Source organism: Janthinobacterium sp. PAMC25594 (genome assembly GCF_019443505.1).
GTDB lineage: Bacteria > Pseudomonadota > Gammaproteobacteria > Burkholderiales > Burkholderiaceae_D > Janthinobacterium.
Genome location: NZ_CP080377.1, coordinates 5,844,644 through 5,958,138, shown reverse-complemented (window position 1 = coordinate 5,958,138; position 113,495 = coordinate 5,844,644). Strand labels below are relative to the sequence as shown.

General features: G+C 62.9%; 108 protein-coding genes, 1 tRNA gene and 3 pseudogenes (2 of these 112 running past the window's edge). 21 read left to right on the top strand and 91 right to left on the bottom strand.

Annotation, left to right across the window (positions count from 1 at the left end; translation table 11 throughout):
- The 10 genes from KY494_RS26710 to KY494_RS26665 form a co-directional block, all read right to left on the bottom strand.
- Window positions 1-2,588: the 5' portion of a chemotaxis protein CheB gene (locus tag KY494_RS26710; RefSeq protein ID WP_219888819.1), read on the bottom strand. The gene continues 7 nt to the left of window position 1, outside the view; the window shows 2,588 of its 2,595 coding nt (coding positions 1-2,588); the start codon lies at window positions 2,586-2,588; the stop codon falls past the left edge of the window.
- 137 nt (window positions 2,589-2,725) lie between these two features.
- Window positions 2,726-4,150 carry an efflux transporter outer membrane subunit gene (locus KY494_RS26705; RefSeq protein ID WP_219888817.1) on the bottom strand — a complete coding sequence of 475 codons (1,425 nt, stop codon included), beginning with the start codon at window positions 4,148-4,150 and terminating at the stop codon, window positions 2,726-2,728.
- Window positions 4,147-7,395, bottom strand: coding sequence for an efflux RND transporter permease subunit (locus KY494_RS26700; RefSeq protein WP_219888815.1), 3,249 nt, complete (start codon window positions 7,393-7,395; stop codon window positions 4,147-4,149). Before KY494_RS26700 ends, KY494_RS26705 begins: the two co-directional genes overlap by 4 nt.
- Entirely contained in the window at window positions 7,392-10,520 is a 3,129-nt protein-coding gene (locus KY494_RS26695) for an efflux RND transporter permease subunit (RefSeq protein ID WP_219888814.1), read from the bottom strand. The genes KY494_RS26700 and KY494_RS26695 overlap by 4 nt, the downstream gene beginning before the upstream one ends.
- The gene (locus tag KY494_RS26690; protein ID WP_219888812.1) at window positions 10,517-11,872 is read right to left on the bottom strand and encodes an efflux RND transporter periplasmic adaptor subunit; all 1,356 of its coding nucleotides are present in this window, start codon (window positions 11,870-11,872) and stop codon (window positions 10,517-10,519) included. Before KY494_RS26690 ends, KY494_RS26695 begins: the two co-directional genes overlap by 4 nt.
- Window positions 11,873-12,297: 425 nt before the next feature.
- Window positions 12,298-12,831: a GNAT family N-acetyltransferase gene (locus KY494_RS26685; RefSeq protein WP_219888811.1), complete on the bottom strand. Its 534-nt coding sequence runs from the start codon at window positions 12,829-12,831 to the stop codon at window positions 12,298-12,300.
- 68 nt (window positions 12,832-12,899) lie between these two features.
- Window positions 12,900-14,774 (bottom strand): signal peptide peptidase SppA, encoded by a 1,875-nt coding sequence (gene sppA / locus KY494_RS26680; protein WP_219133558.1) that lies wholly within the window; start codon window positions 14,772-14,774, stop codon window positions 12,900-12,902.
- 62 nt (window positions 14,775-14,836) lie between these two features.
- A complete protein-coding gene (locus tag KY494_RS26675) occupies window positions 14,837-16,315 on the bottom strand; it encodes a sodium:solute symporter (protein ID WP_219888810.1) in 1,479 nt (492 codons plus the stop codon).
- Between the two features lie 81 nt (window positions 16,316-16,396).
- Window positions 16,397-17,614 carry a YeeE/YedE family protein gene (locus KY494_RS26670; protein WP_219888808.1) on the bottom strand — a complete coding sequence of 406 codons (1,218 nt, stop codon included), beginning with the start codon at window positions 17,612-17,614 and terminating at the stop codon, window positions 16,397-16,399.
- Between the two features lie 85 nt (window positions 17,615-17,699).
- Window positions 17,700-18,911 (bottom strand): MFS transporter, encoded by a 1,212-nt coding sequence (locus KY494_RS26665; protein WP_219888806.1) that lies wholly within the window; start codon window positions 18,909-18,911, stop codon window positions 17,700-17,702.
- A 144-nt stretch (window positions 18,912-19,055) separates the two neighbouring features.
- On the opposite strand from KY494_RS26665, the gene KY494_RS26660 reads away from it, so the two are divergent.
- Complete coding sequence (locus KY494_RS26660) at window positions 19,056-19,292, top strand: DUF3820 family protein (RefSeq protein ID WP_071076391.1); 237 nt, start codon at window positions 19,056-19,058, stop codon at window positions 19,290-19,292.
- Window positions 19,293-19,300: 8 nt separating this feature from the next.
- Here the strand turns inward: KY494_RS26660 and KY494_RS26655 are convergent, their stop codons facing one another.
- Complete coding sequence (locus tag KY494_RS26655) at window positions 19,301-19,684, bottom strand: glutaredoxin domain-containing protein (RefSeq protein ID WP_219888805.1); 384 nt, start codon at window positions 19,682-19,684, stop codon at window positions 19,301-19,303.
- A gap of 106 nt (window positions 19,685-19,790) precedes the next feature.
- Here KY494_RS26655 and KY494_RS26650 point away from each other — a divergent pair, with 106 nt between their 5' ends.
- Window positions 19,791-20,333, top strand: a complete 543-nt coding sequence (locus KY494_RS26650; RefSeq protein WP_219888804.1) for a hypothetical protein — start codon at window positions 19,791-19,793, stop codon at window positions 20,331-20,333.
- 52 nt (window positions 20,334-20,385) lie between these two features.
- On the opposite strand, the gene KY494_RS26645 is transcribed toward KY494_RS26650, so the two are convergent.
- Window positions 20,386-21,030, bottom strand: coding sequence for a GNAT family N-acetyltransferase (locus KY494_RS26645; RefSeq protein WP_219888803.1), 645 nt, complete (start codon window positions 21,028-21,030; stop codon window positions 20,386-20,388).
- 60 nt (window positions 21,031-21,090) lie between these two features.
- Complete coding sequence (locus KY494_RS26640) at window positions 21,091-21,579, bottom strand: Lrp/AsnC family transcriptional regulator (RefSeq protein ID WP_219888801.1); 489 nt, start codon at window positions 21,577-21,579, stop codon at window positions 21,091-21,093.
- Between the two features lie 77 nt (window positions 21,580-21,656).
- Here KY494_RS26640 and KY494_RS26635 point away from each other — a divergent pair.
- A pseudogene (locus tag KY494_RS26635) lies at window positions 21,657-22,547 on the top strand (DMT family transporter).
- A gap of 3 nt (window positions 22,548-22,550) precedes the next feature.
- Here KY494_RS26635 and KY494_RS26630 read toward each other — a convergent pair.
- Window positions 22,551-23,774 (bottom strand): MFS transporter, encoded by a 1,224-nt coding sequence (locus KY494_RS26630; protein WP_219888798.1) that lies wholly within the window; start codon window positions 23,772-23,774, stop codon window positions 22,551-22,553.
- Between the two features lie 85 nt (window positions 23,775-23,859).
- Between KY494_RS26630 and KY494_RS26625 the strand changes: the two genes are divergently transcribed.
- On the top strand, window positions 23,860-24,786 hold the full coding sequence (locus tag KY494_RS26625; RefSeq protein WP_258194483.1) for a LysR family transcriptional regulator: 927 nt from the start codon (window positions 23,860-23,862) through the stop codon (window positions 24,784-24,786).
- Here KY494_RS26625 and KY494_RS26620 read toward each other — a convergent pair.
- Both KY494_RS26620 and KY494_RS26615 read right to left on the bottom strand, forming a co-directional pair.
- Window positions 24,783-26,942 (bottom strand): bifunctional diguanylate cyclase/phosphodiesterase, encoded by a 2,160-nt coding sequence (locus KY494_RS26620; RefSeq protein ID WP_219888796.1) that lies wholly within the window; start codon window positions 26,940-26,942, stop codon window positions 24,783-24,785. The two genes, KY494_RS26625 and KY494_RS26620, sit on opposite strands and share 4 nt — an antisense overlap.
- A 165-nt stretch (window positions 26,943-27,107) precedes the next feature.
- Window positions 27,108-28,034, bottom strand: coding sequence for a LysR family transcriptional regulator (locus tag KY494_RS26615; RefSeq protein WP_219888793.1), 927 nt, complete (start codon window positions 28,032-28,034; stop codon window positions 27,108-27,110).
- Between the two features lie 166 nt (window positions 28,035-28,200).
- Here KY494_RS26615 and KY494_RS26610 point away from each other — a divergent pair, with 166 nt between their 5' ends.
- The 4 genes from KY494_RS26610 (at window position 28,201) to KY494_RS26595 (ending at window position 32,163) form a co-directional block, all read left to right on the top strand.
- A complete protein-coding gene (locus KY494_RS26610) occupies window positions 28,201-28,902 on the top strand; it encodes a pirin family protein (RefSeq protein WP_219888792.1) in 702 nt (233 codons plus the stop codon).
- A gap of 214 nt (window positions 28,903-29,116) precedes the next feature.
- On the top strand, window positions 29,117-29,770 hold the full coding sequence (gene ribA / locus KY494_RS26605) for a GTP cyclohydrolase II (protein ID WP_219888790.1): 654 nt from the start codon (window positions 29,117-29,119) through the stop codon (window positions 29,768-29,770).
- A gap of 63 nt (window positions 29,771-29,833) precedes the next feature.
- Window positions 29,834-31,186, top strand: coding sequence for a serine protease (locus KY494_RS26600; protein WP_219888789.1), 1,353 nt, complete (start codon window positions 29,834-29,836; stop codon window positions 31,184-31,186).
- The gene (locus KY494_RS26595; protein ID WP_219888788.1) at window positions 31,183-32,163 is read left to right on the top strand and encodes an FHA domain-containing protein; all 981 of its coding nucleotides are present in this window, start codon (window positions 31,183-31,185) and stop codon (window positions 32,161-32,163) included. Before KY494_RS26600 ends, KY494_RS26595 begins: the two co-directional genes overlap by 4 nt.
- 96 nt (window positions 32,164-32,259) lie before the next feature.
- On the opposite strand, the gene KY494_RS26590 is transcribed toward KY494_RS26595, so the two are convergent.
- Window positions 32,260-32,916 carry a CCXG family PEP-CTERM protein gene (locus KY494_RS26590; protein WP_219133585.1) on the bottom strand — a complete coding sequence of 219 codons (657 nt, stop codon included), beginning with the start codon at window positions 32,914-32,916 and terminating at the stop codon, window positions 32,260-32,262.
- A gap of 532 nt (window positions 32,917-33,448) precedes the next feature.
- On the opposite strand from KY494_RS26590, the gene KY494_RS26585 reads away from it, so the two are divergent.
- Window positions 33,449-33,787 carry an MmcQ/YjbR family DNA-binding protein gene (locus tag KY494_RS26585; RefSeq protein ID WP_219888787.1) on the top strand — a complete coding sequence of 113 codons (339 nt, stop codon included), beginning with the start codon at window positions 33,449-33,451 and terminating at the stop codon, window positions 33,785-33,787.
- A 160-nt stretch (window positions 33,788-33,947) separates the two neighbouring features.
- On the opposite strand, the gene KY494_RS26580 is transcribed toward KY494_RS26585, so the two are convergent.
- Window positions 33,948-34,568, bottom strand: coding sequence for a TetR/AcrR family transcriptional regulator (locus KY494_RS26580; protein ID WP_219888785.1), 621 nt, complete (start codon window positions 34,566-34,568; stop codon window positions 33,948-33,950).
- Window positions 34,569-34,660: 92 nt separating this feature from the next.
- Between KY494_RS26580 and KY494_RS26575 the strand changes: the two genes are divergently transcribed.
- The gene (locus KY494_RS26575; RefSeq protein ID WP_219888783.1) at window positions 34,661-35,875 is read left to right on the top strand and encodes an MFS transporter; all 1,215 of its coding nucleotides are present in this window, start codon (window positions 34,661-34,663) and stop codon (window positions 35,873-35,875) included.
- A 3-nt stretch (window positions 35,876-35,878) separates the two neighbouring features.
- On the opposite strand, the gene KY494_RS26570 is transcribed toward KY494_RS26575, so the two are convergent.
- From KY494_RS26570 to rpsO, 33 genes are all read right to left on the bottom strand, one after another.
- Window positions 35,879-36,181: a hypothetical protein gene (locus KY494_RS26570; protein WP_219133591.1), complete on the bottom strand. Its 303-nt coding sequence runs from the start codon at window positions 36,179-36,181 to the stop codon at window positions 35,879-35,881.
- Between the two features lie 57 nt (window positions 36,182-36,238).
- Window positions 36,239-37,402 (bottom strand): PQQ-dependent sugar dehydrogenase, encoded by a 1,164-nt coding sequence (locus KY494_RS26565; RefSeq protein WP_219888781.1) that lies wholly within the window; start codon window positions 37,400-37,402, stop codon window positions 36,239-36,241.
- A gap of 37 nt (window positions 37,403-37,439) precedes the next feature.
- A complete protein-coding gene (gene ispF / locus KY494_RS26560; RefSeq protein WP_219133595.1) occupies window positions 37,440-37,940 on the bottom strand; it encodes a 2-C-methyl-D-erythritol 2,4-cyclodiphosphate synthase in 501 nt (166 codons plus the stop codon).
- Window positions 37,941-37,957: 17 nt separating this feature from the next.
- Complete coding sequence (gene ispD, locus KY494_RS26555) at window positions 37,958-38,671, bottom strand: 2-C-methyl-D-erythritol 4-phosphate cytidylyltransferase (RefSeq protein WP_219888779.1); 714 nt, start codon at window positions 38,669-38,671, stop codon at window positions 37,958-37,960.
- A 16-nt stretch (window positions 38,672-38,687) separates the two neighbouring features.
- The gene (locus KY494_RS26550) at window positions 38,688-39,386 is read right to left on the bottom strand and encodes a hypothetical protein (RefSeq protein ID WP_219888777.1); all 699 of its coding nucleotides are present in this window, start codon (window positions 39,384-39,386) and stop codon (window positions 38,688-38,690) included.
- 8 nt (window positions 39,387-39,394) lie between these two features.
- On the bottom strand, window positions 39,395-39,952 hold the full coding sequence (locus KY494_RS26545; protein ID WP_219888776.1) for an NUDIX domain-containing protein: 558 nt from the start codon (window positions 39,950-39,952) through the stop codon (window positions 39,395-39,397).
- Window positions 39,953-40,026: 74 nt separating this feature from the next.
- Window positions 40,027-40,356, bottom strand: a complete 330-nt coding sequence (locus KY494_RS26540) for a DUF2818 family protein (protein WP_219888774.1) — start codon at window positions 40,354-40,356, stop codon at window positions 40,027-40,029.
- Window positions 40,357-40,359: 3 nt separating this feature from the next.
- Window positions 40,360-41,862, bottom strand: a complete 1,503-nt coding sequence (gene nuoN / locus KY494_RS26535) for an NADH-quinone oxidoreductase subunit NuoN (protein WP_219133601.1) — start codon at window positions 41,860-41,862, stop codon at window positions 40,360-40,362.
- Window positions 41,863-41,878: 16 nt separating this feature from the next.
- Complete coding sequence (locus KY494_RS26530) at window positions 41,879-43,378, bottom strand: NADH-quinone oxidoreductase subunit M (protein ID WP_219888773.1); 1,500 nt, start codon at window positions 43,376-43,378, stop codon at window positions 41,879-41,881.
- 29 nt (window positions 43,379-43,407) lie between these two features.
- On the bottom strand, window positions 43,408-45,492 hold the full coding sequence (gene nuoL / locus KY494_RS26525; RefSeq protein WP_219133603.1) for an NADH-quinone oxidoreductase subunit L: 2,085 nt from the start codon (window positions 45,490-45,492) through the stop codon (window positions 43,408-43,410).
- Window positions 45,493-45,538: 46 nt separating this feature from the next.
- On the bottom strand, window positions 45,539-45,847 hold the full coding sequence (nuoK, locus tag KY494_RS26520; protein WP_010399724.1) for an NADH-quinone oxidoreductase subunit NuoK: 309 nt from the start codon (window positions 45,845-45,847) through the stop codon (window positions 45,539-45,541).
- Window positions 45,844-46,476, bottom strand: a complete 633-nt coding sequence (locus KY494_RS26515; RefSeq protein ID WP_071076364.1) for an NADH-quinone oxidoreductase subunit J — start codon at window positions 46,474-46,476, stop codon at window positions 45,844-45,846. The genes nuoK and KY494_RS26515 overlap by 4 nt, the downstream gene beginning before the upstream one ends.
- Before the next feature lie 66 nt (window positions 46,477-46,542).
- Window positions 46,543-47,031: an NADH-quinone oxidoreductase subunit NuoI gene (gene nuoI, locus KY494_RS26510; RefSeq protein WP_096236664.1), complete on the bottom strand. Its 489-nt coding sequence runs from the start codon at window positions 47,029-47,031 to the stop codon at window positions 46,543-46,545.
- 14 nt (window positions 47,032-47,045) lie between these two features.
- Window positions 47,046-48,128: an NADH-quinone oxidoreductase subunit NuoH gene (gene nuoH, locus KY494_RS26505; protein ID WP_219133604.1), complete on the bottom strand. Its 1,083-nt coding sequence runs from the start codon at window positions 48,126-48,128 to the stop codon at window positions 47,046-47,048.
- Window positions 48,128-50,461, bottom strand: coding sequence for an NADH-quinone oxidoreductase subunit NuoG (gene nuoG, locus KY494_RS26500; RefSeq protein WP_219888771.1), 2,334 nt, complete (start codon window positions 50,459-50,461; stop codon window positions 48,128-48,130). Before nuoG ends, nuoH begins: the two co-directional genes overlap by 1 nt.
- A gap of 22 nt (window positions 50,462-50,483) precedes the next feature.
- Complete coding sequence (gene nuoF / locus KY494_RS26495; RefSeq protein WP_096236670.1) at window positions 50,484-51,779, bottom strand: NADH-quinone oxidoreductase subunit NuoF; 1,296 nt, start codon at window positions 51,777-51,779, stop codon at window positions 50,484-50,486.
- A complete protein-coding gene (gene nuoE, locus KY494_RS26490) occupies window positions 51,776-52,255 on the bottom strand; it encodes an NADH-quinone oxidoreductase subunit NuoE (protein ID WP_071076360.1) in 480 nt (159 codons plus the stop codon). The genes nuoF and nuoE overlap by 4 nt, the downstream gene beginning before the upstream one ends.
- A 12-nt stretch (window positions 52,256-52,267) precedes the next feature.
- A complete protein-coding gene (locus KY494_RS26485) occupies window positions 52,268-53,521 on the bottom strand; it encodes an NADH-quinone oxidoreductase subunit D (protein ID WP_141170145.1) in 1,254 nt (417 codons plus the stop codon).
- Complete coding sequence (locus KY494_RS26480) at window positions 53,521-54,114, bottom strand: NADH-quinone oxidoreductase subunit C (RefSeq protein WP_219133608.1); 594 nt, start codon at window positions 54,112-54,114, stop codon at window positions 53,521-53,523. Before KY494_RS26480 ends, KY494_RS26485 begins: the two co-directional genes overlap by 1 nt.
- Window positions 54,115-54,131: 17 nt before the next feature.
- Window positions 54,132-54,608, bottom strand: a complete 477-nt coding sequence (locus tag KY494_RS26475) for an NADH-quinone oxidoreductase subunit B family protein (protein ID WP_010399733.1) — start codon at window positions 54,606-54,608, stop codon at window positions 54,132-54,134.
- A gap of 3 nt (window positions 54,609-54,611) precedes the next feature.
- Window positions 54,612-54,971: an NADH-quinone oxidoreductase subunit A gene (locus KY494_RS26470; RefSeq protein ID WP_071076971.1), complete on the bottom strand. Its 360-nt coding sequence runs from the start codon at window positions 54,969-54,971 to the stop codon at window positions 54,612-54,614.
- 177 nt (window positions 54,972-55,148) lie between these two features.
- Window positions 55,149-55,233: transfer RNA gene (locus KY494_RS26465), tRNA-Leu, on the bottom strand.
- 201 nt (window positions 55,234-55,434) lie between these two features.
- Window positions 55,435-55,839, bottom strand: a complete 405-nt coding sequence (gene secG / locus KY494_RS26460) for a preprotein translocase subunit SecG (RefSeq protein ID WP_034749996.1) — start codon at window positions 55,837-55,839, stop codon at window positions 55,435-55,437.
- Between the two features lie 28 nt (window positions 55,840-55,867).
- Window positions 55,868-56,617 (bottom strand): triose-phosphate isomerase, encoded by a 750-nt coding sequence (tpiA, locus tag KY494_RS26455; RefSeq protein WP_219888769.1) that lies wholly within the window; start codon window positions 56,615-56,617, stop codon window positions 55,868-55,870.
- A 72-nt stretch (window positions 56,618-56,689) separates the two neighbouring features.
- A complete protein-coding gene (locus KY494_RS26450) occupies window positions 56,690-57,670 on the bottom strand; it encodes an NAD(P)H-quinone oxidoreductase (RefSeq protein WP_219133612.1) in 981 nt (326 codons plus the stop codon).
- Window positions 57,671-57,741: 71 nt separating this feature from the next.
- Window positions 57,742-58,350 (bottom strand): tetratricopeptide repeat protein, encoded by a 609-nt coding sequence (locus KY494_RS26445; protein WP_071076354.1) that lies wholly within the window; start codon window positions 58,348-58,350, stop codon window positions 57,742-57,744.
- A gap of 62 nt (window positions 58,351-58,412) precedes the next feature.
- Window positions 58,413-59,174, bottom strand: a complete 762-nt coding sequence (locus KY494_RS26440; protein ID WP_219133614.1) for a GIN domain-containing protein — start codon at window positions 59,172-59,174, stop codon at window positions 58,413-58,415.
- Between the two features lie 109 nt (window positions 59,175-59,283).
- Window positions 59,284-59,493, bottom strand: coding sequence for a hypothetical protein (locus KY494_RS26435; RefSeq protein WP_219888767.1), 210 nt, complete (start codon window positions 59,491-59,493; stop codon window positions 59,284-59,286).
- A 154-nt stretch (window positions 59,494-59,647) separates the two neighbouring features.
- Window positions 59,648-61,594, bottom strand: a complete 1,947-nt coding sequence (locus KY494_RS26430; protein ID WP_219888766.1) for a methyl-accepting chemotaxis protein — start codon at window positions 61,592-61,594, stop codon at window positions 59,648-59,650.
- Between the two features lie 136 nt (window positions 61,595-61,730).
- On the bottom strand, window positions 61,731-62,030 hold the full coding sequence (locus KY494_RS26425; RefSeq protein WP_219888764.1) for a hypothetical protein: 300 nt from the start codon (window positions 62,028-62,030) through the stop codon (window positions 61,731-61,733).
- A 6-nt stretch (window positions 62,031-62,036) separates the two neighbouring features.
- Window positions 62,037-62,732, bottom strand: a complete 696-nt coding sequence (locus tag KY494_RS26420; protein WP_219888762.1) for a hypothetical protein — start codon at window positions 62,730-62,732, stop codon at window positions 62,037-62,039.
- A 203-nt stretch (window positions 62,733-62,935) separates the two neighbouring features.
- Window positions 62,936-65,053, bottom strand: coding sequence for a polyribonucleotide nucleotidyltransferase (pnp, locus tag KY494_RS26415; protein ID WP_071076349.1), 2,118 nt, complete (start codon window positions 65,051-65,053; stop codon window positions 62,936-62,938).
- 221 nt (window positions 65,054-65,274) lie between these two features.
- Window positions 65,275-65,544 carry a 30S ribosomal protein S15 gene (gene rpsO / locus KY494_RS26410; RefSeq protein ID WP_071076969.1) on the bottom strand — a complete coding sequence of 90 codons (270 nt, stop codon included), beginning with the start codon at window positions 65,542-65,544 and terminating at the stop codon, window positions 65,275-65,277.
- A 185-nt stretch (window positions 65,545-65,729) separates the two neighbouring features.
- On the opposite strand from rpsO, the gene bamE reads away from it, so the two are divergent.
- Window positions 65,730-66,227, top strand: a complete 498-nt coding sequence (bamE, locus tag KY494_RS26405) for an outer membrane protein assembly factor BamE (RefSeq protein ID WP_219888761.1) — start codon at window positions 65,730-65,732, stop codon at window positions 66,225-66,227.
- A 7-nt stretch (window positions 66,228-66,234) separates the two neighbouring features.
- On the opposite strand, the gene KY494_RS26400 is transcribed toward bamE, so the two are convergent.
- The 10 genes from KY494_RS26400 to KY494_RS26355 all read right to left on the bottom strand — a co-directional run bounded on the left by KY494_RS26400 (window position 66,235) and on the right by KY494_RS26355 (window position 76,397).
- Complete coding sequence (locus KY494_RS26400; protein ID WP_219888759.1) at window positions 66,235-67,779, bottom strand: 2-isopropylmalate synthase; 1,545 nt, start codon at window positions 67,777-67,779, stop codon at window positions 66,235-66,237.
- A 48-nt stretch (window positions 67,780-67,827) separates the two neighbouring features.
- Window positions 67,828-68,679 carry a CDP-diacylglycerol--serine O-phosphatidyltransferase gene (pssA, locus tag KY494_RS26395; RefSeq protein ID WP_219133623.1) on the bottom strand — a complete coding sequence of 284 codons (852 nt, stop codon included), beginning with the start codon at window positions 68,677-68,679 and terminating at the stop codon, window positions 67,828-67,830.
- Window positions 68,680-68,836: 157 nt separating this feature from the next.
- Complete coding sequence (locus KY494_RS26390; protein WP_219888757.1) at window positions 68,837-69,589, bottom strand: SIMPL domain-containing protein; 753 nt, start codon at window positions 69,587-69,589, stop codon at window positions 68,837-68,839.
- Window positions 69,590-69,700: 111 nt separating this feature from the next.
- The gene (locus tag KY494_RS26385; RefSeq protein WP_219888756.1) at window positions 69,701-70,459 is read right to left on the bottom strand and encodes an SIMPL domain-containing protein; all 759 of its coding nucleotides are present in this window, start codon (window positions 70,457-70,459) and stop codon (window positions 69,701-69,703) included.
- Between the two features lie 208 nt (window positions 70,460-70,667).
- On the bottom strand, window positions 70,668-71,894 hold the full coding sequence (locus KY494_RS26380) for an MFS transporter (RefSeq protein ID WP_219888753.1): 1,227 nt from the start codon (window positions 71,892-71,894) through the stop codon (window positions 70,668-70,670).
- A gap of 223 nt (window positions 71,895-72,117) precedes the next feature.
- A complete protein-coding gene (locus tag KY494_RS26375; RefSeq protein ID WP_219888751.1) occupies window positions 72,118-72,531 on the bottom strand; it encodes a hypothetical protein in 414 nt (137 codons plus the stop codon).
- Complete coding sequence (locus KY494_RS26370) at window positions 72,521-72,916, bottom strand: hypothetical protein (RefSeq protein ID WP_219888750.1); 396 nt, start codon at window positions 72,914-72,916, stop codon at window positions 72,521-72,523. The genes KY494_RS26375 and KY494_RS26370 overlap by 11 nt, the downstream gene beginning before the upstream one ends.
- Before the next feature lie 163 nt (window positions 72,917-73,079).
- Window positions 73,080-74,096 (bottom strand): ketol-acid reductoisomerase, encoded by a 1,017-nt coding sequence (ilvC, locus tag KY494_RS26365; protein WP_096236700.1) that lies wholly within the window; start codon window positions 74,094-74,096, stop codon window positions 73,080-73,082.
- Between the two features lie 76 nt (window positions 74,097-74,172).
- Complete coding sequence (ilvN, locus tag KY494_RS26360) at window positions 74,173-74,664, bottom strand: acetolactate synthase small subunit (protein ID WP_010399754.1); 492 nt, start codon at window positions 74,662-74,664, stop codon at window positions 74,173-74,175.
- A 2-nt stretch (window positions 74,665-74,666) separates the two neighbouring features.
- Entirely contained in the window at window positions 74,667-76,397 is a 1,731-nt protein-coding gene (locus KY494_RS26355) for an acetolactate synthase 3 catalytic subunit (RefSeq protein WP_096236702.1), read from the bottom strand.
- A 496-nt stretch (window positions 76,398-76,893) separates the two neighbouring features.
- Here KY494_RS26355 and KY494_RS26350 point away from each other — a divergent pair, with 496 nt between their 5' ends.
- From KY494_RS26350 to KY494_RS26330, 5 genes are all read left to right on the top strand, one after another.
- Window positions 76,894-77,463: an RNA polymerase sigma factor gene (locus tag KY494_RS26350; protein WP_219133632.1), complete on the top strand. Its 570-nt coding sequence runs from the start codon at window positions 76,894-76,896 to the stop codon at window positions 77,461-77,463.
- A complete protein-coding gene (locus tag KY494_RS26345) occupies window positions 77,460-77,864 on the top strand; it encodes a DUF3619 family protein (protein ID WP_219888748.1) in 405 nt (134 codons plus the stop codon). Before KY494_RS26350 ends, KY494_RS26345 begins: the two co-directional genes overlap by 4 nt.
- Window positions 77,865-78,629, top strand: a complete 765-nt coding sequence (locus KY494_RS26340; RefSeq protein WP_219888746.1) for a DUF3106 domain-containing protein — start codon at window positions 77,865-77,867, stop codon at window positions 78,627-78,629.
- Window positions 78,619-79,155 carry an RDD family protein gene (locus KY494_RS26335; RefSeq protein WP_219888744.1) on the top strand — a complete coding sequence of 179 codons (537 nt, stop codon included), beginning with the start codon at window positions 78,619-78,621 and terminating at the stop codon, window positions 79,153-79,155. The genes KY494_RS26340 and KY494_RS26335 overlap by 11 nt, the downstream gene beginning before the upstream one ends.
- A gap of 63 nt (window positions 79,156-79,218) precedes the next feature.
- Window positions 79,219-79,647: a group III truncated hemoglobin gene (locus KY494_RS26330; protein WP_219133636.1), complete on the top strand. Its 429-nt coding sequence runs from the start codon at window positions 79,219-79,221 to the stop codon at window positions 79,645-79,647.
- On the opposite strand, the gene KY494_RS26325 is transcribed toward KY494_RS26330, so the two are convergent.
- From KY494_RS26325 to KY494_RS26255, 15 genes are all read right to left on the bottom strand, one after another.
- Window positions 79,644-80,402: an rRNA pseudouridine synthase gene (locus tag KY494_RS26325; RefSeq protein ID WP_219133637.1), complete on the bottom strand. Its 759-nt coding sequence runs from the start codon at window positions 80,400-80,402 to the stop codon at window positions 79,644-79,646. The genes KY494_RS26330 and KY494_RS26325 overlap by 4 nt on opposite strands.
- Before the next feature lie 206 nt (window positions 80,403-80,608).
- Complete coding sequence (locus tag KY494_RS26320) at window positions 80,609-81,541, bottom strand: SAM-dependent methyltransferase (RefSeq protein ID WP_219888742.1); 933 nt, start codon at window positions 81,539-81,541, stop codon at window positions 80,609-80,611.
- Entirely contained in the window at window positions 81,528-81,722 is a 195-nt protein-coding gene (gene iscX, locus KY494_RS26315; protein ID WP_071076333.1) for a Fe-S cluster assembly protein IscX, read from the bottom strand. Before iscX ends, KY494_RS26320 begins: the two co-directional genes overlap by 14 nt.
- A 1-nt stretch (window position 81,723) precedes the next feature.
- A complete protein-coding gene (fdx, locus tag KY494_RS26310) occupies window positions 81,724-82,065 on the bottom strand; it encodes an ISC system 2Fe-2S type ferredoxin (RefSeq protein WP_035820570.1) in 342 nt (113 codons plus the stop codon).
- Between the two features lie 67 nt (window positions 82,066-82,132).
- Window positions 82,133-84,013, bottom strand: coding sequence for a Fe-S protein assembly chaperone HscA (gene hscA / locus KY494_RS26305; RefSeq protein ID WP_219888741.1), 1,881 nt, complete (start codon window positions 84,011-84,013; stop codon window positions 82,133-82,135).
- Window positions 84,014-84,101: 88 nt separating this feature from the next.
- The gene (gene hscB, locus KY494_RS26300) at window positions 84,102-84,617 is read right to left on the bottom strand and encodes a Fe-S protein assembly co-chaperone HscB (protein ID WP_099763006.1); all 516 of its coding nucleotides are present in this window, start codon (window positions 84,615-84,617) and stop codon (window positions 84,102-84,104) included.
- A gap of 66 nt (window positions 84,618-84,683) precedes the next feature.
- A complete protein-coding gene (gene iscA / locus KY494_RS26295; protein WP_010399774.1) occupies window positions 84,684-85,004 on the bottom strand; it encodes an iron-sulfur cluster assembly protein IscA in 321 nt (106 codons plus the stop codon).
- Between the two features lie 51 nt (window positions 85,005-85,055).
- Entirely contained in the window at window positions 85,056-85,445 is a 390-nt protein-coding gene (iscU, locus tag KY494_RS26290; protein WP_010399775.1) for a Fe-S cluster assembly scaffold IscU, read from the bottom strand.
- Window positions 85,446-85,499: 54 nt separating this feature from the next.
- The gene (locus KY494_RS26285) at window positions 85,500-86,756 is read right to left on the bottom strand and encodes an IscS subfamily cysteine desulfurase (protein WP_099763005.1); all 1,257 of its coding nucleotides are present in this window, start codon (window positions 86,754-86,756) and stop codon (window positions 85,500-85,502) included.
- 42 nt (window positions 86,757-86,798) lie between these two features.
- A complete protein-coding gene (iscR, locus tag KY494_RS26280) occupies window positions 86,799-87,275 on the bottom strand; it encodes a Fe-S cluster assembly transcriptional regulator IscR (RefSeq protein ID WP_034779566.1) in 477 nt (158 codons plus the stop codon).
- Between the two features lie 214 nt (window positions 87,276-87,489).
- Window positions 87,490-88,041 (bottom strand): NADAR family protein, encoded by a 552-nt coding sequence (locus KY494_RS26275; protein WP_219888740.1) that lies wholly within the window; start codon window positions 88,039-88,041, stop codon window positions 87,490-87,492.
- Between the two features lie 38 nt (window positions 88,042-88,079).
- Window positions 88,080-88,859 (bottom strand): uracil-DNA glycosylase, encoded by a 780-nt coding sequence (locus KY494_RS26270; protein WP_219888738.1) that lies wholly within the window; start codon window positions 88,857-88,859, stop codon window positions 88,080-88,082.
- A gap of 133 nt (window positions 88,860-88,992) precedes the next feature.
- Window positions 88,993-89,643 carry a maleylacetoacetate isomerase gene (maiA, locus tag KY494_RS26265; protein ID WP_219888736.1) on the bottom strand — a complete coding sequence of 217 codons (651 nt, stop codon included), beginning with the start codon at window positions 89,641-89,643 and terminating at the stop codon, window positions 88,993-88,995.
- 13 nt (window positions 89,644-89,656) lie between these two features.
- Window positions 89,657-90,679 carry a fumarylacetoacetate hydrolase family protein gene (locus KY494_RS26260; RefSeq protein ID WP_219888735.1) on the bottom strand — a complete coding sequence of 341 codons (1,023 nt, stop codon included), beginning with the start codon at window positions 90,677-90,679 and terminating at the stop codon, window positions 89,657-89,659.
- 48 nt (window positions 90,680-90,727) lie between these two features.
- The gene (locus tag KY494_RS26255; RefSeq protein WP_070311278.1) at window positions 90,728-91,261 is read right to left on the bottom strand and encodes a VOC family protein; all 534 of its coding nucleotides are present in this window, start codon (window positions 91,259-91,261) and stop codon (window positions 90,728-90,730) included.
- A 127-nt stretch (window positions 91,262-91,388) separates the two neighbouring features.
- On the opposite strand from KY494_RS26255, the gene KY494_RS26250 reads away from it, so the two are divergent.
- Entirely contained in the window at window positions 91,389-92,357 is a 969-nt protein-coding gene (locus KY494_RS26250) for a LysR family transcriptional regulator (RefSeq protein WP_219888733.1), read from the top strand.
- A 67-nt stretch (window positions 92,358-92,424) separates the two neighbouring features.
- Entirely contained in the window at window positions 92,425-93,051 is a 627-nt protein-coding gene (locus KY494_RS26245) for a gamma-glutamylcyclotransferase (RefSeq protein ID WP_219891753.1), read from the top strand.
- Here the strand turns inward: KY494_RS26245 and KY494_RS26240 are convergent.
- From KY494_RS26240 to KY494_RS26190, 12 genes and pseudogenes are all read right to left on the bottom strand, one after another.
- Window positions 93,048-94,250 (bottom strand): PA0069 family radical SAM protein, encoded by a 1,203-nt coding sequence (locus tag KY494_RS26240; RefSeq protein ID WP_375143417.1) that lies wholly within the window; start codon window positions 94,248-94,250, stop codon window positions 93,048-93,050. The two genes, KY494_RS26245 and KY494_RS26240, sit on opposite strands and share 4 nt — an antisense overlap.
- Window positions 94,251-94,330: 80 nt before the next feature.
- Window positions 94,331-95,038 (bottom strand): tRNA-uridine aminocarboxypropyltransferase, encoded by a 708-nt coding sequence (locus KY494_RS26235; protein ID WP_219888731.1) that lies wholly within the window; start codon window positions 95,036-95,038, stop codon window positions 94,331-94,333.
- Window positions 95,039-95,109: 71 nt separating this feature from the next.
- Window positions 95,110-96,867 carry a methyl-accepting chemotaxis protein gene (locus KY494_RS26230; protein WP_219888730.1) on the bottom strand — a complete coding sequence of 586 codons (1,758 nt, stop codon included), beginning with the start codon at window positions 96,865-96,867 and terminating at the stop codon, window positions 95,110-95,112.
- A gap of 264 nt (window positions 96,868-97,131) precedes the next feature.
- The gene (locus KY494_RS26225; RefSeq protein ID WP_219888728.1) at window positions 97,132-97,644 is read right to left on the bottom strand and encodes a lipocalin family protein; all 513 of its coding nucleotides are present in this window, start codon (window positions 97,642-97,644) and stop codon (window positions 97,132-97,134) included.
- A gap of 34 nt (window positions 97,645-97,678) precedes the next feature.
- Window positions 97,679-98,464 carry an ABC transporter substrate-binding protein gene (locus KY494_RS26220; RefSeq protein WP_258194477.1) on the bottom strand — a complete coding sequence of 262 codons (786 nt, stop codon included), beginning with the start codon at window positions 98,462-98,464 and terminating at the stop codon, window positions 97,679-97,681.
- 48 nt (window positions 98,465-98,512) lie between these two features.
- On the bottom strand, window positions 98,513-99,544 hold the full coding sequence (gene tssA / locus KY494_RS26215) for a type VI secretion system protein TssA (RefSeq protein WP_219888725.1): 1,032 nt from the start codon (window positions 99,542-99,544) through the stop codon (window positions 98,513-98,515).
- A gap of 20 nt (window positions 99,545-99,564) precedes the next feature.
- Window positions 99,565-102,204, bottom strand: coding sequence for a type VI secretion system ATPase TssH (gene tssH, locus KY494_RS26210; protein WP_219888724.1), 2,640 nt, complete (start codon window positions 102,202-102,204; stop codon window positions 99,565-99,567).
- On the bottom strand, window positions 102,201-102,674 hold the full coding sequence (gene tssE, locus KY494_RS26205; RefSeq protein WP_219888723.1) for a type VI secretion system baseplate subunit TssE: 474 nt from the start codon (window positions 102,672-102,674) through the stop codon (window positions 102,201-102,203). The genes tssH and tssE overlap by 4 nt, the downstream gene beginning before the upstream one ends.
- Window positions 102,675-102,740: 66 nt before the next feature.
- Window positions 102,741-103,232: a type VI secretion system tube protein Hcp gene (locus KY494_RS26200; protein ID WP_034750126.1), complete on the bottom strand. Its 492-nt coding sequence runs from the start codon at window positions 103,230-103,232 to the stop codon at window positions 102,741-102,743.
- Window positions 103,233-103,263: 31 nt separating this feature from the next.
- Window positions 103,264-103,941 (bottom strand): annotated as a pseudogene (tssC, locus tag KY494_RS29940) (type VI secretion system contractile sheath large subunit); the annotation flags it as partial.
- 96 nt (window positions 103,942-104,037) lie between these two features.
- Window positions 104,038-104,286 (bottom strand): annotated as a pseudogene (locus KY494_RS29935) (type VI secretion system contractile sheath small subunit); the annotation flags it as partial.
- Between the two features lie 97 nt (window positions 104,287-104,383).
- Window positions 104,384-104,974, bottom strand: a complete 591-nt coding sequence (locus KY494_RS26190) for a tetratricopeptide repeat protein (RefSeq protein ID WP_258194476.1) — start codon at window positions 104,972-104,974, stop codon at window positions 104,384-104,386.
- A 278-nt stretch (window positions 104,975-105,252) separates the two neighbouring features.
- Here KY494_RS26190 and tssJ point away from each other — a divergent pair, with 278 nt between their 5' ends.
- The 3 genes from tssJ to icmH are packed head-to-tail and all read left to right on the top strand — an operon-like array spanning window position 105,253 to window position 108,029.
- Window positions 105,253-105,840, top strand: a complete 588-nt coding sequence (gene tssJ, locus KY494_RS26185) for a type VI secretion system lipoprotein TssJ (protein ID WP_219888720.1) — start codon at window positions 105,253-105,255, stop codon at window positions 105,838-105,840.
- Window positions 105,841-105,876: 36 nt separating this feature from the next.
- A complete protein-coding gene (gene tssK, locus KY494_RS26180; protein ID WP_219888719.1) occupies window positions 105,877-107,247 on the top strand; it encodes a type VI secretion system baseplate subunit TssK in 1,371 nt (456 codons plus the stop codon).
- On the top strand, window positions 107,244-108,029 hold the full coding sequence (gene icmH, locus KY494_RS26175; RefSeq protein ID WP_219133664.1) for a type IVB secretion system protein IcmH/DotU: 786 nt from the start codon (window positions 107,244-107,246) through the stop codon (window positions 108,027-108,029). Before tssK ends, icmH begins: the two co-directional genes overlap by 4 nt.
- A 28-nt stretch (window positions 108,030-108,057) precedes the next feature.
- On the opposite strand, the gene KY494_RS26170 is transcribed toward icmH, so the two are convergent.
- The 3 genes in view from KY494_RS26170 to tssM are tightly spaced (at most 9 nt apart) and all read right to left on the bottom strand, a layout consistent with a single transcriptional unit that may run on beyond the window.
- On the bottom strand, window positions 108,058-108,837 hold the full coding sequence (locus KY494_RS26170; RefSeq protein ID WP_219133665.1) for an OmpA family protein: 780 nt from the start codon (window positions 108,835-108,837) through the stop codon (window positions 108,058-108,060).
- 9 nt (window positions 108,838-108,846) lie between these two features.
- Window positions 108,847-109,827, bottom strand: coding sequence for a type VI secretion system-associated protein TagF (gene tagF / locus KY494_RS26165; RefSeq protein ID WP_219888718.1), 981 nt, complete (start codon window positions 109,825-109,827; stop codon window positions 108,847-108,849).
- Window positions 109,824-113,495, bottom strand: partial view of a type VI secretion system membrane subunit TssM gene (gene tssM / locus KY494_RS26160; RefSeq protein WP_219888717.1) — the 3' portion only. It continues 153 nt past the right edge of the window; only the last 3,672 of its 3,825 coding nucleotides appear in the window; its start codon lies off the right edge, out of view; the stop codon is at window positions 109,824-109,826. Before tssM ends, tagF begins: the two co-directional genes overlap by 4 nt.

The following is a 113,495-nucleotide window of genomic DNA, read 5'->3' as shown; positions in this document are numbered from 1 at the left end:
GCGCTCTCTCCCGCTTTCCCGTCTGCCGCGGCGCCGGACTGGATTTGCCGCAACTGGGCTTCCAGCAGTTTCGACTCTGTAATGTTGATGAAGGTCACCACCACGCCATCGATCACATTTTCCACCGTGCGGTACGGCATGATGCGCACGTTGTACCAGCGCCCGTTCTTGGTTTCCACTTGCCGCTCGCAAAATACCAGGCTGCGGATCACTTCCAGCGCATCGTCTTCCAGGCCCGGATAATCGAGGTCGTTGACGATGTCGCTGAGCGGGCGGCGCAAGTCCGTCTGGATCAGCTTGTAGATTTGCGTGGCCGGCGCCGTGAAGCGGCGGATGCGCAGCTCGCTGTCGAGGAAAATGGTGGCGATATCGGTACTATTGAGCAGGTTTTTCATGTCGCTGTTGACCAGCGACAAATCATCGACCTTCGATTGCAGCTCGGCATTGACGGTGTACAACTCCTCATTGAGCGACTGCATCTCTTCCTTCGACGTCGTCAGCTCTTCGTTCGCCGATTGCAATTCTTCATTGGTCGACTGTAATTCCTCGTTGGCCGATTTGAGCTCTTCGCGCGAGGTCTGCATTTCGTCGCGCACGGCCTGGATTTCATTGCGCGCCTGGATCAACTGCTGCTCCAGCTCCAGCATCTTGGGACTCGACGAGCGGCCCCGGCGCGGCGTAGCCGCCAGCGGCACGCTGGCAAACGTGACGAAGACCATGCCGCAGAGCGCTTCGGGCTGACGCAAGGCTTCCGCCGTCAAGTCCACGCCCTGCGCCGGCCCTGCGTGATCCTTGAGCACCAGGCCTGTCAGGCGCACCAGGCTGTCGCTTTGCAGCGCCTGCGTGATCAGCCCCGCCAGCTCGTAGCGCAAGCCCTCGCGCGCCATCGCGTGGATATTCCAGTTGGCCTTGCCAGCCGCCGGTTCGAGGAAGGCGCCCGTGCGGCCGTTGATATACAGGATATCCCCCTCCTGGTTCAGCAGCACGGCCGCAGGCGAATATTTCTGGAGCAATAATTGCTCGACATGGGATTGGATTTTTCCGGGCATGCTGACGTCTCTCGTGTCGCTGGGGGGAGGAGGAGTGGCCGACGATACCTTCGTGGGAAAGTACGTCAGCAAGCGCTGGCGCGCCAGGTTGTCGAGGCGCCGGTACAGCCGGGTCGATGTGGTCAGCGGCGCGAACAGCTCGGAAAAATGTCCGGGCGTGTCGGCGCTGCCCAACAGTAAAACGCCATCGCGGTTCAAGGCGTAATGAAACAGGGGAATCAAGCGCTGTTGCAGCTTGGCATTAAGATAAATCAACAGGTTGCGGCAGCACAGGATATCGAGCTTGGTGAACGGTGGATCGGAAATGACATTTTGCTGGGCAAAGATGATCATGTTGCGGATCTCTTTCCTGACCAGGTAATCGCTCTTGTCCTGCATGAAAAACCGTTCCAGGCGCTCGGTCGACACTTCGCTGCTGATCGTTGGCGGAAAACGGCCCTGGCGCGCGCGGTCGATGGCGTCGGCCGACAGGTCGGTGGCAAAGATCTGCAGGCTGTATTTCGACGGCGGGTTGCTGCTGGCCACCACTTCATGGAAGACCATGGCCAGCGAATAGGCTTCCTCGCCCGTGGAACAGGCCGGTATCCAGGCCTTGAAGGCGCGCCCGTCCGGGTGGGCCGCCAGCATTTGCGGCACCACCACCATCTTCAGGTACTCCCACACCTTCGCGTCGCGGAAAAAATTCGTCACGCCGATCAGCAACTCCTTGAACAGCAGGTCGATTTCCGCAGGATTGTTGCGCAGATAGGGAATGTACTCTTCCATCGACGTCATCTGGTACAAGCTCATGCGGCGCTCGATGCGGCGCAGCACCGTATTGATCTTGTAGTCCGAGAAGCTGTTGCCCGTATGTTCGGACAGCAAGGCGACAATTTCCTGCAATGCATTGCGTCCGCTCGGCTCCTTGCCCGGCACCGCCAGGAAGCTGCTGCGAAACAGGTAACTGACGATCTTTTCCGGCATCTTGTCGGGAAAATCGACGAGGTCCACCGCGTCGGCGGAAATCGCGCTTTGCGGCATCATGTCGAACTTGGCCGTATCGGGATGCTGGGCCAGGGTCAGGCCACCGGCCTGCTTGATGGCCTGCAAGCCGCGCGTGCCGTCGCTGCCCATGCCGGACAGAATCACGCCCACGGCCAGTTCGCCCAGCTCGGCCGCCAGGCTTTCGAAAAAGGCATTGATGGGCAGGCGGTGTCCGCGCAGCTGCAGCGGCTCGCTGAGCACAAAGTGTCCCTTGGACAGGCCCAGGTCCGCATTGGACGGGATCACATAGATATGGTTCGGCTGCAGTGCGGCGCGCTGCGTGATTTCCGTGACGGGAATACTGGTGGCGCGCTGCAGCAGTTCCGGCAACATGGCTTTTTGTGTGGGATCCAGGTGCTGGATCACCACATAGGCGATGCCGCTCTGCGGCGACACATTCGTCAGGAAAGCGACAATCGGGTCGAGACCACCGGCCGACGCGCCGATGGCCACCACGGGAAAATCGATGGCGGCCACCTCATGCGCTGGAGCTTTGCTGTGTTTGCTGCGTGTCATCGTCGGCAAGAATGCAGCCACGGCACGTGCGCCAGGCTGGCGGATGGATAATCTTGCATTCTAGCACCCAAGATGCACGGGAAAACGCGAATTTGGCACAGGTTTTTCAGCCTGCGCCAGCCTGCCGCCTACTGCGCCTACTGCGCCTGCGGCACATGCCAGCCGCCGCCCAGCGACTGGATCAGGGCCACGGCCGTCGTCTGGCGGTCCGCCTGCGCCTGCACCAGCGAACGGCGCGCCGACAGGGCCGTCACTTGCGCCGTCACCACGTCCGTGTAGCCGACCTGGCCCGCGTTGTAGCGGTTCAGCATCTGCTGCTCCACCTGGTCGGCGGCGGACGACGCCTGCTGGCGCAAGGCCAGCTGCTCGGCCAGCGCGCGCGTGGCCGACAACTGGTCTTCCACGGCGCCAAAGGCACTCAATACCGTCTGGCGGTAGCGCGCCACGGCCGCCTCATGCCCCGCCTTGGCCGCGTCCACGCTGGCCGTGGTGGCGCCCGCGTTGAACAGCGTTTGCGCGGCCGACACGCCCAGCGACCACAGGCTCGACGATGCATTGAACAGGTCGCCCACACGGCTGGCACCGGAACCATACGATCCCGTCAAATTCAGGCTCGGATAGTAGGCGGAGCGGGCGATGCCGATCTGCTCGTTGGCCACGGCCACCCTGCGCTCGGCGGCCGCGATGTCGGGCCGGCGCTGCAGCAGGGTCGAGGGCACGCCCAGCGGCACCTCGGGCACGGTCAGGGTCCACGGCGCCACGGCCAGGCTGAAGTCGGACGGTGCTTTGCCCAGCAAAATCGCGATCGCGTGTTCCAGCTGCGCGCGCGCGCGCGTCTGGCTCGACAGGTCGATCTGCGCATTGGCCAGCTGCGTCTGCGCCTGCAGCAGGTCGGACCTGGCGGCGATGCCCGAGTTGAAACGGTTGCCGGTGATGTCGAGCACCCGCTTGTAGCCGTCGATCGTCGAATTGAGCAGCGCGATCTGCGCATCGCTCTGGCGCAGCGAAAAGTAATTGGTGGCCAGCTCGCCCTGCGCCGACAGGCGCGCCGCTGCCAGGTCCGCCGCGCTGGCGCTGGCGCTGGCATCGGCGCCCGTCACGCCGGCGCGCAAGCGGCCCCAGATATCCGGTTCCCACGAGGCGCCGATGGCGGCCTTGAAGTTGTTGTTCGTCTGCTGCTCGCCGCCGCCACCGGAGCGCGCGCCGCTGCCCGTCAGGTTCACGGTCGGGAACAGCGAGGCGCGCTGTTCGCGCACCAGCGCGCGCGCCTGCTCGTACGCGGCGATGGCGGCCGCCACGTTCTGGTTTGATATGTCGATGCCTTCGGCCAGCTGGTTCAGCTGCGCGTCGCCGAACAGGGTCCACCACGGGCCCCGCTCCAGCGTGTCGGCCGGCACGGCTGGCTGCCAGCCGGCCGCCTCCTTGAACGTTTGCGGCGCGGCGGCCGTCGGCGTTTCATACGCGGGACTGACGGCGCAGCCGGCCAGGAGAACTGCGGCCGCCGCCAATGCCAGCAGGTGGCGTGCGGGGACGGTCGATACGATAGGTTTTATTTGCTTCATGATTGTGTGCTCGGGTTATCTGGCCCAGGAATGCGGCTCAATTGCTGCTCGTCGGCGCTGCGCGTGCGCAGCTTGTCGAGCAGGATGTAGACCACCGGGGTGGTCAGCAATGTGAGTAACTGGCTGGCAATCAGGCCGCCGATGATGGCGACCCCCAAGGGCTGGCGTAGCTCGGACCCCTCGCCGAAACCGATCGCCAGCGGCAAGGCGCCAAGCGCCGCCGCCAGGGTGGTCATCAGAATGGGGCGGAAACGCAGCAAACATGCCTCGCGCACCGCTTCCACCGCTGTCAAGCCGCGCGAACGCTCGGCCTCCAGCGCGAAGTCGATGATCAATATAGCATTTTTCTTGACGATACCGATCAACAGGAACACGCCGATCAGGGCGATGATGGAAAACTCCATGCGGAACAGCAGCAGCGCCAGCACGGCGCCCACCCCCGCCGAGGGCAGGGTCGACAGCACGGTGATCGGGTGGATCAGGCTTTCGTACAGGATGCCCAGCACGATGTAGATCACCACGATGGCCGCCAGGATCAAGAGCGGCTGCTCCTTGTTGCTGTCCTGCGCGCTCTTCGCCGAACCCTGGAAGCTGCCGCGCACATTCACCGGCATGCCGATTTCCGACTCCGCCTGGGCCACGGCCGCCTGCCCGTCGCTGAGCGGATAACCGTCGGCCAGGTTGAACGACACGGTGGTGGCCAGCTCGCCGCCCTGGTGGTTGATCGACGTGGCCGTCGAGCTTTCCGCGAAGGTGCTGAACGAGGACAGCGGCACCATGTGCGCCAGGGTCGTGGACAGGGCCGAGCCGCTGGACGGATCGCGCGCGGCCGTCGTGTTCGACGTCGTCGCGGTGACCGCCGATGCGCTGGTGGCCACGGCTGCGCTGGTGGTCGTGGCAGTGCTGGCGGCAATCGACGCCGGCACATACACGGAGCGCAGCGCTTCCGGACTTTGCGCATAACGCGGCGCCACTTCCATGATCACGTGGTACTGGTTCAGCTCATCGTAGATGGTCGCCACCTGGCGCTGGCCGAAGCTGTTGTACAGCGCGTTGTCGATGTCGCGCACCTGCACGCCCAGCTGCGTGGCGCGGTCCTTGTCGATGGAAACAAAGGTTTCCACGCCGTTTTCCGCCTGGTCCGTATCGACGTCGATCAGGGCCGGCTGCAGCTTCATCTGGTCGGCCAGCTTCGCCGCCCATTTCTTCAGGTCCGCCTGGTTGTCGCTGATCAGGGTGTACTGGTAGGTCGAGTTGCTGGAGCGCCCGCCCATGCGCAAATCCTGCACGGGGTTGAGGAACAGGGAAATGCCCGTCACCTTGGCCAGCTGCGGACGCAGACGGGCAATCACGGCCTGGCCCTTGTCGGTGCGCTGCGACGCGGGTTTCAGGTCGATGAACATGAAGCCGCCCCCTGCCCGTCCGCCGCCCGTGAAGCCCACGACGGTGGCGACGGCCGGATCGTCCTTGATGATGTCGACCAGCTGGCGCAATTTACTCTGCATGGCCTGGAACGAGATGCTCTGGTCGGCGCGCATGCCGCCATTGATCTGGCCCGTATCCTGCTGCGGGAAAAAGCCCTTGGGCGCGGCCGCGAACAGATACACGTTCAGGCCGACGACGAACACGAGGATGGTCATCACCAGCGCGGCGCTGGACAGCGCCCAGTCCAGGCAGTGTTCATACACTTTCAGCATGCGCTCGAAACCGCGTTCGAACCAGCGCGCGACCAGGCCGGGCGGCTTGTGCTGCTCGCCGCTCTTCAGCAGCCAGGCGCACATCATCGGCGTGGTGGTCAATGAAATGACCAGCGAAATCATCACGGCGGCCGACAGGGTCACGGCAAATTCGCGGAACAAGCGCCCCACCTGCCCGCCCATGAACAGCAGCGGGATGAAGACGGCCACCAGCGACAGGCTGATCGACAGCACCGTAAAACCCACTTCGCGCGCGCCCAGCAGGGCCGCCTTGAAACGGTCCATGCCGGCCTCGATGTGGCGCTGCGTGTTTTCCAGCACCACGATGGCGTCGTCGACGACAAAGCCGGTGGCCACCGTCAACGCCATCAGCGACAGGTTGTTCAGGCTGAAACCCAGCATGTACATCACGCCGAAAGTGCCCAGCAAAGAGACGATGGTGGCCACGGCGGGGATGATGGTGGCGCGCACGCTGCGCAAAAAGGCGCTGACCACCAGCACGACGAGCACGATGGACAGGATCAAGGTGAATTCGATCTCGTGCAGGGACGAGCGGATGGAATTGGTGCTGTCGGATGCCACCTGCAGCTTGATGTCGCCGGGCAGCTGCGCCTGCAGTTGCGGCAGCAGCGCGCGCACGCCGTCGACCGTGGCGATGACGTTGGCGCCAGGCTGGCGCGTGATCAGCACGATGACGGCCGGGTCGCCGTTGAACAGGCCCAGGGTATTCGTATTTTCCACGCCGTCGACCACCTCGGCCACGTCGTCGAGACGGATGGCGGCGCCGTCGCGCCAGGCCACCACCAGGCTGCGGTAGTCGGCCGCGCTGCGCCCGCCCGAGGCCGTGCTGGCGCCCGAATAGATCTGCAGGCTGCGCGCGTCGCCGGAAATCGCCCCCTTGGGCCGGTTGGCGTTGGTGGCCTGGATGGCCGCGCGCACGTCTTCCATCGACACGGCATAGTGATTGAGCTGGTACGGCAGCAGTTCCACGCGCACGGCAGGCAGCGAGCCGCCGCCCAGTTCCACGTCGCCCACGCCTTTGACTTGCGCCACTTTCTGCTGCACCAGGTTCGACACGGCGTCGTAGATCTGGCCCGGCGTGCGCGTCTTTGACGTCAGCGCCAGGATGATCACGGGCGCGTCGGATGGATTGGCCTTGCGATACGTCGGATTGCTGCGCAGGGTGGCAGGCAAGTCCACGCGCGCGGCGGCAATGGCCGCCTGCACTTCGCGCGCGGCCGAATCGATCTTGCGGTTCAGGTCGAACTGCAGGTTGATGCGCGCCGAACCCGTGCCCGACGACGACGTCATCTCGTTCACGCCCGAGATCACGCCCAGGCGCCGCTCCAGCGGCGTGGCCACCGAGGTGGCCATGGTCTCAGGACTGGCGCCGGGCAGGCTGGCGCTGACGGAAATGGTCGGATAGTCGACCTGCGGCAGCGGCGAGACGGGCAGCACGAAGAAGGCGCCGATGCCCGCCAGCGCGATGCCGATGGTCAGCAGCACGGTGGCGATGGGGCGCTTGACGAACGGTTCGGACAGGTTCACGCGGCGCTCCCCGGCTGAGGATGGTCCCCGGGTTTATCCAGGTTCACCGCGCCGCCCGTCTTGCTGCCGAAACGGCGGCCCAGGCGGTCGAAGCCCAGGTAGATGACGGGCGTGGTAAACAGCGTCAGCACCTGGCTGACGATCAGGCCGCCGAAGATGGCCAGGCCCAGCGGACGGCGCAACTCGGCGCCCTCGCCCCAGCCCAGCATCAGCGGCACGGCCGCGAACAGGGCCGCCAGGGTCGTCATCAGGATCGGGCGGAAACGCAGCAGCGCCGCCTGGTGAATGGCTTCCTGCGGGCTTTTCCCTTCGTCGCGTTCGGCCTCGATGGCGAAGTCGATCATCATGATGGCGTTCTTCTTGACGATACCGATCAAGAGGATGATGCCGATGATGCCGATCACGCCCAGGTCCTGCCCGGAGATCATCAGCGCCAGCAAGGCGCCCACGCCGGCCGACGGCAGGGTCGACAAAATCGTCAGCGGGTGGATGTAGCTTTCATACAGCACGCCCAGCACGATGTAGACGCAGACGACGGCGGCCAAAATGAGCCACAGCTGGTTCGACAGCGAATTTTCATACGCGCCGGCCGCGCCGAGGAAGGTCAGTGTCACCGATGGCGGCAAGGCGATGTCCTTCGCCGCCTGGCGGATGGCGTCGACGGCGCTGCCCAGCGCCACGCCTTGCGTCGTGTCGAAGCCGAGTGTCGTGGCCGGGTACTGCGCCACGTGCGTGATCTGCAGCGGCGCCTGTTTTTCGCTGACGCTGGCAAACGCGGACAACGGCGTCGACTTGCCGGAACCCGTGCGCACCTGCAGTTCCGACAGGTCGGCCGGCGTGGTGACGATGCCGGGCTGCGCTTCGAGAATCACGCGGTACTGGTTGGTTTCCGTGAAAATGGTCGAGATAATGCGCTGGCCGAAGGCGTTGTACAGCGCGTCGTCGACGGTGGCCGTGGTCACCGACATGCGCGCGGCGCTGTCGCGGTCAATCGCCACGGTGACGGCGGCGCCCGTGGCGCCCGCGTCCGTGACGACATTGCGCAACTGCGATTGCTCGCGCATGCGCGCCGCCAGCTTGCCGGCCCACTCGGTGACGGTGGCCGTGTCGGCCCCTTCCAGCGAGACGCGGTACTGCGTCGGGCCCGACTCCGCATCGATGGTCAGATCCTGCGTCGGCTGCAGATACAGGGTCACGCCGGCCACCTTGGCCACGCGGTTGCGCAGGCGCTCCATGATCTCGTCCTGGCTGCCGCTGCGCGGGCGTTTCAGGTTGATCAGCATGCTGCCCGTGTGCAGCATGGTATTGTTGGCCGCATCGACGCCCACCAGGGAACTCAGGGTATCGACAGCGGGATCTTCCAGCAACGCGCTGGCGGCCGCCTGCTGCAAGGTGGCCATGCGCTCGTACGAGACGGCTTGCGAGGTTTCGATGCGCGCCTGCAGCTGGCCCGTGTCCTGCGTGGGGAACAGGCCTTTCGGGATGGTTATATACAGGATTACGGTCAGCAGCAAGGTGGCCAGGGCCACCAGCAAGGTCAGTCCCTGGCGTTTCAGCACCCACACCAGCGCATGGTCGTACTGATGGATGACCTTGTCGAGGAAAGCCTGGATGCGCTGGCCCGTGGCGCTGACTTTTTCATCGGCACGGCTTTTCAGCCAGCGCGCCGACATCATCGGCACCAGGGTCAGCGAGACCACGGCGGAAATCAGGATCGTGATGGCCAGGGTCATGGCGAATTCGCGGAACAAGCGGCCCACCACGTCGCCCATGAACAGCAAGGGAATCAGCACGGCGATCAGCGAGACCGTCAGCGAGATGATGGTAAAGCCGATCTGCGACGCGCCTTTCAGGGCCGCGGCCATCGGCGTCTCGCCCTCTTCGATGTAGCGGGCGATGTTTTCGATCATGACGATGGCGTCATCGACGACAAAACCGGTGGCGATGGTCAAGGCCATCAAGGAGAGGTTGTTCAGGCTGTAGCCGAGCAAATACATGACGCCGCAGGCGCCGATCAGCGAAATCGGCACGGACAGGCTGGCGATCACGGTGGCGCGCATGCTGTGCAGGAAGGCGAAGATCACCAGCACCACCAGCAGCACGGACAACAGCAGTTCCATTTCCACGTGTTCGACGGAGGCGCGGATGCCCGTGGTGCGGTCGCTCAGCACATCGAGCTTCATGGCCGCCGGCAGACTGGCCTGCAAGTCCGGCAGCAGGGCCTTGATGGCGTCGACCGTCTTGATGACGTTGGCGCCGGGCTGGCGCTGCACGTTCAAAATGATGGCCGGCCGCTTGCCCGACCAGGCGCCCAGGCGCGTGTTTTCCGCGCTGTCGACGACATTGGCCACGTCGGACAGGCGCACGGGCGCGCCATTTTTATAGGTGATGATCAGGCGCTTGTAGTCGTCCGCCGTCACCAGCTGGTCGTTGGCGTTGATGGTAAACGAACGCGTGGGACCGTCGAAACTGCCCTTCGCGCTGTTGACGTTGGCCGCCGCGATGGCGGTGCGCAGGCTGTCGAGGCCCAGGCCGTACGAGGCCAGCAATTTGGTGTCGCCCTGGATGCGCACGGCGGGACGCTGGCCGCCCGACAGCGAGACCAGGCCCACGCCGTTGACCTGGCTGATCTTCAGCGCCAGACGCGTATTGACGATGTTTTGCACCTGCGTCAGCGGCATCGTGTCCGACGTGATGGCCAGGGTCAGCACGGGCGCGTCGGCCGGGTTGATCTTCGCGTACACGGGCGGCGCCGGCAAGTCGGTCGGCAGCAGCGAGCCGCCCGCGTTGATGGCGGCCTGCACTTCCTGCTCGGCCACGTCCAGGGTCTGGCCCAGGGTGAATTGCAGGGTGATGAGGGAGACGCCGGCCGCGCTGGTGGAACTCATGCGCTGCAAGCCCGACATCTGCCCAAACTGGCGCTCCAGCGGCGCCGTGACGGTCTGCCCCATGACTTCGGGACTGGCGCCCGGATACAGGGTCTGCACCTGGATGGTGGGGAAGTCCACCTGCGGCAAGGCGGCCAGCGGCAGGAACTTGAAGCCGACCAGCCCTGCCAGCACAATGGCCAGCATCAGCAGCGCCGTGGCGACGGGGCGCTTGATGAACGGCGTCGATGGACTCATTGCGCAGCGCCCTTCGCTGGCGCCGTGGCCGGCGCGGAGGCGGAAGCGGATGCGGAAGCCGCCGCGCTGGCCGCGCCGTCAGCCTGCTGGCGACGGTGGCGGCGTTCGCCGTTCGCGCCCGTTGCGCCGCCCGCGCCTGCAGGCTTGTCGCCCGCCAGCGTGACTTTCGCGCCTTCCTTCAGGCGGTCGGCGCCTTCCGTGATGACTTGCTCTCCCGCTTCCAGGCCGGCGCGGATTTCCACCATGTCGGTAGTGGCCTGGCCGCGCGTGACCATGCGCACGGTGACGGTTTTATCCGCTTTCAGCACGTACACGAAGTCGCCATTATTGCTGTGGCGCAGGGCCGTCACGGGTACCAGCACGGCGCCCGTGATATTGCCCAGTTCCAGCCGTACGTTGACGAACTGGCTGGGGAACAGGGCCATCTTGTCGTTCGCGTAGCGGGCCTTGGCCCGCACGGTACCCGTCTGCACGTCGACCTGGTTGTCCAGCGCGCTCAAGCCGCCCTTGTCCAGCGTGTGCGTGCGCGTGCGGTCCAGCGCCAGCGCCGGCAGGGCCGAGCCGGCATTCAGGCGCTCCTGGATGGTCTGCACTTTATCCTGTGGCACGGAAAACTGCACGTCGATAGGCGACAGCTGCGTCACCACCACCACGCCGCCCGCGTCGCTGGTGCTGACCAGGTTGCCGATATCGACCACCTTCAGGCCTGCGCGGCCGCTGATCGGCGACACCACTTTTGTATAACCCAGGTTCAGCCTGGCCGTGCCTTCGGCGGCGCGGTCCGTCATGACGGTGCCTTCCAGCTGTTTCACCAGGGCGGCCTGCGTATCGACGTCCTGGCGCGCGATGGAATCCTGGCCCAGCAGGGTTTGATAGCGCTTCAGCGTCAGGCGCGCGTTTTCCAGCTGCGCTTCATCGCGCTGGCGCTGACCCGTGGCCTGCATCAGCGCCATCTCGAACTGCGCCGGGTCGATCTGCGCCACCACCTGGCCCGCCTTGACCATGCCGCCTTCCTTGAATTTCAGCTCCTTCAAAATACCCGACACTTGCGGGCGCACCGTCACGGTGGACGCGGCCGTCACCGTGCCCAGCGCATCGAGCACCACGGGCAGGTCGGATTTGACGGCCGTGGCCACGCCCACGGTGGTCGAAGGACCGCCACGCCGTCCGCCGGGGCCACCGGGACCGCCAGGACCGCCCATGCCGGGGCCGCCCGGGGCGCTGGCGCCGGAATGGGTCAGGTACCAGGCACCGCCCCCCAGCGCCGCCATCACGGCCAGCGCGATGACCGTGCCGACGATTTTCGAACGGCGGCTGCGCCGCGGGGTGTTGGGTGTTGTCTGCGAATCCATCGCTTATCCTTGTATATGCCGCTGGCACGGCGAGTCTGTGGCGCCGGCCGAGGTGGAACACACTCAGACCGGACGACCGTTTTTCGGGGTTGTTTCGGTACACAGCCGGGGGAGACAAGAGCTGAAAATCAGCTGAAAAAACATCGCTCCCTAGCATGAAACGACTCTAGCATAGTCATGTATCTGTTTCATTTCTACTTGAAACAATTACACACAGCCAGACTGGCATCGGAGGATCAGGAAGAGCGGCTGGCGTGCCTGCGCTGTGAGGGAACGGTGGAAAAATCAGGCTTGCGGGGCCTGGCGCCCCGGCGCCAGCGGTACGCGGGAGACTCGCAAGCAGATACAAACTCGCTACAAATCTCCCGCCATCGGCCTTGACCTGGCGCCACGCGGGTGCTCAGGCGGCGATGCTTTATCTGGGTCTACAAGGTCATGCCGAGGATGACATCCTGATAGTCGGTGCGGCCCACGCGGAAGGTGCGCCGTCCCACCTGCGCAAAGCCGCAGCGCGCATAGAACGCCAGCGCGTCGTGGTTTTCCGCGTACACGCCCAGCAGCACCCTTCCCGCCCCGCTGGCGCGCGCCTGGCTCAGCGCCGCCTGCATCAGGCGCTGACCCACGCGCTGGCCCTGGAAGCGGTGCAGCAGGTAGATGCGCTTGATTTCCAGGTCTTGCGGATGCGGGTCCGCCACCGGCAGGCTGGCGGGGCTGAGCACCAGGTAGCCGACGGGCGCGCCGCCGGGCGTGGCTTCGGCCAGCCACAGCCGCATGGCCGGCAGCGCCAGCCAGTCGCGATACAGCTGCGCGTCGTGCTGGCGCTGGCAATGGGCGATGACGTCGGCGCCATCGAGGATGCCGGCGAACGCTTCAAGAAAAGTCGATTGCCCCACCAGCGCCAGCGCCTGTTCATCGCCTTTGACGCAAGGGCGGATGGTGATCGCCGTTGGTCCGCTCATGTCGCTTGCCATGCGTTATCCCCTTTGTATGAGGTCGGACCCGGCGGGTCCGACCCCGGCCTTTTACCTTACTTGCCGCCCAAAGGCACCTCGCACAGGCAGTGCGTGAGGGCCATGAACGGCTTGTGCTCGCGCGTGATGCCCGACAGCCAGGAGAGGTCCTGCGCCATGCCCAGCGCCGCGTCGGCCGGCAAGCCCGTCGTGGCCAGGCCCAGTTTCACGTGCTCGCCCAGGCCCAGCGAGGCCATGGCCTTGGAGCCGAACATGCCGATCAAACGGTCGACGTTCGACGTTTCCTGCTCCAGGTAGGTCACGCGGTAGTCGCTGCCCAACTTGGCGCGCTTGGCGGCCGAGGCCAGCGCATCGCCATAGCTGCCGATGCGGTCGACCAGGTTGCGCTCTTTCGCCTGCAAGCCCGTCCAGACGCGGCCCTGCGCCACTTCATTGATCTTTTCCGGCGTCGTCTTGCGCGCCCTGGCGGCGAGGTTCAGAAAGTCGCCATACACGTGGTTGATCGAACCCTGGATCACTTGCGCGAAGCGGGGATCGAGCGGACGCAAGGGGTTGCCCGCGTCGGCCAGCCAGGTGGTCGGCGAACCGGCCGTGTGGATGCCGAGCTTTTCCACCACCTTGTCGGCCGTCGGCAGAATCGCGAACACGCCGATGGAACCGGTGATGGTGGCCGCGTCGGCGATCACTTCATCGGACGAGGTGCTGATCCAGTAACCGCCCGAAGCGGCCACGTTGCCCATCGAGACGACCACCGGTTTGCCGGCGGCGCGCGTCAGTTCCAGTTCGCGGCGGATCAATTCCGAGCCGAAGGCGCTGCCGCCCGGCGAATCGACGCGCAGCACGATGGCCTTGATCGATTTGTCTTCGCGTGCCTGGCGGATCAGACGCGAGGTGGACAGGCCGCCGATGGCGCCCGGTGGCGCGATGCCGTCGCCGATTTCACCGGAAGCGATGACCACGCCGACAGCGTCGCCGATGTGCACGGGGCGCAAACGCGCCAGGTAGTCCGTGTAATTGATCTGGCGGAAGTTCGTGCCTTCCGTATTTTTGGCGCCGCGCGCCATCATGAACTGGCGCAGTTCATCGCGCGTTTTCAGGCCGTCGACCAGCTTGCCATTGAGCGACAGCTTGCCCAGGTCGCCGCCAGCGGCCGTCATCAGCGCGGGCAAGTTGTCGATCGTTTGCATGATGGCGCCGGCCGGCAGCTTGCGCGCCTTTTCCACGTCCGTCGTGTAGGTGGTCCACAGGCCGTTGTTCAGGTAGCGGTCCGCTTCGGCCGCCGCTTCGGACGGGCCGTTGGCGATGAAAGGCTCGGCCGCGCTTTTATACGTGCCCACTTTCAGCAGGTTGACCGTCACGCCCACCTTGTCGAGCGCGTCGCGGTAGTAATTGCGGTAGCGGCCAAAGCCTTCCAGCATGACGCCACCCATCGGGTGCAGGAATACCTCGTCGGCCTTGGCCGCCACCAGGTACTGGCGCTGGTTGTAGCTCGAACCCCAGGCCGTGACTTTCTTGCCGGTGGCGCGGAAACGCTCCACGCCGGCCGCCACTTCACGCAGCGAAGCGAGGCCGCCGCCCTGCAACTCGTCGAGCAGGATCACCATGGAGCCGATGTTCTTGTCCTTGGCCGCCGTGTCGAGCACCGCCAGCACGTCGCGCAGCTGCACGTTTTTCTTGGCTTCGCCGCTGACATTGGCCAGCACCGCCTCGCGCACGCCGCCCGGGGCTTCCTCGACCAGCGGGCCTTGCAAGTCCAGCACCAGGGTGGTCTTGTCCGCCAGGGGCTTGGCGCCGCCGCCAAAGATGGCGATCAGGATGGCGATGACGATCAGCAGGAAAATCAGGTTGATGACCGCGCGGCGGGTGGCGTCCAGCGCGCGCCAGAATGCGCCAAAGCCGCGACGCAGCGGCGGGAAGGGGTTGAGTGACATTGATGCTCCGTGGGTTATGTACCTAAAGGAAACCAATATAACTGAAAACGGCTTGAATCGTCTTATTTTGACAACTGTATCTCGTCTTTGGCATGCACTGGCACAGGCGTGGAAATGAGGAACAGGCCCGCCAGCACCAGGGCGCCATTGATGATCAGCAGTTCCAGGCCGATGCGGTAATGTTCGAACAGCCGCGCCTGCTCCCCTTCGATCAGCGCGCACAGCAGCGGCCCCGCCACAGCCACCAGCGGTACCCAGCGGTCGCGTACGCCGCGCCGGCTCAGCAGGCCGAAGGCGAACAGGCCCAGCAGCGGACCATAGGTATAGCTGGCCAGCTTCAGGATCACGCCGATCATGCTGGGGTCGTCCAGCCACTTGAAGGCCATGATCAGGATCAAAAACAGGGCGGCAAAACCCAGGTGCACACGGCGGCGCCAGCGCATCTGCGCCGCCGCGCTCAACTCCGGCCTGCGCTGCACGCCCAAAATGTCGATGCAGAAGGTGGACGTGAGGGCCGTGAGCGCCCCATCCACGCTGGGAAACAGGGCGGAGATGAGGGCGATGAAGAAAATCAGTTGCACCACGGCGGGGAAGTGGCCGAGCACGACGGCGGGGAACAGTTTATCTCCCGTCGCCGTTACGCCGGCCAGCGGCGCGTACAGGTGCAGCAGTCCGCCCAAAAACAGGAACAGCAGCAGCACGCCAGTCAGCACGACGGTGAGACTCAGCATATTCTTTTGCGAGTCGCGCAAGGTGCGCACGGAAATGTTCTTTTGCATCATTTCCTGGTCCATGCCCGTCATGGCGATCGTGATGAACATGCCGGCGAGAATGTGCTTCCACACATAGGCGGGGCTGTCCGGGTCGACGGTGAAGATGCGCGTGAGGCCCTGCGCGCGCATGCGCTCGAGGCTGTCGATGAGCGACAGGTCCATGGCGCGCAATAAAAACACGCTGCAAATGACGAGGCCGGCCAGCATGCACGCCGTTTGCAGGGTGTCGGTCCAGACGATGGTCTTGACGCCGCCCTCGTAGGTGTAGAGCAGGATCAGCAGCAGCACGACGCCGGCCGTCAGCCAGAACGGCACGCCCAGGCTGTCGAGTATGGTGGCTTGCAGGATATTGACCACCAGATACAGCCGCGCCGTGGCGCCCAGCAGCCGCGAGACGATGAAAAACGCCGCCCCGCTCTGGTACGAGCGGCGTCCCAGGCGCAGTTCCAGGTAGCGGTAAATGGAGGTCAGCTGCAGCCGGTAGTACAGCGGCAGCAAAATGAAGGTGATGGCCAGGTAGCCGAGCACATAACCGATCATCAGCTGGATGTAGCCGAAACCGTTGCTGCCCACGGCGCCAGGCACGCTGATGAAGGTCACGCCCGTGAGCGTCGTGCCCACCATGCCGAAGGCCACCAGCATCCAGTTGCTGTCTTTGTTGCCGATGAAAAAACTGTCGTTGGTCGCATGGCGCGAGGTGCGCCATGCCACGCCCAGCAGGATCAAAAAATACGCGAGGACGACGGCAAACAGGATGGCTGGGGACATGGACGTTGCGCTGGCGGCAAAGAGGAACAGGGGCAGCAATATACAACAAAGCGTACAGCAATGCCCCCGGTCAATCAGGCCTCAGCAGCCGCTCGGTTTGACTTTCTCCACTTCCAGGCCGAACCACGGACGCAAGCGCGTGCCGACGACGTTGCCGAGGAAGGCGCAGACCAGCCACAGCCAGCCGTGCAGGCTGCCCGAGATGATGCCGCTGAAATACGCGCCGATATTGCAGCCGTAGGCCAGGCGCGCGCCGTAGCCGAGCAGCAAGCCGCCGACGACGGCGGCGATGACCGAGCGGCGCGGGATGCGCCACACGGGCGCGTAGCGGCCGGCCAAGGCCGCGGCCAGCATGGCGCCCAGCACGATGCCGATGTCCATCACGGACGTCTTGTCTTGCGTCAGCGGCGCGGCCAGCGCGGCCGCGTTGGCCTTGGTCGACCAGTAAGCCCAGCTGGCCGTGTCGATGCCGACCACCGATGCGGCCTTCGCGCCCCACAGGGCAAACGCGGACGTCACGCCCCACGGCTTGCCCGACAGCGCCAGGGTGATGAAATTGAGCACGACGAGCGCGACGGCGCCCGCCACCAGCGGCCAGGGGCCGTGCAGCCAGGGCGACGCCTGTGACGGGCGCAGCGGCGTGGCGACGAGCTTGCCATGGCGGCGCTTTTCCACCAGCACCGTGATGCCGGCGATCAATGCAAAAACGATCCAGTTCAGCGCCAGCGCGGGCACCAGGCCCAGGCTTGTGACGAGGGAAATGGGTTTCAATTGCGGCAACGCCGTCCAGAACGGCATGTGCGCCGTGCCGATCACGGAGCCGACGATGAAGGCGGCCAGGGTGATGAGCATGCGCGTACTGCCTCCACCGACTGTATATAAGGTGCCGGAAGCGCAACCGCCGCCCAGTTGCATGCCGATGCCGAAGATGAAGGCGCCGAAGATGACGGAAGTGCCGGCGGGAGACACCAGGCCCGCGACGGGCGTGCCGAACAGGGTGCCGGCCGACAGCGCAGGGAAAAACAGCGCCACGCCGACAGCCAGCATCAGCATTTGCGCGCGCAAGCCGTCGCCGCGGCCATCGGCGATGAAGACGCGCCAGGCGGACGTGAAACCGAACGCCGCGTGATACAGGGTGATGCCGAGCAAGGCGCCCACCACGTACAGCGCGGACTGGGTGGCGCCGACGGTTTGCGCCAGATACCACGCGCCCAGCACGATGAGCACAAGCGCAACGCCCAGCGGTTTCGGATTGATATCGGTGCGCAGGCGTAGCGGTGAAGTTGCTGTATCGGACATGAGGAGTATGGGCGAGAGAAAAGGAAACACCATTGTAAACCCTACTCTCGCGCATGCCAGCGACTTGCTTGCGGATCAAGCAGGCTTAATGCCCCACCGAATGGAGCGACTTTTCGCCGCCAGCACGCACGGGGATGGGATTGAGGCGGTCCATCCGGCCGCTCAGGGCCGTCAAGCCGAATGCGCCCAGCACGACGATGGCGCCGATCCAGCCCGTGTGCACCAGGCCCAGGTGTTCCACGATCAGGCCACCGCCCCAGGCGCCGCCGGCGATGCCCAGGTTGAAGGCGGCGATATTCAAGCCCGAAGCGACATCGACGGCACGAGGCGTAAAGTGTTCCGCCTGCTGCACCACATACACTTGTAATCCTGCAACATTACCGAAGGCCACGGCGCCCCACAGCAGCACGGTGATGACGACGAGTACGGGATGCGGCGCCGTGAAGGTCAACAGCAGCAAAACAAACGCCAGCAGCAAAAAGATCCGTTTCAGGGCGCTGACAGGGCCCTTCTTGTCGGCCAGCTTGCCGCCCCAGATATTGCCGAACGCCACGGAGACGCCATACACGAGCATCACCGCGCCCACGGCGCCGGCGCTGAATCCCGACACTTGCTGCAGGATGGGCGCCAGATATGTAAATGCGATGAAGGAGCCGCCATAGCCGACGGCCGTCATGGCGTACACCAGCAGCAGCCGGGGCTGGCCCAGCACCTGCACTTGCTGCAGCAGGGACGCCGGCTTGCTGTGGGCGATGGTCGACGGCACGTACAGCAGGCTGCCGACAAAGGCGACCAGTCCCAGCGCCGAGACGGCGAGGAAGGTTTCGCGCCAGCCGAAATGCTGGCCGATGAAGGTGCCCAGCGGCACGCCCGTCACCAGGGCCACGGTCAGGCCCGTAAACATGATGGCAATCGCGCTGGCCGCCTTGTCCTTCGGCACCAGCGAGGTGGCGATGGTCGAGCCGATGGAAAAGAACACGCCATGCGCCAGACCCGTCAGGATGCGGGCGATGACGAGGGTTTCGTAGCCGGGCGACTTCCAGGCCAGCAAATTGCCCAGGGTGAACAGGACCATCAGCGACAATAGCAAGGTTTTGCGCGGGATCTTGCCCGTCAGGGCCGTCAGCACGGGCGCACCGACGGCGACGCCCAGCGCATACAGGCTGACCAGCAGGCCGGCCGATGGCAGGTTGACGCCCAGGTCGGCGGCGATGGTGGGCAACAACCCGACAATGACAAACTCGGTGGTTCCGATGGCAAAGGCGCTGAGGGTCAGCGCGAGCAAGGCAATGGGCATGACAAACTCCGATAAATGATGTTGGCATGCAGTATCGGGCTTTTCTTTGTGGCGAAAAATACCTCCTCGGGCAGATGATATTTGCGCCATACTCAACAATATCGTGTTCTGCTACACTGCATCGATCAATTACGGAGCGGTCGCATGAATTCAGAAAAACTGGCGCTGCTGGTCACGCGCGAAATGCCATATGGGAAATATCAGGGACGCTTGCTGGCAGACTTGCCGGGACACTACCTGGGCTGGTTCGCGCGCGAGGGCTTCCCCTCGGGCGAACTGGGCAGTTTAATTGCGCTGATGTACGAGCTCGACCATAACGATTTGCGCGGCTTGCTTGACCCCTTGCGCACGCGCAAGTCGCCGTGGCGGCCGGGAGAATAAGACGGGACTTAAATCGCGCGTAGCTTCTTCGCCAGCATGGCGCTGAACTCGCCATTTTCCACGATCTTTTGCAGTTCGCTGGCGCCACCGATGAGCACGCCGTTGACAAAGACCATGGGGAACGTCGGCCAGCCCGTCCACATTTTCAGCGCATTGCGCCGGTGCCACTGGTTCAGATAGCTGCCGTATTGCAGGTACTGGTAGGGCGTGCCCAGCACGTCGAGGATCTTGCGCGCCTTGCGGGGAAACGGATTGAGCGCCATGCCGACGACGACCACCTGGTGCGCGGCGATGGCCGCCTGCACGTCGCGCACGATGTCCTGGTGCTTGCTGCCGATCAAGGGGCGGGCGGCGGGATGAATCTGGGCTTCGTCAAGGATGGCGCGGGTCATGAAAGTCCTGGGGTGAGTGGCACGTGGCGTGCGGGTCACGCATTGTGCCACGCGCAATGGCTGGCGTGCGCTACACTGCGCCTCTTCTCCCCCTTCGTTTGAATATATGCAAGCCATCCCTCCCCTGCCTGAATGGCGCCGCACCCGCCGCCTGATCGGCTCGCTTCTGCTGGCCGCCAGTTGCGCCAGCGCCCACGCCGCCGATCCCGGGCTTGAAAGCGACCTGATCCACGCGCTGCACCTGAAACAGGGCACGACAGCCAGGGTGGGCACCTCCGGCAAGGCCATCCGGGCCTACATGCGCGAAGGCTACCTTGGCCAGCACCCCGACCAGCGCGCCGATTACACCGATTACTATCTGCTCAAGAAGCCGGCAAGCTTCATGGGACATGAACTGGTGCTCATCGAGGAAGAATACATCACGCAATACATCGGCTGCTGCGTCAGCCCCGGCGCAGGCGTCATTGTCAAGGTGCTGGGCAGCACAAAGACGCTGCAAGCGTTCGCCCGCGCCCAGCGCTGCACCTTGCGCGACCCCGTCGATATCCGGCATGAACTGAACGAGGTTGCCATCAAGACCAGGATGCCCAAGGGCCATTACGCGTCCTTGAGCTGCCGCGAGCGCGATGCCGAGCGCGAGGAGCAGTAAGGCGTGGCATGGCCGCCCGGCATCCACGCTGCGCAAGTTCGGTATCGCGACCTCAAATGATCGCTGCCGTCGAATACGGTGACCGGGTGTGCCAGCCCAGGCTCGCATACAGTTTCAAGCCATCCTCGGTTGCCACCAGCACACGCCGCGCGCTGCCCGATCGCTGCCTGGCCGCCAGCGCGGCGATCAGCGCCCTCCCCAGCCCCTGGCGCCGATGTGCGGCTTCCGTGACGATCCGGTCAAAGACAAAGGCGCCGGCATGTTCCACGGCATGGCCGCTGGCGGCGACCGAGCCATCACCGGTCAGAATACGCGCCGTCGTGATTGCCTGCGACGTTGCGACGACAAGCCGGTATCCGGCCGGCAGAGATGGCGCCGGCAGACTGCCTTCATGGGTCATGAAAAAGCCGCCAGGCAGCAATTGCCACCGAGGCGGCAAAAGGCGCAGCAATTGCTCGCCGGTACCGCACATCTTGATGAGAATATGCGGACGGTGAATCGAGGCTGCCAACGTGCTGATGGCTGCAACAGGCCCCGAAAAAACGTAGCGTCGGATTTCGCCTGGCAAGCCCGTCTCGACGCGCCACCCGCCGTGATCGGGTACGGGCGGCGCCAGCCCGCGCGCAATCGAGCGTGCCGCCAGCCAGGCGGCAAGCAGGCCGGGATCGGCCAGATGCGCATTTTCCTGCTCCTCCATCTCACGCTCCCTCATTCGTCCCTGCTGTCCCTGCTGATTATGCCAGAGTGAAATCGGCGCCTACCCCAGCGGCACGTGCAAGCCCATCTTGAGGCAGGTCAAGGCCACCGAGGTGCGGTAGCGCCGGATATTGTCGTCGCCGCCGAACAGCCGCTCCGTCAGCGCCTCATATTCGGCCATGCTGCTGGCCGTGATGAGCAGCAGGTAGTCGGCCTCGCCCGTGATGCCGTAGCACTGCTGGATGGCAGGCTCGGCCATGATGCGCGCGCGCATGCCGGCCGTGCGCAGCGGGTGCTCGTCGTGCAGATGCACTTCCACCGTCAAGATCAGCGGGCGGCCCAGGCGACTCGCGTCGAGCACGGCCACTTCCTGACGGATCACCCCGCTTTCGCGCAGGCGGCGGATCCGGCGCTGCACGGCCGGCGCGGACAAATGCACGGCCTGGGCGATTTCGCGCTGCGAAGTCGTGTTATCGCGCTGCAAGATATCGAGGATGGCCAGGTCGAAGGCATCGAGGTCGGGAGAAGGCGTGAGCGAAAGTTGCGTCATGGAGGTCAAAATGCAGTACAAATATCGGATCAGACACAATAAACTTTCACCATCCCGATATCAAGCCATTTATCACCATGCCATTACGCCGCTATTCCTCCTTCATTCCCCTGCTCGCCATCCTCGGCTCCGTCACCTGCCTTGGACTGGGCACCTCGTGGGCCAAGCACAGCCTGTTCCCGCTGGTCGGTGCGCAGGGCACCACGGCCGTGCGCGTGGGCTTTTCCGCCCTGCTGCTGTTGCTGTTCTGGCGCCCGTGGCGCTGGCAGCTGAGCCGCGCCGACCTGCGCACGGTGGCCCTGTACGGCGGCGCGCTGGGTTTGACCAACCTGTGTTTTTATATGGCACTGCGTACGATTCCGTTCGGCATTGCCGTGGCGATCGAATTTTCCGGCCCGCTGGCCGTGGCGCTGCTGGCCTCGCGCCGGCCGGTCGATTTCGTCTGGGTGGCACTGGCCGTGGCGGGACTGGCGCTGCTGTTGCCGCTCGGCCACGACGTCAGCAATCTCGATCCCACGGGCGTGCTGTTCGCCCTGGGCGCCGCCGTCTGCTGGGCCTCGTACATCGTCTTCGGCAAGCGCGCCAGCCATTTGCATGCGGGTCACTCCGTGTCGCTGGGCCTGGCGATGGCCGCGCTGGTGGTGGTGCCCGTGGGCGTGATGCATAGCGGCGCCGCCCTGCTCTCGCCCGTCGTGCTGGGCGTGGGCCTGGGCGTGGCGCTCATTTCCAGCGCGATACCGATCTCGCTGGAAATGGTGGCCCTGAAGCGGCTGACGCCGCAAGCGTTCGGCATCATGAGCAGCATGGAACCGGCCGTGGCCGCCATGCTGGCCTTCATCCTGCTCGACGAGCGGCTGGGTGCCGGGCAGTAGCTGGCCATCGCCATGATCATGGCCGCGTCGATGGGCAGTTCCTATATGGCGCAGCGCCAGAAACGCAATGCGCCGTGCGCCGCCGTGCATACCTGAACCTCAGTGCGCGGCCGCCCCCGCCACAGGGGCAGCCAGGTTGCGGCGCGCCAGCCACGCCAGCGGCAGCAAGGCGAGCAGTGCGGCCGCCACGCCGGCCCACGGTGACGATGCCATCAGCTGGCGCGAAACCATCAGCGCACCGAGCATGGAGCCGAAGGAAATGCCCAGGTTAAACGCGGAAATGTTCAGGCCCGAGGCGAAATCGACGGCGTGCGGCGTGTAGCGCTCGGCCGTGGCCAGCATGCCCGCTTGCAGGGCGGGCGACAGGCCGAAGGCGAACACGCCCCAGACGAACAGCATCAGCGTCATCATCCATGGCGAGCTGATGCTCAGGGCCACACCCGCTTGCGTGACGGCCAGCAACAGCAGCATCACACGCAAGGCTTTTTGCCAGCCCCGGTGGCTGGTCAGGTAGCCGCCCGCCAGGTTGCCGGCAAAGGTGGCGATGCCGAACACGATCAGCAGCGCGCTGGCCATGGTGGCGGAAAAGCCCGTCACATCCGTGAGGATGGGCGTAATAAAAGTAAACGCGGCAAAGCTGCTGCCGAAACCGAACGTGGTCACCGCCATCATGGTCAGGATGGGGCCGCTGCCCAGCGCCGCCAGCTGCGTCATGGCCTTGCCACCCTTGCCCTGCTGCAAGCCGGCCGGCAGCCAGCGCGCCATGGCGCCCAGGCCCACGGCGGCCAGCACGACGACGGCAAAAAACGGCAAGCGCCAGCCCATCAAGTTGCCGAGGAAACTGCCGAGCGGCACGCCGATCACCATGGCCAGGGTCAGACCCGCAAACATCACGGAAATTGCCCTGCCCGCCTGCGCCTTGGCGACCAGGCTGGCGGCCACGGTGGCGCCGATGGCAAAGAAGGTGCCGTGCGCCACGGCCGTGATGACCCGTCCCGCCAGCAACCATGCAAACGTGTGCGACAAGGCGGCCAGCAAGTTGCCGGCGAGGAAAACGCTCATCAGCCCCAGCAAGGCCGCCTTGCGCGGCAGGCGCGACATCAGCAGCACCAGCAGCGGCGTGCCGATGGCCAGCGCCAGTGCATACAGGCTGACCAGCGAGCCCGCCGATTCGATGGAAATCCGCAACTCCTTCGCGATGGTGGGCAAGATGCCGACGACGATGAATTCGGTGACGCCGATGGCAAAGGCGCCGACGGCCAGCGCCAGCACGCCCGGTGGCATGGAACTGGCTGGAGGGGAAACAGGGCTTGCGGTGGTCATGATGGCTCCAACAATGGTTCAAGCCGGCCAGTGTATCGATGCAAACGCTTTTGATATAGACTCTAGTAATGGAAACACCTGTGAAATGGATTCAATAATGGCCAGGCAAGACATCAACCGCGCGTTCGAGATGGCCGTGTTTGTGGCCGTGGTGGAAACGGGGGCCTTTTCCGCCGCCGCGCGCCGCCTGGCCTTGACGCCGTCGGCCGTCAGCAAGCTCGTCAATCGCCTGGAAGCGCGGCTCGGTGCGCGCTTACTCCAGCGCAGCACGCGCCAGCTGCACACCACGCCCGAAGGCGACGCCTTTTTTATCCAGTGCAAGCGCATCCTCGACGATATCGACGGCGCCGAGCGCGAAGCATCGCAGGGCGCGGCGCCGCGCGGGCGCTTGCGCATCAACTGTTTCGTGCCGTTCGGCGTGCGCCATCTGCTGCCCATCCTGCCCGAGTTCGCGCAGCGCTATCCCGACATCGTGCTCGACGTGGTCGTCAGCGACGCCATCGTCGACTTGCTGGAAGACCGCACCGACATCGCCATCCGCACGGGCCAGCTGAAGGCATCGAACCTGGTGGCGCGCAAACTCGGTGAAGATGCGATGGTCGTGGTGGCGTCGCCGGCGTACGTGGCGCAGCACGGCCTGCCGCGCACGCCGCTGGAATTATCCGAACACAATTTGTTGGCCTTCAACTTCCGCTGCCAGAATGAAACCTGGCCCTTCCTCGACGGGAGCGGAGGAAGCATGCAGGTGGCGCCGCAAGGCAATACCTGCGTCAGCGATGGCGAAAGCATGCGCCAGCTGGTGCTGGCGGGCATGGGACTGGGACGCTTTTCGCGCCAGCACGTGCAGCGCGATATTGCACAAGGTCAATTGGTAGAGGTGCTGCAGGACTACAATCCGGGCGATCGCGAACTCGTGCACGCCGTCTTCGTGGGACCGGGCCAGCAAGTACCGGCCCGGGTGCGCGTGATGCTCGATTATCTGCTGGAAAAGGTGAAACTGGGCGAACCTTAAGCCAGCGCTTCGTTCAAACGCAAGCGTCGGCCTTCGTCGAGCATCACTTCGAATTCGGCCGCCGGCACGGCAGGACTGAACAGATAACCTTGCAGCTGGTCGCAACCGAGTTCGCGCAGGAAGCGCATCTGCTCGGCCGTTTCCACCCCTTCGGCGACGATTTCCTGGCGCAGCTGCTGCGCCATGGTGACGATGGCGCGGGCGATGGCGCAATCGTTTTCCTCGAACGGCAAGCCGATGACAAACGAGCGGTCGATTTTCAGTGTGCTGATGGGGAATTTTTTCAAATACGCCAGACTGGAATAGCCGGTGCCGAAGTCATCGAGCGCCAGCGCCAGGCCCATGGCCACCAGCTGGTTCATGATGTCGATCACCTTGTCGGCACCGCGCATCAGCAGGCTTTCCGTGATTTCCAGCATGATCTGGTCGGGCCGCACCTGGTAGCGCTCGAGCACGGCCGCTATGCGCGCCGGCAACTGTTCATCGAACTGGCGCGCCGACAGGTTGACGGCGATGGCCGGCATGTGCAGGCCACGGTCTTCCCAGCTGCGTATCTGGCGGCAAGCCTCGTCCAGCACCCAGGTGCCCAGTTCCAGAATCAAACTGGTTTCCTCGGCAACGGGGATGAAGACGCCGGGCGAAACCATGCCGCGCATCGGATGCTTCCAGCGCAGCAAGGCTTCCGCGCCCACGATGCGCCCGCTGGACAGGCTCACTTTCGGCTGGTAATGCAGTTCCAGCTCCTTGTCGCCCAGGGCCAGGCGCATTTCGCTTTCCAGGCGTAAATGTTCTTTGGCCCGCCGGTTCATGTCTTCGCGGTAAAACAGGAAGGTCGATTCGATGGTCTGCCCCGCCTTGGCCACGGCCACGTCGGCAAAGCGGAACAGGGCCGGCGCTTCCAGGCCGTCTTCCGGATACACGGTGATGCCGATGCTGGCGCCCACGTGCAGCGCGTGCGCATCGATATTGATCGGCGCCTCCAACAGGTTGAGCAGTTTTTGCGCCACGTTCGCCGCATGTTCGCGCTTTTCGATATGCAACAGCGCCACGACAAATTTACTGTTGTCGACCCGCGCCAGGATGTCCGCGTCGCGCAGGGCGCCACGGAACAGCTGGCCGATGGCGATCACCAGCTGGTCGCCCACTTCGTGGCCCAGCGTGTCGCTGATGGAACCGATGCGGCTGATATCGATGACCATCAGCGCGCCATGCGTGCCTTGCCGTTTCGCTTCGGTCAGGCCCTGGCCCACCAGCTGGTTCAGCAGGCAACGGTTGGGCAAGCCCGTCAGGCTGTCGTAATTGGCCATGCGCTGCATGCGCGCCTCGGCATCCTTGTGCACCGAGATATCGGAAAACAGGGAAAAAACATGGCTGATCTCGCCATACTCGTCGCGCACGACGCTGATGGTGACGTCTTGCGGGAACAGTTCGCCATTCTTGCGCTTGCCGATGATTTCGCCGCGCCAGGAGCCATGCCGCCGCATGGCGGCGCGCACCTTGGCGCGGAAGTCGGGGTCGTGCACGCCCGAGCGCAGCAAGTCCGGCGTGCGGCCGATGGATTCGGCCGGCGAATAGCCGGTGATGCGGGAAAACGAACTGTTGATCGAGACGATGCGCTCTTCCGCGTCCGTGATCAGCACGGCTTGCTCGCTGTCTTCGATGATGCGCGCGTGCAACCTCACCTTGTCCACGTCGGACAGCGGTTCGCTCATGGCCGACAGGCGCACCGCCATGCCGCAAGCCTTGCCCGCCTGATCGTGTATCACGTGGCGGTGCATGCGCAGCCACGTCACCATGCCCGACTTCTTGCGCCGACGCACATCGGTGGCCACATCGCCCTGCTTGAAATGCAGTTCCAGCACGCTCGCTTCCGCGTCGTCTTCCGGATACAAAAACAGGATGTGCTGGCCCAGCGCTTCCAGTTCGGAATAGCCGAACATCTGTTCGGCGCCATGGTTCCAGCCGATCAAAAAGCCATCGGGATCGATTTCCAGCAAGGCGTCGGGCGGCGCCACGCGCACCATGGGCCGGCTGGCGCCGCGCAGCCGCTCCAGCTCTTCCTGCAGCCGCGCCAGGGTGGCGGCCTGCTGCGGCCCCGCCTGTTCGCGGGCGTCCTGGGCCAGGCGCAGGCACAGCGCGACCTTCGCCTCAAACATGGCAACCCCGTGCGCGTGCCAGGTCAGGGGAACATATCAGGGGCGCTGCGGTATGTGTAATCATCAAAATCCCACTATGGGGCATGCAAGTCGGAGCAGAAAGACGGTCGAAATACTATGAATATGGTAACTTAAAAATGTTGGCATATGTCAACATTTTAAGACCTACGCCGAATGGCCCGGCAAATGCTGCGCCAGACGGGCAAACACATCCGGTTCGCGCATGCGCGCCATCCACCAGCGCAACGCGGCGCCATCCTCGCCCACCCGCCAGGCCAGGTAAAACGTTTCCGACGGTTTCGGCTCTTCCACAGCCTTTTCCACCAACTGGCCGCGCGCGATGGCGGCGCGCGCGCACGGTCCCGGCAGGAAGCCAAAGCCCAGCCCCAGCACCTGATAGTCGAACTTGACCTGCATGCTCGGCACGCTCAAGGCATCTTGCCCCAGCAGCAGCCCAACCGTGCGCGGCGCCATCTGGCGTGCCGAGTCGGCCACCACCACGGCCCGGTGCTGCTGCAGGTGGCCACGCGACAACGGTTCCGCCACCTGCGCCAGCGGATGCGCGGGCGCCACGGCAAAGACGAAGTCGAGCATGCCGATCGGCTGCGCGATATAGCCGCCACCGGCCGGACCGTCGCCGGGCGCGCCCACCAGCAAGTCGACCCGGCGGTCCAGCAACGCTTCCCAGGTGCCCGACAGGGTGTCCTGCGACAGGCGCAAGCGCGTCTGCTGCGCCACGTCATAAAAGGCGCGCACGTCGTCGGCCAGGGCCACGGCGGAAAACATGGAATCGATGCCGATGGACAATTCCGTTTCCCAGCCGGACGCCACCCGGCGCACGCGGTGTTCAAGGTCCTGCGCCGCCTTCAGCAGATAGCGGCCCTCTTTCAGCAATTCCTGGCCGGCCGCCGTCAGCATGATTTTCGGACCATTGCGCCGGAACACTTGCACGCCCAGGTCGTCTTCCAGCTTGGCCACCGTATAGGAAATGGTGGACGGCACTTTATGCAACTCCTTGCCGGCCGACGAGAACGATCCGCGGCGGTCGATGGCGTCGACGATTTGCAAGGCATCCAGGCTCAGTCTTAACATTCGATTTTTTCGATCATAGTTCGCAAGATTTTCCGTTTTTCTTTCTGGAGTGGACGGCCTATACTTGCTCCATCGTACAGCGAAGGGCAGCATCGGCGCCACGGCAACTGCCAGGCAACGCTCCTTCGAAATTATCGCACATTCATTGATAGAAACGGAGTCCACCATGTTACAGATTCGTCACAGCGAAGAACGCGGCGCCGCCAACCACGGCTGGCTCAATTCCCACCACAGCTTTTCCTTCGGCAGCTACCACGATCCGCTGCACATGGGTTTTGGCCCCTTGCTGGTGATCAATGAAGACCGCGTGACGCCAGGCCAGGGTTTCGGCACGCACGGCCACCGCGACATGGAAATCATTTCGTATGTGCTCGACGGCGCGCTCGAACACAAGGACAGCATGGGCACCGGTTCCGTGCTGCACTACGGCGATGTGCAGCGCATGAGTGCCGGCAGCGGCGTGCGCCACAGCGAGTTCAACCATTCAAACACGGAGGGCTTGCACTTCCTGCAGATCTGGATCCAGCCGAACGTGACGGGCATAGCGCCCAGCTATGAAGAGAAACATTTTACGCCGGAAAGCAAACGGGGCAAGCTGCGCCTGATCGCCTCGTCCGACGGGCGCCAGGGTTCCGTGCTGATCCACCAGGACGCGGCCATCTACGCCAGCATCCTGCAGGAAGGCGAGCAGGCCGAACATGCGCTGGACGAAGGCCGCATTGCCTATGTGCACCTGATCCGCGGCAGCCTGGTGGTCAACGGCACGCCCCTGAAAGCGGGCGACGCGCTGAAATTGACCCAAGAGGCCGCAGTGACGCTGACGCAGGCCGAGGATGCCGAAGTGCTCGTCTTCGATCTGCCTCGATAAGGGTCGCTGGCCCAACGGGGCTTCGGCAAGGCCAGCCATCTTGTAAAAGGCTGATCCGGCCGCAATTAGAGGGGGTTCACCAGGCATTCCAGCCTTCAAATCTCAGCCAGGGGAAATGGTTTCCCCTGCTTTTTGGTATGATGACAGGGCGCGCCGGCACCGCAGTGGTGTCGCGCGCCTTTTATTTTTGACAATTACCTATATGAGCACAACCATGCAAAGCGGCGCAGACCTCCTGGCGACAGGCGAATTGGATTACACGACTTCCTGCGCACTGCCGACGCCGTGGGCCCAGTTCACCTTGCACGCCTTTGTCGAACACGCCACGGGCAAGGAACACCTGGCCATGGTGCTGGGCGATGTCGGCAACGGCGAACCGGTCCTGGCGCGCGTGCATTCCGAGTGCCTGACGGGCGACGTGCTGTTTTCCCAGCGCTGCGATTGCGGCGCCCAGCTCGAAGGCGCCTTGAAACGCATCGCCGAGGAAGGCCGCGGCATTTTGCTGTACCTGCGCCAGGAAGGGCGCGGCATCGGCCTGATCAACAAGATCCGCGCCTATCGCCTGCAAGAGGCAGGCGCCGACACGGTGCAGGCGAATGAACAGCTGGGCTTCAAGGCCGACGCGCGCAACTACACCTTGTGCAAACCCATGTTTGCGCAATTCGGCATCAATAACCTGCGTTTGATGACGAACAACCCGCGCAAGATCGCCGCCATGGAAGCGCTGGGCATCACGGTGGCCGAACGGGTGCCGCTGCTGGTCAACCGCAACGCCTTCAACCAGCATTACCTGAACACCAAGCAAAGCAAGCTCGGTCACATGATGACGCCGGAAACGGCGCCGGCGCTGGAAGACGGCGCCCTGTAAACATTCCGGGCCGGCGCGCAGTAGCGCGCCCCCGCTGCGCTCCTGCTCACGCACAAAGGATGCATGAAATTATCTGACTTCGCCTTCTTGCTGGCCAGCCTGTGCGCTGCCACAGGCGCACACGCGGCTCCCCCCGCCAAGCCGCCACCGGCCACCGCCGCGCCCGCCGCCACCGAACATGCAACCTTGCCACCACCCTCATCCGCCGCGCAAAAGCTGTACACGGCCGCGCGCGCCGACATCCTGCAAGTGCGCGTGCTGCTGAAAAACGGCCGCACGCAATCATCGGTGGGCTCGGGCTTTTTGATCGGCACGGGCGACCTGGTGGTGAGCAACTATCACGTCGTGTCGCAATTCGCGCTCGACCCCGATACCTATGTGGGCGAATGGGTCGACACGAGTGGACAGCGGGGCAATGTGGAATTGCTGGCCGTCGACGTGCTGCACGACCTGGCCGTGCTACGCGTGAACCGCCACGGCACGGGCTTTTTCAAGATGCCGGAACCGCTGGCACCGCTGACTCAGGGCCAGTACCTGTATTCGATGGGCAATCCGCTGGACCTGGGCTTCGCCATTTCGGAAGGCTCGTACAACGGCGTCGTCACGCGCAGCTTCTACGACCAGCTGATGTTTACGGGGCCGATCAATGCCGGCATGAGCGGCGGCCCCAGCGTCACCGCGAACGGCGACGTGGCCGGCGTGAACGTCTCGAAACGCCTCGACGGAGAACTCGTCAGTTTTCTCGTGCCCGCCCGCTATGCGCAGCAATTGCTGGCCAAGGTGGCCCTGCAAGGCAAGGCGCCGAAAGACTTCAAGCCGCTGGTGACGGCGCAGCTGCTGGCGCACCAGGAAGTGATGCTGGCGCGCCTGCTCGACACGCCCCTGAGCCTGAAAGCCATGGGCCCGTATCGCGTGCCCGTGCGCGAGTCGGACCAGATGCGCTGCTGGGGCCGCTCCAACGTCAAGTCCGACAAGCCCTATATGCTCGACAACACCAGTTGCGCCATGGAATCGGCCATCTTCATTTCCGGCGCCCTGCAGACGGGGCAAGTGTCGATGCGCCACGAATTCCTGCGCAGCAGCGAACTGGGCGCGCTGCGCTTTTCCGAACTGGCCAGCACCTCGTTCAAGAATGAAAGTTTTGGCAGCTACAAGAGCGTGCACCTGACGGGTCCGCAATGCACCGAACAGTTCGTCAAGAACAAGGCCCTGCCCCTGCGCGCCGTGCTGTGCGTGCGCGCCTACCGCAAGTTTACGGGACTGTACGACTTCGCCCTGCTGGCCGCCAGCACCGACGAGCCACTCATGAGCCTGCAAAGCCGCATCGACGCGCGCGGCGTGTCCTACGCCAACGGCATGCGCGTCACGCGTACCTTCCTCGAAGCGCTGTCGCGGGAAAGCAGCCGCAAGCCATGAAGCCGCCTTATTACATCGAAATCCTCGCCGAGAATGGCGAAGTACAGCAGCGCCAGCGCATCGATTCCTTGCCGATCCGCATCGGCCGCGGCTACGACAACGACTTCATCCTCGACGACGCGCATACGGCCGCCCGCCACGCCATCGTCGAGGACGACGGCGCAGGCGGCCTGCTGCTGCGCGACCTGGGCAGCCAGAATGGCGTGATCCACCGGGGCCAACGGCAACTGCAAGTGGCCTTGAGCGGCAACAGCATCGTGCGCCTGGGCCACACGCGCCTGCGCGTGCGTGCCAGCGACCACCCGGTGGCGCCCGAACTGAGCGATACCACCAGGCACGACTGGGAAGGCTTGCGCCCCGCCGTCGCCGGCCTGGCCATGATCGGCGCCTCGGCCGCCTTCAGCAACTGGCTCAGTGATGCGGACGCCTTCGAGCCGATTTCCTACCTGATGATCATCGCCTACGCGCTGGCCGGCGGCCTCGTGTGGGCGTCGATCTGGGCCGTGGCGAACCGCCTGTTCGGCCATGTGGCGCGCTTCGGCCGCCACCTGTTCATCATCGGCTGCGGCTTGCTGGCCATGGAAGTGTGGGAACTGGGCAGCAATGTGGCGGCGTATGCGCTGTCGCTGGAAGTGCTGACGCGCTATGGGCGGCATCTGTTCATCGTCATCGTCTGCGTCATGATCTACTACCATTTGTGCACGATCAAACCCCGGCATCGGCGCCGCTTCGGCCTCGTTGCCCTCGTGCTGGCCATCCTCGGCTCGACTCTGATTTTGCTGAGCAACCTGCAGATCAGCGGCCGCCTGGCCGATGAGGCCTACATGTCGGCGATCTACCCGCCGGCCCTGCGTCTGAGCCCGAATCACACGACGGAGGCGTTCTTCCGCGATGCGGCCGGCCTGCAGCGCGCCGTCGACGCCGAGCGCGGCAAGGCGGCCAAGGGTGCCGACGAAGACGAAGACAGCGGCGATTAAGCGATCTGGAGCGCACATGCAAAAAGCCCGCCGCGTCCTTGCAGACGGGCGGGCTTTTTATCGCGCGCCCTCAGGCGCGAATGTCGGCGATCACACTTAGAACTTGGCTTGCTGCTTGCGGCGCGCCGTAAAGCCCAGCAGGCCCAGGCCGATCAGCAGCATGGCGTAGGTAGTCGGTTCCGGCACGGCCGAGACCAGGCCATCGGTGCTGGAAAAGCTGGTGAAATTGCTGTTGCCCGCCTTGAACTGCGCTTGCTGGCCACCATCGCAGCAGTTTTCCAGGCCATAGATGCTCAGGGTATGGTTGCCGGCCGCCAGCGAGCTCGAACCGCTGAGGAACTGGCTGCCATTGTTGTAGTTGCCTGCCCACCACATGTCGTTGCTCTTGAAGTCCAGCGCCACGCCGTCGAGGAACAGGGCGCCGCCCTTGCCGAAATCGACGCCGCTGCGGAAGCTCCAGGCGCCCGCATCGGTGGCGCTGACGCCAAAATTGATCACCGACTTGAAGGCGATGTTCGAACCATTGCCGAACAGGCTGCTATTCGTGACATTGTTGTAGCTGGCAATCGTCGTCGTGCCATAACCGGCACCCGGCGTAGCCACGGCGGTATTCACCACGGACTGGTAAGCGGCGGCGGAAGCTTGCGCGCTGGCGTTCGAGAAACCGGTGGACACGGTGATGGTGCTGGCGTTCGCGTGGGCAAACACACCGACGGCGATCAGGGACAGGGCGATTTTAGGCAAGTTCTTCATAATGGTATCCAATAAGTAAATATTCAGTGGGCGCGGCAGGCGGGCGCTGGCGCCGGTGCCGAACGCACGCTGCATTGAGGCGTTCCGGCATAGCGCAAGGCATTGCAAGCATGAGCGGTCGGGAGCGTAACTTCCGCGTAACAGCGCGGACTTGCGGCGTGCCATGGCGGCACTGCAAGCGTCCTGGAAAGGGGGCGGGTTCCCGGGACAAAGCCAGACGGTTGACGGGTCAGGTAAGACGTTGAAGCTATTCTATCTTAAATTTCACACAAGCAAAGTATTTTTCTTTTAACCACGAAAGATATTTTTATGGCAACTACTTTCCTGGCGAGTGAAAAGTGCCATGCGCCAAGCTGATGCCGGGGCTGCGCGCCCAGGCGGGCGGCGCGTGGCATGTCGCGGCGGCACCACAGACGGGGCCGCCACTGTCGCATGGCGCGCATTTCTTTTCGCATGCCGCTGCACCACGGGGCGAAACAGCATGGCAAAATGCATACATGCAGCTATCTGTCCGATGAGGGGGAAAGAGGAAATGGTCGACCTGGAAGAACTACGCTATCTGGCACTGTCGTTTCCCGACACCACCGAGGAAGAACACCACGACCGTCCAGCCTTCCGCGTGGGCGGGAAGATCTTTGCCACCCTGCCCGACGACGAGCACATCAACGTGCTGCTCGATGCGGAAGCGGCGCATATCGCCACCGTCATCACGCCGTCCGGCTGTCAAAAGCTGTGGTGGGGCGAACGTCTGGCTGGCATCACGGTGCGCCTGGCGGATGCCGAGCTGGACATGCTGGCCGCCGCCCTGACGGCCGCCTGGCGACGCAAGGCGTCCAGCGACCTGGCCAAGACCATCGCCCCGACCGGCTAAGTAACCCCCAATAAATTATTGTGATTTCTGACTGCCATAACCGGCGCTCTGCGGCGTTGCTCACTGCTAGCAGTGCCCGCACTGCGTCGCAGTGAGCGCCTTGCATAGCATCCGGTTCTGTTCGTCATAAATTCACACTAATTTCCCGAGGATTACTTAGTTACATCGGCCAATTGCGCAGCAGCAAGCCCACCATCTGCTGCAATTGCTCGCGCGATACGCCGGCCGCCGCCTGGATGGCCATGCCCTGCGACAAGGTCACGACAAAGCGCGCCTGCTGCTCGGGACAGGAATCGGGCGGCAAATCCCCCTCCTCCCTGGCGCGTCGCAAGCGGTCGCGCAATTTGATTTCACCGCGCAGCCGGCGCGCAAACAATTCATCGCGGATCGGCAAGGCATCATCGCTGCAGGCGAGCGCCGCATTGACGCCCATGCAGCCGTGCGGGCCGTCCGGCATGGTTTGCGCATCGACATACTGCGTCAGCAGGGCTTCCACCACCTGGCGCGCCGTCGGCTGTTCCAGCGCCGCATCGAAAAACCGCATGCGCGTGTCACTGTAGCGCTCGAGCGCCTTGTGGAACAGCTGCTCCTTGTTGCCGAAGACGGCATACAGGCTGGGCCGGTTCATGCCCATGGCTTTCGTCAATTCCGGCAGGGAACTGCCTTCATAGCCTTTTTCCCAGAACACTTTCATGGCGCAGTCGAGCGCTTCGTCCGCGTCGAAAGTGCGTGGCCGGCCCGTTTTCGCCTTGACCGCTGGCTCTTTTTTATCTTGTTTCATACCGTTCGGTAAAAAATTATTGACAACACTGTCTGCCTGCCCTGATTATATACCGACCGGTTAAAAACCTCCCGGCTTTTCAGGAACTTCACATGCAAACACTTTCCAACGCTACTGACGACGATACCACCGTGGCGCCGTGGCTGGCCGTCTTATCGGTCGGCATCGGCGCCTTCGCCCTCGTCACCTCCGAATTCCTGCCCGTCGGCCTGCTGCCCGCCATGGCCGCCGAACTGGCCATCAGCAAGGGCCAGGCGGGGCTGATGATCACCACGCCCGGCATCGTCGCCGCATTTGCCGCCATCTTCGTCACCGTCGGCTCGGGCCGCCTGGACCGCCGCATCGTGCTGCTGGCGCTCACCGCCCTGCTGGTCGCGTCGAACCTGCTGGTGGCGCTGGCGCCCTCGTATGCGTGGATACTGCTGGGCCGCGCCATGCTGGGCGTGGGCGTGGGCGGTTTCTGGGCCATCGGCAGCGCCATCGGCCCGCGCCTGGTGGCACCGCAACATGCGTCGCGCGCCATGTCCATCATCTTTGCCGGCGTTTCGCTGGGCACGGTGGCGGGCGTGCCGGCCGGCGCGCTGGTGGGCGAGCTGGTGGGCTGGCGCGTGGCTTTCGGCGCGGCCAGCGCCATTGCCGTGCTGGTCTTCCTCGGCCAGCTGTTGCTGCTGCCCAAGCTGCCGCCGACACAGGCCATCCGCCTGCGCCAGCTGCCGATGATCTTCGGCATCCGCAAGGCCAGGCTGGGTTTGATCGCCACGGCCATGCTGTTCACGGGACAGTTCGCCGCCTACACGTATATCGCGCCCTTCCTCACGCAGATTTCGCACCTGGCCGCCGGCACCGTCAGCGCCATGCTGCTGGTATATGGCGCTTCCGGCTTCATCGGCAACCTGCTGGGCGGCTGGGCCGCCGGCCGCTACGAACGGGCCGCGCTGATGCTGACGGGCGCCGTGCTGGGCCTGTCCACCCTGGCCCTGGCCGCGTTCGGCAGCCATTCGGTGACGGCGATGCTGCTGGTGGCCGTGTGGGGCTTCGGTTTCGGCGCCATGCCGATCGCCGTGCAAACGTGGATGTTCAAGGCCGCGCCACACTTGATGGAAGGCAGTAGCGCGCTATTTGTCGCCATCGTGCAAGTGTCGCTGGCGTCGGGCGCCTTGCTCGGCGGCATGGCTGTCGACCGACTGGGCGTATCCAGCGCGATGCTGGTGGGCGGCGTGTTCGCCCTCGGCTGCGCGCTGACGATCGCGCTCTTCGGCAAGCCGCAGGCCAGCGCCAAGGCCGGCGCGGCTTGCGCAGCGTCGTAGGTATCAGATGCGCCCGCGGCGAAATTCACCGAGGAATTTCGTCACTTCGGCCGGCGTCATCACCACATCCGCATCGCCGTGATACGCATACAGGAAGGGCGTGCCGCCCAGGCGGTCCGTCAGCTTGGCAAAGAGTAAAAAGCGGCTGCCCAGCGGATAGCGCTGCAGGTCGACCAGGCGGCGCGAGCACTGCACAGCCAGTTCCGGCGAAAACGCCTGGCCCGGCACGGGGCGGATTTCCACGCGGCCATGAATCGCGCGCGATTCGACGGCGACATGCCGGTATGCATAAGTATCACGGGCCATGCCGCCACCTTGAATGAAGTAAAGGCGCCATCTTAAGCGAAGTGGGCGCCGGCCGTGCTACCGCGGCACGATGCGCAGCAAACGCCCGTTGTCTTCATCCGTCAGCGCATACAGATAGCCATCCGGTCCCTGGCGCACGTCGCGCACGCGCGCGCCGATGGCCAGGCGGTCCTGCCCCGTCACCTTGCCGTTCGCATCGACGGCGATGCGGCGGATATCCTTGGCCGCCAGGCCGCCGCTGAAGATGCTGCCGCGCCAGGCGGCAATCTTGTCGCCCGTATAGACGGCCAGCCCGGACGGGGCCGGCGACGGCACCCAGGCCACGCTCGGGTTGATCATGCCCGGCACTTCATGCTTGCCGACGGGTTCATGCGTCGTGTAGTCGGCACCATAGCTTTGCAGGGGCCAGCCATAGTTGCCGCCCGCCACCACCAGGTTCAGCTCGTCGCCGCCGTACGGACCGTGCTCCGTGGCCCACACGCGGCCGGAAACGGGATCGAGCGCCAGTCCCTGCACGTTGCGGTGGCCATATGACCAGATTTCCGGCAAGGCGCCCTTGGCGGCCAGCGGATTGCCGGGCGCCGGTTTGCCCTCTTCCGTCAGACGCAGGATGGAGCCCTGGTGCGTGGCCAGGTTTTGCGCCTGCTCGCGCGCCAGGCGGTCTTTGACGCGCAGCGGCGGATTGCCGCCATCGGCCACGCTCATCAGCAAAGTGCCGTCCGGCAGCCACAGCAGGCGCGAACCGAAATGCTGGCCGCCGCTCTTGTCGGTGGCCACCTTGAACAGGGTCTCGATGCCCGTCACCTTCTTGCCATCGAACACGCCGCGCACCAGGGTCGTGCGGTTCGCGTCATTCGTGCCCGTCGATACCGTCATGTACACGCGCGGGTTCGGCTTGTTGGCATCCTGCGGATGCAGCACGATATCGAGCAAGCCGCCCTGCCCGCCCGTAAACACCTTGGGCATGCCTTCCAGCGCCACGTCCTCGAATTTCTTGCCATTCAGCAGATGCAAGGTCCCCTGCTTGCTGGTGACCAGCGCGCGGCCCTCGCCCAGCCAGGCGATGCCCCACGGCTGGCGCACGCCCTGCGCGACGGTCTCGGCCTTCCAGCCCTGTTTGGCGGCGGGCGGCTCGCCCGTGGCTTGCAGTTCGGCCCAGGCCGATGGCGCGGCCGTCAATGCCCATGCAAGCAAGATGCTGGTGCGGCGTAACTGGAACATGGCTACTCCTGTCGTTAATCGATCAATGGTTGGCGTCTCAGGCGCGCAGCAGCAAGGCCACGGCTTCGGCCGCGATGCCCTCTTCGCGGCCCAGGTAGCCCAGCTTTTCATTCGTCTTGGCCTTGATGTTGACCTGGCTCACATTCACGCCCAGGTCTTCGGCCACATTGGCGCACATGGCGGCGATGTGCGGCGCCATTTTCGGGCGCTGGGCGATGATGGTGGCGTCGATATTGCCGATGATATAACCGGTGGCTTGCACGCGGCGCACGGCTTCGCGCAGCAGGGTGCGCGAATCGGCGCCCTTGAATTGCGCGTCCGTGTCGGGGAAATGGCGGCCGATGTCGCCCAGGGCGGCGGCGCCGAAAATGGCGTCCGTAATCGCGTGCAGCAGCACGTCCGCGTCGGAGTGGCCAAGCAAGCCCAGGTGATGGGGGATTTTCACGCCGCCGATGATCAGGTCGCGGTGCTCCACCAGCGCGTGGCAGTCATAGCCCTGGCCGATGCGAAATGGGAGGTCGGGAGTCGTTGTGTGCATGCAAGTCTCTTGTAAGGTCATGAATTGGCCAAATACAGCTCGGCCGTGTGTATGTCGCGCGGCAAGGTTATCTTCAGGTTGCGCGGGTGGCCCTCAATGAGCCTGGGCGCCAGGCCCAGCGCTTCAACGGCGCTGGCGTCGTCCGTGATCGCTTGCGGGTCGGGCGCTTCGGACAAGGCCCGGTGCAGCAAGGCATAGCTGAACATCTGCGGCGTCTGCGCCAGCCATAGATGATCGCGCGGCACCGTCTGCGCCGACACATGCGCGGGGCCGGCCCGCTTGACGGTGTCGACCACGGGCAAGGCCAGCAAGCCGCCGGCCGGATGTGCACCGACTTCGGTAATGAGCTTGGCGATCAGCGCCGGTGTCAGACCGGGCCGCGCCGCATCGTGCACCAGCACCTGGTCATGGGCATCGATGCTGCCGTGCAGCGCCTGCAGGGCATTCAAGATGGTTTCCATGCGCGTGGCGCCGCCGCAGCGCAGCACCGATATGCCAAACCCTGCGCCTTGCCCGGGCACGACCGTGTCAATCACGCCATCCTCGGCGCTGACGACGATGTACGTATGCGCGATCAGGGGGCTGGCGAGAAAGGCGTCCACGGCGTGGCGCAGCATGGGTTTGCCGGCGATCGGCAAATACTGCTTGGGACTGCCCGCTCCCATGCGCGCGCCCACGCCGGCGGCGGGGATCAGCGCAAAATAGCGGGGGCGATTCGATGCTGCTGTCATGCGCTTCCTTGTCTTGTCACTGCTGGGCGGGCGCTACCTTGCCCGCCAATATGTTCTGGATTTCGCCCTTGCACGCCTTGCCCAGGCGCGCATATTCTTGCGGCGAATCGATGGCGGCCTGCAAGATTTCCACCTTGCGCATCTCGGCTTTGACGTATGGCAACCAACCCGTGTCGATCTCGCGCGCCAGCGCCGCCTTGGCCGTACCGCTGGGCGCGTACAGGGGCCGTGCCTCGAAACGCCTGGCCAGCGCCGCGCGCACCGTCTTTTCCACGCGCGGCAAGTGGTCCATATAGGTCTTCATGTGCCGCAGTTCATGCGCGAGTATCTCATCATACGCGCAGCTGCCGGGGGCGAACTCGCGGCCGATATAGATCACCACGGGAGCGTAGTTGAGCTTGACGGAAATCTGCGGCGCCACGCATTCATAGCCGCTGGCAGGATCTTGCAGCATGGGTCCGGCCAGGCCGATTTGCACTTGCGACTCGGTCTTCGTCAGACCCAGCACCCAGGTATTCGCCCGCGCCGTGCCCTTCATGACGGTCAGCGCCTTGTACGGCAGATGCGTATCGATGCTGTAGCCGTTCTGTTGTGCCGTCAGCACGGACACCGTCTTGCTGATCGTATCTTCGCAGCGCACCTGGAACGGCGTGCGCGCCTGCGCCTGCGCACCCAGGGTGGCACCGGCAAGCAGCAGGAAAAGAGCGATGCGCATGCGCAGGATCAAGACGGCTGCCAGGCGCCGCTGGTGATCTTGTCGAGCCAAAAGATGCCGATGACGGTCTTCACATCCGTGATGGTGCCATCCTTGACCCAGTCGAGCAGCTGCGGCACGGTGGCCGTAAACGTTTCCAGGAATTCGCCCTCGTCGAGCTGGCGTTCGCCGGCGACCAGACCGCGCGCCAAAAATAGTTCCAGGTGCTCGTCGGAATAGGCGATGGCGTTATGGATGGTGGAAACGAATTGCCAGTCGCTGGCCGTGTAGCCCGTCTCTTCCAGCAACTCGCGCTGGGCGCACGCCAGGTGCGATTCTCCCGCATCGATCTTGCCGGCCGGGAATTCAATGAAGACCCTGTCCAGCGGATAGCGGTACTGGCGCTCCATCAGCACGGTGCCATCGTCGAGCAGCGGCAGGATGACGACGGCGCCCGGGTGCAGGATGAATTCGCGCGCCGTGATCTTGCCGTCCGGCAGAGCGACGCGGTCGCGCTGTACGCGCAAGAAGCCGCCTTGGTAGACGAGCTCGCCGTCCACTTTGGTTTCAGTTAAATTCATATCCATGTGTTCTGTATCCATACGTTGATTATGCTCAATAAAAAAAAACGGCGCCAGAGGCGCCGCTTTCGGTCGATGGGCTAGCGCCGCTTGCGCAGGTAGCGTCCGACAAAGCCGGGGAAGGCCAGCACCAGGAACAGGCAGCCCGTGATGGCATAGAACTCCCACGTCTGCGGGAAACCGTTGCCGATGCGCGCTTCCAGCGCGAACGCCACGGCGCCGACGATGAAGTACAGAATCACCATCTCCAGCAGGCGCAGCGCCAGCGGCTTGCGCCAGCCTTTGTCCCCGTCTGCCTGCGCCGCCTTTTTCAGGGGCACGGCGGCAAACAGTTTCTCATTCAAGAAAGGCAGGTTGGCGCCCAGGATGGCCAAGGCGATCACCAACCAGCTCGAGGCGGTGACATCCATCGGTCAGGACGCCAAAGTCTTGGTGATGGCGGTCGCGCAGGCAGCCAGGATGCTGTTAGGCATCACACCGAGGGCCAGGACGAACACGCCGTTCAGGGCCAGCACGACGCGCATGTCGCCATGCACGACCAGCGCGTTGCTGTCCGTCGGCTCGTCGAACCACATCATTTTCACGACGCGCAGGTAGTAGAAGGCACCGATCAGCGAGAATAGCACGGCAGCGATGGTCAGCCACAGCTGGCCCGTGGCCAGCACGGAGGCCAGCACCGAGTACTTGGCCATGAAGCCCATCAGCGGCGGCACGCCGGCCAGCGAGAACATGAACAGGGTCATCACCAGTGCGAAGATCGGGCTGCGTTTGCCCAGGCCCTTGAAGTCGGCCAGTTCTTCTGCTTCGAAACCATTACGTGCCAGCAACATGATCACGCCAAAGGTACCCAGGGTGGTGAACACGTAGGTGATCACGTAGTACATCGAGGCACCGTAGGCGGTGGCTGCGCCAGCCGCGTTCAGGGTGTTGTTCGGTGCGTCCACGGTGCCCGACAGCAGGCCCAGCAGCACGAAGCCCATTTGCGCGATGGTCGAGTACGCCAGCATGCGCTTCAGGTTCGTTTGCGCGATGGCGGTAAAGTTACCGATAGCCAGCGACATCACGGCCAGTACCAGCAGCATTTGCTGCCAGTCATGCGCCATCGGCAGCAAGCCCTCGCCCAGCAAACGCAGGGTGATGGCAAACGCGGCCAGTTTCGGCGCGCCGCCCAGCAGCAAGGTCACGGCCGTTGGCGAACCTTGATACACGTCAGGCACCCACATATGGAATGGCACGACGCCCAGTTTGAAGGCCAGGCCGGCTACCAGGAACACCAGGCCGAAGACCATGATGGTGCCGTTGGTCTTGCCGTTTTCCAGCGCCACACGCAGTTCGCCCAGGTCCAGCGTGCCGGACGCGCCGTACAGCATCGAGATACCGTACAACATGAAACCGGAAGCCAGCGCGCCCAGGATGAAGTATTTCATGGCCGCTTCCGTGGCCTTGGCATTGTCACGACGCAAGGCGATCAGTGCGTACAGCGACAGCGACATCAGTTCCAGACCCAGGTAGATGATCAGGAAGTTGTTGGCCGAGATCATGATCATCTGGCCCAGCAGTGCAAACAGGGCCAGCACGTAGAACTCGCCGCCCAGGTTACCCGACAGCATGCTGCGGTCGGTGGCATAGGCACGCGAGTAGATCAGGGTCAGCGCCACGGCGCCGTACGAGAACAGTTTCAGCAGCTGCGACATCGGGTCCGACACGAACATGTTATGGAACGTGTAGACGGTGGTGCCCGCGTTGAAGTCGCCCACGGTCAGCAAGGCGCAGCCGGCCAGGGTCAGCAAGGACAGCGCATAGGTGATCGAACGCTTCGCCGCAGGCAAGAACATATCGATCAGCAAGAGCGCCGACGTGGCGATCAGCAGAAAGATTTCCGCGTACAGCGGTACCAGATTAGGTGCATTAGTCATGTTATCGGTCTTCTATTTAAGGCAACTTGCTGATGGCGACATGCTGCAGCAGGTCGGCAACCGAAGTTTGCATCGTGTCGGTGAACGGGGCTGGGTACAGACCCATCACGAGCACGGCGATGGCCAGCACAGCAAGCATGAAAAATTCACGTTTGTTAATGTCGGTCAGTTCGGCCACATGCTTGTTCTTGATCTTGCCGAACACCACGCGCTTGGCCATCCACAGCGAGTACGCCGCGCCCCAGATCAGTGCCGTTGCAGCCAGCAGACCGATCCAGAAGTTGTATTGCACCGCGCCCAGGATCACCATGAACTCGCCGACGAAGCCGGACGTCGCTGGCAGACCGCAGTTGGCCATCGAGAACAGCACGAACAAGGCGGCAAATTTCGGCATGCGGTTCACGACGCCGCCGTAGTCGGCGATGTTGCGGGTATGCATGCGGTCATACAGCACGCCGATGCACAGGAACATCGCAGCGGAGATGAAACCGTGCGAGACCATCTGCACGATACCGCCCTGCACCGAGATGTCGTTGAACATGAAGAAGCCCAGGGTCACAAAACCCATGTGCGCGATCGACGAATAGGCGACCAGTTTTTTCATGTCGGTTTGCACCAGGGCAACCAGACCGATGTAGATGACGGCGATCAGCGACAAGGCGATCATGAAACCCGACAGGTAGTGGCTGGCGTCCGGCGTGATCGGCAGCGAAAAACGCAGGAAACCATACGCGCCCAGTTTCAGCATGATGGCGGCCAGCACGGCGGAACCGCCCGTCGGCGCTTCCACGTGGACGTCCGGCAACCACGTGTGGACCGGGAACATCGGCACTTTCACGGCAAACGCCATCAGGAAGGCCAGGAAGATGAAGATCTGCTCGTTCATCGTCAGCTTGAACGCATGCCAGGCCAGGATGTCGAAGGTGCCCGACACATTGCGCAGGTAGATGATGGCAACCAGGGTCAGCAGCGAACCGAAGAAGGTGTACAGGAAGAACTTGAACGACGCGTACACGCGGTTCGAACCACCCCAGATACCGATGATGATGAACATCGGAATCAGGGTTGCTTCAAAGAAGAAGTAGAACAGCAAGCCGTCCAGCGCGCAGAACACGCCGATCATCAGGCCCGACAGGATCAGGAAGGCACCCATGTACTGGGCGACGCGCTTCTCGATCACTTGCCAGGCCGAAATGACGACGATGACCGTGATGAAGGCCGTCAGTGGAATGAACCACAGCGACAGGCCATCGATACCCAGCGAGTACCAGATATTGAAAGTTTCAATCCACGGTGCTTTTTCGACGAATTGCATGCCGTGTGCGGCGTTGTCGAAATGCTGGATCAGCGGCAAGGTGCACAGCATGCTGAGCACGGCGCCAGCCAGCGACAGCCAGCGGGTAAAGCCCGCTTTGCTGTCACGGCCAAGAGCCAGGACCAGGACGCCGCAAATGATCGGCACCCAGATCGACAGACTCAGGTAAGGAGGTAGTGTAGAAATCGTAGACTGCATCATGGTTCTCAGTATTCTTTTATCAGGTCAGCTTACTTAGCGGGCCAGAATGGCAGGAAATAGATCAGGAAGCCCAGCACGCCCAGGATCATCACGAATGCATAGTGATAGATGTAGCCGGTCTGCAAGCCTCGCGACAGCGAGGACAGCCAGGCGACAACCTTGGCGCTGCCATTGACGACGAAACCGTCGATCAGCTTCTTGTCACCGAAGTTCCACAGGCCATTACCCAGCAAACGGGCACCGCCGGCGAACACGACTTCATTGAACTTGTCCAGGTAGTACTTGTTGTCCAGCAGGGTGTGGATCGCGTGGAACTTGGCAAAGAACCAGGCCGGTACACGCGGGTTGACCATGTAGCAGTAGTAGGCTGCCACCACGCCGGACAATGCCAGCCAGAACGGTGCCGTCGACAGGCCGTGGATCGCCATCGCCATTGCGCCGTGGAATTCATGCGACAACTCTTCCATTGCCGGATGGTTTTCGCCCACAAAAATCACGCCCTTGAAGAAATCGCCATGCAGCATCGGGCCGATCGTCAGGTAACCGATCAGCAGCGACGGGATCGCCAGCATCACCAGCGGGAACCACACGACGAATGGGGATTCATGCGGCTTCTGGCCAGGTTCCAGACCGTGGTGCGCGTGGTCGTCTTCGTCTTCTTCATCGTGCGCGTCCGAATCATGCTTGGCCGCAGGCGCGTGATGGTCGTCATGGCCGTGGGCATGCGCCTGACCGAAACGTTCCTTGCCGTGGAAGACGAGGAAATACATGCGGAACGAGTAGAAGGCGGTGACGAACACGCCAGCCAGCACGGCGAACTGGGCAAAGCCAGCACCCCAGATGTGCGTCGCTTCGACGGCTTCGATGATGCTGTCTTTCGAGTAGAAACCCGAGAACAGCGGCGTGCCGATCAGGGCCAGCGAACCGACCAGTGACGTGATCCAGGTGATCGGCATGTACTTGCGCAGGCCACCCATGTTGCGGATATCCTGATCGTGGTGCATACCGATGATGACGGAACCGGCGCCCAGGAACAGCAGTGCCTTGAAGAAGGCGTGCGTCATCAGGTGGAACACGGCCACCGAGTACGCGGACGAACCGAGCGCGACGGTCATGTAGCCGAGCTGCGACAGGGTCGAGTAAGCGACCACGCGCTTGATGTCGTTCTGGATGATGCCCAAAAAGCCCATGAACAGCGCCGTGATGGAACCGATCACCAGGATGAAGGACAGTGCCGTGTCGGACAGTTCGAACAGCGGCGACATGCGCGAGACCATGAAGATACCGGCCGTCACCATCGTCGCGGCGTGAATCAGTGCCGAGATCGGGGTAGGACCTTCCATCGAGTCAGGCAGCCACACGTGCAGCGGGAACTGCGCCGATTTGCCCATCGCGCCGATGAACAGGCAGATGCAGGCAACGGTCAGCAGGGCCCAGTCGGTACCTGGCAGGGTCAGCACGGACAAGGCTTCCTTCTTGGCGAAGATTTCCTGGTAGTCCAGCGATTGACCATAGGCCAGCAGCAGGCCGATGCCCAGGATGAAGCCGAAGTCGCCCACGCGGTTGACGAGGAAAGCCTTCATGTTGGCCACGATGGCCGTCGGACGCTGGTACCAGAAACCGATCAGCAGGTAAGAGACCAGGCCCACGGCTTCCCAACCGAAGAACAGTTGCAGGAAGTTGTTGGCCATGACCAGCATCAGCATCGAGAACGTGAACAGCGAGATGTAGGCGAAGAAGCGGTTGTAGCCTTCGTCGTCCTTCATGTAGCCGATCGTGTAGATGTGCACCATCAGGGAAACGAAGGTGACCACGCACATCATCATCGCCGACAGCGAATCGATCTGGAAGCCCACTTCCATCTTCAGGGTGCCGATCGTCATCCAGTTATAGATCGTGCCATTGAATGTCGCGCCATCCATCACTGCCAGCAGTGTCTGCACGGACAGGATGAACGCAATCAGTACGCCCAGGATCGTCGCGGTATGCGACGTCTTGCGTCCGACCAAATTACCCAGGAACTGGGTGCCAAGCAAACCTGCAATCGCGGCACCGGCCAGCGGCGCCAGCGGTACGGCAAGAAGGAGGTTAGGGTTGAGGAGTTGCCCCGCCATGATGAACCTTAATCGTTATTATTCGAGAGATCGAGTCTGAAAAACATCAGCCTTTGAGGCTGTCCAGGTCTTCGACGTTGATGGTATCCAGATTACGGAACATCACCACCAGAATAGCCAGACCGATAGCCGACTCAGCGGCGGCAACCGTCAGGATGAAGAAAACGAAGATCTGACCGGCCGCGTCGCCCATGAAATGGGAGAACGCGATGAAATTCATATTCACCGCCAGCAGCATCAATTCGATTGCCATCAGCAATACGATGATGTTCTTGCGGTTCAGGAAAATACCGACGATCGAGATTGCGAACAGGATCGCGCCCAGGACCAGAAAATGTGTGAGCGATAATGTCATGGTGCCTCCTTAACTTCCGGCTCAGCCGCAGGACGCTCGACGACCGCGTCCATCTTGATGATCTTCAGGCGGTCGTTGCGCTTGACGCGTACCGCATCGCCTGGAGCAAAATGCTTGGTGTCCTTGCGTTTGCGCAGGGTCAGTGCGACCGCGGCGACGATGGCCACCAGCAGCACGACGGCGGCGATCTCAAAGGCGAACACATATTCCGTGTAGATCAGCAAGCCCAGTTCCTTGGTGCCGCCCAGGTTGACGTTCACCGGAGCGATGCTAGGCGTAAAGTTGCGGAAACCGTGCCACAGGACGGCGGCCATTTCCAGCACGATGATCACGCCCACCGTCACCGACAATGGCAGGTAGCCCCAGAAACCTTCGCGCATGCGGTCGATATTGATATCGAGCATCATGACGACGAAGAGGAACAGCACCATCACGGCGCCGACATACACCAATACCAGCACGATGGCCAGGAATTCAGCTTGCAGCAGCATCCAGATGCCCGCTGCGGAAAAGAAGGACAGTACCAGGAACAGTACTGCGTGGACCGGATTACGGGCCGTGATGACGCGCGTCGCTGCCAGAATCAAGATCAGCGCGAAGGCGTAAAACAAAATTGTTTTAAAGTCCATAAAAAACCCAATAGACGTACAGATGAACGAGGGGCGCGCCGCAGCTTTGGGGCTGCGGCGCATCCATCAGCGATAAGGTGCGTCGGCGGCGCGCGCAGCGGCGATGTCATTTTCATAACGATCACCCACGGCCAGCAACATCTCTTTCGTGTAATACAAATCCCCGCGTTTCTCGCCGTGGTATTCCAGGATTTGCGTCTCGACGATCGAATCGACCGGGCAGGACTCTTCGCAGAAACCGCAGAAGATGCACTTGGTCAAGTCGATATCGTAACGCGTGGTGCGGCGCGAACCGTCGTCACGCTGTTCCGATTCGATCGTGATGGCCATCGCCGGGCAAACCGCTTCGCACAGTTTGCAGGCGATGCAACGTTCCTCGCCGTTCGGGTAGCGGCGCAGCGCGTGCAAGCCACGGAAACGCGGCGAGATCGGTGTCTTCTCTTCCGGGAATTGCACCGTGATCTTGCGCGAAAACATGTACTTGCCTGTCAACGCCATGCCCTTGATCAGCTCGCCCAACAACAGGCTGCTGAGGAAATCTTTTACCTTATCCATTCGTATGCACTCTCTTACTTCCAAATATTCCAGGATGTCTGCATCCAGGCAGCGACGAAGACCAGGTAGACCAGCGTCAACGGGATAAACACTTTCCAGCCGAGGCGCATGATCTGGTCATAACGATAGCGTGGGAAAGTACCACGGACCCAGATGAACACCGACACGATGAAGAAGGTCTTGGCGAACAGCCAGAAGAAGCCGCCGAAACCACCCCAGAACTCAAGGAAAGCAAATGGTGCGGACCAGCCACCGAGGAACATGATCGAAGCCAGCGCGCCGATCAGGATCATGTTGGCGTATTCGGCCAGCATGAACATGGCGTAGGCCATGCCCGAGTACTCGACCATGTGGCCAGCGACGATCTCCGACTCGCCTTCGACGACGTCGAACGGGTGACGGTTGGCTTCAGCCAGGCCCGACACCAGGTAGATGACGAACATCGGCAGCAGCGGCAGCCAGTTCCACGACATGAAGTTCACGCCCTTGTCGGCGAAGTAGCCGATTTGCTGGCCGCCGACGATGTCGATGAAGTTCAGGCTGCCCGAGACCATCAGCACGATGACCATCACGAAGCCCATCGGGATTTCATACGAAATCATCTGTGCCGAAGCGCGCATGGCGCCCATGAACGAGTACTTCGAGTTCGAGGCCCAGCCGGCGATGATGATGCCGTAGACTTCCATCGAGGTAATCGCCAGCAGCAGCAGCAAGCCCGCGTTGACGTTGGCCAGCACGGCTTGCGGACCGAACGGCACGACCGACCAGGCGGCCAGGGCCGGCATGATGGTCATGATCGGGCCGATCACGAACAGGCCCTTGGCGGCCTTGGCCGGGATGATGATCTCTTTGAACAAGAGTTTCAGCGCATCGGCGATCGGTTGCAGCAAGCCCAATGGGCCCACGCGGTTCGGGCCGACACGGATCTGGATCCAGCCGATCAGCTTGCGTTCCCACAGGGTGGCGTAAGCAACCAGGCCCATCAGCGGCAACAGCACGCACAGGATCTTGATCAGGGTCCAGAAGAACGGCCAGGAGCCGCCCAGCAAATCCTGGCCGGTACTGTTGATGACGTTTACAAATTCAGGCAGAGCCATCAGATTTTCCCCTCTGCTGTTTCAACTGTGATGTCACCGAACATGCCGCCCAGGGTAGCCGTCGAGGCATGCGCCGCCGACACTTTGACCACATTGGCTGGCAGGCCGGCGTGAAGTGCCGCCACCAGGATGGCGCTGCCGGAGCCTTGCGCCACTTTGACCTTGTCGCCCGCCTTGATGCCCAGCTTTTCAGCCAGCGCCAGGGACAGGTGCGCTTGCGGCGCGGCGCCATCGACCGTGCGCAGCAGCGGTTCGGAACGGCGTACCAGCGCGTCGGCGAAGTAGATCGGCACGTCGGCGATGCGTTGCAGCGCAGGCGATGCCGGTGCGTACGCAGCCGCTTCCGGTGCGTTCCTGGCGATGTTGTTCAGCTGTGCCGACAGATCGGTCACGCCGGCGCCGAACGCTTCGTCGCGGATCGCTTCGGAGGTGTCGTAGTCGAAACCGGCCAGGCCCAGGATGTTGCCCAGGACGCGCAGCACTTTCCAGGCTGGGCGGGTATCGGCCAGCGGTTTCACGGTACCGTTGAAACTTTGCGCGCGGCCTTCGCAGTTGACGAAGGTGCCCGAGGTTTCAGCGAACGGGGCGATCGGCAGCAAGACGTCGGCGTACTCCATGCCGTGCTTGAAGGCGGACATCGCCACGACCATGTCGGCGCCATCCAGGGCGGCGCGCGCCGCCTGTGGATTGGCGGCATCGAGTTCCGGCTCGGCGTGCAGCAGCACGTAGGCTTTTTTCGGCACGGCAAAGGCAGCTTGCACGTTCGCGCGCGGCTTGGCGACCAGGTGCGCGCCAACCGTGTTGGCCGCTTCCGTCAGGTAACCGAGCTTGGCGCCCGTCTGTTCGGCGATCCATTGCGCGACAGCATGCAGTTGCGACGCTTGCGGGTGTTGCGTTGCCGCGTTACCCAGCAAAATCGCGCCATGGTCGCCGGCCATCAGGCTGGCGGCGATGGCGACGGCCACGTCCGAAGCAACAACCGTTTCAAAACCGTTTGGCGCGGCGATTTCTTTGGCTTTGGCAACAGCGACGAGCACTTCCGACAAGGCCGCCAGCCAATCATTCGGCGCGACAATCATCTTGTTGGCGATGGTGATCAGTTGATCATCGTCAGAGGCGTGCAGGATCGACAGCTTGGCGCCGCCCTTGACGGACGCGCGCAGACGCGTGGCCAGCAACGGGTGATCCTTGCGCAGGAACGAGCCGATGACGAAGGCGCGCTTGATCTGGCCAAATTCGCTGATCGGCATGCCCAGCCATGGTTTCACATTGGCGTCGAGCGCGAAGTCGGTCTGGCGCAGGCGGAAGTCGACGTTCTCGGAACCGAGGCCGTGGGCGACTTTTTGCAGCAGGACCAGCTCTTCGACGGTCGAATGCGGGGTGGCCAGCGCGGCGATGGCGTCAGCGCCATGCTCGTGCTTGATGTTTTTCAAACCGTGCGCCACGTATTCCAGCGCCGTCTGCCAATCGACTTCTTTCCACTCGTTGCCTTGTTTCAGCATCGGGGAAGTCAGGCGTTCGGCGCTGTCCAGCGCTTCGTACGAGAAACGGTCCTTGTCCGAGATCCAGCACTCGTTGACGGCTTCGTTTTCCAGCGGCAATACGCGCTTGACCTTGCCAGCTTTCACTTGCACGATCAGGTTCGAACCGAGGCCGTCATGCGGGCTGACCGATTTGCGGCGCGACAGTTCCCACGTACGGGCGCTGTAGCGGAACGGCTTCGAGGTCAGTGCGCCGACCGGGCACAGGTCGATCATGTTGCCCGACAGTTCGGAGTCGACCGTCTGGCCGACAAACGACACGATTTCCGAGTGTTCGCCGCGGCCGATCATGCCCAGCTCCATCACGCCGGCCACTTCCTGGCCAAAGCGCACGCAGCGGGTGCACTGGATGCAGCGCGACATCTCTTGCATGGAGACCAGCGGACCGGCTTCCTTCGGCTGCACCACGCGCTTGTCTTCCTTGTAGCGCGATTCGCTCTTGCCGTAACCGACTGCCAAGTCTTGCAACTGGCATTCGCCGCCCTGATCGCAGATAGGGCAATCGAGCGGGTGGTTAATCAGCAAGAATTCCATGACCGACTTTTGCGCCTGCACAGCTTTATCGCTGGCGGAGCGCACGATCATGCCGGCACTGACCGGGGTCGCGCAAGCGGGCAAAGGCTTCGGAGCCTTTTCCACTTCGACCAGGCACATGCGGCAGTTCGCTGCGATCGACAATTTCTTGTGATAGCAGAAGTGCGGAATGTAGGTTCCCAATTTGTTGGCGGCGTCCATCACCATGCTACCAGCAGGGACTTCGACTTTTTTGCCGTCTATTTCGATTTCAACCATGGTGATCGTTACCTGACGCAGCTTAGATATATGCGGGCACTAAGCAATGCTTGTGCTCGATATGATATTCAAATTCTTCACGGAAATTCTTAATGAAGGCCCGTACCGGCATGGCAGCCGCATCGCCCAGCGCGCAAATCGTGCGGCCCTGGATGTTGTCGGCGATCGAGTTGAGCATGTCCAGGTCGTCTGGACGACCCTGCCCCTGCTCGATGCGGTGCACCATGCGGTACATCCAGCCTGTGCCTTCACGGCAAGGCGTACACTGGCCGCACGATTCTTCAAAGTAGAAGTAGGACAGGCGTTCCAGCGCCTTTACCATGCAGCGTGTTTCGTCCATCACGATGATGGCGCCCGAACCCAACATCGAACCGGCTTTCGCGATCGAGTCATAGTCCAGGTCGGTCTGCATCATGATGTCGCCGCGGATCACCGGCGCGGACGAGCCGCCAGGGATCACGGCCTTGATCTTTTTGCCACCGCGCATGCCACCTGCCAGTTCCAGCAGGGTGGCGAACGGCGTGCCGAGCGGCACTTCGTAGTTGCCCGGCAATTCCACATCACCCGAGATCGAGAAGATCTTCGAACCGCCATTGTTCGGCTTGCCCATCGCCAGGTATTTCTCTGGACCGATGTTCAGCACGAATGGCACGGCCGCGAAGGTTTCCGTGTTGTTGATCGTCGTCGGCTTGCCGTACAGGCCAAACGAGGCGGGGAAAGGCGGCTTGAAGCGCGGCTGGCCTTTCTTGCCTTCCAGCGATTCGAGCAGGGCCGTTTCTTCGCCGCAGATGTAGGCGCCATAACCATGGTGCGCATGCAACTGGAACGAGAACTCGCTGCCCATGATCTTGTCGCCCAGGAAACCGGCGGCGCGCGCCTCTTCCAGCGCTTCTTCGAAACGGGCGTACTCGGCCCAGATTTCGCCGTGGATATAGTTATAGCCGACGGTGATGCCCATCGCATAAGCGCCAATGGCCATGCCTTCGATCAGCGCATGGGGATTGTAACGAATGATGTCGCGGTCCTTGAAAGTACCCGGTTCGCCTTCATCTGTATTGCAGACGAGGTATTTTTGACCCGGGAACTGGCGCGGCATGAAGCTCCACTTCAAGCCGGTAGGAAAACCCGCGCCGCCACGGCCGCGCAAGGACGAAGCCTTGAGGTCGGCGATGATCTGTTCCGGCGTGATTTTCTCTTCCAGGATACGCCGCAGCGCGCTATAGCCGCCGCGGTTCACATAATCTTGCAAATGCCAGTTCTTGCCATCCAGATCCTTCAGGATCAATGGATCGATATGGCGGTTGTGGAGTGACGTCATTTCTTGAGTTCCTCCAGCATGGCGTCGATTTTCTCGTTCGACATCCAGCTGCACATGGTTTTATTACTGACCAGCAAGACCGGCGCATCGCCGCAAGCACCCATGCACTCGCCTTCAACCAGCGTGAACTGGCCGTCTGCGGTGGTTTCGCGGAAATCGATACCGAGTTTCTGCTTCAGGTACTCTGCGGCGCGCACGCCGCCCGACAGGGCGCATGGCAGGTTGGTGCACACGGTGATCTTGTGCTTGCCCACGGGTTTCACGTTGTACATATTGTAGAACGTGGCCACTTCCTGCACGGCGATCGCCGGCATGCCGATGTAATCGGCCAGTTCCTTCATGGTGTCCGGCGCCAGCCAGCCCAGTTCATCCTGGGCATGAGCCAGCGCGGCCATGACGGCCGACTGACGCTGGTCGGCCGGGTACTTGGCCAGCTCGCGGTCAATTTTCTTATAGCATTGCTCTGATAACAACATACTTTTTGCCTCTTAGCGGTCAATACTGCCGAACACGATATCTTGCGTCCCGATGATGGTCACGGCGTCGGCAAGCATGTGCCCACGCGCCATCTCGTCGAGCGACTGCAAGTGGGCGTAGTCTGGCGCGCGCAGTTTCATGCGGTACGGCTTGTTGGCGCCATCGGACACCAGGTACACGCCGAACTCGCCCTTCGGATGTTCCACGGCGCTGTAGGCCTCGCCTGGCGGCACGTGGAAACCTTCCGTGAACAGCTTGAAGTGGTGAATCAAGGATTCCATGTTGGTCTTCATGTCGACGCGGCCCGGAGGCGCCACCTTGCGGTTGCTGGTCATGACAGGACCTTCATTGTTGCGCAGCCACTCCACGCATTGCTTGATGATGCGGTTCGACTGGCGCAACTCTTCCACGCGGACCAGGTAGCGGTCGTAGCAATCGCCGTTGGTGCCGATAGGAATGTCGAAATCCATCAGGTCGTACACTTCGTACGGCTGTTTCTTGCGCAAGTCCCACTGCACGCCCGAGCCGCGCAGCATGGCGCCCGTAAAGCCCATGGCCAGCGCATCTTCCGGCGAGACCACGCCGATGCCGACGGTACGCTGTTTCCAGATACGGTTGTCGGTCAGCAACGTTTCGTACTCGTCCACGGAATTCGGGAAACGGCGCGCGAAGTCTTCGATGAAGTCCAGCAGGGAACCCTGGCGGTTTTCATTCAGCCTGGAAATCGCCTTGGCGTTGCGGATGATCGACGCCTTATGCTGCGGCATCGAATCCGGCAAGTCGCGGTACACGCCGCCCGGACGGTAGTAGGCCGCGTGCATGCGCGCGCCCGAGACTGCCTCGTAGGCGTCGAACAAGTCTTCGCGGTCGCGGAAGCAATACAGGAACGGGCCCATGGCGCCAACGTCCAGCGCGTGGGTGCCGAGCCACATCAGGTGATTCAGGATGCGCGTCATCTCGTCGAACATGACGCGGATGTATTGCGCGCGCAGCGGCACTTCCAGACCCAGCATCTTTTCGATGGCCATCACGTACGCGTGTTCATTGCACATCATCGACACATAGTCGAGACGATCCATGTACGGCACGGATTGCAGGTAGGTCTTCTGTTCGGCCAGCTTTTCGGTGGCGCGGTGCAGCAGGCCGATATGCGGGTCGGCACGCTGGATGACTTCGCCATCCATCTCCAGCACCAGGCGCAGCACACCGTGCGCGGCCGGATGCTGTGGCCCAAAGTTCAGGGTGTAGTTTTTAATCTCAGCCATTATTTCATCCCGTAATGTTCTTCGCGGATCACGCGCGGCACGTTTTCCCGCGGCTCGATCGTCACGGGCTGGTAAATCACGCGCTTTTGTTCCGGATCGTAACGCATCTCGACATAGCCGGAGACGGGGAAATCCTTGCGGAACGGATGGCCGATGAAACCGTAGTCGGTCAGCAGGCGGCGCAAGTCGTTGTGGCCTTCGAAGAGGATGCCCAGCAGGTCGAACGCTTCGCGCTCATACCAGTTGACGGCACGCCAGATGTTCACCACGGACGGCAGCAGCGGCATGTCGTCGTCCGGCGCGAACACGCGCACGCGCACGCGCCAGTTGTGCTTGACCGACAGCAAGTGCGAGACGGCCGCGAAACGCAGGCCATCCCAGCTACCGTCGCCATAGGTCGAGTAGTCGACGCCGCACAGGTCGAGCAGCTGCTCGAAATGCAGGCTCGGATCGTCGCGCAAGGTCTGCATCACGGCCAGGTAGTCCTCGGCCTTGACGACCAGGGTGACTTCGCCCAGTGCAACCGTCGTGCTAACGCGATCGCCCAGGGCAGTGCCGAGGGCGTTTTGCAATACTTCTAAATGTGTTGTCATAATCTGAAGCGGCCCGGTTAGCGTGCGATCGTGCTGGTACGCTTGATCTTGTTCTGCAACTGCATGATGCCGTACAGCAAGGCTTCAGCGGTCGGAGGACAGCCAGGCACATACACGTCGACGGGCACGATGCGGTCGCAACCGCGCACCACGGAATAGGAGTAATGGTAGTACCCGCCGCCATTGGCGCAGGAACCCATCGAGATGACCCAGCGTGGCTCTGCCATCTGGTCGTAGACCTTGCGCAAGGCCGGCGCCATCTTGTTGCACAGGGTGCCGGCAACGATCATGACGTCGGACTGACGCGGCGACGGACGAAACACGACGCCGAAACGGTCCATATCGTAGCGGGCTGCGCCCACATGCATCATTTCGACCGCACAGCAGGCCAGACCGAACGTCATCGGGAACATAGACCCGGTGCGCGCCCAGTTGATCAGCTTGTCGGCCGAGGTGGTGATGAAACCTTCGCTTAATACGCCTTCAATAGCCATGGCTTATTCCCAGTCAAGGGCACCTTTCTTCCAAATGTACCAAAATCCGACCACGAATTCAGCGATGAACACCATCATCGTGACGAAACCGGCCCAGCCCAGGTCGCGCATTGCAACGCCCCATGGGAAAAAGAATGCCGTTTCCAGATCGAACAAAATAAACAGGATTGCGACCAGATAGTAGCGCACATCGAATTTCATGCGCGCGTCTTCGAATGCTTCAAAGCCACATTCGTACGGGGAGAGTTTTGCTGCGTCAGGCTTGTGAGGGCCTAACAGGCGCCCCAGGAGCTGGGGAGCGATACCGACACCAAGGCCGATAATAATGAACAGCAGGACGGGGAAGTAATTTTCGAGGTTCACGATTGATGAGCTTATATTGAACGATCGGTTAAATGAGGACGCTGCGATCATTTGCAGCGTATCTAACGCACGACCCCAATCAAAGCTAAGACCAGGATCGAACGACACATCCTCGTAAAAAAAGCCAGCAACTTTGTACGAGCCATGGCTCGTGCGCCGTTGCTGGCTTCTGATTTCTGGTGCCGACGACGAGACTCGAACTCGTACAGCTTGCGCCACTACCCCCTCAAGATAGCGTGTCTACCAATTTCACCACGTCGGCGGTAAGGCCCGTATTCTACTCTGCTTTGCCGCTAAAGTTAATGCACAAATGCATCAAAACACAGATAAAAACGATAAATTTTTACATCTTCCAGCGCGCCACGATTTTTTCCTGCCGCGCTGCCAAAACATTGAGCAATAATCTGCCCGTAATGAGAATTACTCTCGATGAGGTATCGAGATACTACTCAGTGACACTGAATTACTTGGGAATCGCGCCTGCCGGGGTGCTGGCAACAGGGGCTGCTGCCGCCGGAGCGCTGGCTGCCGGAGCTGCTGCAGGTACCGTCGTCGGGATCGCGCCCGCGCCGGTGACCGGCACTGGCTTGACGACTTTATCCATCACGCCGCCGCCCACCGTGGTGGCGCGCTGATTGGCCATCAGCGACAGGGCCAGGGTGGCACCGAAGAAGATCGCGGCGGCAACGCCGGTCGATTTCGACATGAAGTTCGACGAACCCGTCGCACCGAACAGGCTGCCCGAGGCGCCCGAACCAAACGCGGCCCCCATGTCGGCGCCCTTGCCGTGCTGCAGCAACACCAGCGCGATAATCGACAAAGCCGAAATAACCTGTACTACCACTACCAGATTGAACATCATGTTCATTGCAATTCCATTCTTAGTTTAAATTAATTCAATCAGCGGCGTGAATAATCGCCAGGAAATCCGCCGCCTTCAATGCCGCCCCACCGATCAGACCGCCATCGATATCCGGCATCGCCATCAATTCTTTTGCGTTCTCCGGCTTCATGCTGCCACCGTACAGGATCTGCACGCCGACCGCCGCTACCGCATTCTTTGTCGCCAGCTGGCCGCGCAAGACCTGATGCACGTCCTGCGCCATTTGCGGCGTGGCTGTCTTGCCCGTGCCGATGGCCCAGACCGGCTCATAGGCCAGCACCAGTTTCGCCACGTCGTCGGCGGAAATCGCCGCCAGCACGGCACCGAGCTGCTGCGCCACGACCGCGTCGGTCTGGCCCGCGTCGCGCTGCGCCAGCGTCTCGCCGATGCAGACGATAGGCGTGATGCCCGCCGCCAGCGCGGCAACCGTCTTGGCCGCCACCTGCGCATCGCTCTCGCCGTGGTAGGCGCGGCGCTCGGAATGCCCGATCACCACATAGCCGCAGCCGAAATCCTGCAGCATGGCAACCGAGATTTCTCCCGTGTAGGCACCACTGGCGTGTGCGGAAACATCTTGCGCACCCCAGCCGAGAGCCGTGCCTGCCAATTGCGCCTGGCACTGCGCCAGATATGGCGCGGGCACACAGACGGCGCTGGCGGCGCCAGAGGCAGCCAGACCAGCCACTATTTCAGACAATAACACCGCGTTCGAGGTGCGACTGCCGTTCATTTTCCAATTTCCGACGACGAGTTTGCGACGCATAGTAGCCTAAATTCTAATAACCCGTCATTCTAACCCCGGCACCGATGCCGGTCAAACAGGCAGCGCCCCGTTTCAGGCAACTTGCAACATGATCTTGCCCACGTGCGTGCTCGCTTCCATCAAGGCATGCGCCTCACTGGCCTTCTCCAACGGGAAAGTCTGATAGATGACGGGCTTGATCTTGCCCGCCTCGATCAGCGGCCAGACGGTCGTGCGCAGGTGGTTCGCAATGGCGGCCTTGAAGGCGACCGGGCGCGGACGCAGGGTGGAACCGCTGACGCTCAGACGGCGGCGCAGCACCTGCCCCAGATCCAGGGTGGCTTTGGTGCCGCCCTGCACGGCGATCAGGCCGATGCGGCCGTCGTCGGCCAGGCAATCGATTTCGCGCGGCAGGTAGTCGCCGCCGACCATGTCGAGGATGACGTCGACACCCTTGCCATCGGTCAATTCCTTGACGACGGCGACGAAATCTTCCGTGCGGTAGTTGATGCCCCGTTCGGCGCCCAGCGCCTCGCAGGCGCGCGCCTTCTCGTCGCTGCCGGCCGTGGCAAACACGCGGTGACCGAGCGCGGCCGCCAATTGAATGGCCGCCACGCCGATGCCGGACGTGCCGCCCTGCACCAGCAACGTTTCACCATCGGCCAGCGCGCAGCGGTCGAACACATTGCTCCACACGGTAAAGAAGTTTTCCGGCAGCGACGCGCCCTCCAGCGCCGTCAAGCCCTTGGGCAAGGGCAGGCACTGGCCGCTTGGGGCGGCGCAGTATTCGGCATAACCGCCGCCCTGCACCAGCGCGCAGACCAGGTCGCCCTTCTTGAATGTCGTGTTGGTGAAATCGCCATCGACGACTTCGCCCGCCACTTCCAGGCCCGGCAAGTCGGACGCGCCGGCGGGCGGCGCATACTTGCCCAGGCGCTGTAGCACGTCAGGGCGGTTGATGCCGGCCGCGTGCACCTTGATCAGCAGTTCACCCGCCTTATATTGCGGCATGGGACGTTCGGCGATCTGTAAAACGTCGGCGGGACCTGGCTGGCTGATGGCAACTGCACGCATGGCGGGACTCTTTCAAGGGAAAACGGCGATTGTACGCCAAGCCGCTCGCCCCTGCAGACCGCCCCTTCTTCTTAGCCGGCGCCCGTCTTCGACTGACGCGGCAGCGGCGTGCCCGGCTTCCATTTGGCCGACAGGGCTTGCCCTTCCTCGACCTGCTCATGCGTCATCTTGCGCACCACGGCGGCGCGCTGATCGGCCGCATTCGCGTTGCCATTCGCTGCCGCCAGGTTCCACAGCATGTAGGCGATGACGTTATCCTGCGGCACGCCACCCATGTGGTAGCGGTACATCAGGCCCAGCACCTGCTGCGCCTCCGCATGGTTCTGCTCGGCCGCCTTGCGGAACCAGCCCACAGCCTGCTTGTGGTCCTGCAGCACGGCGTTGCCCGTGTAATACATGGCACCCACCACGTACTGGGCATCGGCCTTGCCCTGCTCGGCCGCCTTGCGGTGCCAGAACATGGCTTGCTTGTAATCCTGCGGCAAGCCCCGTCCCATGTAATACATCAAGCCCAGCAAATGCTGGGCATCGGCGTTGCCGGTCTTAGCAAGGGGCAATATTTCCTTGTAAGCCAGCGCGTAATTCTTGTTGTTGTAGGCGCTGGCGCCTTCGGCGAAGCCAGCCCGCGCGGGTAGCTGTATCGTCAACAGCATGAGTAATGTAATGATCAGTTTTTTCATCGGAATGGGATGTGGTCTGACTGCTTATTCTTGTCCTGCAGAAGGCCTGCGGCAGGATGCTTTTACTTCCAGCTAACTTTGCCCAGGCCCTCGACGCTGACATCGCGGTTGGCCGGCTTGCCGTACACCACCACCGAACCGAGTCCGCTCAGGTTCAGCTTGGCATTCGTATGGGCATTCACCGTGGCATTGCCGAGGCCGCTCAATTCCAGGTTCACGGCGTCCGCCTCGAATTGCTGCGCATTCAGGCTGCCCAGGCCGCCCAGGCTGGCTTTCAGGATGCGACCGCGTCCGCCCAGCACCACCGAGCCTGCGCCCTGCAGATCGAGTTCCGCCTTGTCGTTATTGCCGATCCAGAGTTGCATGCTGCCCACGCCGCCCAGGCTGGCATTGAGCTTGCGATAGTCGCCCACCAGCTTGATGCTGCCCGCCCCTTCCAGCGACAGGGTCAGCTCCTCACCCTTGAAACCCGTGATGTCCGTGCTGCCAAAGCCTTCCGAACTGACTTCGCGCAAGTTCGGCAAGACCAGGTCGGCGCGGATCGACGAAGGGCCGAGCTTGAAGCCGCGCACTTCCGTTTCGATGTGCAGGGTGTCGCCGCTTTGCGCCGTGCTGACATCGGCGATGTAGCGCTTGTCGGCCGTGATGCTCAGCGACGGCACATTGCCCTGGCGAATGCGCACTTCCATCACGCCGTCGAGCTTGACGCGCACCACGCGGGCGTCGACGTTGCGCATCTCCAGCAAGCGGGTCTCGGCGGCCGCGCCGCGCACCAGGCCCAAAGTCGCCAGGAACAGCAGCGCCAGTTGCAGTGTCTTTTTCATGTAGTGCATCCTCGGTATCTTGTTTTTATATGTCGCGGCGCCCTCGTGGGACTCGCGCGCATTGCCACTGGCCGCCACTGTAGCAGCAGCAAAAATTGCTGACAATCAATTATGCAAAACGGGCTTTTTCCAAGGCGCTCAGGCGCTTGGCCTTGACGACCACCACTTGCATGACAGCCTTGTTTGCTGGCGCAGCCACGGTGGCCGTGGAGCTGGCCACTTGCAGGGCCGGAGCGGCCGGGGCGATGGCGTAGCAGCTGGCGCCGAGCAGGATGGCGGCGGCAACGGCAATGACTTCCATGTTTTTAGCGACGTTCATTTGAATCTCCTCGGGTGTCTGGCAGTGGGCTTGCGGTATGGTGTCACTATAGCCATACCGCCCCCGGCCAACACGCCGATTGCGACGAACTGCGCTTTTGGCAGGCTGGCCTGACAAAAACGCGGATAAACGCGCAGATCGCTACGCTTGCAACTTAAAACTCTTCCCACTCATCGGCGCCGGACTTGGCTGCCTTGACGGGCTTGGCCGCCGACAGCGCGCGGGCTGGCGCACGTGGTACCGATGCGGCCGGCTTCGCCTTGAGGCGCGTCACGGGCGCGGGCGCTGCAGCAGGGTCCGCGTCACCGAGGCGGAACATGCCGACGGCCTGCGCCAGGTCCACGGCCTGCTCCTGCAGGCTTTCCGCGGCGGCGGCCGCCTGCTCGACGAGGGCGGCGTTCTGTTGCGTCATGGTATCCATGTGCGTGACGGCCGTATTGATCTCGCCGATGCCGGCGCTCTGTTCGCGGCTGGCCACCGTGATCTCGCTCATGATGGTCGTCAATTGCTGCACCGAGGCCACCACCTGCTCCATGGTCTGGCCCGCTTCATTAACAAGGCGGCCGCCCGCATCGACCTTCTCCACCGAATCGCCGATCAGCTCCTTGATTTCCTTCGCCGCGCCAGCGGACCGTTGCGCCAGGTTGCGCACTTCGGACGCCACCACGGCAAAGCCCCTGCCCTGCTCGCCCGCGCGCGCCGCCTCGACGGCCGCGTTCAAGGCCAGGATATTCGTCTGGAAAGCGATGCCGTCAATCACGCCGATGATGTCGACGATCTTGCGCGAACTTTCCTGGATGCCGGCCATCGTGCCCACCACTTGCTGCACCACGCGGCCGCCCTTGGCCGCCACTTCCGAGGCGGACATGGCCAGCTCGTTGGCCGCATGCGCGTTTTCCGCATTCTGTTTCACCGTCGAGGTCAGCTCATCCATCGAGCTGGCCGTCTGTTCCAGCGCCCCTGCCTGCGCTTCCGTGCGCGAGGACAGGTCGACGTTGCCGGCGGCAATATCGGCCGACTCGCTGCGCACCAGGGTGCTGATGCTGCGTATCTGCACCAGCACGGTGGCGATTTTTTCCACGAACAAGTTAAAGGCCTTGGCGATCTGCGCCAGTTCGTCCGTACCTTGCGCGTCGAGGCGGCTGGTCAGGTCGCCGTCGCCCGTGGCAATCGCTTCCATCGCATCGCGCACCAGGCCCAGGCGGCGCAGGGCGCGCGCCACCAGCGCACTCAGTACCGTGGCGGCCAGGGCCAGCACCAGCAAGGCCGTCAGGGCCGAGGCGCGCAGCATGGAGGTCAATGCCTGCGTCGCTTCCGCCCGGTCGAGCACAGTCGCCAGCAGCCAGTCGCTGCCTAGAACCTTACTTACATGCAGGATGCCGTTACGTTCGCCGAGGCGAATGGCGGCGCCGTCGCCGCTCTTTTCAATATCGGCCAGCGCCTGCGCACTCAGGCCCGGGTCCAGCTCGGCCAGCGGTTTCAGGGTCAGCTTGCCATCCGGGTGGGCGATGATCTTGCCGCCGCCATCGACGAGAAAGCCGTAGCTGGACGGCGTCGGCTTGATCGAGGCGACGTTCTGCACCACGGCATCCATCATCACATCGGCCGCCATCACGCCCGTCACGCTGCCCTTGCCGCCCAGCGGCTCGGCAAACGTCACCACCAGCTTGCCCGTGCTGGCGCCGATATACGGCGCCGTGATGATGGGGCCGCCCACTTCGGACGCCAGCTTGTACCAGGGCCGCGCCGTGGGATCGTAGTCGGCGGCGCGCTTGCGCTCCTGCGAAAAGACGGCGTGCTTGTCGGCAAAGCCGATATACGCCATGTCGAACGTGCCTGCCTGCTCGGCCGCCTTCAGGGCCGGCAGCGGATCAGCCGCCGTGGCGCCCTGCTTGAGCGAAGCGACGACAGCCTGCTTGGAACGCAGCCATTCGGCGATGGCCGCCGCATGGCTGTGCGACAACTGCAGCATCTGCGTGTCGAGCGCGGCCAGGGTGCTGGAGCGCGTGGTGAAGAAATTGGCGATGGCCACGGCCAGCATGGCCAGCACGACGATGGAAACGGCGATGGCGATCAGCCGCGCCTTAAGGGAGGACAACATAGTGCATCCAATAAAAAAGAGAAAATCGGGAGGGATGCGCCATGGTCGATGAATAAGATTTTGTCGTCAAGCAATACCGACTCTCAATTACCCAGAAACAACAATTGATACCATACATTAATCAAATGATTGCCAATCAGATATCACCCCGCAGCTTGCGCAAGGCCGGCGATTCGCCGCCCGTGGCCTCGATGCGGAAGCGGGCAAATGCCTGTTCCAGTTCGGGGTACTGGCGCAAGCCGCCTTCCGTAAAATAACGCCCGCCGGGGATATCGCCCCATGGCAGGGGTGCGCTCAAGGCGCCGCTGCCAGCCAGGGCCAGCAGCGGCTCGACCGCGCTGCGCAAGTCGGCCACCTCCCCGTCTACGGGCGCCAGGCGCGCCAGCAATTGTTCCAGTTCGGCGGCAAGGGCTTGCAAGCGCTGTTGGTCCATCATCTCTCCTCAGTTTCTGATCGTGCCGATCAGCACGGGCGCCGACCACAAGTTGCGATTTGGCAATAAATACTGTTGTGCCCCGCCCTTGCGCCGTACCAGGCCGCCCAGCTCTTGCGTGGGCGCCACCTGGCTGACGAAGACATTCACCGTACCCTTGGGCATGATCTGGTACACATCATACAGCGGCGCCTCGCTCTTCAAGGGCAAGCCGAAACAGTCGGCCAGGCTGGCGCACTGGCCCGCCGCCAGCTGCAATTGCGCGCTGGTGGTGAAATAGGGCGAATATGGCGACACATTCTGGCCATGCGGCACGATTTTTACCAATGCGGCCGACATGGCTTGCAGGTCCGGCAAGGTGCTGCCGGAAGCGAGCTGCTCGACCGCCCGCGCATAAATCGTCTCGGCCGGAGCGGCCGGGTCGGCGGCGCGCAGTTCGCGCAGGAACTGCTGCCCTGGCCCGCTATCGAGATAGGAGTCGATAGCTTCACGCGGCAAGCCCGCCGTCTTGAAGGTGCTGAGGTCATTGATTTCGCGCGCATGCACGGCGCGCAAGGCGTCGATATCCTGCGCCGGCATGGCCGTGGACGCGGCGGCGATGGGGATGGGCAGCGGCACCGGCGTGGGCGCGTTGTCCAGCTGTGCCCGGACGCCGGGCGCGACGGCAAGCAGAAAGGCGGCGGCCAGCCCGCAGAATGTGCGCATGCTGCATCTCCTTGGAAGACTCGTTCAGGGGAAGATCCCCTCCCGAATCTACAAGGCGCAAAACTGGCCACTGCGAGCTGGATCAAGGCCGATGCGCAAAGCGGCATCTACCTTGATGCAGCACAAACGCGGCGCAAAAAAACCGCCAGGGCTTGCGCGCTGGCGGTTGTTGAGCATGCGGCCGAGGCCGCAGTCAGTCTGACTTAAGCGGCTGGCGCTTCGTTGCCTTCAGCAGCTTTCATCGACAGCTTCAGACGGCCGCGGTCGTCCGTTTCCAGAACCTTGACGCGGACCAGCTGGCCTTCTTTCAGGTAGTCGGCCACGGCGTTGACGCGCTCGTTGGCGATCTGCGAGATGTGCAGCAAGCCGTCTTTGCCTGGCATGACTTGCACGATGGCGCCGAAGTCCAGCAGTTTCAGCACGGTGCCTTCGTAGGTCTTGCCCACTTCGACGGAGGCGGTCAGTTCTTCGATGCGGCGCTTGGCTTCCTGGCCGGCAGCGGCGTCGACGGACGCGATGGTGACCACGCCTTCGTCGCTGATGTCGATCTGGGTGCCCGTCTCTTCGGTCAGCGCGCGAATCACGGCGCCGCCCTTGCCGATCACGTCACGGATTTTTTCCGGGTTGATCTTGATGGTGATCAGACGCGGTGCGAAATCGGACAGTTCGGTTTTGACGTGCGGCATGGCTTTTTGCATTTCGCCCAGGATGTGCTCGCGGCCTTCCTTGGCTTGCGCCAGTGCCACTTGCATGATTTCCTTGGTGATGCCCATTATCTTGATGTCCATCTGCAGCGCCGTGATACCGTTGCGGGTACCGGCTACCTTGAAGTCCATGTCGCCCAGGTGATCTTCATCGCCCAGGATGTCGGACAGCACGGCAAACTTGCCGCCTTCCTTGATCAGGCCCATGGCGATACCGGCCACGTGTTCTTTCATCGGCACGCCGGCGTCCATCAGTGCCAGGCAGCCGCCGCAGACCGAAGCCATCGACGAGGAACCGTTCGATTCCGTGATTTCCGATACCAGGCGCACCGAGTAGCTGAACTCTTCGGCTGCTGGCAGGGCGGCGATCAGCGCGCGCTTGGCCAGACGGCCGTGGCCGATTTCGCGGCGTTTAGGCGTACCGACACGGCCCGTTTCGCCGGTGGCGAACGGAGGCATGTTGTAATGCAGCATGAACGAATCGGTGAACTCGCCCATCAGCGCATCGATCTTCTGGCTGTCGCGGGCGGTGCCCAGGGTAGCGACGACCAGCGCCTGCGTTTCGCCGCGCGTGAACAGGGCCGAACCGTGGGTGCGTGGCAGCACGCTGGTGCGGATCGAGATCGGACGCACGGTGCGCGTGTCGCGGCCGTCGATGCGTGGCTCGCCGTCCAGGATTTGCGTACGCACAATCTTGGCTTCGATGTCGAACAGGATGTTGTTCACTTCGGCGCTGTCGATGGACGCGCCACCGTTGGCGGCGGCTTCAGCCGACAGGTCGGCGATCACTTCCGACGTCGCCGCTTTCAGCTTGGCCGTACGCTCTTGCTTGTCCTTGGTTTGATACGCATCATTGATCTTGGCGTTGGCGAAATGCGCGACGCGGGCGATCAGTGCTTCGTTTTTCGGCGCAGGCGCCCATTCCACTTCCGGCTTGCCGCCGTCACGCACCAGGTCGTGAATCGCGTCGATGACGACTTTCATCTGGTCGTGGCCGAAGACCACGGCGCCCAGCATGATTTCTTCGGACAGCTGTTTCGCTTCCGATTCGACCATCAGCACGGCCGTTTCGGTACCGGCGACCACCAGGTCCATTTCCGACGTTTTCAGCTGCTGAACGGTCGGGTTAAGGATGTACTGGCCGTTGGCGTAACCGACGCGCGCAGCGCCGATAGGACCGCTGAAAGGCACGCCCGAGACGCACAGGGCAGCGGAGGCGCCGATCATGGCGGCGATGTCCGGATCGATTTCAGGGTTAACCGACAACACGTGAATGATGACTTGCACTTCATTCAGGTAGCCTTCCGGGAACAGCGGACGGATAGGACGGTCGATCAGACGCGATGTCAGTGTTTCTTTTTCGGAAGGACGGCCTTCGCGCTTGAAAAAACCGCCCGGGATTTTACCGGCAGCATAGGTTTTTTCAACATAATCTACCGTCAAAGGGAAGAAATCCTGGCCTGGTTTGGCATCTTTGCGTGCCACCACCGTTGCCAGAACGACGGTATCTTCGATCGACACCAGCACTGCGCCGGATGCCTGACGTGCGATTTCGCCGGTTTCCAGGGTCACTTGGTGTTGACCGTACTGGAAGGTTTTCGTAACTTTGTTAAACATGGGGTATCCCTTTTCTAATTGCCGACAGATTTTCAGGGGCTGTCGTTCACCTCACCACAGGCGGTGGAAAAACCGTTGCCGCCTTTACTACTTTACTTTTAAAACATGATATCGGTAGGAGCATACTGCACTTACCGACATAAATCCGGAATTCAAATGACAAAATGCCCGCGTCAGCGAACTGGCGCAGGCATTTCTGTATAAACCTTGTACGGCAAAAATTACTTGCGCAGACCAAGTTTAGCGATCAGGTCGCGATAACGGGTAGCGTCTTTCGACTTCAGGTAGGACAACAGGCTCTTACGACGGTTGACCATCATGATCAGGCCGCGGCGGGAGTGGTGATCTTTCGAGTGGGCTTTGAAGTGGCCGTTCAGTTCGTTGATGCGAGCTGTCAGCAGTGCAACTTGCACTTCAGGGGAGCCGGTGTCGTTTTGACCACGTGCGTTGTCCGCGATGATAGCGGCTTTGTTGATGTTTTCTACTGTCATGATAAACCTTTCACATGCGGTGCACAGAGTCTGAACCCTATCCACCGTGAACTACGATTATTAAAATACTGGCCTATGCTTCCAACCAGACGCGCAAGTATATCGGAAAAAAGCCCGCCTGTATCCTGCCGTGCGCTCTTTTCTCGGCGCATGATAGGATTTTCCCGCATTTCAGGAGGACAAACATGAAAAAACTGCTCAAATTAGCAACGCCGCTGCTGTTTGCCGTGCTGGCCGGCTGCGCCAGCTGGAACGTCCCGCCGCCGCAGCCGGGCGAACCGCGCGCCGCCGTGGAAGCGCGCCTGGGCCGGCCGACGAATATCTACCAGCTGCCCACGGGGCCGGAACTGGAATACGCGACGGGGCCGTACGGCCAGTACACGTATATGGCCCGCTTCGGCCCCGACGACAAGTTGATTTCCTACGAGCAGGTGCTCGACACGCCGGGCTTTGCCCGCATCAAGGTGGGCGTGTCGACCCAGCAAGACGTGCTGCACACCTTGGGCCGCCCGACGGAAACCTCCTACCTGTCCATCCCGAAACTGACCGTCTGGTCCTATCGCTACAAGGAATCGGGCGTGTGGGATTCCATGATGCACGTACACTTCGACCATGACGGCATCGTGCGCATGATGATGAATGGGCCCGATCCGGCCAAGGAAGAGCGCCGCTTTTTCTGGTGATATATGGCTAAGGTTGCGGGTCGATCCGTTCATCCTTGGAATGCAGTTTGTTGAGCGCCGACAAATACGCCTTGGCCGAGGCGACGATGATGTCGGGGTCGGCGCCCACGCCGTTGACGATGCGCCCGTCGCGCGACAATCGCATCGTCACTTCACCCTGCGACTGCGTGCCCGTGCTGATGGCATTGACGGAGAACAAGACCAGCTCCGCGCCGCTGGCGGCCGCGCTTTCGATGGCGTTGACGGTCGCGTCGACGGGGCCGTCGCCCTGCCCTTCGCAGCTGCGCTGCACGCCGCCGACAAGAAACTCCACGCGCGCATGCGGCACGGCGCCCGTCGTCGACTGCTGTGTCAGGGAAATGAAACGGTAGTGCTCACTCTCCTGCGCTTGCTGTTCCTCGCTGACGAGGGCCATGATGTCTTCGTCGAAAATCTCGGATTTGCGGTCGGCCAGTTCCTTGAAGCGCAGGAAGGCCGCGTTGACTTCCGCCTCCGATTCGAGCGCGATGCCCAGCTCGTGCAACCGCTGCCTGAAGGCGTTGCGGCCCGACAGTTTACCCAGGACGATCTTGTTGGCCGTCCAGCCCACGTCTTCGGCGCGCATGATTTCATACGTCTCGCGCGCCTTTAAAATGCCGTCCTGGTGGATGCCGGACGCGTGCGCAAAGGCGTTCGCGCCCACCACTGCCTTGTTCGGCTGCACGGCAAAGCCCGTGATCTGCGACACCATTTTCGAGGCCGCCACGATTTGCGTCGTATCGATGCCCACCGTCAAGTTGTAATAGGCGGCGCGCGTGCGCAGCGCCATCACCACTTCTTCCAGCGCCGTGTTGCCGGCCCGCTCGCCGAGGCCATTGACGGTACACTCGATCTGCCGCGCGCCACCGATCATGACGCCGGCCAGCGAATTGGCCACAGCCAGGCCCAGGTCGTTATGACAATGGACGGACCAGATGGCTTTATCGGCATTCGGTATGCGTTCGCGCAAACGCTTGATGGTATTGCCGAAGATCTCGGGCACGGCGTAACCCACCGTGTCGGGGAAATTGATGGTGGTGGCGCCCTCGGCGATCACGGCTTCGAGCACGCGGCACAAAAAATCCTCGTCGGAACGGCTGCCGTCTTCGGGGCTGAATTCGATATCGTCCGTGAACTGGCGCGCGTAGCGCACGGCGTTCTGCGCCTGCGTCAGCACTTGCTCAGGCGTCATGCGCAGCTTCATCTGCATGTGCAGCGGTGAAGTGGCAATGAAGGTGTGGATGCGCTTGCGCTCGGCGGGCGCCAGCGCTTCGGCGGCGCGGGCGATGTCGCGGTCGTTGGCGCGCGACAGCGAACAGATGGTCGATTCGCGCACGGCGCCGGCAATCGCCCGTATCGACTCGAAGTCGCCCTGCGAGGCGGCCGCGAATCCCGCTTCGATCACATCGAACTTCATGCGTTCGAGCTGCCTGGCGATGCGCAGCTTTTCCTCGCGCGTCATGGAAGCGCCCGGCGATTGCTCGCCGTCGCGCAAGGTGGTGTCAAAAATGATGAGTCGGTTGCTGGTGTTCATGGCTGCTCCTGGCTGGCTGAAGACTGGCGATGCTACCGACTCGGCGCATTAATGCTCGTGGTCGGTCTGGATGATGCTGACGGGCTTGCCCTTCGCCATGCGCCAGAAAAACACGGCGTAGCCGGACAGGCCATAGGCGACGAAAATCGGGAACAGCACTTTCGGCGGGTCGATGGAAATGAGCGCGAAGAACAATGCCAGCAGGAATACCACGATGAAGGGCACGGACTTGCGGAAATTCACATCCTTGAAACTGTAGAACGGCACATTCGTGACCATGGTCAGGCCGGCGAACAGGGCGATCGTCCACGAGACCCAGGCCAGCTGGTTGCCGGCAAATTCCAGGTCGTTCATCAGCAGGATGAAGCCGGCCACCATGGCGGCGGCAGCCGGGCTGGGCAAGCCCTGGAAGAAGCGCTTGTCGACCACGGCAATATTCGTGTTAAAGCGGGCAAGGCGCAAGGCGGCACCGGCGCAATACACGAAGGCGGCCAGCCAGCCCAGTTTGCCCATGCCGCGCAGCGACCATTCATAGATCACCAGCGCCGGCGCGGCGCCAAACGACACCATGTCGGACAGGCTGTCGTACTGGGCGCCGAATTCGCTCTGCGTATTTGTCAGGCGGGCGATGCGGCCGTCGAGGCCGTCGAGGATCATGGCGATGAAGATGGCCCAGGCCGCGTGTTCGAATTTCTGGTTCATGGCCATGACGATGGCGTAGAAGCCGCAAAACAGGGCTGCCGTCGTGAAGGCGTTCGGCAACAGATAGATGCCGCGGCGGCGCAAGGTTTTCTTGCCCGTGCCATCGGCCACCGGCTGGCGCACGAATTTGCTGAAGCGGGACGCTTTGGATGCTGCGGGAGTGCCGTTCTTGCCTCTACGACGGGGGAAGTTTGCCATGTTGTTCCATATCTTGTGTACTGCGGGGGATTCGGTGCCAGATGGCAGGCGCATTCGTCTTGCGGCATGCGCCTGCCGATCTTGCCATTATAGAGGAGCCACCGCCAAAGAAAAGCGCGGCGGCGTCAAGCCGGCAATATTGACACCAATACTAGCCTTATTTGAACTTGATCTTCGCCACCAGGCCCATGTTGAGGGTCGTTTCGCCTGGTTCGAAGCTCGGTTCGGCCACCTGGTTGCCGCCATAACCCATGGAGTCGGCGCTCATGGCGCGTGCACCAGCCATATTGGCGCGCTGCGCATAGTTGCCCGAACCTTCGAAATCGATGGTGTCGATCACGGCGTCATTGACGTTGCGGCCCATGGCGCCGGCGATGGCGGCCACGCGCTCATTGAGGTTCTTGTACGCGGCGGCGATGCGCTGGTCGTCGAGCTTGCGGATGGTGGCGGGCGCCAGGCCGAAATTCAAACGGTTCAGGGTCAGCACGCCTTGCGCTGCAGAAACGGTTTTCGGCAAGGCGGCCAGGTTGGTCGTCGTCACCTGCAGGTACTGGCCTACGCGCCAGCCCGTCGGCACACGCGGCTTGGCGGCGACGCCCGGCGGCAGGGGCGCCGTTTCCGGGTACACGGCATAGGTGTAATAACCCTGGGTCTTGAGCACGGCTTGCGGATCGGCTTTCTTGACGATGGCCGCGCCCTGGTTCATCTTCTGGTTCACGCGCGAGGCGGCGGCGGCCTTGTCCTTGTCCTGCTCTTCAATGGCCAGGGTGACGGTCACCTGGTCGTTCGCATGCACCACTTCGCCATTCGCGGGCACCACCACGAGGGTGCCGGAGGTGGGCAAGGCCTGGGCGTGTGCGCTCAGGGCAACGGTAGCGGCGGCGGCCAGCAGCGATTTCATGACGGTCATGCTGTTCTCCTGGAAAATAATGGGGCAAAAACGACCATGGGGCCAACAGCCCCATGATTTTTAAAACAGTCTAACGCGAAAACATTGCCACGTTGACGAGCTTACTCGCACTTACTTGAACTTGACCTTGCCGACGACGCGCATGTCGAGCGTCGTTTCGCCCGGCTCGAAGCTCGGTTCGGCGACGACGCTGCTGTCTTCGGACATCTTGGCGCTGCGCATCATCATCGGCGCGGCGGCAGGACGGCTTTCGGTGGCGTAGTTGCCCGAACCTTCGAAGTCCACCGTATCGAGCACGGCGTCGGACACATTGCGGCCCATGGCCTTGGCGATGGCGGCCACGCGCTCATTGAGGTTTTTATACGTGGCGGCGATGCGCTGGTCGTCCAGCAAGCGGATGGTTTCCGGCTTCAGGCCGAAATTCAAGCCATTCAGGGTCAGCACGCCTTGCGCCGCCGATACGGTTTTTGGCAAGGTCGCCAGGTTCGCCGTCGTCACTTCCAGGTACTGGCCGACACGCCATGCCGTTGGCAAACGTGGCTTGGCCACGGCACCAGCCGGCAACGGGCGCTCTTCCGGATACACGGGATAGGTGTAGTAGCCGTACGATTTCAGCGCCGCCGATGGGTCGGCCTGCTTGACGATGGCGATGCCCTTGTTCATCTTCTGGTTGACTCGCGACGCGGCGGCAGCCTTGTCCTTGTCCTGTTCTTCGACGGCCAGGGTAGCGATCACCTGGTCGTTGACATGCTTGACTTCGCCAAACGCGGGGACGACCACCAGGGTGCCGTTGGTTGGCAAGGTTTGCGCTTGTGCGCTCAGGGCAACGGTGGCTGCGGCGGCAACAAGGATGGATTTCATCACGGTCATGGGGGGGTACTCCTAGGTAGTTAATATGGCTGACAGCCCGCGAAAGGGAGGCTTTTGCCATCCCTTTCGCCTGAGAAACTTGTCAAACTGTGTAGATTCTAACGCCTCATTCATTCCCGTGGCGCAAATTAACAAATCGTCACAAAATGTGCTTCCCAGTCACATCTGCTCACATTTCAATACACTGATATTTTAAATAACAGTGTTGTTAGTGACCTATGACCGCACCGCCGCTGCGCCGGCCCGGCTTGAAACTGTGGCGGTGCGCGCGCCAGGCGATGGTCAACGCCACCAGCAGCAAGGCCAGCATGGCCCACGGAAACGACGCCACGCCATAGCCGTCGAGCAGCATGCCGCCCGCCAGGCCGCCGCCCGCGATGGCCACATTCCAGATGGTCGCCACCATCGCCTGCGCCACATCCATGCCATCGCCGGCAGCGTCGGCCGACGCCGTCTGCAGCAAGGTGCCGGCGCCGCCGAAGGTGATGCCCCAGATGGCCATGCTGACATAGATGACGATGGGGGAGTCCATCGCCAGGCCCAGCGCCACCACCACCAGGGCAAAGGCGGCGATGCAGCCCAGCACGAGCGGGCGCAGCCAGCGGTCGATCAGCTGGCTGACCAGCCAGATGCCGGCCAGCGATCCCACGCCATACACGAGCAGCACCAGGTCGACGCGGGGGCGCAAGCCGGACGGTGCCAGGAACGGCGCGATATACGTATACAGAATGTTATGCGCCAGCATCCAGGCGACGATGACGAACAGAATCGGCCGCACACCGGGCGTCACGAACACCTGGCGGATCGACAGGCGCTCGCCATTCTTTTGCCCCGGATAATCGGGCACGACCAGCAACACCCACGCGACCAGCACCACGGCCATGCCGGACATGATGCCAAAGATGCTGCGCCAGCCCAGCAGGCCGCCCATCAGGGTGCCCAGCGGCACGCCCAGCGACAGGGCCAGCGGCGTGCCGATCATGGCAATGGCCATCGCCCTGCCCTGCTGTTCGGGACGCACCATGCGGCGCGCATAGCCTGCCATCAAGCCCCAGGCCAGCCCGGCGGCCATGCCGGTGACGAAGCGCGCGACCAGGGCGACGGTGTAGTTGGGCGCCAGGGCCGTCGCCGTATTGAAGATCAGGAAGCCGATGATGGCCAGCAACAAGACATTGCGCCGGCGCCAGGTGCTCGTCAGCGCCGTCAGGGGAATCGCCGTCAGGATCGAGCCGATGGCGTACACGGTCACCAGCTGGCCCGTCATGACTTCGGAAATGCCGAGGTCCTTGGCAATCTGCGGCAGCAAGCCGGCCGGCAAGGTTTCCGACAGCAGGGCGAGGAACGCCGTCATGGCCAGGGCCAGCAAGGCCAGGATGGGAATGGAAGAGTCAGCAGCAGCCTGCGAGGGCGCCGTGGCGGTGATACGGTCAGTCATGGGGGTCTTTCTGGTTGCGCAAGCGGCTAAAAAACTAGCGCCTGGCGTGCTACAAAAGCGGTGATGCGCGTTGCGGTCGGCAGATACCGAAACAGATGCAGTCCATAGGAAACTGCAAAGGAAGGGCGGGATTATATAGGAGGCGGGCGAAAAACGTGCGCGCAAGAAAAAAGCCAGGTTCCTGGTGGAGACCTGGCTTTACCCGGCAGGCACTGCGTCTGGCTCAGGCCGGATTGGCGGACCGCGACCGGGCTTGCCGCAGCAACCAGCCACCCAGGACCGCGAAGCCCAGCAAGACAGCGACGCCGGTCAGATAACTGTCAAACATGTCCACACTTCCCGGCGGCATGAATTTCATCACCTCATCGCTGCTGAACACGCATGCCATGCACAGCACCAGGAACGCGGTAAAGCCCGTGGCGGCCAGCAGCACAATGCCGGTATCGCGCCGCCATTGAGCAAAACCGCTCAACGCCAGCCCAGCCAGCATGGCCACGATGCCGCAAGCCGCGATGACTGCCAGCATCGCCAGCTTGCCGTCGGACTGCCGCTCGGCCAGGAAACCAAACAAGGTGATCAGATAGACAAACATCCCCGCAAGCGACTTGCAGACGATGCTGAAGAACTTACGCATCATTCGCCGCCAGGCGCGGAGAAAAATAGGCGTTGGCTTGCGGGCGGAACAGGAAATAGGCAATCACGGCCAGCATCAGCACGCCAGGCACGAGCATGATTTTTACCGGCGACGTGAAAAGAGCCACGACCAGGCCAAACACGCTCCAGCCCAGATACAGCGTCCGCGCCCATTTATGGCCACGGCGCAGGGCAATGCCCGAGATGAGCACAATGACCAGGCCCAGACACATGACTGCATATTGCAACGGCACCGACATCGCGTTCTTGGCCATCAACTCCTTTGTTATCGGGTTATCCATGTTGAGGTAACTGGAGACCAGCGAGATGAGTGCCGTGACGATTAAAAACCAGCCGATGATATTGACAGAGGTGGGGCGATTGCTCACTTTTTGATTCCTATGGGAAATTAATCGAGTGACAATAATACAGATGGGAAACACTTAAATATACACACATACTCACGCCCACCCCGCCACGGCGCAACAGGCGGCATCACATGAACGAAAAAAAGCCGGCTTGCGCCGGCTTCTTGTGAAGAACGATAACTGCTTAGTTTTTCGACTGGTCAACCATCTTGTTCTTGGCGATCCAAGGCATCATGGCGCGCAGTTTCGCGCCCACTTCTTCGATCGGGTGCTCGGACGTCAAACGGCGGCGCGAGATCAGGGTTGGTGCGCCTGCCTTGTTTTCCAGGATGAAGCTCTTCGCGTATTCGCCCGTTTGAATGTCTTTCAGGCATTGACGCATCGCATCCTTGGTGGCCGAGGTGACGACTTTAGGACCGGTCACGTATTCGCCATATTCGGCGTTGTTCGAGATCGAGTAGTTCATGTTGGCGATGCCGCCTTCATAGATCAGGTCGACGATCAGTTTCAGTTCGTGCAAGCACTCGAAATACGCCATTTCAGGCGCGTAACCGGCTTCCGTCAGGGTTTCGAAACCGGCCTTGATCAGTTCCACGGCACCGCCGCACAGCACGGCTTGTTCACCGAACAAGTCCGTTTCAGTTTCTTCACGGAAATTCGTTTCGATGATGCCGGCACGGCCGCCGCCGTTGGCCGAGGCGTACGACAGGGCGATATCGCGGGCGATGCCCGATTTATCCTGGTACACGGCGATCAGGTGGGGCACGCCGCCACCCTGGGTGTAGGTGGCGCGCACGGTGTGGCCCGGGGCTTTCGGCGCGACCATGATCACGTCCAGGTCGGCGCGTGGCACGACTTGGCCGTAATGCACGTTGAAGCCGTGGGCGAAGGCCAGTACGGCGCCTTGCTTGGCGAACGGGGCGATGTTTTCGTTGTAGACCTGGGCGATGTTTTCATCTGGCAGCAAGATCATGATGACGTCGGCCGCTTTCACGGCGTCGTTGACTTCCGCTACTTTCAGGCCCGCTTGCTCGACCTTGGTCCACGAAGCGCCGCCCTTGCGCAGGCCGACGGTGACGTTGACGCCCGAATCGTTCAGGTTTTGCGCGTGCGCGTGGCCTTGCGAACCGTAGCCGATGATGGCAACGTTTTTACCTTTGATCAAGGAGAGGTCAGCGTCTTTGTCGTAAAAAACTTTCATGGTATTTCCTATAATTTGATGATGCGTTGTTGTTTTAAATGCGCCCCGCGGGCCGCGTAGTGCTGCGTCTGTGCTTTTATACTTTGAGGATGCGTTCGCCGCGGCCGATGCCGGAACCACCTGTGCGGACGGTTTCCAGGATGGCGGCGCGGTCGATCGAATCGATGAACGCATCGAGCTTGACCTTGTTGCCAGTCAGTTCGATCGTGTACGTCTTTTCGGTGACATCGATGATGCGGCCACGGAAGATGTCGGCGGTGCGCTTCATTTCCTCGCGCTCCTTGCCCACGGCACGAACCTTGATCAGCATCAACTCGCGTTCGATATGCTGGCCTTCGGTCAGGTCCACCACCTTCACCACTTCAATCAGACGGTTCAGGTGCTTGGTGATCTGCTCGATGATGTCGTCCGAGCCGCTGGTGACGATGGTCATGCGCGACAGGGTCGAGTCTTCCGTCGGCGCCACCGTCAAGGTTTCGATGTTGTAGCCGCGTGCCGAGAACAGGCCCACCACGCGCGACAGGGCGCCCGCTTCGTTTTCCAGCAAGACAGAAATAATATGGCGCATGATTAGAGATCCTCCGAACCGAGCATCATTTCGGAGAGGCCTTTGCCGGCTTTCACCATGGGCCACACGTTTTCGGACTGGTCGGTAATGAAGTTCATGAATACCAGCCTGTCTTTCATGGCAAACGCCTCTTTAAGGGCGCCGTCGACGTCGCCCGGTTTTTCAATTTTCATGCCCACGTGGCCGTACGCTTCAGCCAGCTTCTCGAAGTCGGGCAGCGAATCCATGTACGACTCGGAATAGCGCGAACCGTAATCGATTTCCTGCCACTGGCGCACCATGCCGAGGAAACGGTTGTTGAGCATGATGATCTTCGGCGTCAAATGATACTGCTTGCACGTGGCGAGTTCCTGGATGCACATCTGGATCGAGCCTTCGCCCGTGATGCAGGCGACGGTGGCGTCCGGATTGGCCATCTGCACGCCCATGGCGTACGGCAAGCCGACGCCCATGGTGCCCAGGCCGCCGGAATTGATCCAGCGGCGCGGCTTGTCGAAGCCATAGTATTGCGCCGCCCACATCTGGTGCTGGCCCACGTCGGAGGTGATGAAAGCGTCGCCCTTGGTGAGCTGGAAGACTTTCTCGACCACCGATTGCGGCTTGATGACCAGGTCGGAAGTCGGGTATTTCAGGCATTCGCGGCCACGCCATTCGGCGATCTGCTTCCACCAGTTGCTCAAGGCATTGACGTTCGGCTTGGCTTCGGCCGCGTCGAGTTGCGCGAGGAACTCGATCAGCACGTCCTTGACGTTGCCGACGATGGGGATATCGACCTTGACGCGCTTGGAAATCGACGATGGATCGATGTCCACGTGGATGATCTTGCGCGGATGCGAGGCGAAATGTTTCGGGTTGCCGATCACGCGGTCATCGAAACGGGCGCCGATGGCGATCAGCACGTCGCAATTCTGCATCGCCATGTTCGCTTCGTAGGTGCCGTGCATGCCGGGCATACCGACATACTGCTCGCTCGAGGCGCGGTAGCCGCCCAGGCCCATCAAGGTGTTGGTGCACGGGAAACCCAGGCGGTCGACCAGCTTGTTCAGCTCGGGAGCCGCATTCGCCAGGATGACGCCGCCGCCCGTGTAGATCATCGGGCGTTCGGCTTGCAGCAACAGCTGCACGGCCTTGCGGATCTGGCCCGAGTGGCCCTTGTCGACGGGACGGTAGGAACGCATCTCGACTTCCTTCGGATAGTCGAAATGGCATTTGTGCATGCTGATATCCTTGGGGATATCGACCAGCACGGGTCCCGGACGGCCGGTACGGGCGATGAAGAAGGCTTTCTTGATCGTCGCTGCCAGGTCCTTGACGTCCTTGACGAGGAAGTTGTGCTTGACCACGGGGCGCGTGATGCCGACCGTGTCGCATTCCTGGAACGCATCCTGGCCGATGGCGTGGCTCGGCACCTGGCCGGAGATCACCACCATGGGAATCGAGTCCATGTACGCGGTCGACAGGCCTGTGACGGCATTCGTGACGCCCGGACCGGACGTGACGATGGCGACACCGACTTTGTTCGAGCTGCGCGAATAGGCATCGGCGGCGTGGATCGCGGCCTGCTCGTGGCGTACCAGGATATGCTGGAATTTGTTTTGCTGGAAGATGGCGTCGTAGATGTAGAGTACGGCTCCGCCCGGATATCCAAAGACGTGCTCGACGCCCTCTTCAGCCAGACAGCGCACGACAATTTCTGCGCCGGTAATTGGTCCTGCTGCTGCTTCGGTATTCATGAAACATTCCTTTCAAGGTCCATTGGAGATTGATCGGATGTTCTTTCCTGACGAAGTTCGCTGTGCGCGACAGTGCTCCTGCTTCCCTTTTCATGCGGTCACGCCATTTCTTTGGGCACCCATAGATACCTTACAAAACAACGCTTAACGCAACTCGTTTGGCCGGAGTTTCTGTGGCGCCTGTACGAACCGCTCGCGCTTGTGGCACGGGTTAGAACAAACTGCCTACAAATGAAAGCGCGTCTTGCCGCGGATGGCCTTGTGTGCCGGTCGCGACCTGACCATAGGGCTTTGGGGTGTTCAAAGCGTCCCATACGTTATCGCGTTGCACCATGATGGTCAAGGAAAATGTCGGCCTCGCTGCATTTTTGCTCGCACGACGTGCAAAAACCCTGCGGAAACGCACATTTTTTGCTAGCATGCACGGGGTTGCAAAAAGCATACCCGCCCCCATTTCGCCCACCGCACCCGCAGCCCGCTAAGATCCCCATACCGCATGGCAACAGACAAAGAATTATCCGACTTTCTAGAAAATGTCGAGCGGCGCGCTTTCAAGCAAGCCGCCTACGCGGTCCGCAAGGAAGAATCGGCACTCGACATCGTGCAGGATGCCATGATCAAGCTGGCCGAGAAGTACGGCGACAAGCCGGCCGCCGAACTGCCGATGCTGTTCCAGCGCATCTTGCAGAACACCATCCTTGATTATTTCCGCCGAGAAAAAGTTCGCAATACCTGGGTCAGCCTGTTTTCCGGCATGAAGCCCTCGGGCGACGAGCATGAAGATTTTGATATACTTGACACGTATGAATCGGAACAGGGCAGCAGCGCCGCCGAATCGTCGGCCGACCAGGTCGAACGCGCGCAAATGCTTGCTTTGATTGATGCTGAGGTACAAAAACTGCCGTCACGTCAACGCGAAGCCTTCCTCATGCGTTATTGGCAGGACATGGATGTGGCTGAAACAGCGGAAGCGATGGGCTGCTCCGAAGGTAGCGTGAAAACACATTGCTCCAGAGCTACCCACACGCTCGCCGAATCGCTGAAAGCCAAGGGAATTAAATTATGAACACCGACGATCTCAATTTCGCTTACAAAGTGCGCCATGCACTGAACGAAAAACTCGACGACCTGCCCGCATCGGCCACCGATGGCCTGGCAGCGGCACGCAAGCTGGCCCTGTCGCGCAAGAAGGCGGACGCGCCCGCCACCGTCGCCGTGCGCAAGGACGTCTTCGCCGGCATCGCCAGCAGCCTGTTTGTCGAACCGCTGTCGTGGCTGGGCCGCATGAGCGTCATCATCCCCCTGCTGCTGCTGGTTGGCGGCCTGGTGGGCATCTATCAGTTTGAGCAAGAACAACATATTGCCGAACTGGCAGAAATCGACGCCGCCGTGCTGTCGGACGAATTGCCGCTGTCTGCGTACATGGACCATGGCTTCAACGCCTACCTGACGAAACGCGAGCAATAAATGGCACGCACGAGCGTACGCAAAGGCTGGCTGGCTGGCGGCATCGGCCTGGGCGCCTGCGCCCTGGCTGGCGCGGCCTGGGTAGGCGCGCAACAACATCCTGCGCCCGTGACCCCTCCCGTGGCGGCAGCGTCCGTGGTGGCGCCGGCGCCGGCCGTCAAGCCCGGCTCGGTCCGCACGGCCGGCAAAGGCGGCACGCCGCCCAAGGCCAGCGACAACCCGTCCTGGAACAAACTGTCGCACGCGCAGCAGGAAGCCCTGCAGCCGCTGGCGGGCGAATGGAACAAGCTGGAACCGCTGCGCAAGCAGAAATGGCTCGATATCGCCAGCCGCTTTGCCTCCATGTCGCCCGACGAACAAACCCGCGTGCATGAACGCATGCGCGAATGGATCAAGCTGACGCCGGAACAGCGCCGCCTGGTGCGCGAAAACTACACGCGCACGAAGAAGATTGATCCTGGTCAAAAAACCGCGCAATGGGAGCAATACCAACAATTGCCGGAAGATCAAAAGAAAAAGCTGGCGACGGAACTCGTGCCGAAAAAACCGCTGGGCAAAGTGCCGGCGATCAATTCGAATACCAGCAAGCCGCCCGTGATCGCGCCACCGGCCACGCCCGCAGCGCCTGCCGTCGCCGCGCCCGTCCTGCCGCCAGCCGCCACGCCTGCGGCGGCCGTGCCGCTCACGGATCCTGCCGCGGCCCCCGCCACCGCGCCCGTCACGCCACCTGCCACGCCTGCCCCACTGCCGAACTATGCCAAATAGCACACCTGCCGCCAGCATCACTTCCCATCCCACGATCAAGCGCCGCCTGATTTCCATGGTGTACGAGTCGCTGCTGGCCCTGGCCGTGCTCTTCTTACCCTTCCTGCTGTTTGAACTGGCCGTGCAAGGCGCGCATACGCCGCTGACGGAACACATGCGCCAGTGCCTGGCCTTCCTCGTCATGGGCGCATATTTCATCCATCAATGGAGCCGCGAAGGGCAAACGCTGGCCATGAAGACGTGGCGCTTGCAACTGGTATTGCCAGGCCACGCCCACGTGCCGCTGCGCGTGGCTGCCTGCCGCTACATCCTGTCATGGATGTGGCTGCTGCCGGCCCTGCTGGTGTCGTATGCATTCGATTTGCAGCACTGGACTGCCCTGGGCGCCATCGGCGTGGGCATCCTGGCCTGGTCGGCCACGGCCCTGTTTACGGGCAATGGACAATTCCTGCACGACAAGCTCGTGGGCACGCAGACCGTGCAATTGCCGGCACCGGCCAAGAAGTCGAAGAAAGTCGCCGCCTGAGTTTTTATGCGGCTTGACCTAAGTCATTGAAGCGCCACGGGGGCTCTGCGATCATGGCATGCCATGAATAATACCGCCCCCCTCCCCCACACACGCTTCGCTCCCTACCGCGAGGAAGTCTGCAGCGAAGACGAAGTCAAGCACCTCGTCCACACCTTTTATGCGGCCGCGCGCGACGATGCCATGCTGGGCCCCATCTTTGCCGCCGAGGTCAAGGATTGGGATGCCCACCTGGCAACATTGGTCGATTTCTGGTCAGGTTTGCTGCGCGGCACCATGCGCTACCACGGCAAACCGCTGGCCCAGCACGCGCAAATGGAACACCTGACGCCGTGCATGTTCCGCCGCTGGCTGACCCTGTTCTTCGCCACGACCGAAAGCATGGGCAATGCTGCCCTGCAAGAGAAGGCCGACACCATCGCCTTGAATATTGCTGAACGGCTATGGAAAAGCTTTGCGGAAAGCCACGCCATCGTGGCGCCGCAGCTTTAGAAACGCTCGTAACCCTGCAGATAGCGCCATTGCCCCACGGGCATGGCGCCCATCGGAATGCGGCCGATGCGCAAGCGTTTCATGGCGACGACATCCAGTCCCACCATCTTGCACATATGGGCGATCTGGCCCGGCTGCACGTTTTTCAGGGCGAAGCGCAGGCGCGTCTCGTTTTGCCAGCTGACCTTGATCGGCGGCAAAGGCTTGCCATTGAAGGGCAAGCCGTGATTCAGCAGCGCCAGGCCGTTTTCCATGATGTCGCCCGATACTTCCACGATGAATTCCTGCTCCACCGTTTTCGCTTCGTCGACCAGTTTGCGGGCGACGCGGAAATCCTGCGTAAACACCAGCAAGCCGGAGGCCATGGTGTCGAGCGGATTGGTGATGGTCAGGCCGATCAGGTGGCGCTTGAGAAAGCGCGTGACGGCGCTGGGCAGCACGTTTTCCGGGGTGAACAGCTCTTCGGGACGCAAGCAGGCCAGGGCCGGCTTGCCTTCGCTGCCCACGCCGCCGTTGACGCCGGCCGGCTTGTGCAGCAGGATCGTCACGGGCGGCATTTCTTCCAAGGTCGCGTTCGGCAACAGCACGACCGCCTGATTGTCGGCCACGCGCGCACCCGATTCCTCCACCAGCACGCCATCGACCGTGACCCAACCGCCCTCGATATACAGCTCGGCCTCGCGGCGTGAGCAGGGTACGTCTTCAGACAGGCGCTTGGCCAGGCGGACGGTGGGCATTTCGTGTGGTGTGGTCATGGGGAGGCGCAAAAAGCAAGAGGAGGAGAAAGCCGGTATTGTAACCGACCCGCTCCTCCCCCTTTTTGCTGATTGCGCTGGAGATTGTCGGATTACGCTGCTGATTGTCGGATTACGCTACGCTAATCCGACCTACCCGACCCACCCGACCTGCGCGGCGGTGGCGGGTTTGGTAGGTTGGATTAGCGGAACGCGTAAGCCAACAATCAGGCCTGCGCCTTCGCCAATTCCTCGGCAAAGAAGCGGTGGCCCATCTCTTCCAGCCCCAGCGTCTGCAGCACTTCCTGCAGGCGTTCCGTCGGACGCTGGCGCGGCAGGTTTTTATAACTGGCGATGATCAGTTCATTCTTCATCGAATGCTCCCAGCCCACCAGTTCCGTCACGCTGACCTGGTAGCCATGCGCTTCCAGCTGCAAACAGCGCAGCACGTTGGTGATCTGGCTGCCGAACTCGCGCGTGTGCAGCGGGTGGCGCCACAATTCCGTCAAGGCACTCTTGCCCAGGCTCTGACCCTTGTTCTTCTTCAAGACGGAAGCGACTTCCGCCTGGCAACACGGCACCAGCACCATGAACTTCGCCTTTTTCTTCAGCGCGAAGTGGATCGCGTCATCGGTAGCCGTGTTGCACGCATGCAAGGCCGTGACGATGTCGATCTGCTGCGGCAGCAAGCTCGATTCCGTCGATTCGGCCACGGACAGGGGCAGGAAGGACATGCCGGGGAACTTGAATTTCTTCGCCAGCTCTTGCGAGCGCTGCACCAGCTCTTCGCGCGTCTCGATGCCGTAGATGTGCGAACCGTCGTTGCCATTCTTGAAGAACAGGTCGTACAGGATGAAACCCAGGTACGACTTGCCGGCGCCGTGGTCAACCAAGGACACGCCGGGATGGTCGAGCTGCACTTCGCGCAGCAGCGGCTCGATGAACTGCGTCAGGTGGTACACCTGCTTGAGCTTGCGGCGGCTATCCTGGTTCATCTTGCCGTCGCGCGTCAGGATGTGCAATTCCTGCAGCAAGGCGACCGACTGGCCATCCTTGATCTCGGGCATGTTGCTGGCGGCCGTGATGACGTCTTTCGGCACAACGGCTGCGGTGGCGGCGGCTGCGGTGGCGGCGGCTGCCGCGCCCTTAGCGCGCTTCATCGATCCACGCCATCTGTATCGCTTCGAGCACTTTTTCGCCGCCGCGCGTGTGGTCATCGTCGAAGCCGTCCAGTTCCACCACCCAGTTATGCAGGTCGGTGAAACGCACGGTCAACGGGTCGATGTCCGGATGCGCGTCGTACAGCGCCTCGGCGATCGCGTGAATATCGGACCATTTCATGTTAGTGACTGCCTTCGCTGACCTGGTTGATCGTGTATTTCGGGATTTCGACGACGAGGTCGGCGTCGGCCACGATGGACTGGCACGACAGGCGCGACACGGCTTCCAGGCCCCAGGCCTTGTCCAGCATGTCTTCTTCCAGTTCCGTCGCTTCGTTCAGCGATTCGATGCCTTCGCGCACCAGCACGTGGCAGGTGGTGCAGGCGCACGATTTTTCGCAGGCGTGCTCGATGTCGATGTCGTTTTCCAGCAGGATGTCGCAGATGGACTTGCCGGCCGGGGCTTCGATGACGGCGCCGTCCGGGCAAAGCTTGGCGTGCGGCAGGATAACGATTTGTGGCATGGTTTCTTCTTTCAGTCTGTCATTCGGAGCGCGGCCGCAGTATCGGCGGCGCGCTGTTCAATTGGTTTTATACGACCTGGTCCAGGGACTTGCCCTTCAGAGCAGTGCGCACGCTGCGGTCCATGCGGCGCGAGGCGAAATCCTCGGTGCCGTCGGCCAGCGCCTCGATCGCCAGCTTCAATGCCTGGTGGTCGATGGCGCCGCTTTGCGATTGCGCAATGGCGTCGCGCACCTTGTTCATCAAGCCATCCACGGTGACCCGTTCGGCGTCGTCGAGCAAGCCGCCGTCTTCGTCCAGCGCCGACTGCGTGGCCAGCAGGATGCGTTCCGCTTCCACCTGCTCTTCGCGCAGCGCGCGCGCCACCATGTCGGTGTCGGCCGACGTGTACGACTCCTGCAGCATGCGAGCGATGTCGTCGTCGCCCAGGCCATACGCCGGCTTGACGCTGATCGACGCTTCCACGCCCGAGCGCAATTCGCGCGCCGAGACGGACAGCAAGCCATCCGCATCGACCTGATACGTGATGCGGATGCGCGCGGCGCCCGCCACCATCGGCGGAATGCCGCGCAGCTCGAAACGCGCCAGCGAACGGCAATCGCTCACCAGTTCGCGCTCGCCCTGCAGCACATGCACGGCCAGCGCCGTCTGGCCATCTTTAAAGGTCGTGAATTCCTGCGCGCGCGCGCACGGAATCGTCGAATTGCGGGGAATGATCTTTTCCACCAGGCCGCCCATGGTTTCGATACCGAGCGACAGCGGAATCACGTCCAGCAGCAGCCAGTCGTCGCCGGCGGCGCGATTACCTGCCAGCAAGTTCGCCTGGATGGCCGCGCCCAGCGCCACCACTTTATCGGGGTCGATATTCGCGTGCGGCGTCGTGTGGAAGAATTCGCTGACGGCGCGCTGCACGTGCGGCATGCGCGTGGCGCCACCGACCATCACCACGCCGTCGACGTCGTCCGCATCCACGTTCGCGTCGCGCAAGGCTTTTTTGATGGCGTTCATGGTCTTGCCCACCAGGTGCTGCGTCATGGCGGCAAATTCCGTCGCCGTGATGCGCAGGTGGATTTCTTCACCCGAGTTCAGGGCCGCGTCGATCATCGTTTCCGACTTGGTCGACAGCGTTTCCTTGATCTCACGCGCTTTCACCAGCAGGATGGCCGTGTCTTCGTCCGACAGCGGCGCCAGCTTGGCGTGCTCGCTGATCCAGCAGAACAGGCGGCGGTCGAAATCGTCGCCGCCCAGGGCCGAGTCGCCGCCCGTCGACAGCACTTCAAAGACGCCCTTGCTCAGCTTCAGGATGGAAATGTCGAAAGTGCCGCCGCCGAGGTCATACACGGCGTACACGCCTTCGGAGGCGTTATCGAGGCCATACGCGATGGCGGCGGCCGTCGGCTCGCTCAAGAGGCGCAAGACATTGATGCCGGCCAGTTGCGCCGCATCTTTCGTCGCCTGGCGCTGCGCATCGTCAAAGTAAGCGGGCACGGTGATCACGGCGCCCACCAGGTCGTCGCCGAGCGAGTCTTCCGCACGCTGGCGCAGGGTGGCGAGAATTTGCGCCGACACTTCGACCGGACTTTTCACGCCGGCCACGGTTTTCAGCTGCACCATGCCAGGCGTATCCTGGAAGTCGTAAGGCAGGTTTTCCGCGTAGGCGATGTCGGCCAGGCCGCGGCCCATGAAGCGCTTGACGGACACGATGGTGTTCTTCGGGTCGGTGGTTTGCGCGGACAGGGCCTTGTAGCCGATGTTCGCATGGCCGTTCGGCAGGTAGCGCACGACGGAGGGCAGCAGGGAGCGCCCGTCTTCGTCGTTGAGCACCTCGGGAATGCTGTTGCGCACGGTGGCGACCAGGGAATTGGTGGTGCCCAGATCGATGCCGACGGCCAGGCGGTGCTGGTGCGGCGCGGTCGACATGCCTGGTTCGGAAATTTGCAGAAGTGCCATTGTATTCGTGCCTCGATTAATTTTGTGCGTGGTGCTGCTGATGCCTGTCGCGCATTATAAGACGCGCGCCGGACTGGCGCTTGGTCAGTCAGGCTTCCATGGCCTCGTATGCAAAACGGACTTCTTCGCCGAATTTGTCGAGGAACATCAGGGCGCGCACGCTTTGCGCGGCATTCACATAGTCGCCCGCGTCGAGCTGGGCCGCCACCTGGGCCAGCAAGGCCTTGCGTTCACCGCGCAACTGGCGGTCCAGGGCGTCGAGCGCGTCGGCATCCTTGCCGGCGCGCGCATCGCCGAGTTCCTCGCGCCACTCCATCTGCTGCATCAGGAAGCTGACGGGCATGGCCGTGTTCGACTCCGTCTGCAAATCGACGCCATTGAGTTCGCACAGGTATTGCGCGCGCTTTTGCGGGCTTTTCAGGGTTTGATAGGCTTCATTGGCGCGCGTGGCCCATTGCATCGCCACGCGCTTTTCAGCGCTGCTGGCGTTGATGAAGCGGTCCGGATGGACCTTGCCCTGCACGTCGCGGTAGGCAGAGTCGAGCGCGCTCATGTCGAGCCCGAACTGCGCCGGCAACTGGAATAATTCGAAGTGATTTTGCATAATGGTCGGTGGTCGCTGTACCGCAATCGATGGGTACAGCGCACCGACCGGGGTCTTGCCAGCTGTTTAAATCCTGAAGGACTCGCCGCAGCCGCAGGCGTCTTTTTCGTTCGGATTGTGGAACTTGAAGCCTTCGTTCAAGCCTTCGCGCGCGAAATCGAGTTCCGTGCCGTCGATGTAAGGCAGGCTTTTCGGGTCGACGAAGACTTTCACGCCGTGCGACTCAAAAACGCTGTCTTCGGCCGCCACTTCATCGACATATTCGAGCTTGTAAGCCAGGCCCGAGCAGCCCGTGGTGCGCACGCCAAAGCGCAAGCCCATGCCCTTGCCGCGCCGTTCGATATAACGGTTGATGTGTTTCGCCGCTTTTTCGGTCAGTGTGATCATGTATTTCTCCGCAACTGCCCCGGCCTTGCGGCTGGGGCGGGCTGCCAACGTTTAAGCTGCTACTGGATGGCGGGTCTGGTAATCCAGCACTGCCGCCTTGATGGCGTCTTCCGCCAGGATGGAGCAGTGGATCTTCACTGGCGGCAGGGCCAGTTCTTCGGCGATCTGCGTATTCTTGATGGCCAGCGCCTGGTCCAGGGTCTTGCCCTTGACCCATTCGGTCACCAGCGAGCTCGACGCGATGGCCGAACCGCAGCCGTAGGTCTTGAATTTCGCGTCTTCGATCAGGCCATCGGCGCCGACCTTGATCTGCAGTTTCATCACGTCGCCGCAGGCGGGCGCGCCTACCATGCCGGTGCCGATGGTGTCATCACCCTTGTCGAAAGCGCCCACGTTGCGCGGGTTTTCGTAGTGATCGAGTACTTTGTCCGAGTAAGCCATTTTGATGCTCCTTTAATATTCTTGCCGGCCCCATTCACGAGGCCACGGTGTTGGTTAGTGGGCTGCCCATTGGATGGAATTGATATCAATGCCATCTTTAAACATATCCCACAGCGGCGACAATTCGCGCAGCTTGTGTACTTTCGATTTCAGCAGGTTCACGGCGAAGTCGATGTCTTCCTCGGTCGAGAAGCGGCCGATGGTGAAGCGGATCGAGCTGTGCGCCAGTTCGTCGCTGCGGCCCAGGGCGCGCAGCACGTACGATGGCTCCAGGCTGGCCGAGGTGCAGGCCGAACCGGACGACACGGCGATATCCTTGATCGCCATGATCAGCGACTCGCCTTCGACGTAGTTGAAGCTGACGTTCAGGTTGTGCGGCACGCGGTGCTCCATGTCGCCGTTGATGTAGACTTCTTCGATCTCTTGCAAGCCCTTCGCCAGGCGGTCGCGCAAGGCCTTGATGCGGCCGATTTCGCTGTCCATTTCTTCCTTGGCGATGCGGAAGCTCTCGCCCATGCCGACGATCTGGTGCGTCGGCAGGGTGCCCGAGCGCAGGCCGCGCTCATGGCCGCCACCGTGCATCTGCGCTTCCAGGCGCACGCGCGGCTTGCGGCACACGTACAGGGCGCCCACGCCTTTTGGGCCGTAGGTTTTGTGCGCCGTGAAGGTCATCAGGTCGACCTTGGTCTTTTGCAGGTCGATGACGACCTTGCCCGTCGCTTGCGCGGCGTCGCAATGGAAGATGATGCCTTTCGAGCGGCAGAACACGCCGATTTCGTCGATCGGCTGGATCACGCCGATTTCGTTGTTCACCAGCATCACCGACACGAGGATGGTGTCCGGGCGCACGGCCGCGGCCAGCTGCTCGACGGTAATCAGGCCGTTGTCCTGCGGCTCCAGATACGTCGCTTCAAAGCCGATGCGTTCCAGTTCGCGCACCGTGTCGAGTACCGATTTATGCTCGGTCTTGACGGTGATGATGTGCTTGCCCTTGGTCTTGTAGAACTGTGCCGCGCCCTTGATGGCCAGGTTGTTGCTTTCCGTCGCGCCGGAAGTCCAGATGATTTCGCGCGGATCGGCGTTCACCAGGGCCGCTACGTAGCCGCGTGCCTCTTCCACGGCTTTTTCCGCCGTCCAGCCATACATGTGGCTGCGCGATGCCGGATTGCCGAACTGCTCGCGCAGGTAGGGAATCATCTTGTCGGCGACGCGTGGATCGATCGGCGTGGTGGCCGAGTAATCCATGTAGATCGGGAAATGCGGTGCGGTTTCAAAGTGCACTTGGCCTACGTTTTTTTCAGGGGCGTTCATCAATAACTCCAATGCAATCAGCAACTTAGTATTTTGTATTTATCAACCGAGGGCGGCGTGGTTACGGTGCATCACCATCACGCTTTGCTCGGCAATCTTTTGTCTCTGCTGGTCGACCAGGTCCTGCAAGGACACAGAATCCAGATAATCGACCATTTTTTCGTTGAGTGTGGACCACAATTCATGCGTCATGCAGCGCGCACCCGTGGCCGCGTCGGCGCCGTGGCAATGTTCCTTGCCGCCGCACTGCGTGGCGTCCAGCGGCTCGTCGACGGCGATGATGATGTCGGCCACCGTCACCTTGTCGGCACGGCGCGCCAGGCTGTAGCCGCCGCCCGGACCACGGATCGATTCGACGATCTCATGCCGGCGCAGCTTGCCGAACAGCTGTTCCAGATAGGACAGGGAAATCGACTGGCGCTGGCTGATGCCGGACAAGGTGACCGGCCCCTTGCCCTGGCGCAGGGCAAGATCGATCATTGCAGTCACGGCAAAACGACCTTTTGTAGTCAGACGCATACATCCTCGGCTTAACTGTTCAATAACTAGTTTAAAATATTGCGGCTTTTCAACTTCTCAAACCCCGAGTAGTTGAATGATTTAGTCAAGTATAACAAATTCGGCGGGGTTTGTCAGAGCGCCCCTCGATGACCACAGGGCTGGCAGGGGCATAGCCGGCCGCGCCAGGCGCGGCGGCTTCAGGAAAACAACAGTCAGGAAATCGCAGGCGTTCTCAGCCCCGTAAGGCGGCACGTACTTTCATCAGTTCAAACCCCAGCAGGTTCAAGCCGTCCCAGGTGGCGGGGTCCAGGATGCGCGGATTGTCCGAGGCCAGGCCCACGCCCCAGATGCGGTCGACGGGACTGGCTTCGACAATGACGCGTTCGCCCGTGCCCAGCAGAAACTTGCGCAGCGCGGCCTTTTGCGAGAACTTGGCAAAGTTGCCATCGAAGACGATGCCGGCGCGCGCCGCCTCCCACACTTTGGCGTCAAAATTGGCCACTTCGCGCCCCAGCTTCTTCACTTCCGACGGCCGCCCGGCCGCCACGATGCGCGCCTGCACGGCCGTGTCGCCAAACAGGGCCGCCTTTTGCGCCATCATGTAGTGCTCGGCCGTCGCATACGTCACGCCGGCCAAGCTGAACGGCGATGGAAACCATTGGCTGAAGCAACTTTTGTCGGGCACCTGCGGCTGCGCCGGCGTGTGGCCCCAGAAATACAGATAGTCGGGCTCGCCGCCCGCCGCTATCCACGCCGTCAATTCTTCCACATTACTGATTTGCATATTCCCCGCACTTTCGCCAGACAGGCGCCAATTCAATCTCAAGCACGCAACAGTCGCATCGGGCCAAACAAGGCCTGCATGTCGCTGTTGCCGATAAAGGACAGATTATACGGATGTTCCGCCGTCACCTGCGGCAGCATTGCCGCCACCGGCAGGCGTTTGATGAGCTCGGCAATCTTGCCCCATAACACCAGTTGCGGCAAGGCCGCCCCGCCCTGCCGCGCCAGCGCTTCCAGCACCACCTGCAGGAAGGGCAGCCAGCCGAGCGCATCCTGCACGGGCGGCACGTGGGAACGGAACACCAGCGCCGCGTTGAGCAGCAAGAAACCCTGCTCCGTCATCTTACGCTGCAAGTCGGGCAGGGTCTGGATCACGCCGCTGCCCGCCAGCTGCGCGGCGGCGGCCACGGGAGCCATGGCCGCGCCGGACGTGTCGCCGCCCTGCAACTGGCCATCGGCCACCAGCAGCATCTTCATGAAGTTGCGCAGGGACGTGGCGCGGTTGACGGGTTTCGACAGCCCCGTGGCCGACCATAAACTGCCGACGGCGCCATCCATGAAGCACACGCCCGTGGCGCTGTCGGCGCGCGGATACGGCCCCTCGCCCACCAGCACGTAACGCACCTGCGCCAGCGGCAGGGCAAAGGCGGCAAACAGCCGGCCCTGCGTGGGCAGGTAATCGTCGGCGGCCAGCGCCGGCAGATAGGCGGGATCGGCCGCCATCACGGCCTGCAAGCCGCGCAGCAGGATGGGACGCCAGGAAGCATGCGCCAGAGACAGGGCATCGGTGATGCTGGCAGGAACGGTGGTTACGGTCATGGCGCGTGAAGTATTTGGACAAACGCAAATTGTAGCCTACCGGCAAGCTGGCATTGACCGCCCCAAATCAATCACGCATAAAAAAACCCCGTCTGTTGCCAGACAGGGCTTTCTGCCTTGCGCCTTATAAAATCTATTCGGCGTCAGGTTGCTGCGATGGATGGGCAGCGGCAAAGGCCGGCAAGCCGGCGCAATGCGCATGGATGCGCGCCACGCGCGGGTACGGCGCCAGGTCGATGGCGAAACGCTGCGCATTGAACACTTGCGGCACCAGGCAGCAATCGGCCATCGTCGGGCTGTCGCCATGGCAGAACAGGCCAGCTCCGGCCGGGTCGCCCTGCGCCAACAGCGCTTCCACGGCCGCCAGTCCCTCGGCCATCCAGTGGCGATACCACTCCTGCTTGGCTTCGTCCGACAGCCCCAGCGTGTTTTTCAGGTATTTCAGGACGCGCAGATTCGTCAGCGGATGGGCGTCGCAGGCGATCGCCAGCGCCAGCGCGCGCACCCTGGCGCGCCCCAGCGCGTCGACCGGCAGCAGCGGCACGGCTGGCCGCGTCTCGTCCAGGTATTCGAGCATCGCCAGCGACTGCGTCAGGATGGCGCCGTCGTCATCGAGCGCCGGCACCAGCGCCGACGGATTGACGGTACGGTAGGCCGGCAGCAACTGCTGGCCGCCATCCTGCAGCAGATGCACGGGGATGCTGTCGTAATCGATGCCCTTCAAATTGAGGGCAATGCGCACGCGGTAGGCGGCCGAACTGCGGAAATAGGTGTACAGCTTCATCGGGCGCCTCCCCTCAGGCGCGGCCGGCGTACAGCACGACCGTCTGCTCGATGCTGCCGAAGATGCTGGCGCCCGCCGCGTCGCGCATCTCGATGCGCACCGTGTCGCCGAACTTCAGGTACGCCGTCTTCGGCGCGCCGTGTTCGATGGTTTCATACATGCGCACCTCGGCCAGGCAGCAGTAACCCACGCCGCCGTTGCCGATGCTGGAGCCGAACAGGTTGCCCTGCTTGTTCGACACGGTGCCCGAACCGATGATGCTGCCGGCACCCAGTTCGCGCGTCTTCGCCGCATGGGCGACGAGTTGCGCAAAATTGAAGGTCATGTCTTCGCCCGCATTCGGTTTGCCGAACGGTTTGTCGTTCAGGTCCACCAGCAGCGGCAGGTGCAGCTTGCTGTCCGCCCAGTTGGCACCCAGTTCATCGGGCGTGACGGCGACGGGCGAAAACGCGCTGGCCGCCTTCGACTGGAAGAAACCGAAACCCTTGGCCAGTTCGCCCGGAATCAGGTTGCGCAAGGAGACATCGTTGACCAGCATCACCAGGCGAATCGCTTGCGCCGCATCGTCCACACTGGCGCCCATGGCCACGTCGCCCGTAATCACGGCCACTTCCGCTTCCAGGTCGATGCCCCACTCTTCCGACAGGGCGAAGATGGGGTCGCGCGGCCCGATGAAACTGTCCGAGCCGCCCTGGTACATCAGCGGGTCCGTGTAGAACGAGGCCGGCACTTCCGCGTTGCGCGCCTTGCGCACCAGTTCCACATGGTTGATATAGGCGGAACCGTCGGCCCACTGGTAGGCGCGCGGCAGCGGCGAGTGGCATTGATTGGCGTCAAACGGCTGCGCGTCCGGCGCCTGGCCCGCGTTCAGGGCGGCGTATGCCTGTTCCAGTTTCGGCGCGACGGCGTCCCAGTTGTCGAGCGCCGCCTGCAGGGTGGGGGCGATGCCGGCCACGCGCTGGTACTGGCGCAGGTCGCGGCTGACGAGGATCAGGGCGCCGTCGCGGCTGCCGTTTTTCAGGGTTGCGAATTTCATGGTGTTCCTTGTTCGATGTATTTATCAGGGAGTGTCGATCCGGGCTGCTCAGGCGTCGGCCGGCGCGTGCATCCAGGCGGCGTGCTTCGGCGCGCGGCGTGTCTGCGACCATTCTTCCAGCATTTCCCATTTGACGGCGTCCAGTTTGGCCATCATTTCGGGCGTACCCACGTTGGCCGCCAGTTCCAGGCGGTGACCGTTGGGGTCGAAGAAATAGATCGACTGGAAGATAGCGTGATTCACAGGTCCCAGCACCTCGATGCCGGCGGCCACCAGGCGTTCCTTGGCGGCCAGCAGTTCTTCCATGCTGCCCACTTCCAGCGCCAGGTGCTGCACCCAGGCCGGGGTATTGCGGTCGCGGTCCATCGGCGGCTGCGTCGGCAGCTCGAAGAAGGCCAGCACATTGCCCTGGCCCGCGTCGAGGAAGACGTGCATGTACGGGTCCGGCGCCTTGGTCGACGGCACCAGGTCTTCCGCGATGGCGAGGACGAAATTCATGTTCAAATGCTTGACGTACCACTCGACGGTTTTCTTCGCGTCGATGCAGCGGTAGGCGACGTGGTGGATTTGCTTGATCTTCATGGTGTTTGTCTCCAATGGATGGCGCCCGGGGCGCGATGGCTGGCCTGTTTTTCAGCTTTTCACCATTAGAATCGAGTTACAGCTATCATACAAACAATTTTTAACCATTGATTTATCGGATTATCTTATGAGTCCCAGCCTGCGACAGATGCGCGCCTTCGTGGCGCTGGCCAAGACCGGCAGTTTTACCCTGGCCGCCGAATACCTGCACGTGACGCAGTCCGCCTTGAGCGGCTTGATCAAGGAACTCGAAAGCGTGCTGGGCGTGCGCGTGGTCGAACGCAGCACGCGCAAGACGCAGCTGTCGGAAATCGGCCGCGAGCTGTATCCGCTGTTTGAAAAGATGATCGAAGACCTCGACGGTGCCATGGCCGGCATCGCCCAGCGCAAGGCCCTGAAAACGGGCCTGGTGCGCATCGCCGCGCCGCAGATGATGGCCTGCACCTTGCTGCCGGAAGTGATCGCCGCCTACCGCCAGACGCACCCGGACGTGCAGCTGCGCCTGGTCGATTGCCCCGTGGAAAACGTGTCGGCGCGCGTCTTCAGCGGCGAAGTCGATTTCGGCATCGGCCCAGAGCGCGATCCGACGGCAGAAATCGGCGCGCAAGTGCTGTTCGAAATGCCCTTCGTGCTGGTTTTCCCCGAGCAGCATCCGCTGCAGCAAAAAGAGCGCGTCACCTGGGCCGATGTGGGCGACTACCCGTTCATTTCGCTGCAGGGCCAGTTCACGGAACGCCTGCTGCGCGACATGCACGGCGCGTTTCGCGAGCTGTCGCTCAATCCGTATAACGAAGTGACCTTCATGACGACGGCGCTGGCCATGGTCAGCGCCAACCTGGGCATCACGGTTTGCCTGCCGTACGCGGAACCGATGGTCAAACTATACAAATTGCACATGCGCGCCCTGCACGAGCCGGAACTGACGCGGCGCTTTTTCGTCTACACGAAAACGGGCCGTTCGCTGTCGCCAGCCGCCGAAAGCTTCATGGCCTTCCTGTTCCGCTTTGTCGAGACGCACGAGTGGAACGTGGGAGCGGGCGGCCCCGCCGCGCGCGACGCGCTGCCGGCCGGCGGCCCCGCTGGCGCCGCTTTATAATAGGGTACCGCCCCTAGCCGCCAACGCCAACGCCATGACCCAGCCTGACCAGAACGCCCTGTCGCCCATCGACGCCGCCACCATCGCCATCAACCAGCGCATGAACAAATTCGACGGCCATGAGCAGGTCTGGCTGTTCGGCTACGGCTCGCTGATCTACAAGGCGGACTTCCCCTATATCGAACGGCGCCCCGCCAGCATCGAAGGCTGGACGCGGCGCTTCTGGCAAGGCTCGCACGACCACCGGGGCACGCCGATGGCGCCGGGCCGGGTCGCCACTATCGTGCCGCAGGCGGGCGCCGTGTGCGACGGCATGGCGTATCTGATCACGCCCGAAGTCTTCGCCCACCTCGACCACCGCGAAAAAAACGGCTATCTGCGCCTGGCCACCGACATCACTTTCGACGACGGCGGCAAGGTCGAGGGCCTGGTGTACATCGCCAACGAGGAAAACGCCGCCTTCCTCGGCGCCGCCCCGGAACTCGATATCGCGCGCCAGATCGCCCGATCAAACGGCCCCAGCGGCCCGAACAGCGAGTACCTGCTGCACCTGGCCAGCGCCCTGCGCGAGCTGGGCAAGAGCGATCCCCATGTCTTTGCCATCGAGCAACATCTAGCGCAGCTCCAGACACAGACCCAAGACAGCGCCGCAGCGCAGCCCTGCGGCAACAGCGCTGACGCCGGCTTAACTTAAAACAAATCCAGCTGCCCCGCATTGCCCCCTTTTACCTTGTTTCCCAACGGCGGCACCACCAGTGGCCGGCGGAACTGCGTGCAATCGAGCTGCTTGAAGCGACCGCCCTTGCCGTGCAGCCCCAGCCGGTACACCGCCTTTTCAAAGCGCTGGCGGATGAGATCGGCCCACACGCCCTCGCCCCGCATGCGCGCGCCAAACGCGCTGTCGTAATCCTTGCCGCCGCGCATTTCGCGCACGCGGTTCATCACGCGCTGGGCCCGCTCCGAGAAGTGCGCTTCCAGCCATTGCTGGAACAATGGACTCACTTCCCACGGCAGGCGCAGCACCACGTAATGGGCGTGGATGGCGCCCGCGTCGCGCACGGCTTCGAGCAGCTGTTCGATTTCCGGTTCCGTCACGAAAGGAATGATGGGCGCGATGCTGACGCCCACGGGGATGCCCGCCTCCGTCAGGGTACGGATGGTGCGCAGCCGCCGCGCCGGGGCCGCCGCGCGCGGCTCCAGCGTGCGCGCGATGGCCGGGTCGAGCGTGGTGACAGTGACGGCCACGGCCGCCAGGCGTTTGGCCGCCATGGGCGCCAGGATGTCGATGTCGCGCTCGATCAGCGACGATTTCGTGATCAGCGCCACGGGATGATCACACTCGCGTAACACCTCCAGCACGCGCCGCGTCAGCTGCCGTTCGCGTTCGCACGGCTGATATGCATCGGTATTGACGCCCAGGGCGATCGGTTCGGGCACATACGACGGCTTGGCCAGTTCGCGCCGCAACAGTTCGGGGGCGTTCACCTTGGCGTAGATGCGGCTTTCGAAATCCAGGCCCGGCGACAGGCCCAGATAACTGTGCGTGGGGCGGGCAAAGCAATATATGCAGCCGTGTTCGCAGCCCCGGTACGGGTTCAGCGACACATTGAACGGCAAATCGGGCGAAGCATTGCGCGTGAGGATGGTGCGCGCCTGCTCGTCGCTGACCTGCGTCTTCCAGCCCGGCGCCGCCGCCTCGCCAGCCGCCTCGCCAGCCGCCTCATCCAGGCCGCCCACGCTCCAGCCATCGTCGAAACCGGCACGCGCATGCGTCTCGTAGCGCCCTTGCAGGTTCGACACGGCACCGCGCCCCTTGTGGGCTTTCAGCGATTGCGGCGGCAACATGGCTTGCCCGGCGAAGCTGTCATCGTGCTCTGGAATGATTGCTTTCATGAACGGCCCCATCAACTGTATATACGTACAGTATACTATGCCGCTGTGCGGCCAAGATCAAGGGCTGGCGTGCTGTCGTTTCAAGCTTTTTCGCCATGCGGCATGACATAACTCAACTGCTGGGCGACAAAGCCGTCAAATGCCGTGATCAGGGGAACGAAGCGGGACGCCTCCTGCTCCAACTGCATCAGGGCATAGCAGGTCGCTTCCAAGGTCGATAACTGGTCTGGCGCATGCGCCTTGCGGATCAAATAATGGGAAGCGGGCGTGTCGCGCAGGGGCAGGCGCGGCAGCTGTTGCAACTGGGGATTCAGGTACAGCATCTTGCGGCTCTTGCGCCAGGTGGCGTCCAGCACCACCAGCCGCAATTGGCTCAACAATCGGGCCGAATCGAGCAAGATGGCGGGGTCGAGCGCGGGCGGCGGCGCGATGCCCAGCGAACGGTCGCCGGGCGTATCCGGGTACAGCAGCACGTTGTGCTTGTCGGCCAGCACTGCGGCGAGCGTGTCCGGGGCAAACCGCTCGCCCGTCAGCATGCGGCTGTTGGGCAGGCTCAGGTGCAGCAAGCGGGCACTGCCCTTGGCATTGTGGACTTCCAGCGGATGCTGCAGGATCAGCACTTCCACCGCGTGGGCAACGGGGGCGATCCAGCGACAGATGCAGCTGGATGTGGCGCGCAGGCAGGCTGGGCAGCGTGCGCGTTTGGCGGGTTCAGCCAGGGAGGACGATGCGGCGTCAGGGCTGGAGGTAGCGCTGGAAATAGAGCTGGAGGTACGGCGGGTGGTCATGGCGGAGCGCGTGCGCGGCTGTCTTCAAGCCGCGATTGTAGCGCCCGCGCCATGCCACGGGGAATCTGCGCTTAAAACTCTTCCCATTCGTCGGTGCCGGACGCGACCGGCGCCTTCGGCGTGCGTGCGCGCACAGCTTCCGCTGGCGCCGCCTTGCCCGGCGCGGGTGCAGTCATGGCTGGTGCCGGCGCACGCCGCACGGCGGGCCGCATGGCAGCTTGCATGCCAGTTTTGACCGGCGCAGACGCTTTCACAGACGGGGCCGCACTGGTGGAAACATAGTGCTGTGTGGCATCGAGCTTGAACACGCCCACCACCTCGGCCAGCCTGGCCGCCTGTTCCTGCATGGATGCGGCCGCCGCAGCCGCTTCTTCCACCAGGGCCGCGTTTTGCTGCGTCACCTGGTCCATCTGGCCAATGGCCTGGTTGACTTGTTCGATGCCTGCGCGCTGCTCATCGCTGGCATCGGTGATCTGGTTCATGATCTGCGTCACGTGGCTGATGCTTTGCACGATTTCGTCCATGGTGCGGCCGGCCTTGTCCACCAGTTGCGAACCGGCCTCGACCTTTTGCACGGAATCGTCGATCAAGCCCTTGATTTCCTTGGCCGCCGCGCTGGAGCGCTGCGCCAGGTTGCGCACCTCGGAGGCCACCACGGCAAAACCGCGGCCCTGCTCGCCCGCGCGCGCCGCTTCCACGGCCGCATTCAGGGCCAGGATATTCGTCTGGAAGGCGATGGCGTCGATGACGCTGATGATGTCGACGATCTTGCGCGAGGAATCGTTGATCGAGCCCATGGTGCTGACCACTTCCGACACCACCACGCCGCCCTTGCTGGCGATCTGCGAGGCGTCGATGGCCAGTTGATTCGCGCTGCGCGCATTGTCGGCATTGCGTTTCACGGTCGAGGTCAGATCTTCCATCGAAGACGCCGTCTCTTCCAGCGAACTGGCCTGCTCTTCCGTGCGCGATGACAAGTCCAGGTTGCCGGCGGCAATTTCGCTCGAGGCCGTGCTGATCGATTCGGTGCCGACGCGCACCTGGCCGACGATACTGACCAGTTTATCGTTCATGTTTTTCAGCGCTTGCATCAGCTGCCCCGTTTCATCGCGGCTGTCTACCACGATATGGCTGGTCAGGTCGCCGGCGGAAACGGCTTGCGCCACCTCGACGGCGCGCGTGATGGGACGCGTGATCGAGCGCGTGATCCAGTAGGCGCAGGCGATACCCAGCAAGATGGCGACCGCGCCCAGCGAGATTTGCAGCAAACGGCCGTTTTCATAGCGCGAGCGAATGTGCGTGGCCGCTTCATCGAGCAATCTGGCTTCCAGCACGGCCAGCTTGTTCAGCGACGCCAGGTAAATGTCGCGCTTGGTGGCCATGTCGCCTTCATACAGGCGCTTGCCCAGTTCCAGGTCACCCGCATTCTTGGCCTTGAACACATCCTTGCGCACGTCCGTGTAGGCCTTGCGCGTGCTCAGCACTTCCTGGTACAGCGCCTGCTCGTCCGTGCTCAGTTCGCTCTTGCCGATAGCGTTCTGGATTTCCGTGGCGCGCGCCGACGAGACCGCCATTTCCTGTTCAAACTGCTTCTGGTGTTCGGGATCGCCCACTTTCCAGGCGGCCGCCGTGCGCGCCGCATTCACCTCGATGACCTTGGTCCATTCGCCGATCAGGCGCTCATTGCGCACCTTGACGTTGACCAGCGCATCGGTTTCCTTGCTGGCGCTTTGCATCTGCACGATGCCCACCACGGTCAGGCTCGTCAACAGGAGCAAGACGGCGGCAAAAGCACCACCGAGACGTACGCCGATTTTGAGGTTTTTCATTGCGTGATTCCTATCTGAAAAAAACAATGCACAGATGCCACGAAACCGACTTGCTGCTACGTACCAATATAGCAGGCATCTGCCGTGCGGCAATCACGAGCGGCGACGCAACGCTACCCAGGTCGCCAGAATGGCGGCGCGCCGCAGCGCACCACTTTGGAGCAGATTGTGAGTGAATCAGGATGGTATTGCAAGAAATAACATGCAGAAAAGCAACAATTTCAAGGCGCTATGCCGCCACGAACGGGCGGCAGGCAAGCATGGTCAATTTTGCTTCACATAGATCAATTTTGACGTGTCGAAACCCAGCCCTCGGGCTTTCTCGACCAGGCGCTGCTGCAAGGCAGGATCCATGGTCGGCGAGCGCGACAGCAACCACAAGTATGACTTGTCGGGGCCGCTGATCATGGAGTAGCTGTAATCTTGCTGGTCCAAATCAAACACGATGTAGGAACCATAGAAGGGCCCGAAAAACGACACTTTCAGGTAGCCCACGTCTTTCTTATCGACGAAATACGCCTTGCCTTCCGCTTCCTTCCACTTCGCGTCCGCATCCTTGTAGCCGCGGTTGAGCACTTTCAGGCCGCCATCCTGGCGCAGGCTGTAGTCGGCCGTCACATGGCTCAGGCCCCGTTCGAACGAGTGGTCGAGGCGCGCGATCTCATACCACTTCCCAAGATAGCGGGTCGTGTCGAAGTTGCTGACAGGGACAATGTTATCGGGACGGCCCACGCAGCCGGCCAGCACGAGCACACACAGGAACAACAGTTTTTTCATGGTCTTCTCCATTGGTGGAATCAGGGTAGCAACGTCACGGTAGCAATGCGTGGTCAACGATGCGGCGGATCGCGCCACTGGCTTGCATGCGCACGATGGCGGCATTGAATTGCTCGATAAAGTCGTCGCGATAGGGGTAGGAGTCCGGCCGGCGCACTGTAAAGCCCAGGTGACCGTGCTGGCCGGCCAGCTGCGCCGTTTCCTCGATTGCCTGCATCGGCGCGCCCGGCGGACTCGCGCGCCGGATGCGCTGCAATTCCCACTGCGCCGACAGGCGGTCGCTGACATAGCAATCGATGCGCCCGCGCATCAGCTTGAGCAGATTCGCGCGCGTGCCCTTGGCCGGGTCGAGCACGATTCTTTCGGCATGCAAGGACGCCGTCAGTGCCGCATCCCCAAGCAGGAAACCCGCGTTCACGCCGATGTGCAGGCCGCCGTAATCGGCAGGCCACTGCCGCAGCGCGCGCTTCGCCAGCACGTCCTGGCTGCACAACACCACCAGCTGCTCCATCAGCAGCGGCACGGAATAGCGCACATACGGCCGCTCGCTGCGCCACGAATACGGCGGGTACAAGGCGAAAGCCTCGCCCGTCTGCAGCATCAGCAGCCCCCGTTTCCAGGGCACGGGGCGCAGTTGCACCGCATAATGCGGCATCGATTGCACGGCTTCGCGCACGATCTCCGTGTAGATGCCTTTCAGCTGGCCTTTCTCGACGTAGGAGTACGGCGGATAATCGTCGTCGCCATAGATCACCAGCGGCGTCGCCGTCCCGGCCTGCGCGCTGGCAGCGATGAACAGGCATAGCGCGGCAGGCAACATGGGCATTCTGAGCATGCCCAAAGATTAGCATGGAAGCGCGACAAACAATCAACCGTTCGCGCTGTTCGTGCCCAGCATCTCGTCGAGCTGCGCCAGGGTGCCCGAGTCCTTCACGACGGCGCGCAGCCACAGGTGCAGCGGCAGCTCGCCCCAGCTGGCGGCCTTGTCGGCTAGGTAGGCGACGGGGCTGTGCGGCTCCGTGCGGCGGAAAAAATCGGCTACCTGGCGCAGTTGGGCCAGCGCCTGCTGGCGCTGCACGATGACGCCCCCGCTGCTGCCGGCGCCCTGGCCGGCGGCGGGCGACGCGTCAGCGAAGTCCGCGCCGGGCGACAGCGGCGCGATGAAATGAATGACGTTTTCCAGCGCTTCGCGCGCGGCGCGAAAACTCGGGCCATCGGCGCCGAAACGCGCATCGACGCTGCGCTCAAACGCCAGCAGCGACTGCATGCAGTACTGTGCATCGGCCAGCAAGCCGTCGGAAAAGGCGCGCGTATTCCTTTGCCGTGCCGCCTCCATCTGCGCCAGGGTCGCACCGTCGTCGTGGCGCGTATCACCCCAGCCCTGATCCACTGCGCCCTGCGCCAGGCTGGCGGCCGCGCGCTGGCGCGCCGCATCGAAATCCTGCAGTGAAAACAGGCCATCGGCGCCCTCGGTCAGCGGGATCTGGCGCAGCAGTTGCGGCGTGCGCGAGAGCAGCCAGAAGACATTGCCGATGCGCTGTTCCTGGTCGCCTTCTTCCGCCGGCGGGTACAGGCCTTCCCAATAGCGCTCGCACAGGCCGGCCAACAGCGCGTAGCCATCGCCCAGGCCACGGAAGTGGCGCGTCTTCGCGTGCGCCTCGGCCAGCCAGACGGCCACGCGCAAATCCTTGCTGCGCGCTGCGATCAGCTGTTCGCAGCGCGTCGCCACGAAAGGCCAGTCGGCTTCCTTCAACGCCGTCACCCATTCGCCCTGGTCCAGGCTCGGGTCATCGTGCTGGCGCGCGCGCGCGATGGCGTCGAGCTCCTGGCTGAAGGTGATGTCTTCGCCACAGGGACTGACGGCGCTGACGGGATGCAGCAACTGCTCCAGGTTGAACATGGCGCTCTCCGGAAGGTGGATTATCGGATCGTGTACTTGAACTGCCCCTGCTTGCCGGCGCTGACGCGTATCGAGGCGATCGGCTCGCCTTCGGCCATGCGCGCCAGTACCGCTTCGGCAATCGCCGGCAGCAGGCTGCCATTGAGAATTTGATCGACATTGCGCGCGCCCGAATCGACCTCGGTGCAGCGCGCCAGAACGGCGTCGACCAGGCCCGCGTCATGGCTGAACTGCGCCTGGTGGTTGCGCGCGATGCGCGCGCCGATATGCGCCAGTTTCAGGGCGATGATCTCGGCCAGCACCGCGTCGCTCAGGGGATAGAACGGCAGCACCTTCAGGCGGCCCAGCAAGGCCGGCTTGAAATGCGCCACCAGTTGCGGGCGCACCAGTTCTTCCAGCGCGGCCGGCGTGGGCAAGTCTTGCGCCGCCCGGTTCAGGCAGGCGGCCATCATGGCGCCCGCCCCCATGTTCGAGGTGGCGATGATGATGGTGTTGCGAAAATCGACTTCGCGCCCTTCCGCATCATCGAGCACGCCCTTGTCGAAGACCTGGAAAAACAGTTCCAGCACATCAGGGTGCGCTTTTTCCGCCTCGTCGAGCAGCACCACGCTGTAGGGCTGGCGCCGCACGGCTTCCGTCAGCACGCCGCCTTCGCCATAGCCGACATAGCCGGGCGGCGAGCCTTTCAGGCCGGCCACGCTGTGCGCTTCCTGGTATTCGCTCATGTTGATGGTAATGAGCTTGCGCTCGCCGCCATACAGCAGGTCGGCCAGCGCCAGCGCCGTTTCCGTCTTGCCCGTGCCGGACGGCCCCGTGAACAGGAACACGGCTTGCGGCTTGTTCGGGTCGTCCAGGCTGGCGCGCGCCGTGCGCACGCGCTGCGCCACCGCCGCGATGACGTGGTCCTGTCCCAGCACCCGTTCGCGCAGCGCGCCGTCCAGGGTCAGCACCGTGCGGATCTCGTCCTTGAGCATTTTCCCCAGCGGGATGCCGGTCCAGCCGGCGACGATGCCGGCCACCACCTGGGCGTCGACTTCCAGCGGCGACAGCGGCGCCTCTCCCTGCAGCGCCGCCAGTTCTTCCTTCAGCGCCAGCAGGCGTGCCGCACCCACTTCGCCCGGCCGCTCGCCGCGCAGTTGCGCGCGCAAGTCGCCGATCTGCGCCACCAGCGTTTTTTCGCGCTCCCAGCGCTGCGCCAGGGCCGCGATTGCCGCCTGCCCTTCGTCATGCTCGCGCCGCAGCTGCGCCAGGCGTGCGGCAGCGGTTTTGTCGGACGCTTCGCCGTCAGCCGCTTCGCGCGTCAGGGCGGCGATTTCCGCGCCGATGCGTTCCTGCCGCCGGTTCGCGTTTTCCAGCTGCGCCGGCGTGGCGCGCTGGCCCAGCGCCACCTTGGCGCAGGCCGTATCGAGCACGCTGATGGCCTTGTCGGGCAGCTGGCGCCCGCTGATGTAGCGGTGCGACAGGCGCACCGCCTCGACGATGGCGGCGTCGCGCACGCGGATGCCGAAATGGCGCTCCATCAGCGGTGCCATGGCGCGCAGCATGGCGCAGGCGATGTCCTCGCTTGGCTCTTCCACCTTCACCACCTGGAAGCGCCGCGCCAGCGCCGCATCCTTTTCAAAATACTTTTTGTACTCGCTCCAGGTGGTGGCGGCGATGGTGCGCAGGGCGCCGCGCGCCAGCGCCGGTTTCAGCAGATTGGCCGCGTCGTTCTGCCCCGCCTGGCCGCCGGCACCGATCATGGTGTGCGCCTCGTCGATGAAGAGGATGACGGGATGCGGGCTTTTCGCCACCTCGTCGATAACGTTCTTCAGCCGGCTTTCGAATTCTCCCTTCACGCTGGCGCCGGCCTGCAGCAAGCCCATGTCGAGCGAGTGGATGCGCGCCCCCTGCAGCACCTCGGGCACGTCGCCGGCCGCGATGCGCAAGGCCAGGCCTTCCACCACGGCCGTCTTGCCCACGCCCGCCTCGCCGGTGAGTATCGGATTGTTCTGGCGCCGGCGCAGCAGGATGTCGACGGCCTGGCGTATCTCGCCCTCGCGACCAATCACGGGATCGAGCTTGCCGTCGCGCGCCAGCTGCGTCAGGTCGGTGGTGAACTGGTCCAGCGCCGGGCTCTTGCTGGCCAAAGTCGCAAGCGGATCGTCGGGTGTCTCGGAAAACTGCGGCGCGGCCGCGCTTTCCTCCACGGAGCCGGCCGTCAGCTTGTCCGGATGGTGCTTCAATTGCTCGACGCTGAAGCGGGCGAACAGCTTCGAGCCGCGGTACGCGAGTTGCGACAGTTCCGGCTCCGTCAGCAGCGCCAATAACAGATGGCGGCTGCGGATGGGTCCCGGCTGCGCCGTATCGAGCGAGGCGACCAGCCAGGCGTGCTCGAACAGCAGCGGCAAATGGGGCGAAAACACGGGCGTGCGCGCGCTGCCCGTGCGGAAGCCGCCGATCTCGCGGCGCAAGTCCGCCTCCAGCGCCGTCAGGCTGATTTCGCTGCGCCGCGCAATGGTGACGAAATCACTGCGCTCCTGTTCCAGCAGGGCCAGGAACAGGTGTTCGATATCGACTTCATACTGGCCCAATCCCACGCAGATGCCGGCGGCGCGGGTGGCGGCAGAGCGCGACGTGTCATTCAGTTTGGCGATCAGGGTTTTCAAATGATTGCTCATGCGGCGGCTCCCTTGCGGTTGATCGAATAGCGCAGCGACGACGGCTGCAGCACGGCGTCGAAATTGACCGTCTCGCCCCCGGCCTGCACGGCCAGGGTGCCGCTGATGACGAAGCCGACGCGGTTGATGCTGCCCGCTTCCCGCTCCAGGCGGGCGCGCACATTGCGCAGGCGCGGTTCGTGGCGTTCGATGGCCGCCTTCAGCGCGGCGCAGATGCGGGCGCGGTCTTCACTGCTGGACAAACACATGCCGGCGAAATCGATCAAGCCATAGTTGACGATGGACGCCGCGCATTCCGGATAGGCATCCAGCGCGCCGGGCGGCAAGGCCACGCGCGTGTTGAGCAGCTCTTCCAGGTCGCGCGCCACCGCATCCTTCAATTGTTCCAGCGACAGGCGCGCCGCCACGCCGCCCGCCGCACCGCCGTCGCCCATCAGGCGGTCGAACAGGCCAGGTACATAACTGTCCATGCGCTCTCCTGCAAAGTCGGCGCGGCGCGCGGGCGGAGGTGGCCGCCGCGCGCCGCGCGCGATGGATCAAGCCACGCGGTTCGCGGCCAGGTCCCAGCCGCCCGAGGTATTGCCGCCCGCGCCGCCCGTCACTTTTTGCTGCGTGTATTTCCACTTCACTTTCGAGAACTTGAAGCCGACGTGTTCACCGAGGATGTCGCCCTCTTCCACGTTCGGCGTGACGGCGCCGATCAGCACATTCTCGATTTCGATTTCAAAGTACTTGACGCGCTCGCCCTGGCCGTCGGCGCGCATGAATTCGAAGCGCGCCTTGGGAATGGTCTTGCCGGCCGAGCAGGTCTGCAGCAGCACCGGCGAGGCCAGGTCGGCCAGCTTGGAGATGACGATGTCCTTGTGCTCGCAGCGTTCGGCCGTGTGGCCGCCGCCCGTCGAGGCGGTGGCGGACTTCGGCTGCTCGACGCTCCAGCTGACCGATTTGCACTCGATCCAGTCCTTGTGCTTGTCATCGGTGGACTCGCCCTTGATGCCGTCTATCTGCAGATATACATCGATTGCCATGGTGTGCTCCTCTGGTTGAAAGATGGGTGGATCATGAATTGGTCGACTTCGGCAACTCCGCGACCAGTCGGAGCGAAACGGACAGCTCATCGAGCTGGAAATGGGGACGCAGGAACGACACGGCGCGGTACACGCCGGGCCGGCCCGGCACTTCATGCACCTGCACGGACGCCTCGCGCAGCGGGAACTGCGCCTTCTGTTCCTGGCTGGCGTTATCGTCGAGCAGCACGTACTGCATCAGCCAGCGGTTCAAAAAATCTTCCACGTTGGAGGCGGCGGCAAAGCTGCCGATCTTGTCGCGCATCATGGCCTTCATGTAGTGGGCGATGCGCGAAACGGCAAAGATGTACTGCAGCTGCGACGACAGCACCGCGTTGGCATTGGCCGCGTCGCTGTTGTACTTGCGGCTCTTCTGCGCCGACTGCGCGCCGAAGAACGCCGCATACGCCGTGTTCTTGCAGTGCACCAGCGAGATGAAGCCTAGGTCCGACAATTCCTTTTCGCGCCGGTCGGTGATCGCCACTTCGGCAGGGCATTTCAGGGCCACGTCGCCCTCGTCCGTCTTGAAGGTATGGGTGGGCAGGTCGTCCACCAGGCCGCCGCCCTCCACGCCGCGGATGGCGGCGCACCAGCCGTAATCGGCAAACGCGCGCGTCAGCTTGCTGCCGAACGCATACGCCGCGTTACACCACAGGTATTTGTGATGGTCGACGAAATACATGTCTTCCGGCTGGCGCGAGATGGCGAAGTCGCCCAAGGGATCGACCTGGCGCACCACCGATTCCGGGCGGAAGTCATCCATCGAGCGGAAGTGCAGGTCGACGGCGAACGTGCCACCCGCTTCGCTGATGCGGTTCGGCACGGCGAAACGCGCCACCGGCTCCACGCCGGCCAGCACTTCGTCGAAGTTGTCGCTGTCGATGGCGACGAACTTGCGGTCCTTCAGGCGTTTTTTCTCGCTGTCCGGATTGCCGCCAAAGTCACCCAGCACGCCGACCACGAAGGGCAGCTCCTTGTTTTCAATCGCGTCGCCAATCTCGACGTCATAGGTCATTTGCACGCGCGGCGCGCGTATCTGCTTCAGGCGTTTCTGCACGCTGTCGGACTTGGGCATGTCGCTTCCTTTGCAAAGGGATGGTAGGGATGCTGGCTTACTTCAAGCCGCTGAACGGGTCGGCCGCGCTGCCTGACGATGCCGGGCCCTTCGTCGCCGGCGTGCCGGAACCGGCGGCGCGCTTGCCGGCCGCCGGTGGGCGTCTGGCCGGCGGCACCAGCACGTCTTCGCCGATGCTGGCACGCAGCAGCTTGGCCAGCTCCTGCGCTTCCGAGCGCAGCGAGCCATTCAGGTTGTTTTGCCGCGACAGGTCGGCCAGCGCCTTGCCAGACAGGCGCAAACCGCTGACGGCAACGATGCTGTTGGCGATCTTGTCGTCCGGATCGCGTTCCAGCGCTTCGAGCGCATGGCCGATGGCATCGCCGTACTGGCCTCGGTCGAACTTCATCTGCGCCATTTGCAGCCACGGCGCCTTGTCGGCCGGGTAGCTGCTGCCACCGGACTTGAGCAGGGTCATGGCGCGTTCGTACTGGCCGGCGCGCGCGGCCGCATCGGCGTCGCTCATCACTTGCGCCAGGGTCGGCGAGGCAGGTTTGGTGGGCGCCGGCTGGTCTGGCGTGGCGCAGGCGGCCAGCAGCAAGGCGCTGGCGAGGCAGGCAATACGGGGCAACATGGTGGCTGGCTTCATCGGGCATTCCTTCACGTGGAGGACGCTACCGCTGGGAAAGATGGGCGGCGCCTTGGTGCAGGCCATTATTGATCGCCAATTTTTTTGCCAGATTGAGATTAATCAGCAAAGAAGAAGTTCCACGCCACAGCGGCGGACAGCGTCATGAATCCTGATCTGGCGCAGTAATTGTCTTGATCGCAGGCGGACTTTGCGCCAACGCAAGCAGGCCGCTGGCACATGCGTTTAAATGACTGCAAGACTTTTATTTCCACCCACCATTTTTGCAAAGATCGTCCATGCCATCTGACGCCCCGCTCCGCCGCCTGGTCCGCGCCACCGCACTACTGCTGCCGGCCCTTCTGCTGGCCGGCTGCGCGGGCGGCACCATCGGCACCCTGGCCAACGCGGCGCTGCAAATGGCCGGCGTGGCCAAGCCGCCGCCCGAACTGCCGGACGCGCAAAAACCGCCGCGCAACGTCAGCATCCGCCTGCACGCGGCGCAGCGCCTCAACACCGATGCCGAAGGCCGGCCGCTGGCGCTGGTGGCGCGCATCTACAAACTGCGCCAGAGCGCCGCCTTCGAGCAGGCCCCATACGACAGCTTCCTCGACGCGCAGCGCGAAAAGGCGGCACTGGGCGCCGACCTGATGGAAGTGAAGGAAGTGCTGCTGGTGCCGGGCCAGCGCTACGAAGTGCAGGAAAAAGTCAGCAAGGAAGCGTATTTCATCGGCGTGGTGGCCCTGTTCCGCGCGCCAGCGGCGCAGCGCTGGCGCGCCACCTTTGCCGCCGCCGACGCGGAACGCAGCGGCATCACCGTCGGCCTGCACGCCTGCGCGCTGAGCGTCAGCGGCATGGCCGCGCTGTCGGCCCCGCGCTGCCAATAGGCACACGGGCACGCGACACATACAAGGAGAAACGAGATGGGCATGGCAGCGAAAGTCTTGTGGGGAGAGGGCCTGTTCCTGCGGCCGCAGCATTTCCAGCGCCAGGATCAGTATCACGAAGCGCGCCTGCATCACACGGCCAGCGCGCTGCATCCCTACCTGTGGGGCGTGGCGCACATGGAATGGGATCTGGCGGCGCTGCAGACGGGCACCCTGCGCCTGCACGCTCTGTCGGCGATCTTCCGCGACGGCGAAGTGTTCGAGGCGCTGGGCGACGGCGCACCCGGCAGCGATGCCCTGCCCCCGCCGGTGGACCTGGAAGCGCTGCCGCCGGCGGTGCAGGAAGTGACGTACTACGCGGCGCTGCCCATCCTCAACCGCGAAGGCATGAATTACACGGCGCAGGCGTCAAAGGCAGGCACGCCTGCAGCCACGCGCTTTGCGCACGCCATGCGCGCCACGCCCGACCTGTTTACGGAGTCCGCCGTCGCCGACGTGGCCTACCTGAAGAAGACCGTGCGCCTGATTCCCGACAGCGAGGCGCGCGGCTCCTACGACTGCCTGCCGCTGATCGCCCTGCGGCGCACGGTGTCGGGCGGCTTCGAGCCCGTGCCATCGTTCATGGCGCCCAGCCTGGCGATCGCCGGCGCGCCGCGCCTGCAAGGCGTGCTGGAACACCTGCTCGACGCGCTGCAGGCGAAAGTGAGCGCGCTGCACGGCCACCACCGCGAGCCGAGCCGCAACGTGATCGAATTCCGCTCGGGCGACGTGTCCTCGTTCTGGCTGCTGCACACGGTCAGCACGGCCGCCGCCGCGCTGATGCACTATGTGCGCCATCCGGCCCTGCATCCTGAGCGCCTGTACGAGGTGCTGCTGGGCCTCGCGGGCGGCTTGCTCAGCTACTCCAAGCACTACACCCTGGCCAGCCTGCCCGCCTACGACCATGCGCAGCCGGGCGCCTGCTTCGACGCCATCGATGCGATCATCCGCGAACTGCTTGACACCGTCATCTCGTCGAAGTATTTTTCCATCGCCCTGCTGGAGGACAAGCCCTCGTATTACCTGGGCAAGCTCGATTCGGGCAAGATCGACCAGCACACCACCTTGTACCTGGCGATACGCGCCGCCATGCCCGCCATCGAACTGGTGGATGTGGTGCCGCTGCGGGTAAAAGTGGGCGCGCCCGACGACGTGGAAAAATGCGTGCTCACGGCCATGCCCGGCCTCAAATTGTCGCATGCGCCGCAAGTGCCGGCGGCCATTCCCGTGCGCCCCGACACCTATTATTTTGCGATTGAAAACCGCGGCGCCCTGTATGAACAGATGCTCAAGGCGCAGTCGATTTCCGTCTACGTGCCGGCCGGCATACGCGACCTGCAGCTGGAACTGATCGCGGTGACGGCATGAGCCAGCTCATTGAACGGCGCGCGGCGCCCTCCCTGCTGGGACCACGCGGTGCCGCCCCTGCAGGCAACAGCCGGCAGGCCGGCAGCGCCCTGCTGGACCTGATGCACGAAGGCTTTTACATGCTGTTCATGCTGAAGCACGGTTCGGCGCCCGGCGACGAGCAAAGCTTCATGGACCGCATCACGGCCTTTCTCGGCGACTTCGAACGCGAAGCGAAAAAGATCCGCGCCGATGGCGACGATATCGAGGCGGCCAAGTATGCGTTTTGCGCGGCCGTCGATGAAATCATCCTGGCCTCGCCGTTCACCCTGCGCAAGCAGTGGGAGCGGCGCCCGCTGCAGCTGCTGATCTTTGGCGACCAGCTGGCGGGCGAACATTTTTTCGACCGCCTCGACGCCTTGCGCGGCAAGGGCGCCATGCGCGTGCAGGCGCTGCAAGTGTTCCACATGTGTTTATTACTGGGATTCCAGGGCAAGTATGCGATCGACGGCGGCGAAAAACTCAGCTACCTGACGGCGCGCCTGGGCGACGAAATCGCCCACATCAAGGGCAAGAGCCGTGGCTTCGCGCCGCGCGCGGAGCGCCCCGACCAGGTGGTCAACAAACGCGGCAGCGACGTGCCGCTGTGGGCGCTGTCGAGCTTTTTCGCCCTGCTGGCCATCTGCGCCTACCTGGGCCTGAAAACGCATCTGACGCGCGGCACGCAAACGACCCTGGCCGCGTATGCGGACCTGGTCAAACTGGCGCCACGGCCAGCGCACCTGACGATCACACTCCCCTGATCATTGCGCATGTCCCATTACGCGTGCTTCATTGAGCAATGCGGAACTCGATGCGCCGATTCCGCGCCCGGCCATCGGCCGTGGCGTTGCTGGCCACGGGCCGGTCCGGACCCTGGCCCGACACCAGCACGGTATCGGCCACGACGCCCTTGCTGGCCAGGTAGGCGCGCACGGCTTCGGCGCGCGCCAGGCTCAGGGCCACATTGCTGGCGCGCAGGCCCGTATCGTCCGTGTGGCCGATCACCTCCACCTTGCGGCCCCGCAGCCTGAGCATGGCGGCCGCCATCTCGTCGAGGATGGCCAGGCCGGCCGGCGTGATGGACGCCTTGCCGCTGTCGAATTCGATGATGCGCTTGTCCAGCGCCGCATCGAGCAAGCCCTGCTCGGCCTCGGGCGCCTTGACGCGCAAGCCGTTGTTGACGGTGTAGGTGGGATTGAGGCTGGTGGCGATGTCGCTGGCGATCTGCTGGCGCTGCGCCTCGTTCGCCACTTCGCCGCGCACGCTGACGTTGTTGCCGGCGATGCTGATCTGCCCCCGCGAAATGAGCTTCAGGTTCGGCGCGATCAGTTTTTGCACGTAACCGTTCCAGTTGGCCGGCACGGCCACGTTGCCGATGGCGATCTGGTCGACCACGCGCTCGGCGCCATACAGTTCGCGCAGGCGGGCCAGCACGGCCGCCTTGCCCGCCTCGTCGGCCAGGGTGCCCGTGACGAGGATCTGCCCCGGCATCGGCGTCTGGGGCGCTTGTGCCTGGGCGTGGCAGGAAGTGGCGGCGCCCAGCAGCAGGAAGAAAACGGTCGGCTTCATCGCAATCCTTCAGGCAAAGGTATCGGCAAACATGGCGCAGGCCGAGCGCAGCGACAGCTGCTCCTGCTGCAGGCAGGCGGACAACTGGCGCAGCGCCGCAGCGTCTCCCAACTGCTCGTCAACCCAGTCGAGCTGGTCGAACACGATCAGCCGTTCGCTGCCGGCCTGCGGATCGATCAGCGCGCGCAAGCCGTGCGGGTCGGCGCCGCAAAAACCGATCACCAGCACGGGCGCCTCGTCGAGGTGGGAAAAGAACAGCGCCAGTTCGAAATCGGCCTGGCGCAGGAAAGGCGCGATCAGGTGCAGCCAGAAGCTGGCCACCAGCTCGCGCAGCTGCACGTCCTGCGGCAGCGGCAGCACCAGGCTTTTTTCCAGGCGCGGCAAGCCGCTCTGGCGCACCGGTTGCAGCAGCAGGCCCAGACCCAGCAGCAGTTCGCGCACCGTCACGGGGAATGCGGGCGAAGCGAGCATCGTTTGCAAGCCGTGCACGGTCTGCGTCTGCAGGAAGGCGGCCAGCCGCGCCGCGTGGCACGGTGCGGCCGGCTCGACTTCGACCACGTTGCCGGCCAGCGCCAGCAGCGCCGGCCCCGGTTCGGCGCTGGTCACAATGCCTTGCGAGAGCTGCTCCACGCGCTGCCACAGGGGCGCCAGCGCCAGCGGGCTGCAAGCGACAAAGGCTTCGGCGTCATCGACTTCCAGCGCGCCCATGGCCATGAAGGGAAAGCGCCGCAGCGACTGGTCATTGCTCGCTTCCAGGCGTCCGGCGATGGCGCGCCGGCTGCGCGTGCCGACAAAGGCAAAGCGCAGCGGCGGCAAGGCGTCGTAATTGAGCTTCCAGCGCGGTTCCAACGTCAGCGCGTTCATGACTTGCGCCAGCCAGTCGTCGAGCAGCTGCACCAGCGCGTGATTGTCGCAAGCCTTGATGAAATCGCCGCGCGCGGGGATCTTGCCGAAGTAGCCGAGGCGCACCTGCTGTTGCGCGCGCATCATGGCGACACTCCCGCCGCAGCGACAGCAACGGCGGCAATGGCCGGCACGGGTGGGGGCGCGCCGACGATGGTCTCGGGCAGCTGCATGCCGCGAAAACCCTGCTCCTGCAACGCCGCAGTTCCGCCCGTACCCGTCGCCGTCGTTTCCGCGCTGCTGGTGATTTTCAGGTCGACCGCCACGGCCACCTCGCCGCGCGCCCAGCGCAGTTCAAACACGCCGCCGTCCTTGCGCTTCTTGGCCGCCGCATCGATCATGCGCTTCAGGCCGAATTGCCCCGGCTCGTTGAACAGTTCCACCGTGCGTCCGTCGAAGGTGACGGCCGTGATGCGCGCCCCCTGCATGCCCGATGCGCCCTGTGGACCCGGATGCACCATGTTCGTCCACTGCGCCGGCGTATTGCGGTAGCGCAGCTGCTGGCCGTCGATCTCCACCGTGTATTCCAGCGTGCCCGGCGCGGGCGATGGCTGGATCTGGAACACGGTTTGCGCCGCCGTCGAAGTGGCCGCCACGCCGCCCGCGCCCAACGGAGCGATCCAGCCGGGGAGGCGCGCCACCACCTGCGGCGACAGGCTGATGCCCATGTCGGCCCAGGTGCGCGGCGCCAGCACGTCGCCGCGCCGCACCACCAGCGGGCCCATGGACGTCGTGACGAATTTCGCCACCAGGCCTTCCGGGCCGAAGAACTGGCCGATCTCCAGGTTGCTCGCCTCGATGCGCGCCGTGGGCGCGAACGGATACTTGTTGGCCAACGATTTCTGGAACGGTTCGTATACCTGCGCCGCCCAGGTCTTGTTGATATCGAGTTCGGCCGGCGCGACGATGACGGCAAAGGTCTGCATCAGCGGGCGCACGAGGATGGGGCGTATCGCCTGCTTTTGCGCGTCGCTCATCCCCGTGAGCATCTGCTCGTCGACCAGTTTCAGGGCGTCGGCCAGCTCGGAACCGCTGCCTTCCAGGGTCTGCTGCATGAACTGGCGCGCGCCCGGCCCCGCGTCGCCCTGGTTCTTCAACAAATTCAAACGGCTGCGCAGTTTCGACAGCGCTTCCAGGTAGGCGCGCATCAACGAGGCATTGTTGTCCCTGGCCGCCACCAGCTTGCCCACGCCGGCAAATTCGCGTCCCACGGGGCCCATCGGTTTATCCAGGCGGGCCGGGTCGATCTGCGCATTGAGGCCCGGATTGGCCGTCAGCTGCGATGGCGCGCGGCGCAGCACGGTTTCCTTGAACCAGGCGATGATGCCCCGCTCGGCCTTGCGCAATTGCGCATTCTGCAGCGCCGGGTTGTCCCACGAGGTTTCCTCGTAAATGGTGGTGAGCAGTTTGGCGATCGGCGACGACTGCGGGTCGCCCAGGCGGTTCATCGCTTGCACGGCGCCGTCAAAGCCTTTCAGGTCGGCCACGGCCACGCCCTGCACGAATTTCTGCCACTCGCGCGCGTAGTCGGCCTTGTACATGGCCACCAGGTTTTTCTCGATCTGCTCCGGACTGCCTTCCAGGGTCAGGTCGTCGGTGGAGGCGCTTTTCAGCACCCAGTCGGCGCTTTGCAGCTCGCGGTTGGCGGCGTCGCGAAACGCGCCCTCGACGAACTTTTCCCACGCCTGGCGCGTAAAGGCGCCGGAGACGGCGTAACTGCCCGCCAGCAGCGCCTGATCCTGTTCGCCGATGATGCGCGCCACCGTCATGCCGGGAAAACGCGTCGAGGCGCGCGCGCGAATGTCGGCATACACGCGCTCGCGCGCCGGCATGCCGCGCACCACGCGGCGCAGGTTTTCGCGCGCCTGGTCGACCAGCGCCAGCTTCTGCTCGATGCGCGGCCAGGACGGGTCGCCGATCTGCGCCAGGTAAAACGTCAGCAGCCGTTCGGCGCTGCGTATCATCTGCTCGCGCGGCATGGCGCCCCGGTTGCCCTCCAGCCAGCCGCGCCAGAAACGCGTCAGCTGGTCGTTCAGGTGGCTGCTTTCCGCATGCGTCTTGTCGGCCAGCATCAGATAGGTTTTCAGCGCGTTGTAGGCATCTTCCACATTCGTCGCGCTGGCCGCCTGGTACTGCACGCCGCGCGGCGCGGCCGTGGGTGACGCGGCGGCAGGCGTCTGTGGCGTACGCGCCGTGGGCTGCAACTGGTCGGCGCTGGCGTTCATCTCGAACAGCAAGGCTTCCAGCGCTGCCGCCACGGGGGCCAGCATGACCTGGCGCGCGCCGGCAAAATATTCCTCGCGCAGCTTGCGCTCAAGTAAATCGCCCTGATACAGGCCCAGGCGCAAGGACCAGGGACGTTGCGTGCGGTACGCTTCCAGCTGCTCGATACGGTCCTGCAAGATCTCCAGCGCTTCCAGGCGCGACTGCAAGTCCAGCCGCCGCTCCTGCAGCTTCACCACTTTATTTAAATCGGCCTCGACATTGGCCACCAGTTGCCGGTTGCCCAGATAAGACCAGCTCCAGCCGCCCAGGCAGGCGCCCAGCGACACGGTGGCGGCAAAGAACACGGCATATTTGAAGCGCAGCTTGGCACGGTTGGCATAGTTGGCCACCAGGTGCTTGTCGGCAAAAATCACCTTGCGGAACAGCTCCAGCAGGAAATAGCCATGCTGGCGCGCGCCCGATGGCACGGCGGCCGGGGCCGGTGCGAAGGCCAGGTCGAAGCGGCGCGCCACCTGCTGCGAGGAGGCACTCACGGGCTCGCCCTCCTGCAGCGCGCTGGTGAAATAAAAACCGCGGAACACGGGCTGGAACTGGAACGGATTTTCCTCGAACAGGGTGGCGATGAAGGCGCGCAGGGCCGGCTTGATGGCGGCAAATTCCAGCGGGAAAGTAAATACGCCGGGCGCCATCGTCTTGCGTTGCCGGTGCGCCATGTTGGCCAGGCTCAGCTCCGTCAAGCCATCGTGCAATTCATCGAAACTCTGGTCGAAAAACGCCAGCAAGTCCGCCGTGGGCAGCTTGCGCTGGTAGGGCATGGTGGCGCCCCAGACGCGCTCGCGTTCGCTGCGTTCGGCATCCGCAAAAAACTGCGTGAAGCCGGCGATCAGGTCCGCCTTGGTAAACACGATGTACAGGGGCGCGAACACTTCCAGGCGTTCGATGACGTCCTGCACGCGCTTGCGCAGGCTGCGCGCCAGTTGCATGCCCACGTCGGGGTTGCCTCCCAGTTCGGCGATGCTGACGGCGATGAGGATGCCGTTGATGGGTGCCTTGCGCCGGTATTTTTTCAGCAGGTCGAGAAAGCCGAACCACTCGCCGCGGTGCTCGTCGACGACGGAGTAGCGCCCTGCCGTGTCGAGCACGATGCCATCCGTGGTGAAAAACCAGTCGCAGTTGCGCGTGCCGCCCACGCCTTGCACGACCTTGCCGTCAGCGAAAGGGAATTGCAGGCCAGAATGCAGGATGGCGCTGCTCTTGCCGGCAGCCGGGTTGCCGATGATCATGTACCACGGCAATTCGTACAGGGCGGCGGCGCCCGATTTGAGGCCCAGCTTGGACGTCTTGATGGTCTCGATGGCGGCCAGCATGCCCGTGCGCACCGCGTCGAGTTCACCCTGCTGGGTGCTGTTGGCCGTCGAGGCCGAGGCCGCTTGCGCGGCGGCGATCTCGGCCTCGTTGAGGATGGCTTGCCCCAGCGCCTGGGCATTGCGCCGCGCGCGGCGCCGGCGCCACAGCCACAGGCCCAGCCA

Bases quoted from the DNA above. Each gene is read 5' to 3' on its own strand.
- KY494_RS26705 (WP_219888817.1), bottom strand. From the start codon at position 4,150: ATGAAGCAAATAAAACCTATCGTATCGACCGTCCCCGCACGCCACCTG.
- KY494_RS26695 (WP_219888814.1), bottom strand. From the start codon at position 10,520: ATGAGTCCATCGACGCCGTTCATCAAGCGCCCCGTCGCCACGGCGCTG.
- KY494_RS26690 (WP_219888812.1), bottom strand. From the start codon at position 11,872: ATGGATTCGCAGACAACACCCAACACCCCGCGGCGCAGCCGCCGTTCG.
- KY494_RS26685 (WP_219888811.1), bottom strand. From the start codon at position 12,831: ATGAGCGGACCAACGGCGATCACCATCCGCCCTTGCGTCAAAGGCGAT.
- sppA (WP_219133558.1), bottom strand. From the start codon at position 14,774: ATGTCACTCAACCCCTTCCCGCCGCTGCGTCGCGGCTTTGGCGCATTC.
- KY494_RS26675 (WP_219888810.1), bottom strand. From the start codon at position 16,315: ATGTCCCCAGCCATCCTGTTTGCCGTCGTCCTCGCGTATTTTTTGATC.
- KY494_RS26670 (WP_219888808.1), bottom strand. From the start codon at position 17,614: ATGTCCGATACAGCAACTTCACCGCTACGCCTGCGCACCGATATCAAT.
- KY494_RS26665 (WP_219888806.1), bottom strand. From the start codon at position 18,911: ATGCCCATTGCCTTGCTCGCGCTGACCCTCAGCGCCTTTGCCATCGGA.
- KY494_RS26660 (WP_071076391.1), top strand. From the start codon at position 19,056: ATGAATTCAGAAAAACTGGCGCTGCTGGTCACGCGCGAAATGCCATAT.
- KY494_RS26655 (WP_219888805.1), bottom strand. From the start codon at position 19,684: ATGACCCGCGCCATCCTTGACGAAGCCCAGATTCATCCCGCCGCCCGC.
- KY494_RS26650 (WP_219888804.1), top strand. From the start codon at position 19,791: ATGCAAGCCATCCCTCCCCTGCCTGAATGGCGCCGCACCCGCCGCCTG.
- KY494_RS26645 (WP_219888803.1), bottom strand. From the start codon at position 21,030: ATGGAGGAGCAGGAAAATGCGCATCTGGCCGATCCCGGCCTGCTTGCC.
- KY494_RS26640 (WP_219888801.1), bottom strand. From the start codon at position 21,579: ATGACGCAACTTTCGCTCACGCCTTCTCCCGACCTCGATGCCTTCGAC.
- KY494_RS26630 (WP_219888798.1), bottom strand. From the start codon at position 23,774: ATGACCACCGCAAGCCCTGTTTCCCCTCCAGCCAGTTCCATGCCACCG.
- KY494_RS26625 (WP_258194483.1), top strand. From the start codon at position 23,860: ATGGATTCAATAATGGCCAGGCAAGACATCAACCGCGCGTTCGAGATG.
- KY494_RS26620 (WP_219888796.1), bottom strand. From the start codon at position 26,942: ATGTTTGAGGCGAAGGTCGCGCTGTGCCTGCGCCTGGCCCAGGACGCC.
- KY494_RS26615 (WP_219888793.1), bottom strand. From the start codon at position 28,034: ATGTTAAGACTGAGCCTGGATGCCTTGCAAATCGTCGACGCCATCGAC.
- KY494_RS26610 (WP_219888792.1), top strand. From the start codon at position 28,201: ATGTTACAGATTCGTCACAGCGAAGAACGCGGCGCCGCCAACCACGGC.
- ribA (WP_219888790.1), top strand. From the start codon at position 29,117: ATGCAAAGCGGCGCAGACCTCCTGGCGACAGGCGAATTGGATTACACG.
- KY494_RS26600 (WP_219888789.1), top strand. From the start codon at position 29,834: ATGAAATTATCTGACTTCGCCTTCTTGCTGGCCAGCCTGTGCGCTGCC.
- KY494_RS26595 (WP_219888788.1), top strand. From the start codon at position 31,183: ATGAAGCCGCCTTATTACATCGAAATCCTCGCCGAGAATGGCGAAGTA.
- KY494_RS26590 (WP_219133585.1), bottom strand. From the start codon at position 32,916: ATGAAGAACTTGCCTAAAATCGCCCTGTCCCTGATCGCCGTCGGTGTG.
- KY494_RS26585 (WP_219888787.1), top strand. From the start codon at position 33,449: ATGGTCGACCTGGAAGAACTACGCTATCTGGCACTGTCGTTTCCCGAC.
- KY494_RS26580 (WP_219888785.1), bottom strand. From the start codon at position 34,568: ATGAAACAAGATAAAAAAGAGCCAGCGGTCAAGGCGAAAACGGGCCGG.
- KY494_RS26575 (WP_219888783.1), top strand. From the start codon at position 34,661: ATGCAAACACTTTCCAACGCTACTGACGACGATACCACCGTGGCGCCG.
- KY494_RS26570 (WP_219133591.1), bottom strand. From the start codon at position 36,181: ATGGCCCGTGATACTTATGCATACCGGCATGTCGCCGTCGAATCGCGC.
- KY494_RS26565 (WP_219888781.1), bottom strand. From the start codon at position 37,402: ATGTTCCAGTTACGCCGCACCAGCATCTTGCTTGCATGGGCATTGACG.
- ispF (WP_219133595.1), bottom strand. From the start codon at position 37,940: ATGCACACAACGACTCCCGACCTCCCATTTCGCATCGGCCAGGGCTAT.
- ispD (WP_219888779.1), bottom strand. From the start codon at position 38,671: ATGACAGCAGCATCGAATCGCCCCCGCTATTTTGCGCTGATCCCCGCC.
- KY494_RS26550 (WP_219888777.1), bottom strand. From the start codon at position 39,386: ATGCGCATCGCTCTTTTCCTGCTGCTTGCCGGTGCCACCCTGGGTGCG.
- KY494_RS26545 (WP_219888776.1), bottom strand. From the start codon at position 39,952: ATGGATATGAATTTAACTGAAACCAAAGTGGACGGCGAGCTCGTCTAC.
- KY494_RS26540 (WP_219888774.1), bottom strand. From the start codon at position 40,356: ATGGATGTCACCGCCTCGAGCTGGTTGGTGATCGCCTTGGCCATCCTG.
- nuoN (WP_219133601.1), bottom strand. From the start codon at position 41,862: ATGACTAATGCACCTAATCTGGTACCGCTGTACGCGGAAATCTTTCTG.
- KY494_RS26530 (WP_219888773.1), bottom strand. From the start codon at position 43,378: ATGATGCAGTCTACGATTTCTACACTACCTCCTTACCTGAGTCTGTCG.
- nuoL (WP_219133603.1), bottom strand. From the start codon at position 45,492: ATGGCGGGGCAACTCCTCAACCCTAACCTCCTTCTTGCCGTACCGCTG.
- nuoK (WP_010399724.1), bottom strand. From the start codon at position 45,847: ATGACATTATCGCTCACACATTTTCTGGTCCTGGGCGCGATCCTGTTC.
- KY494_RS26515 (WP_071076364.1), bottom strand. From the start codon at position 46,476: ATGGACTTTAAAACAATTTTGTTTTACGCCTTCGCGCTGATCTTGATT.
- nuoI (WP_096236664.1), bottom strand. From the start codon at position 47,031: ATGGATAAGGTAAAAGATTTCCTCAGCAGCCTGTTGTTGGGCGAGCTG.
- nuoH (WP_219133604.1), bottom strand. From the start codon at position 48,128: ATGGCTCTGCCTGAATTTGTAAACGTCATCAACAGTACCGGCCAGGAT.
- nuoG (WP_219888771.1), bottom strand. From the start codon at position 50,461: ATGGTTGAAATCGAAATAGACGGCAAAAAAGTCGAAGTCCCTGCTGGT.
- nuoF (WP_096236670.1), bottom strand. From the start codon at position 51,779: ATGACGTCACTCCACAACCGCCATATCGATCCATTGATCCTGAAGGAT.
- nuoE (WP_071076360.1), bottom strand. From the start codon at position 52,255: ATGTTGTTATCAGAGCAATGCTATAAGAAAATTGACCGCGAGCTGGCC.
- KY494_RS26485 (WP_141170145.1), bottom strand. From the start codon at position 53,521: ATGGCTGAGATTAAAAACTACACCCTGAACTTTGGGCCACAGCATCCG.
- KY494_RS26480 (WP_219133608.1), bottom strand. From the start codon at position 54,114: ATGACAACACATTTAGAAGTATTGCAAAACGCCCTCGGCACTGCCCTG.
- KY494_RS26475 (WP_010399733.1), bottom strand. From the start codon at position 54,608: ATGGCTATTGAAGGCGTATTAAGCGAAGGTTTCATCACCACCTCGGCC.
- secG (WP_034749996.1), bottom strand. From the start codon at position 55,839: ATGAACATGATGTTCAATCTGGTAGTGGTAGTACAGGTTATTTCGGCT.
- tpiA (WP_219888769.1), bottom strand. From the start codon at position 56,617: ATGCGTCGCAAACTCGTCGTCGGAAATTGGAAAATGAACGGCAGTCGC.
- KY494_RS26450 (WP_219133612.1), bottom strand. From the start codon at position 57,670: ATGCGTGCAGTTGCCATCAGCCAGCCAGGTCCCGCCGACGTTTTACAG.
- KY494_RS26445 (WP_071076354.1), bottom strand. From the start codon at position 58,350: ATGAAAAAACTGATCATTACATTACTCATGCTGTTGACGATACAGCTA.
- KY494_RS26440 (WP_219133614.1), bottom strand. From the start codon at position 59,174: ATGAAAAAGACACTGCAACTGGCGCTGCTGTTCCTGGCGACTTTGGGC.
- KY494_RS26435 (WP_219888767.1), bottom strand. From the start codon at position 59,493: ATGAACGTCGCTAAAAACATGGAAGTCATTGCCGTTGCCGCCGCCATC.
- KY494_RS26430 (WP_219888766.1), bottom strand. From the start codon at position 61,594: ATGTTGTCCTCCCTTAAGGCGCGGCTGATCGCCATCGCCGTTTCCATC.
- KY494_RS26425 (WP_219888764.1), bottom strand. From the start codon at position 62,030: ATGATGGACCAACAGCGCTTGCAAGCCCTTGCCGCCGAACTGGAACAA.
- KY494_RS26420 (WP_219888762.1), bottom strand. From the start codon at position 62,732: ATGCGCACATTCTGCGGGCTGGCCGCCGCCTTTCTGCTTGCCGTCGCG.
- pnp (WP_071076349.1), bottom strand. From the start codon at position 65,053: ATGTTTAACAAAGTTACGAAAACCTTCCAGTACGGTCAACACCAAGTG.
- rpsO (WP_071076969.1), bottom strand. From the start codon at position 65,544: ATGACAGTAGAAAACATCAACAAAGCCGCTATCATCGCGGACAACGCA.
- bamE (WP_219888761.1), top strand. From the start codon at position 65,730: ATGAAAAAACTGCTCAAATTAGCAACGCCGCTGCTGTTTGCCGTGCTG.
- KY494_RS26400 (WP_219888759.1), bottom strand. From the start codon at position 67,779: ATGAACACCAGCAACCGACTCATCATTTTTGACACCACCTTGCGCGAC.
- pssA (WP_219133623.1), bottom strand. From the start codon at position 68,679: ATGGCAAACTTCCCCCGTCGTAGAGGCAAGAACGGCACTCCCGCAGCA.
- KY494_RS26390 (WP_219888757.1), bottom strand. From the start codon at position 69,589: ATGACCGTCATGAAATCGCTGCTGGCCGCCGCCGCTACCGTTGCCCTG.
- KY494_RS26385 (WP_219888756.1), bottom strand. From the start codon at position 70,459: ATGACCGTGATGAAATCCATCCTTGTTGCCGCCGCAGCCACCGTTGCC.
- KY494_RS26380 (WP_219888753.1), bottom strand. From the start codon at position 71,894: ATGACTGACCGTATCACCGCCACGGCGCCCTCGCAGGCTGCTGCTGAC.
- KY494_RS26375 (WP_219888751.1), bottom strand. From the start codon at position 72,531: ATGATGCGTAAGTTCTTCAGCATCGTCTGCAAGTCGCTTGCGGGGATG.
- ilvC (WP_096236700.1), bottom strand. From the start codon at position 74,096: ATGAAAGTTTTTTACGACAAAGACGCTGACCTCTCCTTGATCAAAGGT.
- ilvN (WP_010399754.1), bottom strand. From the start codon at position 74,664: ATGCGCCATATTATTTCTGTCTTGCTGGAAAACGAAGCGGGCGCCCTG.
- KY494_RS26355 (WP_096236702.1), bottom strand. From the start codon at position 76,397: ATGAATACCGAAGCAGCAGCAGGACCAATTACCGGCGCAGAAATTGTC.
- KY494_RS26350 (WP_219133632.1), top strand. From the start codon at position 76,894: ATGGCAACAGACAAAGAATTATCCGACTTTCTAGAAAATGTCGAGCGG.
- KY494_RS26345 (WP_219888748.1), top strand. From the start codon at position 77,460: ATGAACACCGACGATCTCAATTTCGCTTACAAAGTGCGCCATGCACTG.
- KY494_RS26340 (WP_219888746.1), top strand. From the start codon at position 77,865: ATGGCACGCACGAGCGTACGCAAAGGCTGGCTGGCTGGCGGCATCGGC.
- KY494_RS26335 (WP_219888744.1), top strand. From the start codon at position 78,619: ATGCCAAATAGCACACCTGCCGCCAGCATCACTTCCCATCCCACGATC.
- KY494_RS26330 (WP_219133636.1), top strand. From the start codon at position 79,219: ATGAATAATACCGCCCCCCTCCCCCACACACGCTTCGCTCCCTACCGC.
- KY494_RS26325 (WP_219133637.1), bottom strand. From the start codon at position 80,402: ATGACCACACCACACGAAATGCCCACCGTCCGCCTGGCCAAGCGCCTG.
- KY494_RS26320 (WP_219888742.1), bottom strand. From the start codon at position 81,541: ATGAAGCGCGCTAAGGGCGCGGCAGCCGCCGCCACCGCAGCCGCCGCC.
- iscX (WP_071076333.1), bottom strand. From the start codon at position 81,722: ATGAAATGGTCCGATATTCACGCGATCGCCGAGGCGCTGTACGACGCG.
- fdx (WP_035820570.1), bottom strand. From the start codon at position 82,065: ATGCCACAAATCGTTATCCTGCCGCACGCCAAGCTTTGCCCGGACGGC.
- hscA (WP_219888741.1), bottom strand. From the start codon at position 84,013: ATGGCACTTCTGCAAATTTCCGAACCAGGCATGTCGACCGCGCCGCAC.
- hscB (WP_099763006.1), bottom strand. From the start codon at position 84,617: ATGCAAAATCACTTCGAATTATTCCAGTTGCCGGCGCAGTTCGGGCTC.
- iscA (WP_010399774.1), bottom strand. From the start codon at position 85,004: ATGATCACACTGACCGAAAAAGCGGCGAAACACATCAACCGTTATATC.
- iscU (WP_010399775.1), bottom strand. From the start codon at position 85,445: ATGGCTTACTCGGACAAAGTACTCGATCACTACGAAAACCCGCGCAAC.
- KY494_RS26285 (WP_099763005.1), bottom strand. From the start codon at position 86,756: ATGAACGCCCCTGAAAAAAACGTAGGCCAAGTGCACTTTGAAACCGCA.
- iscR (WP_034779566.1), bottom strand. From the start codon at position 87,275: ATGCGTCTGACTACAAAAGGTCGTTTTGCCGTGACTGCAATGATCGAT.
- KY494_RS26275 (WP_219888740.1), bottom strand. From the start codon at position 88,041: ATGCAAATCAGTAATGTGGAAGAATTGACGGCGTGGATAGCGGCGGGC.
- KY494_RS26270 (WP_219888738.1), bottom strand. From the start codon at position 88,859: ATGACCGTAACCACCGTTCCTGCCAGCATCACCGATGCCCTGTCTCTG.
- maiA (WP_219888736.1), bottom strand. From the start codon at position 89,643: ATGAAGCTGTACACCTATTTCCGCAGTTCGGCCGCCTACCGCGTGCGC.
- KY494_RS26260 (WP_219888735.1), bottom strand. From the start codon at position 90,679: ATGAAATTCGCAACCCTGAAAAACGGCAGCCGCGACGGCGCCCTGATC.
- KY494_RS26255 (WP_070311278.1), bottom strand. From the start codon at position 91,261: ATGAAGATCAAGCAAATCCACCACGTCGCCTACCGCTGCATCGACGCG.
- KY494_RS26250 (WP_219888733.1), top strand. From the start codon at position 91,389: ATGAGTCCCAGCCTGCGACAGATGCGCGCCTTCGTGGCGCTGGCCAAG.
- KY494_RS26240 (WP_375143417.1), bottom strand. From the start codon at position 94,250: ATGAAAGCAATCATTCCAGAGCACGATGACAGCTTCGCCGGGCAAGCC.
- KY494_RS26235 (WP_219888731.1), bottom strand. From the start codon at position 95,038: ATGACCACCCGCCGTACCTCCAGCTCTATTTCCAGCGCTACCTCCAGC.
- KY494_RS26230 (WP_219888730.1), bottom strand. From the start codon at position 96,867: ATGAAAAACCTCAAAATCGGCGTACGTCTCGGTGGTGCTTTTGCCGCC.
- KY494_RS26225 (WP_219888728.1), bottom strand. From the start codon at position 97,644: ATGAAAAAACTGTTGTTCCTGTGTGTGCTCGTGCTGGCCGGCTGCGTG.
- KY494_RS26220 (WP_258194477.1), bottom strand. From the start codon at position 98,464: ATGTTGCCTGCCGCGCTATGCCTGTTCATCGCTGCCAGCGCGCAGGCC.
- tssA (WP_219888725.1), bottom strand. From the start codon at position 99,544: ATGTTCAACCTGGAGCAGTTGCTGCATCCCGTCAGCGCCGTCAGTCCC.
- tssH (WP_219888724.1), bottom strand. From the start codon at position 102,204: ATGAGCAATCATTTGAAAACCCTGATCGCCAAACTGAATGACACGTCG.
- tssE (WP_219888723.1), bottom strand. From the start codon at position 102,674: ATGGACAGTTATGTACCTGGCCTGTTCGACCGCCTGATGGGCGACGGC.
- KY494_RS26200 (WP_034750126.1), bottom strand. From the start codon at position 103,232: ATGGCAATCGATGTATATCTGCAGATAGACGGCATCAAGGGCGAGTCC.
- KY494_RS26190 (WP_258194476.1), bottom strand. From the start codon at position 104,974: ATGAAGCCAGCCACCATGTTGCCCCGTATTGCCTGCCTCGCCAGCGCC.
- tssJ (WP_219888720.1), top strand. From the start codon at position 105,253: ATGCCATCTGACGCCCCGCTCCGCCGCCTGGTCCGCGCCACCGCACTA.
- tssK (WP_219888719.1), top strand. From the start codon at position 105,877: ATGGGCATGGCAGCGAAAGTCTTGTGGGGAGAGGGCCTGTTCCTGCGG.
- icmH (WP_219133664.1), top strand. From the start codon at position 107,244: ATGAGCCAGCTCATTGAACGGCGCGCGGCGCCCTCCCTGCTGGGACCA.
- KY494_RS26170 (WP_219133665.1), bottom strand. From the start codon at position 108,837: ATGAAGCCGACCGTTTTCTTCCTGCTGCTGGGCGCCGCCACTTCCTGC.
- tagF (WP_219888718.1), bottom strand. From the start codon at position 109,827: ATGATGCGCGCGCAACAGCAGGTGCGCCTCGGCTACTTCGGCAAGATC.